The sequence below is a fragment of the Bifidobacterium sp. LH_426 genome (assembly GCF_056356875.1).
Map to the genome: position 1 here is coordinate 1 of NZ_JBKEVB010000006.1, position 115,343 is coordinate 115,343.

The 115,343-nt window shown below is 66.4% G+C and carries 79 protein-coding genes, 5 tRNA genes, 1 pseudogene and 1 CRISPR repeat array (1 of these 86 running past the window's edge); of the genes and pseudogenes, 20 read left to right on the forward strand and 65 right to left on the reverse strand.

Annotation, left to right across the window (positions count from 1 at the left end; all coding sequences use genetic code 11):
• Window positions 1-177: 177 nt before the first annotated feature.
• The 15 genes and pseudogenes from AC1AYD_RS07190 to AC1AYD_RS07260 form a co-directional block, all read right to left on the reverse strand.
• Window positions 178-1,842: a ComEC/Rec2 family competence protein gene (locus AC1AYD_RS07190; protein ID WP_476544883.1), complete on the reverse strand. Its 1,665-nt coding sequence runs from the start codon at window positions 1,840-1,842 to the stop codon at window positions 178-180.
• 104 nt (window positions 1,843-1,946) lie between these two features.
• Complete coding sequence (locus AC1AYD_RS07195; RefSeq protein WP_476502414.1) at window positions 1,947-2,525, reverse strand: ComEA family DNA-binding protein; 579 nt, start codon at window positions 2,523-2,525, stop codon at window positions 1,947-1,949.
• 522 nt (window positions 2,526-3,047) lie between these two features.
• Window positions 3,048-5,990 (reverse strand): leucine--tRNA ligase, encoded by a 2,943-nt coding sequence (gene leuS, locus AC1AYD_RS07200; protein WP_476502413.1) that lies wholly within the window; start codon window positions 5,988-5,990, stop codon window positions 3,048-3,050.
• 209 nt (window positions 5,991-6,199) lie between these two features.
• Window positions 6,200-9,708: direct repeats of the CRISPR family, unit length 33 nt; unit sequence ATTTCAATCCACGCTCCCCGAGTGGGGAGCGAC.
• 633 nt (window positions 9,709-10,341) lie between these two features.
• Window positions 10,342-10,873 (reverse strand): annotated as a pseudogene (locus AC1AYD_RS07205) (ABC transporter ATP-binding protein); the annotation flags it as partial.
• A gap of 161 nt (window positions 10,874-11,034) precedes the next feature.
• Window positions 11,035-12,282: a glycogen synthase gene (gene glgA, locus AC1AYD_RS07210; RefSeq protein ID WP_476502412.1), complete on the reverse strand. Its 1,248-nt coding sequence runs from the start codon at window positions 12,280-12,282 to the stop codon at window positions 11,035-11,037.
• Window positions 12,283-12,404: 122 nt separating this feature from the next.
• Entirely contained in the window at window positions 12,405-12,875 is a 471-nt protein-coding gene (locus tag AC1AYD_RS07215; RefSeq protein WP_476502411.1) for a tripartite tricarboxylate transporter TctB family protein, read from the reverse strand.
• A gap of 294 nt (window positions 12,876-13,169) precedes the next feature.
• Complete coding sequence (locus AC1AYD_RS07220; protein WP_476502410.1) at window positions 13,170-13,280, reverse strand: type I-E CRISPR-associated protein Cas6/Cse3/CasE; 111 nt, start codon at window positions 13,278-13,280, stop codon at window positions 13,170-13,172.
• Between the two features lie 163 nt (window positions 13,281-13,443).
• Window positions 13,444-13,848 (reverse strand): helix-turn-helix domain-containing protein, encoded by a 405-nt coding sequence (locus AC1AYD_RS07225; RefSeq protein ID WP_476502409.1) that lies wholly within the window; start codon window positions 13,846-13,848, stop codon window positions 13,444-13,446.
• Between the two features lie 326 nt (window positions 13,849-14,174).
• Window positions 14,175-14,489 carry a hypothetical protein gene (locus tag AC1AYD_RS07230; protein WP_476502408.1) on the reverse strand — a complete coding sequence of 105 codons (315 nt, stop codon included), beginning with the start codon at window positions 14,487-14,489 and terminating at the stop codon, window positions 14,175-14,177.
• A 317-nt stretch (window positions 14,490-14,806) separates the two neighbouring features.
• Window positions 14,807-16,345: a glutamate synthase subunit beta gene (locus AC1AYD_RS07235; protein WP_476502407.1), complete on the reverse strand. Its 1,539-nt coding sequence runs from the start codon at window positions 16,343-16,345 to the stop codon at window positions 14,807-14,809.
• A 2-nt stretch (window positions 16,346-16,347) separates the two neighbouring features.
• Window positions 16,348-20,919 carry a glutamate synthase large subunit gene (gltB, locus tag AC1AYD_RS07240; RefSeq protein ID WP_476502406.1) on the reverse strand — a complete coding sequence of 1,524 codons (4,572 nt, stop codon included), beginning with the start codon at window positions 20,917-20,919 and terminating at the stop codon, window positions 16,348-16,350.
• 182 nt (window positions 20,920-21,101) lie between these two features.
• Window positions 21,102-22,139 (reverse strand): LacI family DNA-binding transcriptional regulator, encoded by a 1,038-nt coding sequence (locus AC1AYD_RS07245; RefSeq protein WP_476502405.1) that lies wholly within the window; start codon window positions 22,137-22,139, stop codon window positions 21,102-21,104.
• A 182-nt stretch (window positions 22,140-22,321) separates the two neighbouring features.
• Window positions 22,322-23,902: an amidohydrolase family protein gene (locus tag AC1AYD_RS07250; protein WP_476502404.1), complete on the reverse strand. Its 1,581-nt coding sequence runs from the start codon at window positions 23,900-23,902 to the stop codon at window positions 22,322-22,324.
• A gap of 85 nt (window positions 23,903-23,987) precedes the next feature.
• A complete protein-coding gene (locus tag AC1AYD_RS07255; protein WP_476502403.1) occupies window positions 23,988-27,347 on the reverse strand; it encodes an FtsX-like permease family protein in 3,360 nt (1,119 codons plus the stop codon).
• A gap of 2 nt (window positions 27,348-27,349) precedes the next feature.
• A complete protein-coding gene (locus tag AC1AYD_RS07260) occupies window positions 27,350-28,051 on the reverse strand; it encodes an ABC transporter ATP-binding protein (protein WP_476502402.1) in 702 nt (233 codons plus the stop codon).
• A 281-nt stretch (window positions 28,052-28,332) separates the two neighbouring features.
• Between AC1AYD_RS07260 and AC1AYD_RS07265 the strand changes: the two genes are divergently transcribed.
• On the forward strand, window positions 28,333-28,947 hold the full coding sequence (locus AC1AYD_RS07265; RefSeq protein ID WP_476502401.1) for a TetR/AcrR family transcriptional regulator: 615 nt from the start codon (window positions 28,333-28,335) through the stop codon (window positions 28,945-28,947).
• 75 nt (window positions 28,948-29,022) lie between these two features.
• On the opposite strand, the gene AC1AYD_RS07270 is transcribed toward AC1AYD_RS07265, so the two are convergent.
• Window positions 29,023-30,297: an NADH:flavin oxidoreductase/NADH oxidase family protein gene (locus tag AC1AYD_RS07270; protein WP_476502400.1), complete on the reverse strand. Its 1,275-nt coding sequence runs from the start codon at window positions 30,295-30,297 to the stop codon at window positions 29,023-29,025.
• 99 nt (window positions 30,298-30,396) lie between these two features.
• Between AC1AYD_RS07270 and AC1AYD_RS07275 the strand changes: the two genes are divergently transcribed.
• On the forward strand, window positions 30,397-30,975 hold the full coding sequence (locus tag AC1AYD_RS07275; RefSeq protein WP_476544884.1) for a TetR/AcrR family transcriptional regulator: 579 nt from the start codon (window positions 30,397-30,399) through the stop codon (window positions 30,973-30,975).
• A 43-nt stretch (window positions 30,976-31,018) separates the two neighbouring features.
• Here the strand turns inward: AC1AYD_RS07275 and AC1AYD_RS07280 are convergent, their stop codons facing one another.
• From AC1AYD_RS07280 to AC1AYD_RS07325, 10 genes are all read right to left on the reverse strand, one after another.
• Window positions 31,019-31,342, reverse strand: coding sequence for a hypothetical protein (locus AC1AYD_RS07280; protein ID WP_476502398.1), 324 nt, complete (start codon window positions 31,340-31,342; stop codon window positions 31,019-31,021).
• Between the two features lie 101 nt (window positions 31,343-31,443).
• Complete coding sequence (locus AC1AYD_RS07285; protein ID WP_476502397.1) at window positions 31,444-32,865, reverse strand: DHA2 family efflux MFS transporter permease subunit; 1,422 nt, start codon at window positions 32,863-32,865, stop codon at window positions 31,444-31,446.
• Window positions 32,866-32,897: 32 nt separating this feature from the next.
• Complete coding sequence (hemW, locus tag AC1AYD_RS07290; protein WP_476502396.1) at window positions 32,898-34,136, reverse strand: radical SAM family heme chaperone HemW; 1,239 nt, start codon at window positions 34,134-34,136, stop codon at window positions 32,898-32,900.
• Window positions 34,136-36,016, reverse strand: coding sequence for a translation elongation factor 4 (lepA, locus tag AC1AYD_RS07295; protein WP_476502395.1), 1,881 nt, complete (start codon window positions 36,014-36,016; stop codon window positions 34,136-34,138). Before lepA ends, hemW begins: the two co-directional genes overlap by 1 nt.
• Before the next feature lie 121 nt (window positions 36,017-36,137).
• The gene (rpsT, locus tag AC1AYD_RS07300; protein WP_476502394.1) at window positions 36,138-36,398 is read right to left on the reverse strand and encodes a 30S ribosomal protein S20; all 261 of its coding nucleotides are present in this window, start codon (window positions 36,396-36,398) and stop codon (window positions 36,138-36,140) included.
• Window positions 36,399-36,536: 138 nt separating this feature from the next.
• Window positions 36,537-37,301, reverse strand: coding sequence for a trimeric intracellular cation channel family protein (locus AC1AYD_RS07305; RefSeq protein WP_476544885.1), 765 nt, complete (start codon window positions 37,299-37,301; stop codon window positions 36,537-36,539).
• 19 nt (window positions 37,302-37,320) lie between these two features.
• On the reverse strand, window positions 37,321-37,893 hold the full coding sequence (locus AC1AYD_RS07310; RefSeq protein WP_476502392.1) for a hypothetical protein: 573 nt from the start codon (window positions 37,891-37,893) through the stop codon (window positions 37,321-37,323).
• 114 nt (window positions 37,894-38,007) lie between these two features.
• Window positions 38,008-39,471, reverse strand: a complete 1,464-nt coding sequence (locus tag AC1AYD_RS07315) for a DivIVA domain-containing protein (RefSeq protein ID WP_476502391.1) — start codon at window positions 39,469-39,471, stop codon at window positions 38,008-38,010.
• A gap of 184 nt (window positions 39,472-39,655) precedes the next feature.
• On the reverse strand, window positions 39,656-40,783 hold the full coding sequence (locus AC1AYD_RS07320; protein ID WP_476502390.1) for a branched-chain amino acid aminotransferase: 1,128 nt from the start codon (window positions 40,781-40,783) through the stop codon (window positions 39,656-39,658).
• 218 nt (window positions 40,784-41,001) lie between these two features.
• A complete protein-coding gene (locus tag AC1AYD_RS07325; protein ID WP_476502389.1) occupies window positions 41,002-41,631 on the reverse strand; it encodes a 50S ribosomal protein L25/general stress protein Ctc in 630 nt (209 codons plus the stop codon).
• A 241-nt stretch (window positions 41,632-41,872) separates the two neighbouring features.
• On the opposite strand from AC1AYD_RS07325, the gene AC1AYD_RS07330 reads away from it, so the two are divergent.
• Window positions 41,873-42,871: an alpha/beta hydrolase gene (locus AC1AYD_RS07330; RefSeq protein WP_476544886.1), complete on the forward strand. Its 999-nt coding sequence runs from the start codon at window positions 41,873-41,875 to the stop codon at window positions 42,869-42,871.
• 195 nt (window positions 42,872-43,066) lie between these two features.
• On the opposite strand, the gene AC1AYD_RS07335 is transcribed toward AC1AYD_RS07330, so the two are convergent.
• The 3 genes from AC1AYD_RS07335 to AC1AYD_RS07345 are packed head-to-tail and all read right to left on the reverse strand — an operon-like array spanning window position 43,067 to window position 45,958.
• The gene (locus AC1AYD_RS07335) at window positions 43,067-44,488 is read right to left on the reverse strand and encodes an NAD(P)(+) transhydrogenase (Re/Si-specific) subunit beta (protein WP_476502387.1); all 1,422 of its coding nucleotides are present in this window, start codon (window positions 44,486-44,488) and stop codon (window positions 43,067-43,069) included.
• A complete protein-coding gene (locus AC1AYD_RS07340) occupies window positions 44,489-44,788 on the reverse strand; it encodes an NAD(P) transhydrogenase subunit alpha part 2 (RefSeq protein ID WP_034526141.1) in 300 nt (99 codons plus the stop codon). It lies immediately after the preceding gene.
• Window positions 44,789-44,806: 18 nt separating this feature from the next.
• A complete protein-coding gene (locus AC1AYD_RS07345; RefSeq protein ID WP_476544887.1) occupies window positions 44,807-45,958 on the reverse strand; it encodes an NAD(P) transhydrogenase subunit alpha in 1,152 nt (383 codons plus the stop codon).
• Window positions 45,959-46,153: 195 nt separating this feature from the next.
• Here AC1AYD_RS07345 and AC1AYD_RS07350 point away from each other — a divergent pair, with 195 nt between their 5' ends.
• Window positions 46,154-48,196: an AMP-dependent synthetase/ligase gene (locus tag AC1AYD_RS07350; RefSeq protein ID WP_476532942.1), complete on the forward strand. Its 2,043-nt coding sequence runs from the start codon at window positions 46,154-46,156 to the stop codon at window positions 48,194-48,196.
• Between the two features lie 126 nt (window positions 48,197-48,322).
• On the opposite strand, the gene AC1AYD_RS07355 is transcribed toward AC1AYD_RS07350, so the two are convergent.
• The 7 genes from AC1AYD_RS07355 to AC1AYD_RS07385 all read right to left on the reverse strand — a co-directional run bounded on the left by AC1AYD_RS07355 (window position 48,323) and on the right by AC1AYD_RS07385 (window position 51,722).
• Window positions 48,323-50,137 (reverse strand): AMP-dependent synthetase/ligase, encoded by a 1,815-nt coding sequence (locus tag AC1AYD_RS07355; protein WP_476544888.1) that lies wholly within the window; start codon window positions 50,135-50,137, stop codon window positions 48,323-48,325.
• 64 nt (window positions 50,138-50,201) lie between these two features.
• On the reverse strand, window positions 50,202-50,585 hold the full coding sequence (locus AC1AYD_RS07360; RefSeq protein ID WP_476544889.1) for a M23 family metallopeptidase: 384 nt from the start codon (window positions 50,583-50,585) through the stop codon (window positions 50,202-50,204).
• Window positions 50,586-51,208: 623 nt separating this feature from the next.
• Window positions 51,209-51,284: transfer RNA gene (locus tag AC1AYD_RS07365), tRNA-Gly, on the reverse strand.
• Window positions 51,285-51,315: 31 nt separating this feature from the next.
• A tRNA-Val gene (locus AC1AYD_RS07370) sits at window positions 51,316-51,388 on the reverse strand.
• A 43-nt stretch (window positions 51,389-51,431) separates the two neighbouring features.
• Window positions 51,432-51,506, reverse strand: a tRNA-Val gene (locus AC1AYD_RS07375).
• A 44-nt stretch (window positions 51,507-51,550) separates the two neighbouring features.
• Window positions 51,551-51,621, reverse strand: a tRNA-Cys gene (locus tag AC1AYD_RS07380).
• 28 nt (window positions 51,622-51,649) lie between these two features.
• Window positions 51,650-51,722, reverse strand: a tRNA-Gly gene (locus tag AC1AYD_RS07385).
• 215 nt (window positions 51,723-51,937) lie between these two features.
• Between AC1AYD_RS07385 and AC1AYD_RS07390 the strand changes: the two genes are divergently transcribed.
• Complete coding sequence (locus AC1AYD_RS07390; RefSeq protein ID WP_476544890.1) at window positions 51,938-52,792, forward strand: PAC2 family protein; 855 nt, start codon at window positions 51,938-51,940, stop codon at window positions 52,790-52,792.
• A 54-nt stretch (window positions 52,793-52,846) separates the two neighbouring features.
• Here AC1AYD_RS07390 and AC1AYD_RS07395 read toward each other — a convergent pair whose 3' ends face one another.
• The gene (locus tag AC1AYD_RS07395; protein ID WP_476544891.1) at window positions 52,847-53,638 is read right to left on the reverse strand and encodes a fructosamine kinase family protein; all 792 of its coding nucleotides are present in this window, start codon (window positions 53,636-53,638) and stop codon (window positions 52,847-52,849) included.
• A gap of 188 nt (window positions 53,639-53,826) precedes the next feature.
• Here AC1AYD_RS07395 and AC1AYD_RS07400 point away from each other — a divergent pair, with 188 nt between their 5' ends.
• A complete protein-coding gene (locus AC1AYD_RS07400; RefSeq protein WP_476544892.1) occupies window positions 53,827-54,747 on the forward strand; it encodes an undecaprenyl-diphosphate phosphatase in 921 nt (306 codons plus the stop codon).
• A gap of 157 nt (window positions 54,748-54,904) precedes the next feature.
• Here the strand turns inward: AC1AYD_RS07400 and dnaJ are convergent, their stop codons facing one another.
• Window positions 54,905-56,065 (reverse strand): molecular chaperone DnaJ, encoded by a 1,161-nt coding sequence (gene dnaJ / locus AC1AYD_RS07405; RefSeq protein ID WP_476544893.1) that lies wholly within the window; start codon window positions 56,063-56,065, stop codon window positions 54,905-54,907.
• Between the two features lie 65 nt (window positions 56,066-56,130).
• Window positions 56,131-57,348 carry a heat-inducible transcriptional repressor HrcA gene (hrcA, locus tag AC1AYD_RS07410; RefSeq protein WP_476544894.1) on the reverse strand — a complete coding sequence of 406 codons (1,218 nt, stop codon included), beginning with the start codon at window positions 57,346-57,348 and terminating at the stop codon, window positions 56,131-56,133.
• A 398-nt stretch (window positions 57,349-57,746) separates the two neighbouring features.
• Here hrcA and tkt point away from each other — a divergent pair, with 398 nt between their 5' ends.
• From tkt to AC1AYD_RS07455, 9 genes are all read left to right on the forward strand, one after another.
• Entirely contained in the window at window positions 57,747-59,855 is a 2,109-nt protein-coding gene (gene tkt / locus AC1AYD_RS07415; protein WP_476502378.1) for a transketolase, read from the forward strand.
• Between the two features lie 110 nt (window positions 59,856-59,965).
• Window positions 59,966-61,069, forward strand: a complete 1,104-nt coding sequence (gene tal, locus AC1AYD_RS07420) for a transaldolase (RefSeq protein ID WP_476502377.1) — start codon at window positions 59,966-59,968, stop codon at window positions 61,067-61,069.
• Window positions 61,070-61,287: 218 nt separating this feature from the next.
• A complete protein-coding gene (gene brnQ, locus AC1AYD_RS07425) occupies window positions 61,288-62,640 on the forward strand; it encodes a branched-chain amino acid transport system II carrier protein (RefSeq protein ID WP_476544895.1) in 1,353 nt (450 codons plus the stop codon).
• A 69-nt stretch (window positions 62,641-62,709) separates the two neighbouring features.
• Window positions 62,710-64,317 carry an aminopeptidase P family protein gene (locus tag AC1AYD_RS07430; RefSeq protein WP_476532935.1) on the forward strand — a complete coding sequence of 536 codons (1,608 nt, stop codon included), beginning with the start codon at window positions 62,710-62,712 and terminating at the stop codon, window positions 64,315-64,317.
• Complete coding sequence (locus AC1AYD_RS07435) at window positions 64,314-64,835, forward strand: NUDIX hydrolase (RefSeq protein ID WP_476544896.1); 522 nt, start codon at window positions 64,314-64,316, stop codon at window positions 64,833-64,835. Before AC1AYD_RS07430 ends, AC1AYD_RS07435 begins: the two co-directional genes overlap by 4 nt.
• Window positions 64,832-65,917 (forward strand): ROK family protein, encoded by a 1,086-nt coding sequence (locus AC1AYD_RS07440; protein WP_476544897.1) that lies wholly within the window; start codon window positions 64,832-64,834, stop codon window positions 65,915-65,917. The genes AC1AYD_RS07435 and AC1AYD_RS07440 overlap by 4 nt, the downstream gene beginning before the upstream one ends.
• 164 nt (window positions 65,918-66,081) lie before the next feature.
• Entirely contained in the window at window positions 66,082-67,302 is a 1,221-nt protein-coding gene (locus AC1AYD_RS07445; RefSeq protein ID WP_476544898.1) for an ROK family transcriptional regulator, read from the forward strand.
• Between the two features lie 53 nt (window positions 67,303-67,355).
• Window positions 67,356-68,252 (forward strand): carbohydrate kinase family protein, encoded by an 897-nt coding sequence (locus tag AC1AYD_RS07450; RefSeq protein WP_476502371.1) that lies wholly within the window; start codon window positions 67,356-67,358, stop codon window positions 68,250-68,252.
• 237 nt (window positions 68,253-68,489) lie between these two features.
• A complete protein-coding gene (locus AC1AYD_RS07455) occupies window positions 68,490-69,722 on the forward strand; it encodes an MFS transporter (RefSeq protein ID WP_476502370.1) in 1,233 nt (410 codons plus the stop codon).
• 142 nt (window positions 69,723-69,864) lie between these two features.
• Here AC1AYD_RS07455 and AC1AYD_RS07460 read toward each other — a convergent pair whose 3' ends face one another.
• The 16 genes from AC1AYD_RS07460 to AC1AYD_RS07535 all read right to left on the reverse strand — a co-directional run bounded on the left by AC1AYD_RS07460 (window position 69,865) and on the right by AC1AYD_RS07535 (window position 95,576).
• Window positions 69,865-72,987: an alpha-mannosidase gene (locus AC1AYD_RS07460; RefSeq protein WP_476544899.1), complete on the reverse strand. Its 3,123-nt coding sequence runs from the start codon at window positions 72,985-72,987 to the stop codon at window positions 69,865-69,867.
• A 172-nt stretch (window positions 72,988-73,159) separates the two neighbouring features.
• Window positions 73,160-74,620: a glycoside-pentoside-hexuronide (GPH):cation symporter gene (locus AC1AYD_RS07465; protein ID WP_476544900.1), complete on the reverse strand. Its 1,461-nt coding sequence runs from the start codon at window positions 74,618-74,620 to the stop codon at window positions 73,160-73,162.
• Window positions 74,621-74,983: 363 nt separating this feature from the next.
• On the reverse strand, window positions 74,984-76,540 hold the full coding sequence (locus AC1AYD_RS07470) for an aminotransferase class I/II-fold pyridoxal phosphate-dependent enzyme (RefSeq protein ID WP_476544901.1): 1,557 nt from the start codon (window positions 76,538-76,540) through the stop codon (window positions 74,984-74,986).
• A gap of 194 nt (window positions 76,541-76,734) precedes the next feature.
• Entirely contained in the window at window positions 76,735-77,589 is an 855-nt protein-coding gene (locus AC1AYD_RS07475; protein WP_476502366.1) for an HAD family hydrolase, read from the reverse strand.
• Window positions 77,586-78,536, reverse strand: coding sequence for an L-lactate dehydrogenase (locus AC1AYD_RS07480; RefSeq protein WP_476502365.1), 951 nt, complete (start codon window positions 78,534-78,536; stop codon window positions 77,586-77,588). The genes AC1AYD_RS07475 and AC1AYD_RS07480 overlap by 4 nt, the downstream gene beginning before the upstream one ends.
• A 117-nt stretch (window positions 78,537-78,653) precedes the next feature.
• Complete coding sequence (gene secG, locus AC1AYD_RS07485) at window positions 78,654-78,902, reverse strand: preprotein translocase subunit SecG (protein WP_476502364.1); 249 nt, start codon at window positions 78,900-78,902, stop codon at window positions 78,654-78,656.
• A gap of 81 nt (window positions 78,903-78,983) precedes the next feature.
• A complete protein-coding gene (gene tpiA / locus AC1AYD_RS07490; RefSeq protein WP_476502363.1) occupies window positions 78,984-79,778 on the reverse strand; it encodes a triose-phosphate isomerase in 795 nt (264 codons plus the stop codon).
• Window positions 79,779-79,936: 158 nt separating this feature from the next.
• Window positions 79,937-81,142: a phosphoglycerate kinase gene (locus tag AC1AYD_RS07495; RefSeq protein WP_476502362.1), complete on the reverse strand. Its 1,206-nt coding sequence runs from the start codon at window positions 81,140-81,142 to the stop codon at window positions 79,937-79,939.
• Between the two features lie 134 nt (window positions 81,143-81,276).
• Complete coding sequence (whiA, locus tag AC1AYD_RS07500) at window positions 81,277-82,224, reverse strand: DNA-binding protein WhiA (protein ID WP_476502361.1); 948 nt, start codon at window positions 82,222-82,224, stop codon at window positions 81,277-81,279.
• A 179-nt stretch (window positions 82,225-82,403) separates the two neighbouring features.
• The gene (gene rapZ / locus AC1AYD_RS07505) at window positions 82,404-83,324 is read right to left on the reverse strand and encodes an RNase adapter RapZ (RefSeq protein WP_476544925.1); all 921 of its coding nucleotides are present in this window, start codon (window positions 83,322-83,324) and stop codon (window positions 82,404-82,406) included.
• A 17-nt stretch (window positions 83,325-83,341) separates the two neighbouring features.
• Entirely contained in the window at window positions 83,342-84,313 is a 972-nt protein-coding gene (locus AC1AYD_RS07510) for a shikimate dehydrogenase family protein (protein ID WP_476544926.1), read from the reverse strand.
• 81 nt (window positions 84,314-84,394) lie between these two features.
• The gene (gene uvrC, locus AC1AYD_RS07515) at window positions 84,395-86,743 is read right to left on the reverse strand and encodes an excinuclease ABC subunit UvrC (RefSeq protein WP_476544903.1); all 2,349 of its coding nucleotides are present in this window, start codon (window positions 86,741-86,743) and stop codon (window positions 84,395-84,397) included.
• Window positions 86,744-86,754: 11 nt separating this feature from the next.
• A complete protein-coding gene (gene uvrA / locus AC1AYD_RS07520; protein ID WP_476544927.1) occupies window positions 86,755-89,688 on the reverse strand; it encodes an excinuclease ABC subunit UvrA in 2,934 nt (977 codons plus the stop codon).
• 190 nt (window positions 89,689-89,878) lie between these two features.
• Window positions 89,879-93,379, reverse strand: a complete 3,501-nt coding sequence (locus AC1AYD_RS07525; protein WP_476544904.1) for an ATP-binding protein — start codon at window positions 93,377-93,379, stop codon at window positions 89,879-89,881.
• A 2-nt stretch (window positions 93,380-93,381) separates the two neighbouring features.
• Complete coding sequence (locus AC1AYD_RS07530; protein ID WP_476544906.1) at window positions 93,382-94,062, reverse strand: DUF4194 domain-containing protein; 681 nt, start codon at window positions 94,060-94,062, stop codon at window positions 93,382-93,384.
• A gap of 2 nt (window positions 94,063-94,064) precedes the next feature.
• Window positions 94,065-95,576 carry a DUF3375 family protein gene (locus tag AC1AYD_RS07535; protein WP_476544908.1) on the reverse strand — a complete coding sequence of 504 codons (1,512 nt, stop codon included), beginning with the start codon at window positions 95,574-95,576 and terminating at the stop codon, window positions 94,065-94,067.
• A gap of 393 nt (window positions 95,577-95,969) precedes the next feature.
• Between AC1AYD_RS07535 and AC1AYD_RS07540 the strand changes: the two genes are divergently transcribed.
• Together AC1AYD_RS07540 and AC1AYD_RS07545 are read left to right on the forward strand one after the other, a co-directional pair.
• Window positions 95,970-96,923 (forward strand): hypothetical protein, encoded by a 954-nt coding sequence (locus AC1AYD_RS07540; RefSeq protein WP_476544910.1) that lies wholly within the window; start codon window positions 95,970-95,972, stop codon window positions 96,921-96,923.
• A 186-nt stretch (window positions 96,924-97,109) separates the two neighbouring features.
• Window positions 97,110-98,294, forward strand: a complete 1,185-nt coding sequence (locus AC1AYD_RS07545; RefSeq protein ID WP_034526215.1) for a pyridoxal phosphate-dependent aminotransferase — start codon at window positions 97,110-97,112, stop codon at window positions 98,292-98,294.
• Here AC1AYD_RS07545 and AC1AYD_RS07550 read toward each other — a convergent pair.
• Both AC1AYD_RS07550 and AC1AYD_RS07555 read right to left on the reverse strand, forming a co-directional pair.
• Complete coding sequence (locus tag AC1AYD_RS07550; RefSeq protein ID WP_476544912.1) at window positions 98,267-99,868, reverse strand: ABC-F family ATP-binding cassette domain-containing protein; 1,602 nt, start codon at window positions 99,866-99,868, stop codon at window positions 98,267-98,269. The genes AC1AYD_RS07545 and AC1AYD_RS07550 overlap by 28 nt on opposite strands.
• Before the next feature lie 88 nt (window positions 99,869-99,956).
• The gene (locus tag AC1AYD_RS07555; protein ID WP_101622712.1) at window positions 99,957-100,715 is read right to left on the reverse strand and encodes a carboxymuconolactone decarboxylase family protein; all 759 of its coding nucleotides are present in this window, start codon (window positions 100,713-100,715) and stop codon (window positions 99,957-99,959) included.
• 259 nt (window positions 100,716-100,974) lie between these two features.
• Here AC1AYD_RS07555 and AC1AYD_RS07560 point away from each other — a divergent pair, with 259 nt between their 5' ends.
• Window positions 100,975-102,768 (forward strand): bifunctional ADP-dependent NAD(P)H-hydrate dehydratase/NAD(P)H-hydrate epimerase, encoded by a 1,794-nt coding sequence (locus AC1AYD_RS07560; protein ID WP_101622711.1) that lies wholly within the window; start codon window positions 100,975-100,977, stop codon window positions 102,766-102,768.
• Window positions 102,769-102,835: 67 nt separating this feature from the next.
• Here the strand turns inward: AC1AYD_RS07560 and AC1AYD_RS07565 are convergent, their stop codons facing one another.
• The 6 genes from AC1AYD_RS07565 to AC1AYD_RS07590 all read right to left on the reverse strand — a co-directional run bounded on the left by AC1AYD_RS07565 (window position 102,836) and on the right by AC1AYD_RS07590 (window position 111,295).
• Window positions 102,836-103,549 (reverse strand): response regulator, encoded by a 714-nt coding sequence (locus tag AC1AYD_RS07565; protein ID WP_165784923.1) that lies wholly within the window; start codon window positions 103,547-103,549, stop codon window positions 102,836-102,838.
• Window positions 103,546-106,389 carry an ATP-binding protein gene (locus AC1AYD_RS07570; protein ID WP_476544913.1) on the reverse strand — a complete coding sequence of 948 codons (2,844 nt, stop codon included), beginning with the start codon at window positions 106,387-106,389 and terminating at the stop codon, window positions 103,546-103,548. Before AC1AYD_RS07570 ends, AC1AYD_RS07565 begins: the two co-directional genes overlap by 4 nt.
• A 130-nt stretch (window positions 106,390-106,519) precedes the next feature.
• Complete coding sequence (gene kdpC / locus AC1AYD_RS07575; RefSeq protein WP_243394475.1) at window positions 106,520-107,140, reverse strand: K(+)-transporting ATPase subunit C; 621 nt, start codon at window positions 107,138-107,140, stop codon at window positions 106,520-106,522.
• Between the two features lie 40 nt (window positions 107,141-107,180).
• On the reverse strand, window positions 107,181-109,355 hold the full coding sequence (gene kdpB, locus AC1AYD_RS07580; RefSeq protein WP_101622708.1) for a potassium-transporting ATPase subunit KdpB: 2,175 nt from the start codon (window positions 109,353-109,355) through the stop codon (window positions 107,181-107,183).
• A gap of 1 nt (window position 109,356) precedes the next feature.
• Window positions 109,357-111,033, reverse strand: a complete 1,677-nt coding sequence (kdpA, locus tag AC1AYD_RS07585) for a potassium-transporting ATPase subunit KdpA (RefSeq protein WP_101622707.1) — start codon at window positions 111,031-111,033, stop codon at window positions 109,357-109,359.
• Between the two features lie 121 nt (window positions 111,034-111,154).
• Window positions 111,155-111,295, reverse strand: coding sequence for a hypothetical protein (locus tag AC1AYD_RS07590; RefSeq protein WP_476544915.1), 141 nt, complete (start codon window positions 111,293-111,295; stop codon window positions 111,155-111,157).
• Between the two features lie 279 nt (window positions 111,296-111,574).
• On the opposite strand from AC1AYD_RS07590, the gene AC1AYD_RS07595 reads away from it, so the two are divergent.
• Window positions 111,575-112,204: an HAD family hydrolase gene (locus AC1AYD_RS07595; protein WP_101622706.1), complete on the forward strand. Its 630-nt coding sequence runs from the start codon at window positions 111,575-111,577 to the stop codon at window positions 112,202-112,204.
• A gap of 139 nt (window positions 112,205-112,343) precedes the next feature.
• Window positions 112,344-113,267 carry a LysR family transcriptional regulator gene (locus AC1AYD_RS07600; RefSeq protein ID WP_101622705.1) on the forward strand — a complete coding sequence of 308 codons (924 nt, stop codon included), beginning with the start codon at window positions 112,344-112,346 and terminating at the stop codon, window positions 113,265-113,267.
• Window positions 113,268-113,449: 182 nt separating this feature from the next.
• Here AC1AYD_RS07600 and AC1AYD_RS07605 read toward each other — a convergent pair whose 3' ends face one another.
• Entirely contained in the window at window positions 113,450-114,604 is a 1,155-nt protein-coding gene (locus AC1AYD_RS07605; protein ID WP_101622704.1) for a DUF2974 domain-containing protein, read from the reverse strand.
• 90 nt (window positions 114,605-114,694) lie between these two features.
• Window positions 114,695-115,343, reverse strand: the 3' portion of a protein-coding gene (locus AC1AYD_RS07610; protein WP_101622703.1) for a cysteine desulfurase family protein. The gene runs 545 nt beyond the window's last position; 649 of the gene's 1,194 nt are visible here — the last part of the coding sequence; its start codon lies beyond the right edge, outside the window; its stop codon occupies window positions 114,695-114,697.

Genomic DNA, 115,343 nt, shown 5'->3' on the forward strand with positions numbered 1-115,343 from the left:
GACGAACACACCGGTCGCCACCGGCAAGGCGAAGCACGCCCACGACAACCAACCAAAACCCGACACATCAACCCCCTACAGAATTGACAAAAACATAGGAACACCCCCCCCCCGGCTCCGCCGGGAGCCCCCTCCACAGAGGGGGCCAAGCAAACGCCCGCCAAGCATCCGACGCCGCTACCAGGTGAGTTTACTGATCATGCGGTGGGTGTCCATCCACCAAAGGCGAAGCCGGTTCCGGGGATTGCTGGTGAAGGGTTCGCCGAGCAGCATATGGGCTCCGGGCGGCGGCGAAATCCATCGTCGGACCAACTTGGCGCCGATCACCATCGCCGCTTCCACCGCGGCAAGCGCAAACGCACCTGTCACGCCCTCCATCCATGGAATCGTCGCCTGATTCCCATCCCCCAGACGTATCGCGACCTGTTCCATGATTCGCGTACCCCATGAAGAGAGCCATGCGCATAGACGCGCCGCATCCATGTTCACCCATGCGAGTGCAAGCCCTGCGAGCCCGGTCATCGTGGAGAAGGCGACCACGGGCGTGACGAGGATGTTCGCGAGCACCGACCATACCGGCAGCTGCGGCTCCATCAGCACCTGAATCGGCAATGTCGTCACCTGTGCGGCGACGGTCATGGCTATCGCATCGGCGAGGGCGTCGGGCAACAGCAACGCCATAGCGCCGGCCATGGGGCGCGCCATGAGGATGATGCCGAGTACGGCGGCGCAGGACAAGGCGAATCCGAAACTCCACGCCAAGGCGGGATTCGTCAGCAGCATGATGATCGAGGTGACGCATAGCGCACTCAACGCCTGCGCGCGCCGGCCGACGAACAGCGCCGCTGCGGAGAGCCATCCCATGACCAACGCGCGGGTGACGCTGTCGCCGGGAGCCATCATCGCCGCCATCAGCGTCGTGGACACGACGGTCATGCATGCGACCATCTGCCGGGGCATGAGCAGGTACGCGCCCATTCTGCGGATCAGCGCGGCGACGATGACGAAATGTCCGCCGGACACGGCCATGAGGTGCATGATCCCGGCGCGGCGGAAGCAGTCTTCCAGCCGGCTCGCATACGTCTCGTCGATCGGATTGGAATCCGCCGCCGAATCCGGTTCCGGGACCCCCACGTAATCCTGTCCAAGGAACCCCATGGTGAGTCCGGGCACAAGTATGCGCCCCGAATCATCGAGACCGTCGGTCGCTTGGAAGAATGATTCCTGCACACGCTCGCGCCAACCGTCGAACAATGGCTGGCGTTCGGTCATGTGTATGCCCGACATGTCTGATATCGAACCGGGAATCCCGGCATCGGCCACTGCCTCATCATCATCTTCGGAGACGGTCAACCAGAGCGGCGTCACGCCGAGTTCCGCCTCCCGCAGTTCTCCGCTCGCCTCATAGCCGGCGCCACGGTGCAGTCGTCCGCAATCGGAGCCCGACGCAAGAAGCCGTACTCGCGCATGCGATCGTGTCGAAACGACGCCGTCGTCCATCGCGACGAGACGTGTCTCCGCCTGACAGTCGGCGTCACGCATGGACGACGTTTCGACCGGCTCGACGACACGCAGTCGTACCACGACCCTGGCGGGGCCGTCTCGTGCGCGCGTCATCGCAGAATCGAACCATACGGCCGATTCCGCGGCCCATGTCGTGACGGCCCCCAGCAGGAACGCTCCCACGCAGACGACGACCGTAACGCGGCCGATTCCCTGACGCGCGCACCGCTCCGCCACAATCCATACGAGAAGCACACCGATCGTCACGACGCATACGGCGACGATCGGCGCCATCGATCCGTCTGATTCCCCGGAGTCCGCACCGGCGAACAGCGCCATGCACCGGGAGAACAACCCGTGCGCGCCCAAGCATGACGCCCACAGGACGACGGCGACGGGCAGCAGTCGCCGATCGTCGCAGCCACGCTCCAACCGCCCGCCCATCAGACCTTCACCTCCGGCCTGATCTTCTTCAACGTCTTCGCGCCGATGCCGGGCACGTCAAGCAGCTGGTCGACGCTGCCGAATCGTCCGATTGTTGCACGATGGTCGAGGATCTTCTGCGCGGTGACCGGACCGATGCCGGGTATCGCATCAAGCTGTTCCAACGTTGCCGTGTTCAGGTCGACGCGGGTATCGGCCGGTTGCGGCGGTTGCGCCTGTGCTTGCCCCGGCATCGTGCCGGAACCGGCCGCCATATCGTCTCCAGACTGCGACGCATCACCCTCTGGCGTCTCGTCACCCGCCGCAGTACCGCCCGACGTCGCTCCCCCGACGTCGTCGCCTTCCGTCACGCCGCCGGAAGCGACGGCGGACGTGGCGGACGCCGCTTCGATCGCCGCATAGTTCACGGCCTGCCGGATGAGCAGGGTAAGGCTCGCGCAGGTGGCCATCACCATGATGAGAATCATCGCCAGCGCCTGCGTGGCGCCGAACCGCAATCGTGGTCTACCATGGCGGGCGCGATCGGCGAAATGCTCGTCCCTGTCGCCTCCGCGCACGCCGGACAGTTCCGAAAGCACGGCTTTCGGTCGTGCCTCGGAGTCCGGAACGGCTGCCAGGGGCGGAACGGTTACGGCATCCGGAACGGCTGCCGGTTCCACCGATGTCGCCGATTCCGCTGCCGCCGCCGTTGCGGCGGGAGGCAGCGGGACCGGCGGCACCGTGGAAGCCGGGTACCCGCCGTACGACGGACAGACATCGTACGCGTCATACGCGGTCGGCGTCTCCACCGCATCGTATCCGGCCGCGCCACCGCATCCGATGATGCCATCGCGTCCGACGGCATCATCGAAACCGACGGCACCGTCTCCTCCGATACCGTCGACGATGCCGTATCCGCCGTGCCGTGCGCGGCCGTTTCCGTTTCCACTATGACGAACGCCCATGCCTCCACTGTGGATGAGGCATGGGCGTCGAGTCCAACGCTGCGGTGAATGTGGATAGAGCCCCTAGAGTTCTTCACATTTGCCGCGGCGAGTGTCTAATTATCGCATGTCGTCCGCGTCACACGGGAACGCGAGACGCGGACGACACGGGCGGAATCATTCGGCCGGGACGATCGAGACGATCTTCGGGGCCTTGACGATCACCTTGCGCGGCTCCTTGCCGCCGAGACGGACGGCGACAGCTTCGAGCGCGAGCTTCTCCAGCTCGGCCGGATCGATGTCCGGGGAGACCTCGAGCTTGGCGCGTACCTTGCCCTTGATCTGCACGACCGCGGTGACCGTGTCCTGGCCGACGTACTTGTCGTCGGCGACCGGCCACGGCGCGGCGGACAGGGACTCGGCGTGGCCGAGGCGCTGCCACATCTCCTCGCAGATGTGCGGGGCGATCGGGGCGAGCATGAGGATCAGCGGCTCGACGGCGGAGCGCGGCACGGCCTTGAGGGACGTCAGGTGGTTGTTGAGCACGATGAGCTTCGCGATGGCCGTGTTCGGACGCATGTTCTCCATCTCCACGGTCACCTCGGCGATCGTGTTGTTGAGGAGCTTCAAAGTCTTCACGTCCGGCGCGTCCTCGCTCACATGCGCCTCGCCGGTGGTCTCGTCGACCACGTTGCGCCACAGGCGCTGCAGGAAACGCATGCCGCCGACCACGTTGCGCGTGTTCCACGGACGGGACTCGTCCAGCGGGCCCATGCTCATCTCGTACAGGCGGAACGTGTCCGCGCCGTAGTTCTCGTACATGTAGTCCGGCGTGATGATGTTCTTGAGGCTCTTGCCCATCTTGCCGAACTCGCGGTTCGCGTGCTCGCCGTTCCAGGTGAACGTGGGTTCGCCGTTCTCGTCGGCCGGGCCCTCCACGACCTCGTCGGCCGGCACGTACTGGCCGCGGTCGTCGGTGTAGGCGTACGCCTGGATCATGCCCTGGTTGAACAGCTTGTGGAACGGTTCGGCGGAATCCACGTAGCCGAGGTCGAAGAGGATCTTGTGCCAGAAGCGCGAGTACAGCAGGTGGAGCACCGCGTGCTCGACGCCGCCGATGTACAGGTCCACGCCGCCTTCGTCGCCCGAGTACTTGTTGTGGTTCGGACCCATCCAGTAGTCGAACTCGTCCTTCTCGACCATGTGGGCCGTGTCGGTCGGGTCGATGTAGCGCATGTAGTACCAGCAGGAGCCGGCCCAGTTCGGCATCGTGTTCGTGTCGCGGTAGTAGGTCTTCACGCCGTCGCCCAGATCGAGCTCGACCTTCACCCAATCCTCGTTGCGGCTCAGCGGCGCCTCGGGGTTGGATTCGGCGTCCATCGGGTCGAAGGTGCGCGGCTGGTAGTCGGGCACGTCCGGCAGGTTGATGGGCAGCGCGGAGTCGGGCAGCAGGTGCGGAGTGCCGTCCTCGCCGTAGACGATCGGGAACGGTTCGCCCCAGTAGCGCTGGCGGGAGAACAGCCAGTCGCGCAGACGGTAGGAGACGGTGCCCTTGCCGACGCCCGCGGATTCCAGCCATGCGTTCACCTTGGCGATGGCGTCGTCGACGCGAAGGCCGTCGAGGGAGAGCGCGTCGCCCTTCGCCTTGGTCGCTTCGACGGAGGAGTTGATGACGATGCCGTCGTGGGAGACGAACGGCGCCTTGCCCTCGTAGGCCGCGAGGTCGTCGCCGGATTCCGGCAATGGCTTGACGGTGTAGATGACCGGCAGGCCGAACTTGACGGCGAAATCGTAGTCGCGCTGGTCGCCGCCCGGCACGGCCATGATCGCGCCGGTGCCGTAGTCCATGAGCACGTAGTCGGCGGTGAACAGCGGCAGCTTCGCGCCGGTGATCGGGTTGACGGCGTACAGGCCGGTGAACAGGCCGGTCTTCTCGCCGGCCTCGTCGACGCGGTCCTTCGCGGTCTTCGATTCGGCGGCGAGACGATACGCCTTCACGGCCTCGACCGGGGTGGCGTAGCCGCCCTTCCAATCCTCGGGGGTTTCGGCCGGCCATTCGGCGGGCACGTCCTCGAGCAGGTGGTGTTCCGGGGAGACGACGGCGAACGTGGTGCCGAACAGGGTGTCCGGACGCGTGGTGTAGATCTCCATGTCGCGCGTGCCGTTCGGGGTCTCGACCTGGAAGTGCACGGAGGCGCCGTGGCTCTCGCCGATCCAGTTGCGCTGCATGAGCTTGACCTTCTCCGGCCAGTCGATGCCGTCGAGGTCCTCGATGAGGCGGTGGCCGTACTTGGTGATGCGCATCGACCACTGGCGCAGCTCACGCTGGAAGACCGGGAAGTTGCCGCGTTCGGACTTGCCTTCGGCGGTGACCTCCTCGTTGGCGAGCACGGTGCCCAGGCCCGGGCACCAGTTCACCGGGGACTTGGAGATGTAGGCGAGGCGGAAGTCGTTGAGGATGTCCTGCTGCTCGGCCTCGGTGAGGTCGCCCCATGCCTTGCCGTCCGTCTCGTGGCCCGGGATGGCCTTCTCGCCGTTCTCGAACTTGGCGACGAGCTCGGAGATCGGACGGGCGGAGCCCTTCGTGCCGGACGGGTTCGTGGCGTCCTCGTCGTACCAGGAATCGTAGATGCGCGAGAAGATCCACTGAGTCCAGCGCACGTAGCCGGGATCGATGGTCGCGAAGGTGCGGCGGTCGTCGAAGCTCAGGCCCATGCGGTGCAGCTGGCGCGACATGTTCGCGATGTTCTGCTCGGTGGTGATGCGCGGGTGCTGGCCGGTCTGGACGGCGTACTGCTCGGCGGGCAGGCCGAAGGCGTCGTAGCCCATGGCGTGCAGCACGTTCTCGCCCTTCATGCGGTGGTAGCGGGACACCACGTCGGAGGCGAGGTAGCCGAGCGGGTGGCCCACGTGCAGGCCCTTGCCGGACGGGTAGGGGAACATGTCCATCGCGAAGTAGGAGGGGCGTCCCTCGGCGTTGCGGCCCTTGCCGTCCTTCAGGTCGCCGGAGACGTTGGCGGCCCAGAAGGTGCCCTCCTCATCCCACTTCTTCTGCCATTTGTTTTCGATGTCCTGCGCCAGAGCGGCGTTGTAACGGAACTTCGGTTCGGTCTCACTCATAGAGCACGATGATACACGCGGGGACGCCAATCACGGGCGGGACGGCGGCTTCTCTGGACAGTCGGGAATCCTTCACATTGTGCAACAACCGTATTCCCCTAATCTCATGCAGCATATTGAGCATCCGGAAATCCGACGGACAACCAGAGATACAGAGCTCTGTATCGTTTTCGTCCCATGCAACTGGGCGATGCCCATAAATGATGAAACAGTCATTTCACGCTCCCCGAGTGGGGAGCGACACCAAGAGGACCACACGAAAGACCAAGACCCACAATTTCAATCCACGCTCCCCGAGTGGGGAGCGACGGGCGGCGCCATCGACTGGCGTACCCAAGGACACATTTCAATCCACGCTCCCCGAGCGAGGAGCGACTCCTTTCGTGGTTGGTTGGTTAGGCGAGAATCGAATTTCAATCCACGCTCCCCGAGTGGGGAGCGACTCATGGGGAAGTCCGCGGTGTCCCCATCGTGGAGATTTCAATCCACGCTCCCCGAGTGGGGAGCGACGGCGGACTTGTAGACCTGATGGGCGGCCCTTGGGATTTCAATCCACGCTCCCCGAGTGGGGAGCGACCAACGAGGGTGCCGCCGCCTTCAACGTGTTGGCATTTCAATCCACGCTCCCCGAGTGGGGAGCGACCCCCGGACACGGACACGTCCCGGTCGCACATCAGATTTCAATCCACGCTCCCCGAGTGGGGAGCGACGCTCGCGTCCTGCACGATCTCGACGGTGTCCACATTTCAATCCACGCTCCCCGAGTGGGGAGCGACTCCACGTAGCTCCAGACCTTGCTCGACGCGGACCCATTTCAATCCACGCTCCCCGAGTGGGGAGCGACCCGACAACCCGTCCGGCCCGCTGAGGACCACCGTATTTCAATCCACGCTCCCCGAGTGGGGAGCGACATGCATCCATGAGTGTTCTGTCTCGCACGTGGGCATTTCAATCCACGCTCCCCGAGTGGGGAGCGACCAGCGGCATCGACGCACAAGCCGCTGCACTGGGAATTTCAATCCACGCGCCCCGAGTGGGGAGCGACGGTTGTCATTCTTGGCGGCGGCCTGTTCGGCGGCATTTCAATCCACGCTCCCCGAGTGGGGAGCGACAAACATCGGCCGCGCGTTCGGCGCATCCTTCAAATTTCAATCCACGCTCCCCGAGTGGGGAGCGACGTACTGGCGCCAGACGACCGGCCGCCCGTGTTTATTTCAATCCACGCTCCCCGAGTGGGGAGCGACTCCTGACTAATCTTGCTGAAGTCAAGGAAGTTTGCATTTCAATCCACGCTCCCCGAGTGGGGAGCGACGAGGCTGAGCGCCATGCGTGACATGTCATTGAGATTTCAATCCACGCTCCCCGAGTGGGGAGCGACGACGATCGCCGACCAGCTCAACAAGCAGGAGGAGATTTCAATCCACGCTCCCCGAGTGGGGAGCGACTCGCGCTCAATGACGAGCTTCAACGCCGTCATGCATTTCAATCCACGCTCCCCGAGTGGGGAGCGACGTCTCCGTTCCATGAGCTCGTCCTTGTGCTGCTCATTTCAATCCACGCTCCCCGAGTGGGGAGCGACCTCGCGGATCGTGCGCTACGAGCGTGTCGAGGTGATTTCAATCCACGCTCCCCGAGTGGGGAGCGACAACCAATTCGGCCGGCCACTCAGCTCGAAGGTCATTTCAATCCACGCTCCCCGAGTGGGGAGCGACGGCGACCGATGACACGTGGCCCGATGCCCGCGGGATTTCAATCCACGCTCCCCGAGTGGGGAGCGACCGATGCCCCAATCACTGATTTGACCGCTGCCTTGATTTCAATCCACGCTCCCCGAGTGGGGAGCGACCGCCGCCAACTGACAACCACACCATTTCAAAAGATTTCAATCCACGCTCCCCGAGTGGGGAGCGACGATCTCGTCCCATGTCACGGTCGTGGCGGCGGTATTTCAATCCACGCTCCCCGAGTGGGGAGCGACCAGGCCAAGGCCGCCGGCACGAGCTTTGCGTTCGTATTTCAATCCACGCTCCCCGAGTGGGGAGCGACAGCCGACCAACGGCGCCAACAGGGCCCCCAACGTATTTCAATCCACGCTCCCCGAGTGGGGAGCGACGCTCACGCGCACATCACCGTCAACGCAGACACTATTTCAATCCACGCTCCCCGAGTGGGGAGCGACACGCTCGCCCTGACCGAGGACGACCTGTCCGGGCTATTTCAATCCACGCTCCCCGAGTGGGGAGCGACCTCCGCGCCCTTCCCGTTCGCGAAGTTCACGGTATTTCAATCCACGCTCCCCGAGTGGGGAGCGACGCGTGGCGTCAAACTTACGCAACGCCACGTTGTTATTTCAATCCACGCTCCCCGAGTGGGGAGCGACCGAAGCCCCAAATACGTGCAGGACCGACTCTCCATTTCAATCCACGCTCCCCGAGTGGGGAGCGACCGGCCGCTACGTCATCAACATCGACGCGAAGCAATTTCAATCCACGCTCCCCGAGTGGGGAGCGACTATTAAGCATGACTACACAAACGGCAGACATTAAATTTCAATCCACGCTCCCCGAGTGGGGAGCGACCGCCCCCGGCGAAGCCCTCGTCACCGCGAGCGGTATTTCAATCCACGCTCCCCGAGTGGGGAGCGACACGGCCGCGAGCAGTTCGTCGAGCTTGTCGAGATTTCAATCCACGCTCCCCGAGTGGGGAGCGACGCCCAGTCCGGTGCCGGAAGCCTGTTCGACGACGAATTTCAATCCACGCTCCCCGAGTGGGGAGCGACTCGTCTGAGCGCCGGCGTCCGAAGAGCCGTCGAGATTTCAATCCACGCTCCCCGAGTGGGGAGCGACGCCGGCTTCGCCGTTCCGGTCGTGGGGGTCAGCATTTCAATCCACGCTCCCCGAGTGGGGAGCGACCTGCTCGGCATCGATACCATCACCCCGACGTGGTGATTTCAATCCACGCTCCCCGAGTGGGGAGCGACGCCGCGACGATGCCCGCGATGCCCATGTACTTCATATTTCAATCCACGCTCCCCGAGTGGGGAGCGACCCGGCGACTCGGATGGCCGTGATCGGCAGGTCCTTATTTCAATCCACGCTCCCCGAGTGGGGAGCGACGACGACACTGACACGCCGACACTACGCCAGTTGCAATTTCAATCCACGCTCCCCGAGTGGGGAGCGACACGAGGTAGCGGGGGCCGGCCACACCGCCCGCAAATTTCAATCCACGCTCCCCGAGTGGGGAGCGACATGACCAATCCGGATTCCTGTCCGGTCACGTCGTATTTCAATCCACGCTCCCCGAGTGGGGAGCGACATCTTCGGCGAAGCCTTGTCGATCGCGTCGAAGAATTTCAATCCACGCTCCCCGAGTGGGGAGCGACACGCGTACAGCGCCCACGCGGCCTGGCCCTTGACATTTCAATCCACGCTCCCCGAGTGGGGAGCGACGTAGTTTTGCTGGTAGCCGCGGAATTCGAAGGGATTTCAATCCACGCTCCCCGAGTGGGGAGCGACCTCGGGCTCCTCAGTACCAGTTGTGTGCCAGCCAATTTCAATCCACGCTCCCCGAGTGGGGAGCGACCGGCCGTCTGCGTCATCACCATGGCAACCGACTTATTTCAATCCACGCTCCCCGAGTGGGGAGCGACGCTGCTGTTCTTCGTGACCGAGTCATTGGATATATTTCAATCCACGCTCCCCGAGTGGGGAGCGACGGCGGATATGGACATTCGATAGCCGCATTATGAACATCAAGCGCCCATTCTCGTAAATATTTTACCACCAGATTTCAGAAATCAGCGTCTGCCTCCAGATTGCACGAGGATGCAACACTATTCATTTCTCAAACCGCAATGAAACACGAATTCTACTCGCCCGATTTATTGATCTTAGAGTGCGAAGGCTCCAGCAAACCATGAGAGCTCGGGGCTCGCACCTAGTTACCTCAACATGTCAGTGTGCATCGCCCCCCTTCATCGTCGTCAAACGGGGAACAATCTAGGAGTACAAATGAAACGCAGCTCCTTCTCACACCGCGTAGGCGGCCCAGCGGTTGTGGGAGCGTTCGACTTCGATGGGCATGCCGAACAGGTCGGAGAGGCGTTCGTCGGTCAGGCCCTGCTCGAGCGGGCCGGTGTAGACGATGGTACCGGCGCCGGGGTTGCCCATCGAGTCGACGCCATCCTCGGTCGCGTCCTCGGCGGGGATCGGCTTCCTGCCCATGATGGCGATGTGGTCGAATCCGGCGGGGATCTCCTCCAGACGGTGCGTGACGAGCACGACCGCGCGGTCGGAGTTCTCCTCGCCGATGCGGCTCAGCGTGCGCATCACCTGTTCGCGGCCGCCCAGGTCGAGACCGGTGGTCGGCTCGTCCATGATGAGCAGCTCCGGGTTGCCCATGAGCGCCCTCGCGATGAGCACGCGCGTGCGTTCGCCCTCCGAGAGCCGCCACATCTCCTTGCCTTCGAGGTAGCTCACGCGGAAGTCGCGCAGCAGGCCGCGGGCGCGCTCGTATTCGGCTTCGGTGTACGTGTCGCGCCAACGGCCAGTCACGGCGCTCAGGCCGGTGACGACCGCGTCGAGCGGATCCTCGAATTCGGGGAACTGGCGGCCCAGATCGGCGGAGGCGAGGCCGATGCGTGTGCGCAGCTTGAACACGTCGTATTTGCCGAGTTGGTGGCCGAGGATGAACACGCGGCCCTCGGACGGGAACGTGCGCGTGGCAAGCATGCCGACGGCCGTGGATTTGCCGATGCCGTTCGGTCCGAACAGCACCCACCGCTCCCCCGCGCGGATCGTCAGGTTCACGTCGGTGATGATGACGCGGCGGTTGCGGCGGAATTCGACGTTTTCGAGTTGGAGTACGACGTTGTCGGTCATGCGGATCTCCTCAATGAATGAAAAACCGGCTCCCGCGAACGGGGAGCCGTCAAGTATGGAAAGCCGAGGGAGAGATGCGGGCTCCCGTTGAGCGCCGCAATCTCTCCCTCCGTCACGCTTCGCGTGCCGCCTCCCTCATCGGAGGGAGGCCTTTGATGGTCTTACTTCTGTTCGGCGAGGACGTCCTCATAGACCTTGACGGTGGCGTCGGCGATGGACTCCCAGCTGAACACGTCGCGGGCGCGCTCGTAGCCGGCCTGGCCCATCTTCTTCGCGAGCTCCGGGTCGGCCATGACCTTGTTGATCGCGTCGGCCATGTCGTGCACGAACTTGTCCGGGTCCGTGGGGGTGCCGGTGCCGTCGCGCAGCTGGTCGATCGGCACGAGGTAGCCGGTCTCGCCGTCGACGACGACCTCGGGGATGCCGCCGGTGGCGGAGGCGACGACCGGCAGGCCGCACGCCATGGCCTCGAGGTTGACGATGCCGAGCGGCTCGTAGATGGACGGGCAGATGAACGCGTCGCAGCCGTGCTCCAGCGCGGAGAGCTCATTCTTCGGCAGCATCTCCTCGATCCAGATGATGTTGCCGCGCTTCTCGTCGAGCTCGGCGAAGGAGTTCTTGACCTCCTCCATGATCTCCGGGGTGTCGGGAGCGCCGGCGCACAGCACGACCTGGATGCCCGGATTGACGAAATGCAGCGCCTTGAGCAGGTACGGCAGGCCCTTCTGACGGGTGATGCGCCCGACGAACAGCAGGGTCGGCTTGCTGCGGTCGATGTGGTAACGCTCGAACACCTTCCAGCCCGGATCGTCGTCCGCCGGGGTGGCGAATTCGGACATGGTGATGCCGTTGTACACGACGACGACCTTGTCCGGATCGAGGTTCGGGTAGGCGGTGAGGATGTCCTCGCGCATGCCGCCGGACACGGCGATGACGCGATCAGCGTGTTCGTAGGCGTCCTTTTCGGCCCAAGAGCTCAGGTTGTAGCCGCCGCCGAGTTGCTCGCGCTTCCACGGGCGGAACGGCTCGAGCGAGTGCGCGGTGATGACGAGCGGCGTGCCGTGCAGCATCTTGGCCGCGTAGCCGGCGAGGCAGGCATACCAGGTATGCGCGTGCACGATGTCGGCGTCCACGTCGTTGGCGATCTGCAGGTCGACGCCGAAGGTCTTCAACGCGGGGTTCGCGTCCTTCAGCTCGGCGGGCGTGTCATAGCCGACGACCTTGAGGGAGCCCTTCGCCTCGGCGGCGTTCGGGATGGCGGGGATGTCCGCTTCGGTGCGGGGGCCATCGAACGCGCGCACGGTAACGTCCACGCGCTCGGCGAGCACCTTGGACAGCTCCTCGGCGTGCACGCCTGCGCCACCGTAGACGTGCGGCGGGTATTCGCGGGTCAGAATGTCAACCTTCATTGGTCTGCTACCTCTCTTTCCATCCGGAAAACTCAAGCACAACCAACTTTACGGCACGACATACGGAAAACGCACGACTTCCGTCGTGCGTTTCGCGTGTGTTCATGGTTTCGACGCCGAAATCAGACCGCGGTGCCGTTTTCGTCGAGGTTCGGATTGTGCTTCGAATCACCGGCGGTGAAGAACAGGCTCAACACGCCGACGATGAACACGGCGGACACGGTGATGATCAGCCACATGGGACGCACGGCGGTCGGCAGCCACATGACCACGAAGAACGCGATGATGGACAGGGCGATGAGCGTCCAGCTGCCCACGCGGAACCACTGGCGCACCGAATGCGGCGCCTTGAACGCCTTCGGATTGCGGTAGTTCGGATTGGTGGTCATCGTGGTGTCGGTCTCGGCGACCGGCCCGCCGCTCGGCTTCCACGGTCCCAGGCTCTCGCCTTCCTGCAGCCTGCGGGAACGCTCCTGCAGCTGGTATTCGTCGATCATTCCGGCACGGCCGCGGCCGCGCGTGGCATCATACTGGGAAGGCACTCCCCTGCGATCGGCCTTGGCCTTGGCGCGACGTTCCGCTCGATTCGGCATTGTTGCTGCTCCTTCATAGCACTTCATTGACGGCTGCATGATACTTTACGCCATCTTATCCATTCACCGCGGTTCTCAGCCGTATTTTCGCGCGGCCCTCCATTTGCTGGCGTTACTCCACCCGGTCCGCCGCGGGCCGTTGTCGGTCTGCCGCCGGTTCGCGGGGCGCTTGATGAGCTCCAACCCGTCACAATCCTCGGGAGTGTTTGAAGTATGCAAGCGAGAGACGGTCCTCGGCACGCACGAGTTCGCCGAGTTCGGGAGGCGGAGTGCCGGGAACCCGTCGCCCGGCGCTCATGCCTGCGGCTCCCGGATGGAAGCCACGATCAGCAGGCCGCATCCGAACCCCTTCGCCCGGCCGATGCCATGGCAGAGCGCATGACGGAACAGGTCGGCGTCGGTCACCACGAGCCTGCCGTCGAACACCGCGGTGGTCAGGGACCGTCCGGCCTTCGCGCGTGAACCGTTCCCGGTGACGCTGGCTGACGATCACCGAGGGGTCGCCGTTACGCCGGCAAAAGACGCACGCATCCCATCTCGATGGAATCAACCATCCACGGTCTTAAAGTCATCTCGTCCGGACCGGGATACGCTCCCCGGGGGTGTCGTACATGCCTATCTCCTCTGCGGTATCCCGCATATTCTCCAATGCCCTCCTGCGCCGGCGCTCGGACTCCCGCTTGAACCTGAGTACGTCGTCGACCATGACCATCCGCTGCCCGGCGCGGCCGTCCCTCTTGAACGGAATCGCCCCGGAATCCAGGATACGATCGACGGTCTTCGGAGAGACACGGAGCAACCGTGCCATCTCAGCAGTGGTCATCATCCGACAATCCGACGGAGCACGAGCGATGACATCTCGGAACAAACGCACCTGTTCCTCATCGATCTCATAAGCAGAGCCATCCACCTCCACGAAATACGCCCTGCCCGGCACCAACTGCCCTACAGTCGTCCGTGTTGCCGTCACCATAGTTTTCTCCTTCAGATGATGGTCCGGAATGCCATGAAACGGTCAGACAAGCGCGGCCGCACACGGAATACATTCTATGCCTTTCAATCCGTCAGGATTTCGACGATGATGGGCGGATATCTTTTACCACATGCAGGCCCATGTCGGAACACCAATCATTCCCGCGCGCGAGGGAACATTTGACGTCCTCCGCGCTGACGCCGCGCGTGGACGGCCATTCTTGTTGCGATGCCACACATGGCTGCGCCCACCCGCACGGGGATGCGGGTGTGAAATTCGAGGGGTATGAGAAAAAGCCACTCGAATAGCGGCTTTCATGAACGGCGTTACTTGACGGCTGCCGTTTCCGTGCCCCTGTCTCGCACGTATTCGAGGAAGTCCTGATAGTCCTCATCGCATCCAGGGAATTCGGAGTGGACGGTCTCGAACAGCGGGGCGACGGATGTCGGGTCGATGCGGCGGTTGATGATGTCGATGACGCATGCGTTGACCGCGGTGCCTGAGCCGTCCTCGTCGAGCATGGATTGCGCGAAATCCGCGCCGTCATTGTTCCCGTTGGTGCGGAGCAGGGCGATCATGTCAGCGGCAAGTTGGTCATAACGCCGTTCGGCGAGCTGGATGTCGGCCAAGGACTTCGACATGGCTTTCCCTATCGGGTAGATGGTGGTGACGTAGACCGGATCATCCCCGCGTATGCGGGGAACACAGTTCGAAAACCGCGGTATCCCAACAACATGATACACAATCCACGGCTTTTTCATTCGGTTTGCCATTCCGATTATCCGGTACGAACGTGTCCGTCACGAGCATCTGACCGAGGCTTTCGGAACCGACATCACACGTGGACGGACATGTGGATGAGAATCCCCCTTGTCTCCGATGTCTCCGAAAAGCGAAAGGTCTCCTATATCTGCGACGCAGACATAGGAGACCATACACGTCCCTGACCGCTTGAGAATCAGCGGGGCAGCATCATCGGCCTGGTGCTCGCCTTGATCGGGGCGGGCAGCTCGCTGGTGTGCTCGCTGGACAGGTACTCGTCGACGGCGGCCGCGCAGGAGCGGCCTTCGGCGATGGCCCACACGACGAGGCTCTGGCCGCGGCCGGCGTCGCCGCACACGAACACGCCGTCCTGCGAGGTGGCGAACTTGTCGTCGCGGGCGATGTTGCCGCGCTTGTCGAGTTCGACGGGCAGCTGGTCGACGATGGTCGTGGTGTCCGGGTGGAGGAAGCCCACGGAGATGAGCACCAGATCGGCGGGCAGCACGCGTTCGGTGCCGGGCTGGCGGGTGAACGGACCGTTCTCGCCGGGCGCGACGGACACGACCTTGAGGCCGGTCACGTGGCCGTGCTCGTCCGCCACGAAGCCTTCCGCGGTGGTGGAGTTCTCGATGTGGATACGCTCCTGCTCCTCGTCGGAGCCGATGAAGTTCACCGAATCCGTGGAGTACAGGTACTCGCCGCCCTCGGCCATCGACGTGGTCTTCTGGTAGAGACGCGCGAACGTCGGCCACGGCTGGTTGTCGGGACGTGTCGAAGGCTCCTTCGGCATGATCTGCAGCACGGTGACGTCCTTCGCCCCCTGGCGGATGGACGTGCCGAGGCAGTCGGAACCGGTATCGCCGCCGCCGATGACGATGACGTGCTTGTCCTTGGCGGTGATGTCGTGCTCGAGCGGAGCGCCGTAGATGCGGCGGGTCGCGTCGGGCAGGAAGTCCATCGCGAAGTGGATGCCATCGAGCTCGCGGCCGGGGATCTTCATGTCACGCGGCACGCGGGAACCGATGGCGACGACGACCGCGTCGTACCGGTCACGCAGATCGTCCCAGCTGATGTCCTTGCCGATCTCCACGCCGGTCTCGAAGCGGGTGCCTTCGGCCTCCATCTGCTTGACGCGTCGGTCGAGCAGCGTCTTCTCGAGCTTGAAGTTCGGGATGCCGTAGCGCATGAGGCCGCCCAGAGCGTCGTCCTTCTCGTAGACGACGACAGTGTGGCCGGCGCGCGTGAGCTGCTGCGCGGCGGAGAGGCCGGCGGGGCCGGAGCCGACGACGGCGACGGTCTGGTCGGTGAGTCGCTGCGGCGGCATCGGCTTGACGTAGTCGAGATCCCACGCCTGGTCGATGATCGTGCACTCGTCGTTCTTGATCATCGTCGGCGGCTGGTGGATGCCGAGCACGCACGCCTGCTCGCACAGGGCAGGACAGATGCGGCCGGTCACTTCCGGGAAGTTGTTGGTCAGGCTCAGACGCTGGTAGGCGTCCTCCCACTGCTCCTGGCGGACCAGGTCGTTCCACTCGGGGATGAGGTTGCCGAGCGGGCAGCCGGTCATGCAGAACGGGGTGCCGCAGTCCATGCAGCGGGCCGCCTGTTCGGTGGTCCACGACTGCAGACCGGATTCGGCGTGCACGTCGAACCAGTCCTTGATGCGCTGCTCGACCGGACGCTCGGCCAGCTCGCGGCGGGTGCGGACTTTCAGGAATCCTCTCGGGTCGCCCATGTTCAGCGCGCTCCTTCCATGACGTGCTCGTACACCTGCTCCCAGGCGCCGGGCGTATTGAAATCGATGTGTGCGGCTTCCGCGTCGGCCATGGCCTTCTCCATGGCGATGAAGTGCTTCGGCACGACGTGCGTGAAGCGCTTGGCGCTCTCGTCCCAGTTCTCGAGCAGCGAGGCAGCGAACTCGGAGCCGGTCTCCTCGGCGTGCTTCTTGACGAGCGCGCGCACGAGGTCGGAGGTCTCCGCGTCGAGCGGCTCGAACAGCAGCGCGCCGGATTCGACGCCCTCCGGGTTGACCTGCTTCATGTCGAGGTCGAGCACATACGTGTTGCCGCCGGAGAAGCCGGCGCCGAAGTTGCGGCCGGTGGGGCCGAGCACGACGACGGTGCCGCCGGTCATGTACTCGCAGCCGTGGTCGCCGACGCCCTCGACCACGAAGGTCGCGCCGGAGTTGCGCACGGCGAAGCGTTCGCCGGCACGACCCGCGACGAACATCTCGCCGGAGGTGGCGCCGAAGCCGGTCACGTTGCCTGCGATCACGTTCTCGTGGCGGTCGAAGGTGACGCCGTCCTCGGCGCGGACGATGAGGCGTCCGCCGGACAGGCCCTTGCCTGCGTAGTCGTTGACCTCGCCGTACACGCGGATGGTCTCGCCGCGCGGGATGAACGCGCCGATGGACTGGCCGCCGGAGCCGTGCAGGGTCATGTCGATCGTGTCGTCGGGCAGGCCGGCGGCACCGTAGCGGCGGGTGATCTCATAACCGACCATCGTGCCGACGGTGCGGTTGACGTTGCGGATCGGCACGTCGATGCGCACCGGCTCCTTCTTCTCCAACGCCGGCTGGGCGAGTTCGATGAGACGGTTGTCGAGCGCCTTCTCCAGCTCGTGGTTCTGCGGCTCGGTGTTGTGCAGGATGGTGCCGGGCACCGGGCCCGCCTGCTTGAGCACGTTGGTCAGGTCGATGCCGTCCGCCTTCCAGCGCTTGATGGCCTCGTCCTGGTCGAGGCATTCGACGTGGCCGACGGCCTCCTCGAGCGTGCGGAAGCCGAGCTGGGCGAGGATCTCGCGCACCTCCTCGGCGATGAACATGAAGAAGTTGACCACGTGCTCGGGCTTGCCGCGGAAGCGGGCGCGCAGCTCCGGATCCTGGGTGGCGATGCCCTGCGGGCACGTGTTCTTCTGGCAGGCGCGCATCATGACGCAGCCTTCGACGATCAGAGCCGCGGTCGCGAAGCCGAATTCCTCGGCGCCGAGCAGGGCGGCGATGACGACGTCGCGGCCGGTCTTGAGCTCACCGTCGCACTGGACGACGATGCGGGAGCGCAGGCCGTTGAGGATCAGCGTCTGCTGCGTCTCGGACAGGCCGATCTCCCACGGGGTGCCCGCGTGGCGGATCGCGTTGAGCGGGGCCGCGCCGGTGCCGCCGTCGTAGCCGGAGATGAGCACCACGTCGGCATGGCACTTGGCCACGCCGGCGGCGATGGTGCCGACGCCGAACTCGGAGACGAGCTTGACGTGGACGCGGGCCTTCGGGTTCGCCATCTTCGCATCGTTGATCAGCTGCTTCAGGTCCTCGATGGAGTAGATGTCGTGGTGAGGCGGCGGGGAGATGAGCTCCACGCCCGGCGTCGCGTGACGCACGGTCGCGATCCACGGCGGGACCTTCGCGCCCGGCAGGTGGCCGCCCTCGCCCGGCTTGGCGCCTTGGGCGAGCTTGATCTGCAGGTCGGTGGCGTGCACGAGGTAGTCGGAGGTGACGCCGAAGCGCGCGGAGGCGATCTGCTTGATGCGGCTGTAGCGCAGCGGATCCTCGATGCGGTCGTCGGATTCGCCGCCTTCGCCGGAGTTGGAGCGCGCGCCGATCTGGTTCATGGCGATGGCGAGCGTCTCATGCGCCTCCTGGGAGATGGAGCCGTAGCTCATCGCGCCGGTGGAGAAGCGCTTGACGATCTCGCTGGCCGGCTCGACCTCGGAGATGTCGATCGGCTTGCGGTTGTGGTTGAACTTCATCAGGCCACGCAGGGTCATCAAACGGTTCGAAGTGTCGTCGATGTGGTGCGTGTACTTCTTGAACATGCCGTAGTCGCCGCGCTGGGTGGACTGCTGCAGCAGGAAGATGGCCTCCGGATCGTTGAGGTGGTCCTCGCCGGTGCGACGCCACTTGTAGATGCCCCCGGTCCTGAGGTTGCGGTGCGGCGAGGCGGTCCACTGGTTCGGATAGGCGACGCGGTGGCGGGAGGCGACCTCCTCGGCGATCTCGTCGAGACCGACGCCGCCCACGCGGGTGGTGGTGCCGGTGAAGTACTCGTCGACGACGTTCTGGCTCAGACCCACGGCTTCGAACAGCTGGGCGCCGCGGTAGCTCATGATGGTGGAGACGCCCATCTTCGCCATGATCTTGAGCACGCCGATGGAGAGGGCCTTGGTGAGGTTCTTCACGGCGGTGGCCGGATCGACCTTCACGTAGCCTTCGCGCGACAGGTTCTCGACGGATTCGAACGCGAGGTACGGGTTCACGCAGGCCGCGCCGTAGGCGATGAGCAGCGCCACGTGATGGATCTCGCGCACGTCGCCGGCTTCGACGGCCATGGAGATCTGTGTGCGGGTGTGACGGCGCAGCAGGTGGTGCTGCACGGCGGAGGTGAGCAGCAGCGACGGGATCGGGCCCCACGTGTGGTTGGAGTCGCGGTCGGACAGCACGATGAAGTTGCTGCCGTTGTCGATGGCCTCGTCGATCTCGGCGAAGATCTCGTCCAGGCGCTCCTGGAGGGCGTCGCCGCCGCCGGCCACCTGGTAGAGGCCCTTGACGACGTACGGACGGTAGTAGCCGCCGAGGATGCGCGCCTTGTCGAGGCGCTTGAGTTGCGCCATCTCGTCGGAGTCGATGACGGGCAGCGGGATGAGGATCTTCTTCGCGTGCAGTTCGGAATCGGCGAGCAGGTTCGGCTCGGGGCCGATCGCGGATTCGAGGCAGGTGACGATCTCCTCGCGCTCCCAGTCGAGCGGCGGGTTGGTCACCTGCGCGAACTTCTGGTGGAAGTAGTCGAAGAGCATGCGCGGGCGCTTGGAGAGCGCGGGCAGCGGGGTGTCGTTGCCCATGGAGCCGAGCGGCTCCTTGCCGGTGTTGGCCATCGGCGTGAGGACGATCTTGAGGTCCTCCTCGGTGTAGCCGAAGGCGCGCTGGCGGCGCTGCACGGACTGGCCGGAGTGGTTGACGTGCTCGCGGGCGGGCAGGTCGCTCATCTCCACGGAGTTGCCCTCCACCCACTTGCGGTACGGGTGCTGGGCGGCGAGGGACTTCTTGATCTCCTCGTCCGGGATGATGCGGCCTTCGGCCGTGTCGACCAGGAACATCTTGCCGGGCTCGAGACGACCCTTGGCGACGATGTGCTCCTGCTCGGTCTCGGGCAGGACGCCCGCCTCGGAGGCGAGCACGAGGTAACCGTCGTCGGTGAGCTGCCAGCGTCCGGGGCGGAAGCCGTTGCGGTCGAGCAGGGCGCCCACCTGGATGCCGTCGGTAAAGACGATGTCGGCCGGGCCGTCCCACGGCTCGATGAGCGTGTTGTTGTACTCGTAGAACGCCTTGAGGTCCGGGTCGAGGTCGTCGTTCTTCTCCCAGGCCGGCGGCAGCATCATGCAGATGGCGTGCGGCAGGGAGCGGCCGGCGAGGTGCAGCAGTTCGAGGCACTCGTCGAAGGTGCCGGAATCGGAGTAGCCGGGCGTGGTGATCGGCAGCAGCGGCTCGAACTCGCCGAGCAGTTCGGAGCTCAGGCGGCCTTCGCGCGCGGACAGCCAGTTGCGGTTGCCCTGGATGGTGTTGATCTCGCCGTTGTGGGCGAGCAGGCGGAACGGCTGGGCGAGCGGCCAGCTCGGGAACGTGTTCGTGGAGAAGCGGGAGTGGACGATGGCGACGGTGGCCTTCATGCGCTCGTCGACCAGATCCGGGAAGAAGTGGGTCAGCTGCATGGTGGTCAGCATGCCCTTGTACGTGATGGTGCGGGCGGACAGGGAGGCGAAGTACACGCCCACCTCGTGTTCGACGCGCTTGCGGACGCGGAACGTCCTGCGGTCGAGTTCGATGCCGGCGAGGCCGCCTTCCGGGTCCGCGAGGACGAGCGTCTTGAAGCTCGGCATGGCGGCGAGCGCCTGCAGGCCGAGGCCGTCGGGATTGGTGGGCACGACGCGCCAGGCGAGGACTTCGAGGCCCTCCTCGCGGGCGATCTTCGCGATGGCCTGCTCCTGCTGACCGGAGGTCTCGATGTCGCGGTCGAGGAACGCGATGCCGGCGGCGTAGTGTCCGGCTTCGGGCAGCTCGGCGGGCACGGTGGCGCGCATGAACTCGTCCGGCATGCTCATCAGGATGCCGGCGCCGTCGCCCGTGTTCTCCTCGGCGCCGACCGCGCCGCGGTGGTCGAGGTTGACCAGCACCTCGATGGCGTCCTTGACGATCTTGTGTTCGGGGCGCTTGTTGAGCGTGGTGACCATGCCCACACCGCAGGCGTCATGCTCGTTGGAGGGGTCGTACATTCCATCCGGAGCGTGGACCGTGAGATCAAGCGGGGCTTTGAATGTCACCGAAATCACCTCAATTGGTTGCGGGCGCGCGGAAACGCGCCACTTGGGTCAGTTGCTGTTGACAGCGTAGCGTCGCACTATGTCCTCCGCGTTTCGCTGTCCATATACCGAGTTGCTGAAAAAGTCAATACCCAATTTTAACCGTTTCCGCGGCGCGGCCCGCCGCGACGCTTGACGGCGTGTCAACGCCAGGGAACGTATTCGGTCTCGGAGTCGCGGAGCGCGGGCTGGCCTTCGACCACGTCGACGCGGGCGGGCGGCGGTTCCACGCCGTCACGTCGCGCCTTCACCTGCTCGTAGAGCATGCGGAAGGCGCGCCGCCCCATCTCGAGATAGTTCTGGCCGTAGCTGGTCAGCGCGGGCGACCACATGGCGGCGAAGTTGCGGTCGTCGAATCCGACGACGCTCACGTCGTCCGGCACCTGGCGTTCCTTCTCCTTCAATCCGCGGATCACGGCGATGGCGGTCTCGTCGTCGCCGGCGAAGACGGCGGTCACGTCGTCGCGCTCCCCCAGCGCGCGGCCGGCCGCGGCGGCCTCCTCCAGATCACGGGAGACGACAATCGGCTCGTGGATCGCGGCGCCGCGTTCCTCGAGCGCGTCGCGCCAACCGTCGGTGCGCGTGTTGTCGGTGGGGCCTTTCGGACGGGTCACGTGGAAGACGGTCTCGTGCCCCAGGTCGAGCAGGTGCATGGTCATCCATCGTCCGGCCTCGCGTTCCGCGTTGACGATCTGCCGGTCGGCATCGCCGAATCCGCCGCCGACGACAACCAGCGGCAGGTCCTTCGGCAGGTAGTCGAGCGCCTTGATGCCGGCGCGGTCGTACTGGTAGACGATGGCGCCGGCGGGACGCACGGACAGGCCCATCCTGACGCGCGCCTCGACGGAGTCCATGTCGGATTCGTCCAGGGAGACGATGTTCATGAGGAACCGGCATGCGCGCGCCGCCTTCTCGACGCCGTGATTGGTCTCGGACGTGGAGAAGGCCTCCGGGTTGGCGGCGAACACGACCACCGTGTCCATCTCCCGGTTGGACAGGGCGCGTGCGACGACGCTCGGCTCGTAGCCGAGCTCCTCGATGGCCTTGGCGATGCGCGCGCGCTTCTCCTCAGAGACCTTCACCGTGCCGTTGAGGTAGCGGGAGACGGTGGGCGCGGAGACGCCGGCGAGTTTGGCGACGTCCTTGATCACCGGACGGGAATGTCCCGTGCTTCTCGCCATGCGTCCCTCCCGATCTCCCTCTGCACGGCCATCCGGCCGATGTCGACATATCAAAACGCAGTTATATATAAGAGGCCAAGCAGGACAAGGGTGGCGCGGTGAAAGACCCGAAAGACCCGGGACCTCATGGACCGGCAACGGGGCCGCATGCCTCCGGCGGGTCCATGCGGGAGCGATGGAGATCACGATGCCGGAGGAATCGCCGCAATCCGGTTCCCGGTGAGCCTCATGGGTCTGCGGTGGGGAGCCGTCGCGACGCCGCGCACCTCGCCGGAGCCTTCATCCATCGTCACGTCGAGATGCACGTCCAGCAGACCGAAGGGCAGCCGCACACGAATGTCGAAAACGTATTCCGCGTCCTGCGCTCCCGCTTCCCGGGCCACGCGGCGTCCGTCACGATATGCGGCGACGAGGCCCATGACCTTCGCCTTGCCGTGGAACGTCGTCCTGCCGGCGTCATCGAACACGACGATCACCGGAATGACGATCTCGCCGACGGGCGATGCGACATACACGACGTACCGGTCCGCGAGCTTCGGATCGTCCGCGGCGTCGAGACCGAACCGCAACGCCCTCTCCTCGGCGACGGTATGCCGCACGGCCAGCTGCGCGGCCTTCGGCGGCACCGGAACCGGCAACGCCACATGACGTTCGGCGAACAGACGACGGCGGAGACGCTCCATCCAATGGCGACGGCCGGGGCGCGGACGCGGGGCATCGCCGGACGCCCCGACCGATCGGACGCGGATCTTGTCCCGGGCGGCCGGCGACGGTTCGCGCGCGGCTTCGGCAAGGGCCGGGATCGAAGCCAACCGCGGGTTGACGGCGAGCGCGTTGCCAGTGAAGAGCGCCCTCTTCTGCGTGTCGGTGAGCTTGTCGGTCTCCTCCAACGCGCGCGCCTGGCCGAGGCACGCCTCGATCGGCGTATAAGGCGTGTCCGATCCGTAGAGCAGGTGCGATTCGGGCACGTCGAGCAGCAGGTCGGCGAGCTGTTTGGGCTCGCTGAATCCCGCCACGTCGAAGTACACGTGGGCCATGGCCTCCTTGAAGTCGGCGCGGCGGTCGGGGTCGTCCATGCGCAGGATCAACGCGAAGCTTTCGAACCTGTCGGCGAGGATCGACGTGAACGCGCCGGCGTGCGGCAGCACCCATGTGATGTCCGGGAATCTGACGAACGTGTCGTTCATCACCATGTTGGCGAACGCGCGCGTGGTCTCCACGAAGTATTCGAACGCGGGCAGGGACAGCCCCTCGCATGCGCCGGGCACGTGTGCGGCCGGCGCCGTGGGATGGATGATCGCCAGGGCTCCGCGCGCGTCGAGTTCGCGCATCAGCGGGTCGAGCCGGGGGTCGCCCAGATAGCATCCGTGGTGGTTGGTGGTCAATCCGACGCCGTCCGCATGCAGCTCGTCCATCGCTCGCCTCGCCTCGGCCACGGATTCACGCTCATAGGGCAGCGGCAACGTGGCGATCAGGCCGAAACGCGAGGGGTCGGAGGCCGCCATCGCGGCGCCCTGATCGTTGATGCGCCGTGCCAGGCCGAGGCATTCGTAGGCGTCCGGCAGCCAGATGTTCGGTGAGGAGAGCATCAGGTGTGCATAGGAGACGCCCAGCAACTCCATCTTGTCGCGCTGCCAGTCCATGTCCCAGTAGTCCGGCGTCGGGTAGCCGTCCGGGTCCCCGGGGTGATGTCGTTTGAGGAAATCCAGGTATGCGGGCGGCAGGTAATGCGATTGGAAATCTATCTTGTGCGTGTATCTCATGATTCATTCCGATGTGTGATTCGTTCCGATGTGGTTGATCGTGCGTTGATCGCGCGTTGGTTCGGCATAATCGCCCGGTCCCCGTTCATTCCACCGACTTGAGGGCGGCGAGCATGTCCACGTCGCACAGCCTGCGGTAGACGATCAGCCCGAGCGCGGCGAGCACGAGGGCGATGAGGACCAAGGGCGCGGCGAACGCCGCCCATCCGAGCGCGGGGTCGAACATGACCTCGTCCGGAGGCACCTCGGTGATGATGTACCGGTGGAGGCCGGCGCCGATCCCGTATCCGGCGAGGATGCCGATCGCGGAGAGCAGGATGGTCTCCCGGTAGATGTACATCGTGGTCTCGTTGGTGTGGAAGCCGAGCACTTTGATGGTGGACAGCTCGCGTATGCGTTCGGACACGTTGAGGTTGGTGAGGTTGTAGAGGATCACCACGGCGAGGAGCCCCGCCACGAGGATCAGCACCTCCATGATCTGGTCGAGCGAGTCGACGATCGTGGCCACCTGGTTCTTCATCGTGGTGTTCTGCACCACTCCCCTGACGCCGTCCACGTTCATGAACGAGGCACCCTGACGCCCGGCATTGCCGATGCCGCCGTCCTTGAGCCGGACCATGTAGGCGTTCGACCGGTAGGTCTTGTGGAACGTGCGGCCGTATCCGCCGGAGGTCATCACCATGAAATGCCCGATGTACATCTCGCTGACGCCGTCCACGCGCACCTGACGGTCCACGCCTTCGGCGTCGGTGACGGTGATCGTGTCCCCCACGTCCGCGCCCAGCATGTCCGCCATGCGTTCGGAGATCACCGCCCCGCGGTCGGTGAGCACCTGGGGCTTGTGCCCGATGCGCGAACGCAGGGTGAGGTAGTCGCCGAAGTTGTAGGCGTCGTCGGTGACGAGCAGTGTGATGGTCTGCTTGTCGTGCTCCTCGCCCGCCGTTTTGGTGAGTTCCTCGTATCTGATCGGGGTGGAGGATTCCACGGCGTCACGGCGCATCGCGTCGGCCACGGCCTTGCGTTCCTGCTGGTTGTCGTCGGCGCGTTCGGCCACGATGAGGTCGTAGTGGATGAGCTCGTCGAACTGCCGTTCGCCGATCTGGCCGATGGACGCCTGCACGCCGAGTCCGGCGGTGAGCAGCGAGACCGCGCCGGCCACGCCGAGGATGGTCATCAGCCCGCGCGACTTGTAGCGGAACAGGTTGCGCGCGGTGACCTTGCGCGTGAAGTTGAGCCTGCCCCAGATGAATCCCACGCGTTCGAGGAGTATCTTCGAACCTTTCGCTGGAGGTTTGGGCAGCAGCAGGGCCGCCGGCTTGTCGCGCAGCTCGCGGGCCGTGGCGAGCATCGCGGGCACGATGGCGCTCACCCATGCGAGCAGGAACGCCGCCACGGTGACGAGGGGGTGGAACGCCAGTCGGATGCGGGGCATCGTGAAGCCGCTGTCGTAGGCGTGGTAGACGATCAGCGGCAACAGCGTATGTCCGGCGATCACGCCGATGACGGTGCCGATCGTGGAGGCGGTGAACCCGTAGAACACGAATTTCCCGAGGATGTCCGCGTTCCCGTAGCCGAGGGCTTTGAGCGTGCCGGAGTTGACGCGTTCCTCGTCGACCATGCGGCCCATCGTGGTGAAGGTGACGAGCGCGGCCACGAGGTAGAGGAACACGGGGAAGATCATGGCGAGTTTCTCCACGATGTTCGCGATGATCTCGTACACGCGGTAGCCCTCGGAGGTTAGTCCCTCGCGCCGCCCGTCGATCGAGTAGGCGGGTACTTCGAGCGTGTCCACCTTCTCGCGGGCGAGCGCGATGTCGTGTTCGGCTTTCTCGATCTTCTTCTCGGCCGCGGGTTTGGCGGCGTTGAATTCGGCGAGTCTCGCGTCGTACTCGTCCTGCGCCTTCTCGATCCGCCGTTGGCCTTCGACGAGCTGGGAGACGCCGGATCCCGTCTCTGCCCCATCGGAGCCGCTGTCGGCCAACGTGGAGACGGCCGTGCCGAGTTCGCTTTGCTTGTCGGCGAGCTGGTTTCGCGCGTCGGCGATGGCGGCGGCGTTGCTCTGGTATTCCTGCGAGCCTTGTTCGAGCTGTGACGCCCCGGCGTTCCATTGCGTGAGCGCGTCGTCATAGGCGGCGAGTTTCGTGTTGTACTGCGCAGCGGCGGCGTTGTAGGCGGCGAGCGCCTTGTCGTATTGCGCTTCGGCGCTGTCGTACGCACCGCCGGTCAGTCCGCTCGACTCCCATTGCGCGAGGAGCGCGCCGATCTTGTCGAGCACGGTTTTGGCGGTGTCGAGCTGGGTGCGTGCCTGGTCGAGTTGGCTTTTCGCCTGGACGAGTTCGGTCCATGATTCGTCGAGTTTGTCTTGGCCTTGGCCGAGCTGCTGTGCGCTGGCGGCGAGCGCGGTCTGCGCGGCGTCGAGCTGGGAGTCGGCGGAGGCGATCTGGGCGGTCGCTCCGGCGAGTTCGGCCACGGCGGAGGACGCCTGGTCGGCGGCTTGGATGGTGCCGTCGGCGAGTTGGTCCTTGCCGTCTTCGATCTGGGTTTTCGCGTCGTCGAGTTGTCGCTGCGTGTCGGCGAGCTGTTGCTTGGCGTCGTCGACCTTGCGTTGCGCCTTGTCGATCTGCGCGCGTCGGTTTTCGCGGATGGAGGCGGCGCGCGCGTCTGGCTGGTTGGCGAGCCGCTTGGTCAGTGCGGTCTTGTGCGCGTTCACCCGGTCGCGGTAGTCGGCAGTCCAATAGTCGACGCCGCGGGTGTCGCGGAAGGTGATGCGTCCGATCATCGTCACGTCGGAGTCGAATACGGTTTTCGTGACGACCGCGTAGCCGTCGAGTTCGCCCGTTCCGGCGGTGGATTGGCCCATGTTGAGGTTGGAGACGGTGTCGCTGGCGTCAACGAATCCGACGACGGTGAAGCTGTCGCGCGTGAGCACGGTGTCGCCGGCGATGTCGGGGCGTTCGGTGAGCCTGATGGTGCTGCCGACCGCGTATGTGTCGCGTTCCGCCCGGTCGAGCGCGATTTCGTTCGCGTGTTCGGGCAGGCGGCCTTCGACCACCTCGTAGGTGGAGACCGTGTCGGGTTTCGAATAGACGCGCAGGCTGTGGTTCGAGTTCCGGATGACGACGTCCTTGAAGTAGCCGAATTCGGCTTGTGCGACGCCGTCGGTCGTGCGGATGATCCTCTCGTCGTCGCGGCTCAGCCCGTAGTCGCTGATGACGGTGACGTCGGCGAGGTCGTGGCGGTCGTAGAAGTCGGTGCCGGTGATGCGCATGTCGGGTCCGGTGACGAACCGTCCGACGAGCGCGAACGAACCGAGGACCATGAGGCTCACGATGGAGAGGAACCGGCCTTTGGATTTGCGCAGGGTGATGCGGATGTCCTTCCACAGCATCCGTTTGCGTGGGTACGCCGTGCTGCCCTTGCGGTGTGTGCGGGAACGGTATGCCATGCTCACCACTCCAGATCCTCGATGTCCATCGGATGCGCGTTGGTCTCGATGGATTTGACGCGTGCGTCGTGCATATGGATGACGCGGTCGGCGATCGGCGCGATGGCCGAGTTGTGGGTGACGATGACGACGGTGGCGCCTTTCTCGCGGCTCTGGTCCTGCAGGATCCTCAGGACCTGTTTGCCGGTGTTGTAGTCGAGCGCGCCGGTGGGTTCGTCGCATAGGAGGATCTTCGGGTTCTTGGCGACGGCGCGGGCGATGGCGACGCGCTGCTGTTCGCCGCCGGAGAGCTGCGCCGGGAAATTGTCGATGCGGTGTTCGAGGCCGACGTCGACGAGCGCCTGCACCGGGTCCTGCGCGTCGCGCACGATCTCGGAGGCGAGTTCCACGTTCTCGCGCGCGGTGAGGTTGGCGACGAGATTATAGAACTGGAACACGAAGCCGATGTCGTAACGGCGGTAGTCGGTGAGCTGGCGCGCGGTGTAGTTCGAGATGTCCTTGTCGTCGATGATCACCTGGCCTTCGGAGTTGGTGTCCATGCCGCCGAGGATGTTGAGCACCGTCGATTTGCCGGCGCCGGATGCGCCGAGGATGATGGCGAGCTCGCCTTGCTCGATGCCGAAGCTCACGTCGTTGTTGGCCGTGATCGTGGTGTCTCCCATGTGGTACCGCTTGAAGCTGTGCACCATTTCGATGTATGCCATGACGGTCTTCCTTTCCCTGTGTTTCCTCGGCTCCCCCTGTCAGGGGAGCTGTCGGTGAAGCCGACTGAGGGGTAGTCGCAGGTCGCCGCCTGCGTACCATGAATGAACAACGTGTTGATTGTGTTGTCACGATGGTAGGGACGCATGGGAACGGCGGTCAATGAACGGTTTCCCCGATTGCGTTCAGATTGGACACATCGGAGGAAATTGGTGATTCACCACCCTATATCGACAACATGTTGATAGAATCGGGTGTCAGGTTCGACGAAGACGGGAGGATCATGGCAGGCAAACGCCACACGAAGACGGAGGCGAAGATCAAGGCCGCGTTCACCACGCTTGTGCAGTCGAAGGGATTCGACGCGATGACGGTGAGCGACATCGCCCGCACGGCCGGCATCAACCGCGGCACGTTCTACATGCACTATCTCGACAAGTTCGATCTGCGTCAGCAGCTCATCGACGACACGATCGCCGATCTGACGACCATCCTCATCGGCAACGCCGACTCCGACGCCCGCACCGTGTCCGACACCACCGGGCGGGCGATCTGCGACGCGTTCCAGGCCGAATCGATCTCCGCCGCGTTGCGCTACGTGCGCGACGACTATGCGTTCTTCAACGCGATCTCCCGTTCCGGCAACGACATGCAGCTCTACGACAAGCTGAAGAAGGTGCTGAAGCAGCTGATCGTCACGCAGGCGCAACGGCTCGGCGCCGACCCGCAGTCAGCCTACAACGGCATCCCGGCGGACTATGCGATGGAAATCCTCGTTTCCGCGGTCTCCTCGATCATCTGGCTGTGGATCCGCCGAGGATGCCGGGAGACGCCCGAGGAGATCTGCCACATCATCGAGAAGAACAAGACCACCGCCCCCATCGACGTGCTGTGGTGACGCGATGGCCCATCGGGCGCTGGGCCATCGCCGCAACCGTGCGGGAACACGTCACCGGCGGGCCGGACACGGTCATCACTGCCGCCCTTTGCGACGGCGCGGAGCGAGGGCGGCCGGGCCATGCCGCTTGATGGCGAACATGAGCGCCCTGAGGCCGCCGATGCGCAGGTCGGGGCGTTCGCCCCGCGCGATGCGGTTCATCTGCAGTTCGAACCAGCTGATGACGAGGATGCCGCCGAACACCTTGTCGAGCGGCGTGATGCCGGTCGTCACACGCGGCAGGTCGACGGAGCCGTCCCACCGGTCGCGGATGATGCGGTTCGGCAGGTCGGGCACGAGCGCCAGAGGGCGGGCGATGCCGATCATCTGCGTGATGCCTTCGTCCAGCGCGCGTTCCATGTCGCGCGCGTTGCGGAAGCCGCCGGTCAGGGCGACCGGCACGGTCAGTTCGCCTTTGATGCGGCGCGCGAAATCGGTGAAGTAGACGCCGCGACGGCGGTCCTCCGCAGCGCCGCCGCTGGTCTGGATGACCGGTTTGGCGTAGGTGCCGCCGGAGATGTCGATGAGATCGACGCCGCGTCTCTCCAGCTGCTTCATGACCCAGATGGATTCCTCCTCGCTGAAGCCGCCAGGCACGCCGTCCTGCGCATTGAGCTTGACCGCCACGGGGAAATCGGGGCCCACCGCCTCGCGCACCGCGTCGAACACGTCGAACAGGAATCGGGCACGGTTTTCGAGGCTTCCGCCGTATTCGTCGGCGCGCCGGTTGTCGAGCGGCGAGAGGAACTGGTTGATGAGGTAGCCGTGCGCCGCGTGGATCTCCACGCCGGTGAAGCCCGCCTTCTTCGCGATGCGCGCCGTGACGGCGAACCGGCGGACGATGTCGCGGATCTGCCCGTGGGTGAGTTCGGTCGGTTCGGCGAAGAACCTGCCGTATTCGCCGTCGACGCCGCCGGCGCTCGGGGCGAGCGGATGCGGGTTGATGGTGATGGGCGACTGGCGGCCGGGATGGTTGATCTGCATCCAGCAGTGCACGCCGTGCCCGGTACCGGCGGCCGCCCACCGGCGCAGCATGTTCAGGTCGCGTTCGTCCTCGACGGCCACGTTGCCGGGTTCGCCGAGCTGCGTGCGGTCGACCATCACGTTGCCGGTGACGAGCACGCCGACCCCTCCCCTCGCCCACGTGCGGTAGAGGCGCACATGGGCTTCGGTCGGCTCGCAGCCGCGGCCGGCGAGCGCCTCGTTCATCGCGGATTTGTAGAACCGGTTCTTCACTCTCACGCCGCAGGGCAGGGTCAACGGTTCGGCGATCGGCGTCGCGGGTGCGGTCACGGTCCTGTCGTTCGTCATGATTCCAACTTTCCATACGTCCATATTTATACAGTTGTCCAATCTATCATAAAGTTGGACATATGCAAAATCATGGACGATGGGCTATGCTGGACGATCATGAAGAAGGATCTCAACGCCAAACTCACGCGCGGCACGCAGCGCACGCTCGACGCGTTCTTCGACGCGATGACCGCCCTGCTCGCCGAGAAGCCGTTCACCGGAATCAGCGTCAACGCGCTGTGCGAACGGGCCGGCTATCCGCGCGCCACGTTCTACAACTATTTCGAGGACCGCGACGACCTGCTCGACTACTGCTGGACGGCGTTGTCCGATCAGGCGAATCTCTCCGATCTCGCGTCATCGGAACCGGAACATCGGGTGGATACGGCGCTCGACGCGATGGCCGACCTGCTGGAGTCCAACGCGGACCTGCTGCGCGCGGTGCTGGAGCACAATCCGCCCGAGGGGCCGCTGTTCTCCAGTCTGCGCATGTTCATCGAGCGGAAGTCGCATGAGATCATGAGCACCTGCGTCGACCGTGACCGCTTCGACCTGCCGGCCGATCTGATCGCCGACCATTACGCGAACACCGTGATGCTCGTCCTCGACTGGGCGTATCTGCGCGGGCACACGCTCACCCGCGAGCAGCTGCACACCTATACGCATACGCTGCTCGCCGGCATGGAGCGGGGATAGGCGAAGGCCCACCGCGAATCACCGGGCGGGAGCACTCCGCATCTCAGACGAACAGGCCGACCATCTGCGCCGCCAACGCGATCAGCAGGGCGCAGGAGATGACGAACCACACGCCGCCGACCACCGCGGTTCCGATGCCGACGCCCTTGCACCATGACGGCACGGGCTTGCGGCGGTACACGCGCCAGGCCCTCCACGCCAGCAGCGCCGCCCCTTCGACGGCGAGCAGGAAGGCGATGCCGAGGCATACGCCCGCTCCGACGGCCAGGGCCGCGCCCACGCCCAAGATGGCCAGCTCGACGGCCATGACGGCGAGCATGACGATATACAGCGCGATCAGCACTATGAACAATCCGGCGATGATCATCGGCCCCTCCCCCTATGCTCCGGACGCTCCGGATCCGTCAGCGGACGCGGACGCCATGGCGTCTCCGGCGTTCCTTCGATTATCCCCGCCGTACCGGACCGTCAGCCCCTGCGACGGCCCGCGCCTTCGCCGCGCAGGAACACGAGCGGGATGACGATCAGCGGGACGGCGCATGCGCCCATGGCCAGATACGTCAGGTTCAGGCCGTGCATGTCGGCGGCGGCCATGCCCATGCCGCCGGCGTGCGCGGACGCCGCCAGCGCCGTCATCATCCCGACGAACACGGCCTGGCCGATCGCTCCGGCGATGGTGCGCAGCGCGGTGAGCAGCGCGTTCGCGTCGGCGAGACGCCCCTCGCCCGCCGCGCTCGTGCCCCAGGTGACCAGCGGCATCATCAGGCAGCCGATCGCCAGCGAGCGCGCCACGTTGATCGTGGCGGCCACCCAGATCGACGCGGACAACGGCAGCAGTCCCATGCACAGGTTGCTGGCGGTCAGGCAGACGCCGCCGACGAGGAACAGGCGCTTCACGCCGAACCGGTCGTAGAGACGGCCTGCCATCGGGCTGATGACGGCCATGGCGAGCGAGCCGGGCAGGCTCACCAGACCGGCCATCGACGCGGAGCCGCCTTTGATGGTCTGCACGTAGAGCGGCAGCATCACCGACGATCCCATCATCGCGAAGTACAGCAGCATACTGCCGACCACGCTCAACGCGAATCCGCGACGACGCAGGATGCGCACGTCGAGGAACGGGCGTTCGCGCCTCAGCTGCAGCATCACGAACCATACGGACGCCGCGACGCCCGCCGCCAACGGGAGCAGCACCGTCATGCTCGTGAACGGTATGGAGCCGATGTTGCCGATGCCGAGCGTCACGCCGCCGAACGCGACGACGCTCACCGCGAACGACAGCATGTCGAAGGACCGTTCGGACGTGTTGAGCACGTTGTCGAACACGAGGCACGCGGCGGCCAGCGACACCGCCATCACGCCGGTCACCAGGTAGAAGATGGAACGCCAGCCGAACGCGTCGACCATCAGTCCGGACAACGTCGGCGCGATCACCGGCGTGACGCCGACGGCGAGCCCGTACCAGCCCATGACCGTGCCGCGATCGTCCGGGTAGATGGTCATGAGCACGACCTGCGCCATCGACATGAGCAGTCCGTTGCCGCACGCCTGGATCACGCGGCCGACCATGATGACGGCGAACGGCACCGGCGCCACGCAGACCAGCGAACCGACGATGAACAGCACGGCGCCGGCGAGGTAGAGCGGCTTGGTCGGGAACCGCGTGATGAGGAACGCGGTCAACGGCATGACGATGCCCATGGCGAGCGAGTAGCCGCTGGTGAGCCACTGGCCGGTCCGCATGTCGATACCCAGATCGTGCACGATGGGCGGCAGCGCCGTGGTGAGCGCCGTGGCCATGATGGTCGTCGCGATGCACGAAAGCATGATGTTGACGAAGATGAGCGCGCGGCGACGCTCGCTCAACGAGGTGGGTTCAAGATAGGACATGGTGCTGCTTCGTACGGTTTCGTTTCTGGGGTTCACACGCCGGCGAGGTCGAAGACGCGTTCGATGACGGCGTCGTTGAGCAGACGCCCCTTGCGTGTGGGGATGACATGGGTGCGGCCTTGCGCATCGGTCTCGATGACGATGAGGCCGTCCTCGACCATCGGCCGCAGTTGCGCGGCGTCGATGGGTCGCAGGGACGTGGAGCCGTGCGCACCGCGCGCGGAGGCGATGGCCCGGTTGATGCGGGTCAGGTCGAGACCTTCGCGGATGCGCAGGCCGAGCATGATGAGCTCCTCGAGGTTCTCGCCAGGCGTGATCGCCTCGCTGCCTCCCCACGGGACGCGGCTCTCGTTGATGGCTGTGGCCCACATGCGCGGGTGGGCGATGTCCCACGCGCGCAGGGCGTGCGTCGCGGCGTTGCCCCCGGAGGCGACGGCGTTGTAGTGCGAGTGCGCGCCGGGGCCGATGCCGGCCCAGTCGACGTTGCGCCAATAGCCGAGGTTGTGCCGGCTCTCATACCCGGGTTTCGCCCAATTGGACACCTCGTACCATGCGAGACCCGCGGCCGTGAGCAGGTCGTCGGCGATCTCGTATTTCGCCGCCTCGTCGTCGTCGTCCGGCTTGGGCAGGGTGCCGGCGGCGATCCGACGGCCCATCTTGGTGGTCGGCTCCACGGTCAACGCATAGGCGGAGATGTGGTTCACGCCGAGATCGATGGCCGTGCGCACCGACGTGCGCCAATCATCGAGGCTCTCCCCCGGCGCGCCGTAGATGAGGTCGACGCTGGAACGCAGACCGGCCTTGTCCGCCGCGTGCACACCGGCTGCCACGTTTTCGGGCGTATGCGTACGGTCGAGGGTTTCGAGCACGTGCGGCACGGCGGACTGCATGCCGAAGGAGACACGGGTGAACCCGCCTTCGGCGAGACGGTCGATGTAGTACTCGTTGACCGTGTCCGGATTGGCTTCGGTGGTGATCTCCGCGCCGGGAGCGATGCCCCAGATGCGGCGGACGGCGTCCAGCATGGCCACGAGGTCGTCCGCGGAGAGGATGGTGGGCGTGCCGCCGCCGAAGAACACGGTGTCGGCCGGAGGCTCCTCGATGCCGTGCGCCAGCTGCCATTCACGCGTGAGCTCCATCTCGCGCACGACCATGTTCGCATAGTTGCCGCGCGACGCCCCCGCTCCGAGGTCGCGCGCGGTGTACGTGTTGAAATCGCAGTACCCGCAGCGCCGCATGCAGAACGGCACGTGGACGTAGACCTCGAACATCAGCCTTCGGTCTTCTGGGCGGCGCGGATCTTGTCCTTGGTGTCGCGGTCGTTCGCATCCTCGCCGGTGGACAGGGCGGCGATGAACGCCTCCTGCGGCACTTCGACGTGGCCGAGCATCTTCATGCGCTTCTTGCCGGCCTTCTGCTTCTCGAGGAGCTTGCGCTTACGCGTGATGTCGCCGCCGTAGCACTTGGCGAGCACGTCCTTCCTGAGCGCGCGGATGTTCTCACGCGCGATGATGCGCGAGCCGATCGCCGCCTGGATCGGGATCTCGAACTGCTGGCGCGGGATGAGCTCGCGCAGCTTCTTCGTCATCATCACGCCGTAGGAGTACGCCTTGTCGCGGTGCACGATGGCGCTGAACGCGTCCACCTTCTCGCCCTGGATGAGGATGTCCACCTTGACGAGGTCGGCCGACTGCTCGCCGTCCTCATGGTAGTCGAGCGAGGCGTAGCCCTTGGTGCGGGACTTCAGCTGGTCGAAGAAGTCGAACACGATCTCCGCCAGCGGAATGCGGTAGTGCATCTCCACGCGGTCGGTGGAGATGTACTCCATCGTGCCCATCTGGCCGCGATGGTCCTGGCACAGGTCCATGACCGCGCCGATGAAATCCTTCGGCGTGATGATGTCCGCCGCGACCATCGGCTCGACGATCTTCTTGATCTTGCCGTCCGGGAACTCGCTCGGATTGGTGACGTGGTGCTCGGATCCGTCCTCGCTGGTCACCTCGTAGGTGACGTTCGGCGCGGTCTGGATGAGGTCGAGTCCGAATTCACGACTGAGACGCTCGGAGACGATCTCCATGTGCAGCAGGCCGAGGAAGCCGCAGCGGAATCCGAAGCCCAGCGCGACGGACGTCTCCGGCGTGTAGACGAGGGCGGCGTCATTGAGCTTGAGCTTGTCGAGCGCCTCGCGCAGTTCGGGGAACTGCGCGTTGTCGATCGGGAACAGGCCGGAGTAGACCATCGGCTTCGGATCGCGGTAGCCAGGCAGCGGCTCCGTGGCGGGGCGCACGGCGGAGGTCAGGGTGTCGCCCACCTTCGACTGGCTCACGTCCTTCGCGCCGGTGATGATGTAGCCGACCTCGCCGGCACCGAGCGCCTTGGTGCGGGTCATGTCCGGGCTGATCACGCCGATCTCGATCGGATCGTGCGTCATGCCGATGCCCATCATGTGCACCTTCTCGCGGTCGTGCAGCTCGCCGTCCTCCATGCGGATGTAGGTGACGATGCCGCGGTAGGAGTCGTACACGGAATCGAAGATCAGGGCGCGTGCCGGCGCCTCGGGGTCGCCTTCCGGAGCCGGCACCTCCATGACGATCTGGTCGAGCAGGTCGGCGACGCCTTCGCCGGTCTTGCCGGACACACGCAGCACGTCGCTCGGCTCGCAGCCGATCAGGCCGGCGATTTCCTCGGCGTGTTTGTCCGGTTCGGCGCTCGGCAGGTCGATCTTGTTGAGCACCGGGATGATGGTGAGATTATGGTCGATGGCCATGTACAGGTTCGACAGCGTCTGCGCCTCGATGCCCTGCGTCGCGTCGACGAGCAGCACCGCGCCCTCGCATGCGGCCAGCGCGCGCGACACCTCGTAGGTGAAGTCCACATGGCCGGGGGTGTCGATCATTCCCAGCGTGTATTCGGTGCCGTCGAACGTCCACGGCACGCGCACGGCCTGCGACTTGATGGTGATGCCGCGCTCCTGTTCGATGTCCATGCGGTCGAGGAAGCGGTCGCGCATCTCGCGTTCCGGCACGATGCCGCTCAGCTGCAGGATGCGGTCCGCCACGGTGGACTTGCCGTGATCGATGTGCGCGATGATGCAGAAGTTGCGGATCAACGACTGGTCGGTGGAACCGGGCTGGTTGTGCTGGGTGGCCACTGAGCATGCCTCCTAATCGACTGTAGTCAAACCTACATTAGTGTACGCGAAATAAGAGACCCCGCAAACCGACGGGTTTGCGGGGTTCCTCGACCATCCGCTCAACGGAGCGGATTCAGTCTCACAGGGCGTTGATCGCGAGGGCGAGGCCGGACTTGCGGTTGGCGGCCTGGTTCTTGTGGATCACGCCGGCGCCGGCGGCCTTGTCGAGCTTGCGGGCGGCGACCTGGTAGGCGGCCTGGGCGGCGGCCTTGTCACCGGCGGCGATGGCCTCGCGGGTGGCGCGGACGGCGGTCTTCAGACCGGACTTGACGGCCACGTTGCGCTTGTGCGCCTTCTCGTTGGTGATGACGCGCTTCTTCTGCGACTTGATGTTTGCCAATGTAACTCCAAACGACGTTTGCTATAAGGACATACGAGACGTAGATGATAGCACGCCGTGCGGATAACACGACGCGCCGTCTTCGGCCGGCCGGCGCGGCCCTTCCGTCCCCATACCGGACGGGCGTCGGGAGGGACGTCAGACGTCGTCGTCATCGTCCCAGCGGGCGCGCGGCCCGCGGCCCGCGGAGCCGGATTGCGGCGTGATGTCGGGGCGCCTGAGGTAATGGCTCTCCCCGGGCAGATAGACGTTGTGCCGCTCCACGGCGCCCGGGAACGTGATGTTGTAGATCACGGAGGACAGACGCATCCCGACGATGAGCACGATGATGAGCACGTCGAGCCCGATCTCCTGCTCGGCGTTCAGCAGTCCCGCCATACGCCCCTTGCACACGAACACGGTGCACACGCATCCGATGGCGGAGGGCACCGCATACCAGTGTTTGTCGCGGATGATCATCGGCACGTCGTTGAGCAGGATGTCGCGGGTGAGACCGCCGCCCAGCGCGGTCGCCATGCCGAGGAATCCGGCGGTCATGCCGGACGTGCCGAGGTACATGGCCTTCGCCGTGCCGTTGACCGCGAACAGGCCGAGCGCGAGCGCGTCGAGCGTGATCATCGACCATTTGAGCTTGTTGACCTCCGGGTGGACGATCGCGATGGCGACGCCGGAGACGAGCGCGGTGACCACCGACCATCGATCGGTGATGCCGACGGGAGGCACCTCGAGCAACACGTCACGCAGGATGCCGCCACCCAGGGCGGTGAGCCACGCGATCACGAGGATGGCGAACAGGTCGTACCGCTTGCGCACGGCCGCGAGCCCGCCGACGAGACCGCAGCAGAACACCGCGAGATATTCCACGCCCATGAAGAACGCGTTGCTCTCCAACGCCACCTGCATGAGCAGCCCCCTTCCGTCGTTACAGGACGACGACGCATACGACGACCGCGATCAGCACGACGGCGACCGCGGATCCCGCCAACAGGCCGACGGACGGTCCACGCCTGCGGGCGGCGTGCCGCCTCGCCTGGCGTTTGCGGTCCCCCCGCGGCTCATCGGCACCCCCGCGTCGATGGCGTCCGCGCCCCGTCCCCCTCTTCCTGCCGGCGGCGGCCCCGTGCCGTCGTCGGGTACGCGCCGGCCTCGATGCATCCGCATCGTCGTTCCCGTCGATATCGTCCGCTTCCGATGATGCGGAGACCGCCGGCTCCTCGTCGTCCTCGGTCCGCAGCCGCGAGATGTCGTATTCCGGCATCGTGCGCGCCAAGGCGGTAAGTTCGGCGCTGACGTGGGATTCGGAGCATTGCTCCGCGATGCGCCTCACGCGGTTGAGCATGAGGTCGAAGGACTCCTCGTCCGCATGCGTGGATTCGCTCTCGTCATCCTCGAATCCGGCCATATGCTGGCGCTCGATCAGATCGTTCACATACGAGTGGACGTCGATATGGAGGTTCTCATCGAGATCGAGCAGGACGGAGCGGGACTCCGGCACATGTCGCGATGCACCGTGAGTCTCCGTTTCCCTAGTCTGTGCAACGTCCACGAACGCACCCGTCAATCGAATCTAGTATGCAATGACCATGTCCCGGCTCCCCGGCGGGATGGATCAGATGAAGCTGTCGGTGGCCCCCGACGACGACTTCAGGCTGCCGGGGAACTTCGACGGATCGACCAGCGAGGGATCCGTGTCGCCGCCGGCGTCCACGCCCACCAGCACGTTCTGGATCGTCTTCTTGGCGTATTCGCCGCCCGAGACGCGGGAGCGTCCCGCCGCCGCGGACAGGGAGCCGTCGTCCAGGGAGTCGAAGGAGCTCAGCAGCACCGAGCGCATGTCGCTCACACGGGTCATGAGCTGGGATTCCATGTCGCGCAGGCTGTCGATGCGCGACTGCAGACGCGAGATCTCGCGGTCGGCGGCGGCGCGGCGCTGGCGGGTCTCTTGCTCGGAGGTCTCCTTGGCCTCCTGGATGATGGAGACGCGGAACTTCTCCGCCTCCTCCTCCTTCTCGGTGGCCACCTGATTCGCGTTGGCGAGCACCGACTTGGCCTTGGCGAGGATGTTGTCGGACTCCTGCTGGGCCTCCAGACGGCGCTGGTTGATGCTCTTGAGCATGTCGTTGATCTCGGCGGAGGTGTCCTCGCGCTGCTTGGTGATCACGGAACGGGCCTGCTCGAGCTCGTCGGCGGCCTTCTTGAGCGTCTCGGCCTTCGAGATCTCCGCATCGCCGAGAATCTGCTTGGAACGTTCGTTCGCGTCGCTGAGCATCTTCGCCGATTTCGCCTTCGCGTCGTTCAGCATCGCTTCGGACTTGCTGCGGGCCTCGTCGAGCTGGCGACGGGATTCCGTGAGATTGCGCTGGGCCTCCTCGCTGGCGCCGGCCTTGATGCGTGCGGCCTCCTGCTCGGCGTCCTGGCGCTGTGCGGCGAGGGTCTTCGCCTGCTCCACCTTCTCGGCGGCGAGCGTGGTCTGCCAGATGGCGCGCTGCTTCTCCAGATCGGCCTTGGTGGCCTCGCGCATGTTCTCGAGTTCCATGTCCAGGGCGCTGCGACGTTCCGAGATCTCCTTGGCGGCACGCTTCTTGTCGGCGTCGATCTTCTCCGCCGTGTTCTTCTGCAGCAGCTTGGCCTCCTCGTTGGCACGTTCGAGGATGCCCGCGGACTTCTTGCGTGCCTCGGCGAGGATGAGCTGCACGTCGTTGTTGGCCTGCTGGACCATGTCCGCGATCTGCTGCGTGGATTCACGCTTGTGGTCGGCCGCCTCCCTCTTGGCGCGGGCGATGAGCTCCGTGCTGGTCTTCTCGGCGGCGTTGAGCAGCTGCTGCGCGCTGGCACCCAGATACTTCACCGAGTTCTGGGCCGTGTTCTGGGCCTCCTCCTCGGCCTTGGCGGCATGCTTGCGTGCATCGGCGAGCTGCATCTGGGAGGACTGGTAGTCGCTCTGCAGCTGGGAGAGGGAGTTCTTCAGATCGTCGATCTGCTGCTGCAGCGTCGAAGTTTCCTGGGCCATGTGCGTGACGTATCCGTCGACCGACTCCTTGTCATAGCCGCGGAACGCTGTAGGAAACCCCATCTCCATCTGCCCTATCCCTTTCTCATGGATGCCTCGCCGTGTATGCTGCTCCACATAATAGCATGGCGGTCAGCGCATCCTCGTATATGGCTCCATTTTCCCCGCCGCGAACGGCATCGTCCCCCTACTGCAAGGCCCCCGCGGGTGCGAATCGCACCGCGGGGGCCGGATTCGGCGAAACGCCTCAGCAGACCTTCCACATCCAGTTGTGCGGATCCTCGATCTCGCCGAGCTGGATGCCGAGCAGTTCGTCGCGCAGCGACTGGGTGAGCTCGCCGACGCCGCCCTCGGCGACGGTCACGTCGAACTTCGGGGACTTGAAGCGGCCGATCGGCGTGATGATGGCGGCGGTGCCGCAGGCGAACACCTCGGTGACCTCGCCGGACTTGATGTCCTCGAGCAGCTGCTCGAGGGCGATCATCGTCTCGACCACGTCGATACCGCGGTCCTGCAGCAGCTGGATGAGGGAGCGGCGGGTCACGCCCGGCAGGATGTTGCCGGTCAGCGACGGGGTCTCCACATGGCCGTCCTTGTGGACGACCATCATGTTCATGCCGCCCAGCTCCTCGAGGTAGGTCTTGGTCGCCGCGTCGACGAAGCAGACCTGCTCGCAGCCGTTCTCGATGCCCGTGTACTCGCCGAGCAGGGAGGCGGCGTAGTTGCCGCCGCACTTGGCGAAGCCGGTGCCGCCGGGGCCGGTGCGGAACCACTTGTCCTCCACCCAGATGCTCACCGGCTTGACGCCGCCCGGGAAGTACGGGCCGGACGGGGAGGCGATCACGCAGTAGTCGACCTCGTGCGGGGCGCGCACGCCGAGGAACGGCTCGGAGGCGAACATGAACGGACGCATGTACAGCGTGTACTCGCGGCGGGACGGGACCCAGTCCACGTCACGCTTGACGAGCGCGGCGACGGAGCCGATGAAGTCGTCGACCGGCAGCTCGGGCAGGTACAGGCGCTTCGCGGAGTTCTGGAAACGCTCGGCGTTCGCGTCCGGGCGGAACAGCCAGGTGGAGCCGTCGGCGTGACGGTAGGCCTTGAGGCCTTCGAAGCACTCCTGCGCGTAGTGCAGCACGGATGCGCCCGGGTCCATCTTGAGCGGCGCGTACGGCTCGATGCGACGGTCGCCCCAGCCCTCGCCCTTGGTCCACGTCATGTGGGCCATGTTGTCGGAGAAGACCTGGCCGAAGGCCGGCTTGTCGATGAGTTCGGCGCGCTTGGCGTCGGAGGCCGGATTCTCGTTCGGCAGTACGGTGAACGGCTCGACCAGCTTGTCGAGCGCCGCCGGATCGTGATGCGTGTTCTCAGTCATGTTCACTTCTTTTTGTTGCATTCGGCCGTGCGATGGCGGCCTTTCGAAGGGGATTGCCGCGCGCTTGTGGCGCCCGGTGCTGTCAGTTACTTTCGCACATCCCGCAACCGCGGATGTGCGCCGGTTCACATTATGAAAAGCAAAAGGGAAGACCCGCGAGACGTGTCGCGGGTCTTCCCGGGGATCATATCGTCAGGCCGGCCTCACGCCGGCGGCGATCACTTGGCGTCGGCGGCCGGGGCGGCAGCGGCGTCGGCGTCGGCGGCCGGGGCGGCGGCCTCCGGAGCGGCGGTGGACTCGGTGGCGTCCTCCGGCACCTCGACGGTCACGACGGACTCCTCGGCGTTCTCGACGTCGAGCTCGACGCCCTCGGGCAGGACGACGTCCTTGGCGAACACCTTGGTGCCGTCGGTCAGGCCCTCGACGTTCACGACGATGCGCTCCGGCAGGTTGGCGACGTCGGCGCGGACCTTGAGCTCCTGGATGTCGACGAACGCGACGGCGGCGCCCTTCGGGGTGCCCTCGACGAACACCGGCACCTCGACGTCGATCTTCTCGCCGGCCTTGACCTCGTAGAAGTCGATGTGCTCAACGATGCGCTTGACGGGGTTGCGCTGCACGTCCTTGACGACGGCCATGGCCTTCTCGTCGCCGAAGTTCAGCTCGAACAGGGCGTTGGTGTGGCGCAGGGAGAGGGTGGTCTCCTTCATCGGCAGGGTGAGGAACTTCGGATCGGCGCCACCGGCGTAGATGGTGGCGGGGATGAGCTTGGCGACGCGCATGCGGCGGGCAGCGCCCTTGCCGAACTCGTTGCGGACTTCGCCGTTGAGGACGATCTTGGTAGCCATATCTGGCCTCCTTGGGTTGTATGGACGTATGTGTCACTTGTCGTTCTGTCTTTTGACGCCACGACGCGCCGCAGAACGCCCCCTAGGAGGTTCATCACGCCGAGTCGATAACGGAAGCGCGGACTCCGATGGAATCCTCGTCTTCCCTCGCCAAAGCAACAGCAACCAAGTATACGGGAACCGAGGACAACCTCGCGGCTACAATCAAGGGAGGAAACGTTTTTCAGGGAATCGAGTTGCGATGAGGCGAGTCACCAGGAACATGCTGATCGGGGCGGGCGCGGGCGTGGGCGCCGTGGCCGCCGGATTGCTCACGACGGCCGAGCTGATGTTCCATCTGTCGCTGGACCGGGAATGCTCGCATTGGATGGAGCGTCTGATGAGCAACGGCGCGGCGTCGGACTATCTGGAGACGCCTCATCGGGACGCCGACGAGGAGACGGAGGCCGCGCACTGGTTCGAGACGGCGAAGCAGCCCGTCTCGATGCGTTCCGAGGACGGTCTGAAGCTCCACGGCTGGCTGTTCGACCCGGACCGCGCCTCCCCCGCCCGGCATCTGTATGCGGTCTGCATGCACGGCTACACCGGCAGACCCTCGGAAATGGCGAAGTACGCGCACCGGTTCGCCCGCATGGGATTCACCGTGCTCGTCCCGGCGCAGCGCGGCTACGAGCTGAGCGAGGGACGCTACATCGGCATGGGATGGCTGGAGCGCCGCGATCTTCTGGGTTGGATCACCCTCATCACCGCGAGCGACCCCGAGGCCCGCGTCCTGCTGCACGGCGTCTCGATGGGCGCCGCCACGGTGATGATGACGACCGGCGAACCGGAGCTGCCCCGCAACGTCGTCGCCGCGATCGAGGACTGCGGATACACGTCGGTGCGCGACCAGTTCCTGTTCAACGCGAAGCACATGTACCATCTGCCCCATCGTTGGATGGGCGTGCCGATCGTCGACCTCATGTCCGCGATCTCGCGCCGGGTCGCCGGGTACGGCTTCCGCGAGGCGTCCTGCGTGCGCTCGCTGCGCCATACGATCATTCCGATGATGTTCATCCACGGCGAGGCGGACGCGTTCGTCGACCCCGCGTTCCTCGACCGCAACATCGCCGCATGCGCGGGGCCGGACCGCGAACGTCTGCTGGTGCCGGGCGCCGGTCATGCCCTCGCCGCGAGCACGGATCCGGAGCTCTATTGGAGCCGCGTCGCCGCGTTCGTGACGCGCGTGTTCGCCCTGTGACGGTTCGTCCCGTGGCCGGCATCGCCTCCGGAACGACCTGGAAACGACGGGAGCCCCTCCGAGGAGGGGCTCCCGTGCGGTTGAAGCCGGTACGCCGGCACAACGAATCGTTCGCATAATGCGTGCGGCCTCTAGGCGCACCGAAGGAAGCGGTACGAAGGTACCGCGACCAAGGAGCGACGACGAGGCGCTCCATTACGCCAGCAATTCCTTGACGGCGGCGATGACGGCCTGCAGGCTCTTCTTCGCGTCGCCGAACAGCATCTGCGTGTTGTCCTCGAAGTAGAGCTCGTTCTGGATGCCGGCGTAGCCGGTGCCGCGGCCGCGCTTCATGACGACCACGTTCTGCGCCTTGTCGACGTCGAGGATCGGCATGCCGGAGACCGGAGTGCCCGGACGGCGGGCGGCCGGGTTGGTGACGTCGTTGGCGCCGACGACGAGGGCGACGTTGGCGGACGGGAACTGCGGGTTGATCTCCTCCAGGTCGACGAGCTCCTCGTAGGGCACGTTGGCCTCGGCGAGCAGCACGTTCATGTGGCCGGGCATGCGGCCGGCGACCGGGTGGATCGCGTAGGAGACCTCGACGCCGTGGTTCTTGAGCAGCTCGCCGAGGTCGGCGAGCTCGCGCTGGGCCTGCGCCTGGGCGAGGCCGAAGCCGGGCACGAAGATGACCTTGTCGGCGTAGACGAGCTGGACGGCAAGATCGTCCGGCGAGGTCTCCTTCATCGTGCCCTCCGGGCCGTCGCCTGCGGCCGCGGCGTCGGAGCCGCCGAAGCCGCCGGCGAGGACGGACAGCAGCGGACGGTTCATGGCCTGGGCCATGAGGATGGACAGGGTCACGCCGGCGGAGCCGACGAGCGCGCCGGCCACGATGAGGGCGACGTTGTCGATGGCGAGGCCGGACATGGCGACGGCGGTGCCGGTGCACGCGTTCAGCACGGAGATGACGACGGGCATGTCGGCGCCACCGATCGGGATGACGAACACGAGACCGTAGCCGAGGGCGAACAGCGTCGTGAGGATCGACCACAGGAGGCGCTGGCCGGGCTGGACGCACAGCATGACGAAGCTGGCGACCGTGAGGACGATGAACGCGATGTTCCACACGCCCTTGCCGGGCAGGGTGAGCTTCTTCACCCACTTGACGCCCTGCAGCTTGCCGGCGGCGATGAGCGAGCCGGTGAACGTGACGGAGCCGATGAGGATGCCGAGGCCGGCGGTGATGAGCACGACGAGGTCCGGCACGCCCTCCTTGGTGAGGATGTCGTTGAGGGCGACGAGCGCGGCCGCGCCGCCGCCGACCGTGTTGAACACGGAGACGAGCTGCGGCATGTCGGTCATCTTGACCTTCTTGGCGGAGACGACGCCGGCGACCGCGCCGATCAGGATGCCGACGACGAGCACGACGACGGCGACCGTGTTGACGAAGCCCTTGGCGAACAGCACGATGAACGCCATGAGCACGGCGACGACCATGCCGAACGCGGAGATCTGGTTGCCCTTGCGGGCGGTCTTCGGCGAGTTCATGAAGTGCAGGCCGACGACGAACATGACGGCGGAGAACAGGTAGACGAACCAGGCGACGATGTCGATGGTTCCGACGGTTGCGGAGGCCATTTACTTATCCTCCCCCTTCTTCTTGTTGGACTTGAACATCTCGAGCATGCGGTCGGTGACGACGTAGCCGCCGACCACGTTCATCGTGCCGAGCACGGCGGCGAGGAAGATGAACACGTAGGCGAGCGGCGAGTTCGCCTCGGCGGCGACGATGACGACGCCGACGATGACGATGCCGTGGATGGAGTTCGCGCCGGACATGAGCGGGGTGTGCAGGGTGGCGGGCACCTTGCCGATCACCTCGATGCCGATGAGCAGCGCCAGCACGAACAGTGTGATGGAGACGACGAGCGTGGGCATTTGCGTTCCTTCCCTTCCTTACTTCTCTTCGGCCGCGGTCCCGGCGGCCCCGACGCGGCCGGCGACGACGAGCGCGGCGTCCAGCTCCTCGGACGGATCCTGGGACAGTTTGCCGTCACGCACGAAGTGGGCGAGCACGTCGGCCACGTTGCGCGCGAGCAGGTCGGACGCGGTGGTGGCGACGCCGGAGGCGAGGTACGGCGCGCCGATGATGGTGACGCCGCCTTCGGTGGTCCGCGTGCCGATGGCGGATCCCTCGACGTTGCCGCCGAGCTCGGACGCGGCGCAGTCGACAATCACGGCGCCGCGCTTCAGGCCGTCGACGCCGGCCTTGGTGAGCAGCACCGGGGGCCTGCGGCCCGGGACCTTCGCGGTGGTGATGACGATGTCGAAGCCGGCGGCCTTCGCGTCGACGGCGGCCTGCTGCTCCTTCTGCTCCTCGGGCGTCAGGGCGCGCGCGTAGCCGCCCTCGCCCTGGCCCTTCGAGAAGTCGAGGCCGAGGTCGAGGAACTTCGCGCCGAGCGATTCGACCTCGCCCTTGGAGGCGGGGCGCACGTCGTACGCGGTGACGACGGCGCCGAGACGGCGCAGCGTGCCGATGGCCTGGAGTCCCGCGATGCCGGCGCCGAGCACGAGCGCCTTCGCCGGACGGATCGTGCCCGCGGCGGTGGTCATCATCGGCAGGAACGAGCCGTAGGCGTCGGCGGCGAGGATGGCCGCCTTGTAGCCCATCACCGAGTTCTGCGAGGTCATCTCGTCCATCGACTGCGCGCTGGACAGCTGGCGCGGCAGGCGTTCGATGGCGACGCCCACGATTCCGGCCTCATCGAGCGCGGCGACGTAATCGGCGTCGGTGAACGAGCCGAGCATGCCGATCACCCATTGGCCGGCCCTGAGCTCGGCGACGGTCCCGGCGGACGGACGGTCGACGAAGCCGAGCGCGTCGGCCTTGGCGATCACCTCGTCGCGCGGGGCGACCGTGGCGCCCGCCTTCGCATAGTCCTCGTCCGTGTAGTGAGCCGCGGCGCCGGCGCCGCGTTCGATCAGGCAGGAGATTCCGCTCCGCCCGAGCCTGGTGACGATGTCCGGGGTAAGCGCGACGCGGGATTCCGTATCCGACGTCTCGTCCAGCACACCGAAAGCCACCGTGGCTTCCTTGATTTCAGCCATGAGAGCCCTTTCTGACATTGGCCGTATCGTGTCGTACGTCGCCCAAGTGTAGCCGAAGACCCACGGCGCGCCGGGAGAAACGTCCACGGACGCCTGCGTTTCCTACGCCACCGTAAGGTGACGTGTCGCGTTCCGGGCGCTAAACTGGCTGTTCTGAGACAGGACCAGACAAGGAATTGGGTCAAGGAGCAGCACGTGTCCGTTTTTTCCACGTTGAAGCAGCAAACCACGAACATCACGCGCAAGGCGTTGCGTCTTGGCACCGACTTCGTGCATCCGGTCGGCGACGACGCCGGCAACGAACCCGACTACGCCGGCGAGGACATCGCCCGCGAGGAGTCCATCGAGCTGCCCCACACCGACGTGTGGGGGCCGGACCGTCCGACGGTCACCGAAATCGACCCGGCTTCGGGGCTGCTGACCACCACCACGCAGGGCAATCCTCCGCTGGACATGGGCATGTCGATCTACGACATCTACGCCGACCGCGCCGAGCGCATGGGCGACGAACCGCTGTACACGTACAAGGAGGACGGCGAGTGGGTCACGAAGACCGCGAACGAGTTCCTCGCCGAGGTCCGCGAGATCGCCAAGGGACTGCTGCACTACGGTCTGAAGAAGGGCGACGGCGTGGCGTTCATGTGCCGCACCTCCTATGAATGGGATCTGACCGATGCGGCCGTCATGGCCTGCGGCGGCGTGCTGGCCACCATCTACGACACGGATTCCGCCGAGCAGATCCGCAACATCGTCAACAACTCCGACGCCCGTCTGCTCATCGTGCAGGACACCGCCATGCGCGACAAGGCCGACGGCGCCGTCGAGGAATGCCCGTCGTTGGAGCACATCGTGTGCATCGAGACCGGCGGTCTGGACGAGATCAAGGCGTACGGCAAGTCCGTGTCCGACGAGGAGCTGGACGAGCGCATCGACTCGGTGCAGAAGACCGACCTGTGCTCGATCGTCTACACGTCCGGGTCCACCGCCGCGCCGAAGGGCGTCGAGATGACGCACGAGCACTACTGCCAGACGGCGCTGAACCTGCCCGACTACATGCCGGACCTGCTGCATGACAAGAAGAACACGATTCTGCTGTTCCTGCCGCAGGCGCATTCGTTCGCGCGCGCCATCAACTACATCGTCGTCGCCTCGAACGTCCACATCTACATCGCGACCGGCATCAGGACGCTGATCTCCGACCTGCAGGTCGCCAAGCCGTCCATCATGATCGTCGTGCCCCGCGTGCTGGAGAAGGTGTACAACGCCGCCTCCCAGAAGGCCGGTCACGGCGCTAAGGGCATGGTGTTCGCCTCCGCGGTCGTCGCCGCGCAGGACTACATGAAGGAGGTCTCCGAGAAGGGCCATGCGGGCGCGTTGACGCGCACCAAGCGCGCCGCGTTCGACCCGGTGGTCTACAAGTCGCTGCGCGAGGTGCTGGGCGGCCGCGCCAAGTGGATCGTCGCCGGCGGCGCCCCGCTCGACCCGGAGCTGATGGCGTTCTTCCGCGGCGCCGGCGTGCCCGTGTACGAGGGCTACGGCCTGACCGAGACGACCGCGCCGTGCGCGTTCAACGTGCTGGGCGTCCCGTTCCACGCCGGTTCGGTCGGCATCGCGTTCCCCGGCTTCTCGCTGCGCATCGCCGAGGACGGCGAGATCCAGGTCAAGGGCCGCGCCGTGTTCCCCCGCTACCACAAGAACGAGGAGGCCACCGAGACCTCCTTCACCGAGGACGGCTGGTATGCGACCGGCGATCTGGGCCGCATCGACAACGACGGATTCCTCTACATCACCGGCCGCAAGAAGGACCTCATCATCACGGCCGGCGGCAAGAACGTGGCGCCCGGCCCGATCGAGGAGGTCATCCAGCGTTGCGAGATCGTCTCGCAGGCCCTGGTGCTCGGCGACAAGCGCCCGTTCATCTCCGCGCTCATCACGCTGGACGAGGAGTCGCTGCGCCCGTGGCTGGAGGCGAAGGGTCTGGACGAGAACATGTCCATGGAGGAGGCCGCGAACAACGCCGCCGTGCGCGCCGAGGTGCAGAAGTGGGTCGATCAGGCCAACGAGGGCGTCTCCCGCGCCGAGTCGGTGCGCAAGTTCATCATCCTGCCCGAGGAGTTCACGCAGGAGAACGGCCTGATGACCGCGTCGATGAAGGTCATCCGTCCGAAGGTCATCAAGCGCTACGCGACGCTGCTCGCCACGCAGATGTACACGAAGAGGACCGCGCCGCGCCAGTGAGGCGCGTCTCCCCGTCCGCGTGCAGGGAGCATGCAGGGAGATATATGGAGGGGCCCGTGACGGAACCGAATCGCAGGTTCCGTCACGGGCCCTTCCATATGCGGCGGCGGCCTTACGACGCGGCCGTCACTTCTTGCCCGCGTAGATCACATTGTCGATGAGGTCGCGGTACCGCTTGGTGATGGCCTCGCGGCGCGCCTTCATCGACGCGGTGACGAGCCCGTTCTCCTCGGTGAAGTCGTCGGGGACGATCTCGAACTTGCGGATGGATTCGGCGCGGGAGACGAGCTCGTCGGCCTGGTTGACGGCGCGTTCCACCTCGGCGCGCACGATCGGGTTGCACGCGGCCTCGGCCAGGTCGGCGCACGGCTTCGCGCCCTGCGCCTGGAGCCACGTGTTCGTCTCCGCCAGGTCGAGCGCGACGATGGCGGCGACGAACGGCTTGCGGTCGCCTACGACGACGCACTGGTTGACGACCGGCGAGGTCATCACCGACGCCTCCAGTTCGCCCGGCGAGACGTTCTTGCCGCCCGCCGTGATGATGAGGTCCTTCTTGCGGCCGGTCACGGTCACGAAGCCGTCCTCGTCGAGCGAGCCGAGGTCGCCGGTGTGCAGCCAGCCGTCGCGGATCTGCTCCTTGGTGGTCTCGGGGTGGTTGTGGTAGCCGACGCATACGGCGGGGCTCTTGATGCACAGTTCGCCGTCGTCGGCGATGCCGACCGCCGTGCCCTGCATGGGCAGGCCGATCGTGCCGATCCGGTATCCGGCGGTCGGATTCACGGTGGCGGGCGCGCATGTCTCCGTCATGCCGTAGCCCTCGAGCAGCGGCAGGCCGATGCCGTTGAAGAAGTGGGCGATGGACCTGTCGAGCGGGGCGCCTCCCGAGACCGCGTATTCGACATGCCCGCCGAACACGTCGAGGATCGACCGGTAGACGAGCCTCGCGTAGAACGCATGCCTGAGGTTCAGCGCGAACGGGATCGGTCCGCCGGACTGCTGCGCCTCCGACCAGGCGCGCGCCGTGGCGGCCGCGCCCGCGAAGACGCGTCCCTTGAGACCGGCGCCGGCCTTCTGCGAGGCCGCGTTGTAGATCTTCTCGAAGATGCGGGGCACGGCGAGGATGAACGTCGGCTTGAACGCGGCGAAATCGGCGAGGATCGTCCTCAGGTTCCCGGACAGGCCGAGCGTGACGTTGCCGGCGAAGCAGAAGAACTGCATGTAGCGTGCGAACACGTGCGCGAGCGGCAGGAACAGCCATAGCCGCGCGTATTCGGGCATGGCGATGGCCGGCATCGACCTCACGCCCGAATAGGTGATGAAGATGAAGTTGCCGTGGCTCAGCTCGACGCCCTTCGGCGTACCCGTGGAGCCGGACGTGTAGACGATGGTGGCGAGGTCGTCGCCGCGGACGGCCTGTTCGCGTTCGCGGAACTCCGCGTCGGTGACGCCCTTGCCGTACTCCTCGAGCGTGTCGAGCGCACCGAAGTCGATGACGTACACGTCGCCGAGGTCCGGGCACCGGGAGCGCACGGACTCGACCTTGTCGCGCTGCATGTCGTTCTCGGCGAACGCCATGCGCACGTTGGAATCGTTGAAGATCATGCTCACCTGCGCCGGCGAGTTCGTCTCGTAGACGGGTACGGTGAGCGCGCCGATCGACATGATGGCCATGTCGAGCGCCGTCCACTCCCAACGGGTCTTCGAGATCACGGACACCGCGTCGCCGGGCATGACGCCGCGCGCGATGAGGCCTTTGGCGAGCGCGATGACCTTGTCGCGGAATTCGACGGCGGTGAACGACCTCCACTCCCCCGTGCCGGGTTCCTTGTATTCGATGAGGGACCGGTCCGGGGTACGCGCGGCGCGCTCCTCCAGTATCGAGAACAGGTTCCTGTCGGTGTCGATCGGCTGTTCCAGCGGCCGCAAGTATTCCGTGATCATCGTCTCCGTGACCTCCTTGGCTGTGTCGTCACCGATTGTACCGTGCGTCCGTACGGTGCGACGGTCATTCCACCGGTTTGAGCGCGATGCGCCTGGGCCCGGCCAGCGTCTCGGGATCGAGGTAGTCCTCGCCGCGTCTGACGCCCCAGTGCAGGCAGGCCCCGTCGCAATGGTCCGAGCGCGCGCCCACCTCGCCGAACGGCTCGTCGCGGATGGTCCGCGCCCCGACGGGCAGGTCCGTGACGGCCGGTTCGAAGGTGAGCGTCAGTCCGTCGTGCCGGACGCTCACCACCTGTTTGCCCGCCACCGTTCCGGCGAACGAGACGACGCCGTCGGCGGGCGCAAGCAGTTCGTCGTGTTCCGCGGCCGCGAGATCGATGCCGCGATGGCCGGGCAGCCATGGCCGATCGGGGGCGTCGAACGCCTGCAAACGCTCGGCGCGGCGCAATGGCCATGACAGCGTCCGGCGGCATTTCCCGTCCGCATCGGCTCCGATCCCCTGCGCCAGCGCGACGTTCCGGTTCCGGACGGTTCCGGACGGTTCCGCCATCGTGGATACGGTCTCCATGCCGGTCGCGCACCATGCCGTCATGACGCCGGTCCCGGATATGGTCCGGTCCGTCGGACGCCCGACCGCGACGGCGTCCCGGCGGACCGCGTCGGCGGCGGGCAGGAACGTCACGATGGCGATGGCGGCCACCGCGATGAGCCGCATCCGGATCTCCCGGCGGCGTTCGGCGAGGCGTCGTCGTCTCCTGGCCATCACCGCGCGTCTGCGCCGTACGGCGCGTCGTGCTCCGTCATTCTGTCGCCATCGCCCGTCCATGTCGGCTCCTCATCATCGGCATCGTCATCCGGCCGATGCCGGATATCCGTCATCACCAACGATGACGCGGCGGACGGGTCCGGGTCCAGCCGTACGGGGAATGTGGATAGAGCCCCCGGAAATCTTCACAATCGCCCGCGGACCGTGGGTGCCGGATACGGGCGGCCGGGGAGGAGATGCAGGAGATGTCCGGAATACGCATGCCCGGAATACGAAAGAACCCCGCACGATGGCGGGGTCCGGGATGGAGCGGACAACGGGACTCGAACCCGCGGTCTCAACCTTGGCAAGGTTGCGCTTTACCAACTAAGCTATGTCCGCATAGAATCCCGCCGTGAGAAGCGGGATTCAGTGGGCGATGTAGGAATCGAACCTACGACCCCTTCGGTGTGAACGAAGTGCGCTAGCCGCTGCGCCAATCGCCCGAATCGCTTCGGTATTCAGTTATCAGGCCGAATCACTTCGGCATGGTGGGCGATACAAGATTCGAACTTGTGACCCCTTCCGTGTCAGGGAAGTGCGCTACCTCTGCGCCAACCGCCCGGGCCTGCATCCAGCAGTCGACCGAATCGCTTCGGTTCGCTGAGAGGTGGGTACGAGAGTCGAACTCGTCTATACGGCTTTGCAGGCCGCTGCCTAACCGCTTGGCTAACCCACCGTAAGGTCGTCAACTCATCGGACCTTAGAGCGGACAACGGGACTCGAACCCGCGGTCTCAACCTTGGCAAGGTTGCGCTTTACCAACTAAGCTATGTCCGCATTTGGCCTTGGGGATTTCTCCCCGCCGAAGCACGAGTCACTACTATATCCATCCGCGGGCGAATTGCAAACACGGCGTGTCGCGGTTGCGCCGCACCCGCCTCCGGTTCGGCGTCGAGCACCGGAGAACGGCGGGATTCCGCCCCTGCACGCCCATGGCGAACAGCGGGCGAATACGCGTTCGGGCGGCATCGGCCACCGCTATTGTGGAAGGCATGAGCGAGGAACGGGATCCGCGGCAGAGCGTCATGCTCGCCGCCTTCGAAGGGTGGAACGACGCATGCCAGGCGGCGACCAACGTCATCCGGCATCTGCTGGGCCGCTACGAGGCGCGCGAGATACGCCACATCAGCTGCGACGGCTATTACGACTACCAGGTGTCCAGACCGATGCTGTGCCGGGTCACCGGACGGCCGCGCATCATCTGGCCCCAGACCACGTTCTACGAGATCGCGCTCTCCCCCGACCGCCGCATCTACGCCCAGATCGCGCCGGAACCGAACTACCGTTGGCGCGAGTACTGCCGGCAGAGCCTGCATATCGCCGACGAGTTCGACGTCGACCGCATCGTCACGCTCGGCTCGATGTACGCCGACTGCCCCCACACCCGTCCCCTTCCGATCGACGTCTCCCACGACCTCGACGGATGCGGCAGCAGCTGCGACTGCGGTGCGAACGACGGCGAGGGCGGGTACAGCGGCCCCGTCGGCATCCCCACCGTATTGGACGACATGGCCCGGGAGCAGTCGTTCGACACCACGTCGATGTGGGTGTCCGTCCCCCAGTACACCGGCAACGACGATTGCGCGCCCGCCACGCTCGCCCTGTTGCGCCGCCTCGGCGAGGAGCTCGGCTGCGACCTCGACGAGGGCGATCTGCCGTCGCGGGCGGACGAGTGGAAGGCGAAGGCCTCGATGCTGCTCAGATGCAGCGACCAGCTGGCCGACTACGTGCACCATCTCGAACAGCAATGGGACCGCGCGGAGGCGGCGCGCGCGGCCGCCTCCGAGAACCCCGGTCAGGCGGAACGGCTCGTGAGGGAGACGGAGGATTTCCTCAGGAACCTGTGACCGGCGGCGTCCGACCGACAGGAACGCCGCCGTCCGACCCGCGTTCAGCCGCGTTCACCCCAGCAGGGAACGGCACATGGAGCGGTATTCGCCCACGTAGCCGCCGCCGAAAAACACGCAGTGGCCGGCGATCGGGTACAGACGCCACAGGGTCATACGCTCCTGCCAGCCGGCCTTGAGCGGATGGACGCCCTGATAGCCGTCGAGGATGTCACGCAGATAGGTCATGCCGAACAGTCCGAGCATGGCGAGGTCCTCCTCGCGGTGGCCGCCGTGCGCCGCCGGGTCGATGAGCACCGCCTCGCTGTAGCCGCGATCGGCGGTCCACATCACGTTGCCGCTCCACAGGTCGCCGTGCACACGCGCCGGCTTGTCCGAGGCGGCGCGGCCGAGCAGGTCGGGCATCGCGTCGATGACCTGTTCGGTGAGCGCCATATCCGATTCGTCGAGTTCGCCGCGGCGGATGCCGAGCTCCACCATCGGGCGGAGACGGCCTTCCGCATAGTAGGAGACCGGATCGTCCCATTTGCCGGTGTCCATCGGCACCGGGTCCTGCAGCGGGCCGAAATAACAGGTGCCGTCGTACCCGGCCGGCGCGGAGCCGAAATGCGGGGCGCCCGCGTCATGCATGCGTGCGAGCGCCGCGCCGAAGTCATGCGCCGCCTTGACGGTGGGCATCGCGGAATGGACCTTCTCGATGTCGAGATGGTCGTCGCCCCAGCCGATCACCTGCACGACGCGGGGGCCTCCCTGCGGCATCGCCTCGCCGAGCCATTCGAGGCCCCTCCCCTCGCATTCGAAGAACCCCTTCGGGGCGTATCCCCTGCTCTTGCGGTACGTATCCATGAATTCGCTCCTTCGTTGACGGGCCCGCGGCCCTGGTCCTCGCCCAATTGTGGCCTCATTGTGTGCATTGTGCAAGACATCATCCGCGATGCGCCATGCATGAGTGCGGTCTTAGACCCCTATGAGTACAGTGGTCTTCGCAATTGACGAACATCGCAATACCCGAGTTCTAGAGGTTAGAGGGGTTTATGAATTTCTTCCAAGCGATTTTCCTCGGTCTCGTCCAGGCGCTGACCGAATACCTGCCGGTGTCCTCCAGCGCGCATATCCGCATCATCGGCGACCTGATGATCGGCTCCGATCCGGGCGCCGCGTTCACAGCCATCATCCAGCTGGGCACGGAGCTCGCCGTGATCCTGTACTACCGCAAGGACATCATCCGCATCCTCGGCGCGTGGTTCGGCTCGCTGTTCGGCCGTGAGGGCAAGGACTGGAAGTCCCGTCTGGGCGCGAAGAACCCGGACACGCAGATGGGCTGGTTCATCATCATCGGCACGATGCCGATCCTCATCGCGGGCCTGCTGTTCAAGAATGTGATCGAGACGACGCTGCGCAACCTGTGGATCACCGTCACCGTGCTTGCCGTGTTCGGCGTACTGCTGTGGATCTTCGACAGCCGCGCCAAGCAGGTCAAGACGATGAACCAGATGACCGCCAAGGACGCGCTGATCTTCGGCGTCGGCCAGATGCTGGCGCTCATCCCGGGCGTCTCCCGCTCCGGTGGCACCATCACGTTCGGCCGCGCCATGGGCTACACCCGCGAGGCCGCCGTGCGCGTGAGCTTCCTCATGGCGATCCCCGCCGTGTTCGGCGCGGGCATCCTGGAGGCCGTCTCCGCGGTGAAGGACGTCAGCGCCTGCGAGGCCACGAAGGCCGCGGACGCCTGCGCCGCGATCGGCGGCGCCGCCTGGCCGGGCTGGGGCCCGACCATCGCGGCCACGATCGTCGCGTTCTTCGTCGGCTACATCGTGATCATCGGCTTCCTGAAGTTCGTGAGCACCTTCTCCTACAAGGCGTTCGCCATCTACCGCATCGGCCTGGCCGTGGTGGTGGCTGTCCTGCTCATCGCCGGCGTCCTGCCGGCCATCGACCCGTCCGTGGCCGGCTGACCTCGCCTCCGCCGATTCACGCGGCGGACGGATGGCATGACGAAGGCCCCGTTGCGTGGTTCATGGGAATGAACCACGCAACGGGGCCTTCGTCGTAGGGCACGGCCGGGACGGACTACCGGCGGCGGAACAGCCGCCGTAGCCGTCGAAGCGCTCTTCAGCCCAACGCGTCCTTCAATTTGCTGAAGAAGCCCTTCCTGCCGGACTGGCCGCCGGTGGAGGGACGGGAGCTCTGCGCCACGTGGGTGGCGTCGCCGTCGTGCGAGGAGGCGAACCGCTCGATGAGGGAGCGCTCCTCGTCGTTGAGCTTGGTGGGGATCTCAACGGCGATATGCGCGATCAGGTCGCCGCGCTCCCCCTGCTCGCGCATGCGGGTCACGCCGAGGCCCTTCAGTGTGACGGTGTCCTCGGGCTGGCAGCCGGCCGGGACGGTCACGGTCTGCTCGCCGTCGAACGTGTCGATGGTGAGCTCGTGGCCGAGCACGGCCCAGCTCATCGGCACGCGCACCCAGCAGTGCAGGTCGTCGCCGTCGCGGGTGAACTGCTTGTTCGAACGGATGCGGATGTCCACGTACAGGTCGCCGGCCGGGCCGCCGCCCTCGCCGACCTCGCCCTGTCCGGCGAGGCGGATGCGCGAATCGTCGCCGATACCGGCGGGCACCTTGACGCCCACGTTGCGGGTGACGCGGACACGGCCGTGGCCCATGCACGAGGAGCACGGCTTGGAGATCACGTCGCCGTGGCCCTCGCAGCGCTCGCACGGCGCGGAGGTCATCATCTGGCCGAGCATCGTGCGCACGACCTTCTGGCGGTGGCCGCTGCCGTGGCAATCGGGGCAGGGGACCGGCTTCGAGCCGTCGGCGGACCCGGAGCCCGAACAGTCGGGGCACAGGCCGAACGTGGTGATGCGCACCTGCTCGGTGCCGCCGAACACGGCGGTCTTCAGGTCGATGGTCATGCTGGCGAGCGCGTCGCGGCCGGGCTGGGTGCGCGGGGTGGGCCCCTGCGAGCCGCCGCCGAACGCGCCGCCGAAGAACGTGCTGAACACGTCGCCCATGTCCCCCATGCCGCCGAAGCCGCCGGCGCCGAACCCCGCGGAGGAGTTCGGGTCGTTCGGGTCGATGCCGGAGTCGTACATGCGGCGCTTGTCGGGGTCGCTCAGCACCTCGTAGGCGTTGTTGACCTCCTTGAACTTGTCCTCGAATTCGGGGCCGGCGATGTCGGGATGGTATTTGCGGCTCATCCGGCGGTACGCCTTCTTGATCTCGTCGTCGCTCGCGCCGCGCTCGACGCCCAGCACCTCGTAGTAGTCTGCCACGGTTCGTTCGTTCCTTTATGCCTGTATCTTGTGTTGCTAGCGGGTTATTGTGCCATAAGGAGGGGTCAGCGCGACCGGTCGTCGGCGGCCGGCGAAACCCCCTGTCCGGCGTCCGGAGGCGGATCGGGACGCGAGGGTTCGCCGTTGGCGAGGAACGCGGTCAGGTACCTCGCGACGGCCCGCACGGCGGCGATGGTGTTCGCGTAGTCCATGTGGGTGGGACCGATGGATCCGACGAAGGCGACCGGCTCGCCGCCGGGTCCGTGGACGGCGGCCGTCAGGCGCGGGACGCCGCCGTCCTCCGTCGTCCGCATCCCGCCGTCGCCGTCGGGGCCGGCAGCGTCCGTCGACGCGTCGTCGCCCGTCTCGGTCCTGCCGTAGCCGCTGGTGACGACGGCGGCGTGGAGCAGGCCCGGCGTGTGCGTTTCGGATCCGATGGCCACGCCGACGCCGTCGCCGCGCGCCGTCTCCTCGCTCAACGCGCTCATCAGCCGCATCAGCACGACCTGTTCCTCCAGAGCGTCGAACAGGGGCGCGAGATCGGCCATGGTGCGCTGCTGGTGGGCGAGACTGGACGCGCCGGACATGTACAGTTCGCTGCCGCACTCGTCGTCGTGCATGACCGCGAACGCCTGCGCGAGCTGACCGGCGAGCGCGGCGACGGTGTGGAAGCGCCGGTCGGCGCCGAGCGCGCGGATTCGCTGCGCCGCCTGTGCGAGCGACATCCCGCCGCATTCGGCGTTGACGGTGTCGGTGAACAGCCCGAGCAGTTCGGACGACGGCATGTCGGGCACGGCTATCGTGTGTTGCGCGACACGCCCGGTGTCGGTGATGACGACGGCGAGCAACGTAGCGGTCGCGACGGGCACCAGCTCCACGTGGCGCAGCATGGAGCGCGCGAGCGACGGCGAGGCGACGACGGCCACCTGGCCGGTGATGCGCGCGAGCAGCCGCGCGGCGCGCTGCAGCGTGTCCTGCAGGCTCGCCGAGCCGGACAGGAAGCTGTCGATGCCGCGGCGCTGCGCGCCGGACAGGGGCACGACGGTGGCGAGACGGTCCACGAAATAGCGGTAGCCCTTCTCCGTGGGCACGCGCCCGGCCGACGTATGCGGCTGGATGAGGTAGCCCTCCTCCTCGAGCGCGGCCATATCGTTGCGCACGGTGGCGGAGCTGACCCCCAGATCGTGCTGTCTGGTGAGCGAGGCCGAACCGACCGGCTCCTGGGAGCGGATATAGTCCTCGACGACGGCGCGCAGGACCACCATGCGTCTCGTCTGCGGCATGCACGCCTCCTTCGTTACGTACCCGGCGGGCACATTTCATCCATCATTCATGTCGTGTTCCGCGGCGCTTCATGCAGCAGCCGAGGACACGGCGCGACACGCGCATGCGGGGCCTCGGCGGGCCCTCCGATCGCCTCGGGAGGCGCCGGGAACGGCTCTCCGCACGCGTCATCGCGGTATTCCATTGTATTAGCACTCCCCCGTTTCGACTGCTAATCCGTTCGTCGCCAGCGTAGCGACACATATTGTGAACGCTAACAGAACAGAAGTTACCAAAACACGCCAAAATCACAACGCTACGTCGCGAAATGAAGGTAGCATGGGTAACGCAATGTGAGGGCGACAGCGCCCGGCACAAGCCGGATACGCGGCCCGACCAAGCGGAAGGAAAGACATCCATGACCGAATTCAAGGAGACCGAGCTGGACGAGCGCGCCATCAAGATGGCCAAGGTCCTGTCGGCCGACGCGGTTGAGAACGCCGGTTCCGGCCACCCCGGTTCCCCCGTTTCCCTGGCGCCCGTCGCCTACACCCTGTACCAGCACTTCATCAAGCATGATCCGAACGATCCCAACTGGGAGGGTCGCGACCGCTTCATTCTTTCCGGCGGCCACGCCTCCCTCACCCAGTACGTCCAGCTGTACTTCTCCGGCTACGGCGTGACCCTGGACGACCTCAAGCACTTCCGCGGCGGCGCCGACACCCGCACCCCGGGCCACCCCGAGTACGGCCTGACCCCGGGCATCGAGATGACCACCGGCCCGCTGGGCCAGGGCTTCGCCTCCGCCATCGGCTTCGCGTACGGCGAGCGCTTCCAGCGCGGCCTGCTCGACCCGAACACCCCGAAGGAAGAGTCCCCGTTCTACCACAAGATCTGGGCCATCTGCGGCGAAGGCGACATCGAGGAGGGCATCTCCGGCGAGGCCGCCGCCCTGGCCGCCAACCAGAAGCTCGGCAACCTGACCGTGATCTTCGACGCCAACCGCATCCAGATCGAAGGCGACACCAACCTGGTGCTCGCCGAGGACGTGCTCAAGCGCTTCCAGTCCTACGGCTGGTACACCGACGAGTTCAGCTTCATCCAGCCCGACGGCTCCTACAAGGAGGACGTCGAGGGCCTGGCCGACGTCATCGCCAAGGCCGAGGCCGCCGCCCCGGACCAGCCGAAGCTCATCAAGGTCCACTCCCTGATCGCCTGGCCGACCCCGGGCAAGACCAACGATCCGTCCTCCCACGGCTCCAAGCTGGGCGCCGAGGCCGTCGCCGGCCTCAAGAAGCTGCTCGGCTACGATCCGGAGGAGAGCTTCCACGTCGACGAGGAGGCGCTCGCCCACGCCCGCAAGGTCGCCGAGCGCGGCCTCGAGGCCCACAAGGAGTGGGACGAGAAGTTCGACGCCTGGCGCAAGGCCAACCCGGACAAGGCCGCCCTGTACGACCGTCTGAAGGCCGGCGAGCTGCCGGAGGGCTTCGACAAGGCCATCGACGACCTCGAGGCCACCTTCGAGGTCGGCAAGTCCGTCGCCACCCGTGGCGCCTCGGGCTCCGTCCTCAACGCTATCGCGGCCGTCATGCCGGAACTGTGGGGCGGCTCCGCCGACCTCGGCGGCTCCAACAAGACCGATCTCAAGGGCGCCGCCACCTTCGCGCCCGAGGAGTGCGCCACCAAGCAGTGGCCGGTCTGCAACGAGTTCGGCCGCCAGCTGCACTTCGGCGTGCGCGAGTTCGCCATGGGCTGCATCACCAACGGCATCCTGCTCGGCTCCCACACCCGTCCGTTCGGCGGCACGTTCTTCATGTTCTCCGACTACGAGCGCTCCGCCGTCCGTCTGGCCGCGCTGATGGAGATCCCGAACCTGTACGTCTGGACGCACGATTCCGTCGCCGTCGGCGAGGATGGCCCGACCCACCAGCCGATCGAGCACCTGGCCTCCTTCCGCGCCATGCCGCAGCTCGAGGTCGTCCGCCCGGCCGACGCCTTCGAGACCGCCGAGGCCTACCGCTACTTCTTCGAGAAGAAGAACACGCTGCCGACCGCCATGGTGCTGTCCCGCCAGGGTCTGCCGGTGCTCGCCGAGACCGCCGCCAAGGCCAAGGACGGCGTGCGCAAGGGCGCCTACGTCCTGGTCGATACCGAGGGCACCCCGGACGTCATCCTGCTGGCCACCGGTTCCGAGGTCCAGCTGGCCGTCTCCGCCGCCAAGACCCTGGCCGGCGAGGGCGTCAAGGCCCGCGTGGTCTCCGTCCCGTCGCTCGAGTGGTTCGAGGAGCAGGACGCCGAGTACAAGGAGGCCGTGCTGCCGGCCGCCGTCAAGGCCCGCGTCTCCGTCGAGGCCGGCGTTGCGATGCCGTGGTACAAGTACCTCGGCTCCTACGGCAAGCCCGTCTCCATCGAGCAGTTCGGCCTGCAGGGCTCCGGCTCGCAGAACCTCATCGACCTCGGCATCACCGCCGAGCACGTGGTCGAGGCCGCCAAGGCCTCCATCGCGGAAGTCGAAGCCGCCAAGTGATCCGGCGGGTGCCGCCGCCCACGAACGACGTGGGCGGCGGCACCCCTCCCCCAATCAGATTCAAGATTTGTTCCATGCGAAAGCGGCATGGAATGTTAGGAAGGAACACAATGACTGAAGCAACTCAGCGTACGTCCGACAACGGCGTCTCCATCTGGCTGGACGACCTGTCCCGCTCCCGCATCGAGTCCGGCTCCCTGCAGGACCTCATCGCCAACAAGAACGTCGTCGGCGTCACCACCAACCCGTCCATCTTCCAGAAGGCCCTGAGCCAGGTCGGCCCGTACGACGCGCAGCTCAAGGAGCTCGGCAAGGTCGACGTCGAGACCGCCGTGCGCGAGCTCACCACCACCGACGTGCGCAACGCCACCGACATCTTCCGTGAGATCGCCGAGAAGACCGACTTCGTCGACGGCCGCGTGTCCATCGAGGTCGACCCGCGTCTGGCCCACGAGACCGAGGCCACCGAGAAGCAGGCCGTCGAGCTGTGGGAGAAGGTCAACCGTCCGAACGCGATGATCAAGATTCCGGCGACCCTCGAGGGCCTGCCGGCCATCACCGCCACCCTGGCCAAGGGCATCTCCGTCAACGTCACCCTGATCTTCTCGCTCGAGCGCTACGAGCAGGTCATCGACGCCTACATCGAGGGCATCGCCCAGGCCGCCGCCAACGGCCACGACCTCAAGCACATCGGCTCCGTCGCCTCCTTCTTCGTCTCCCGCGTGGACACCGCGGTCGACAAGCTGCTGGAAGCCAACGGCTCCGATGAGGCCAAGGCTCTCGAGGGCAAGGCCGCCGTCGCCAACGCGCGCCTCGCCTACGAGCTGTTCGAGAAGAAGTTCGCCTCCGATCCGCGCTGGGCCGAGCTGGCCGCCAAGGGCGCCAAGGTCCAGCGTCCGCTCTGGGCCTCCACCGGCACCAAGAACCCGGCCTACTCCGACTGCAAGTACGTCGATGAGCTCGTCGCGAAGCACATCGTCAACACCATGCCGGAGAAGACCCTGAACGCGCTGGCCGACCACGGCAACGGCGCCCCGTCCATCGAGGGCACCTACGAGGAGTCCCACGCCATCATCAACAAGCTGGCCGAGCTGGGCATCAACCTCAAGGACGTCACCGACAAGCTCGAGGCCGACGGCGTCGCCGCCTTCATCAAGTCCTGGGATTCGGTCCTCGCCGACGTGCAGTCCGGCATCGACCGCGTCAACGGCTGAGACAGGCGCATCGTGCGGACGCCCACGCGTCCACATAACGGCTGAATAGCTGGAACCACAAGGCTCCCGACCGCATGGCCGGGAGCCTTTGCGTATATGGTGGGCACTCGGAAGACGCGTCGGGCGCACCCTATGGAAACGGCCCGCCCGACGCCGCACGATACGACACGACACGACGTCCGGAGACGGACCGACCGGAGCGAAGGAGGCCCACCCTCATGCATCTGACCGCAAGGCAACGTCTGGTGATGACGTTCACGTTCTTCTCGATGTTCTTCGGGGCGGGCAACCTCATCTTCCCGCCGTTCGTCGGCGCGCAGGCGGGCTCCGCCATCGTGCCGGCCGGCGTCGGGTTCATCGTCTCCGCGGTCGGCCTGCCGATCCTCGGCGTCATCGCCGTCACCTTCGCCGGCGGCTTCGACGCGCTCGCCTCGCGCGTCTCCCCCGGGTTCTCCCTCTTCCTCGGACTTGCGATCATCCTCACCATCGGCCCGTGCTTCGCGATCCCACGCACCGCGACCACCTCGTTTGAGATGATGGTGGCACCGTTCGCGTCCGGCTCCTCCAAATGGATGGCGCAGCTCGCCTATTCGTTCGTGTTCTTCGCGCTGGCGTTCCTCTTCGCCCAGCACCCCGAACGCCTGTCCAAGGTGCTGGGACGCTTCATGGGCCCGCTGCTGCTCGCGCTCATCGTCATCCTGTTCGTCGCCTGTCTCGTCCACGGCGGCGTCGCACCGCATCCGAGCGGCGACTACGCGATGAACCAGATGGCCCGAGGCTTCCTCGACGGCTATCAGACGATGGATCTGCTCGCCGCCCTGTACTTCGGCATTGTCATCTCGGCGAACATCCGCGCCCAGAGCGTCGACGACGAGAACGAGGTGCGCCGCGAGACCGCGTTCGCCGGTCTCGGCACCGGCGTGCTGCTCGTGCTCATCTACGGCGCGCTGAGCTACGTGGGCGTCGTGTCGGGAGGCATCACGGCGATTGACTCCACGACGGACACGGGCGCGACCGTGCTCACCAACCTCACCTCCTCCGTGTTCGGCGCGGCCGGAACCGCGTTCCTCGGCGTCGTGTTCGTCATCGCCTGTCTCAACGTGTGCACCGGCCTGATCTGCACGTGCGCCACCTACTTCCACACGCGGTTCCGCTCCGTCGCGGGGCATGGCGTGAGCTACCGCGCATGGCAGGTGGTCTTCACCGTGTTCAGCTTCGTCGTGTCGAACGCGGGTCTGAGCGCGATCATCAAGGTCTCCGTGCCGGTGCTGTCCGCCCTCTACCCGCTCGCCATCGTGCTCGTGCTGCTCGCGCTGACGCATCGCGCGCTCGGCGCGCGCTTCCCGCGCGTCTACCAGTGGACGATCCTGCTGGTCGCCATCCCATCCGTCGCCACATGCGTCGCCTCGCTCGCCGTCGTCTTCGGCGGCTCGCTGCCGTGGCTGGACGCCACGCTTCGGCTCCTCCCGTTGCAGGAGCAGCAACTCGGCTGGCTCGTCCCCGCGGCCGTGGGCATGGCGGTGGGCGTCGTGGATTCGCTGGCCCGGAGGAGGGCCGGCGACCGTTCGTGACGCATCCCGCCCATGGCGACTACTATGAGGGTGAGTCAACGAATCCCCGATGATGAACAGGAGCGTTTCATGGGTGAAGTGGTCACCGACAAGGACAGGGAATACGAGGCCGAGGAGCGTGCGAGCGCGCCGGGCGCCGACCAGGCGATGGCCGACCGTGTGAACAACCGTTCGCTGCGTCCGCGTTCCGAGGCGTTCAAGGAGTTCATGCGCTCCGGGTGGGCGGACGACGAGCCCGACATCGAGCCGCTCGAATCCTCGAAGTTCACGCCCGCACGCCTGAAGGCCCTGGGCGCGGCGTTCCCCGGCGAGCGTCTGGTGATTCCGGCCGGACAGCCCAAGGTGCGCAACAACGACTGCGACTACATGTTCCGTCCGGACACGGCGTTCGCCTACTACACGGGTCTCGGCGTGGACTACGAGGCGGGCGCGGTGCTCGTGCTCAACCCCGTCGACCCGGATTCGCCCGAGGCGAAGGCCGGCGAGACGCATGTGCCGGAGCTGTTCGTCGCCCCGCGCGCCGACAACTCCACCACCGACTTCTTCATGAACGCGCATTACGGCGAATACTGGGTGGGTCCGCGCGCCGGCCTCAAGGAGATGACGGCGATGACCGGCATCGAGACCCATGACATCGCCCAGCTGGCCGACGCCCTGTCCAAGGACGTCGGCGGCGAGGCGGGCGCGGTGCGCGTGCGCGTCATGCGCGAGACCGACCCGCGGATCACCGCCCTCGTCGAATCCGTGCGCGAGGCGAACGGCGCGGCCGACCCGGACCGCAACGCCGCGGCGGACGACAAGCTGCACGAGTTCACGTCCGAGGCGCGCATGGTCAAGGACGCGTACGAGATCGGCGAGATGCGCAAGGCGGTGGCGGCCACGAAGGCCGGCTTCGACCGCCTGCTCTCCTCCCTGCCGAAGGCGCTCGACAAGCCGCGTTCGGAACGCATCCTCGAGGGCGCGTTCAACGCGGTGTCGCGCGAATTGGGCAACACGGTCGGCTACGATTCGATCGTCGCCTCCGGCCCGCACGCCCCGATCCTGCATTGGATGCGCAACACGGGCGTCGTGAAGAGCGGCGACATGCTGCTCGTCGACGCCGGTGTCGAGGTCGATTCGCTGTACACGGCGGACATCACCCGCACCTTCCCGACGAACGGCAGGTTCACCGATCTGCAGAAGCGCCTCTACCAGGCCGTGCTGGATTCCCAGCAGGCCGGTTTCGAGGCGGCGAAGCCGGGTGCCACGTATTCGGACATCCACCACGCCTGCATGCGCGTGATCGCCGAGCGTCTGCACGAGTGGGGCCTGCTGCCGGTGGACGTGGAGGAATCCCTCTCCCCCGAGGGCCAGCAGCATCGCCGTTGGCTCGCCTGCGGCGTGGCGCACCATCTGGGCCTCGACGTGCACGACTGCGCGCAGGCGCGTTTCGAGTCCTATCAGGGCGCGCCGATTCGTCCGGGCATGATCTTCACCATCGAGCCGGGCCTGTACTTCCGCGAGGACGATCTGCTCATCCCGCCGGAGTACCGCGGCATCGGCATCCGCATCGAGGACGACGTGCTCATGACCGAGGACGGTCCCGAATGGATCTCCGCCGGCATCCCGAAGCGAATCGACGACGTCGAGGCATGGATGCGCGAACGCGCCGAGGCCGCCGGGAAGGACCTCGCATGACCACGCCGCAGTTCATCCTCGACCTGAGAAAGAAGATCGGCCACGATCCGCTGTGGCTGATCGGCGTGACCGGTTGCGTGCTCGACGACCGGGGCCGCGTGCTGCTCGGCCGCCGTTCGGACACGGGCGAGTGGGCGATGGTGTACGGCATCAACGAGCCGGGCGAGCAACCGGCCGACACGGTGGTGCGCGAGATCAAGGAGGAGACGGGCGTGGACGCGGTCGTCACCGATTTGGTGGCGGTCACCTCGGACACACATGTCATCACCTACGCGAACGGCGACAACGCGCAGTACATGGACCATTCGTTCCTGTGCTCGCTGAAGCCGGGAGGCAACGCCGAACCGTTCGTCGGCGACGACGAAAGCCTCTCCGTCGGCTGGTTCGCCCTCGACGAGCTACCCGAGCCGCTGGCGAGGAGCACGGTGGAACGGCTGAAGCTGTTCCGCACGTATCTGGAGAACAAGGCGAAGGGAGACGCGCACGCCCTGTTCCTGTTCGCCGGCGAACGCCGATGAACCGCGCGGCGCGGGAGCGCGTCTTCAGGCTGTTGTATCCGACGGCGACGCTCTCCCGCTCCGCGCTGGGCCGGCTCGCCGGACTGTCGCGCGCCACCGTGTCCGACGTGGTCAACGACATGATCGACGAAGGCCTCATCCGGCGTACCGGACGGGAAGCGGGCTCCGACGGGAGCGGCAGGCGCGCCGCGCTGCTCGGCATCGACACGACGCGGCTATACGCGATCGGCGTCACCGTACCGTCACGGGGGTCGCGGAAGCCTTCCATCGACGGCGCGCTCACCGATCTGAGAGGCGTTCCCCGGAACCATATGGGCGTCGCCCGTCCCACGGGCCCCGGCGACAGGGGGATCGTCGACGCCGTCGCACGGCTCGTGGACCGTCTCCGCAACGACGCGGACGGCGTCCCGGTCATCGGCGTCGGCGTCGCCGTGCCCGGAACGAATGACGAGGACGAGGGGACGGCCTCCGGACTCGAGGCACGGCTCAGGACCCGGATCGAGGCGGAATCCGGCATCCCCGTGACCGTGGTCGCCGACACGGTCGCTTCCGGCACGGCCGAACGCTTCTTCGACGACGTCGGCCCGAATCTCATGCTCGTGAGATTGGACGACGGCGTCGACGCGGCGACGTTCATCGACGGCGTTCCCGTCGGCGGCGGATACGGGTCGGGCGTCCGCATCGGCCGTATCTCCCTCGATCCCGATCACGGGCTTCCCTGCCCCTGCGGCGGGCGCGGATGCCTGGAGACGATTCTCGGCGCGCCGGCGCTCAGGGAGCGTCTGGACGGAGCGGACGATTCCGGCCGGGACGCGATCCTGCGCGACGCCGGTTCGCGCCTCGGCTCCGCCATCGCCCTGACGGCGGGACTGCTCGCCCTCGACGACGTGCGCGTGCTCGGCCCCGACGATGTCGTCGGCGACGGATTCCTCGATGCGGCGCAGCAACGTCTGGACGCGATGACCTCCTCCCTGCCATGCGTGCGTACGCGTATCCGGCGATGCCGGTACGGGGCCGACGGGGTCCTGCGCGGTGCGGCCATCGCCGCGGTGCTGCGACGTCTCGCACCGTCATCGCGGTGAGTTTCCCGATGTAATAGCACTTTTCGCCGCGCGACACGCAAACGTTTTCGCAACACGCCGAACAAATCTTAATTGCGTTCATGTATTAACCGCGTTAATATGTCCACGAAGTTCAGATTCAACGGCGAGCGGACAGCCACTCAATCGCGCAAGGAGGTGTCGAGATGAATAGCAGTACCCAAGCGAACACCACGGCATCCCAGGCGACGGTGGCGGAATCCAACCGTTCCCGCGTGCTCCAGCACCTGTATCACAACGGCGTCATCTCCAGGGCGCAGATCGCCAAGGCGTTGGGCCTCACCCCCGCCGCCATCACCAAGATCACCGCGCAGCTCATCGAAGCCGGCGCGATCGAGGAGACCGGCGACATGGAGGGCGCGAAGAACCGTCGTTCCATCGGACTGACGCTTGACACCGAACGGTTCCACATCATCGGCGTCAAGTTCGCACGCTCGCTCGTGCAGGTCGGCGTGTTCGACCTGTGCGGCAACGCACTCGGTCTGGAGGATCTGCCGCCGGTCACCAACGAGACCATCGGCGAGGCCGTCAGGCTCATGCACGTCCGCATCGAGTCCCTGCTCGACGCGGATCCGTCCATCATCGCCATCGCCATGGCCGTCCCCGGCCCGTACATGCGCGACGAAGGCCGCACGGCCGTCGTCTCCTCCATGCTCGGATGGCGCGACGTCAACTTCATCGAGGAATTCGGCCACGCCTTCCGCGTGCCGGTGTTCATCGAGCAGGACGCCCGCGCCGGCGCGCTCGCCCACTACCTGTTCGATCCCGAATCGCACGGGGAGGACGACATCTCCTACTTCCTCGTCGGCGAGGGCGTGGGACTCGGCGTCATCGAGAACGAGCGCATCATCAACGGCGCCCTCGGCGCCGCCACCGAGATCGGCCACGTCTCCATCGACATCGACGGCAGGCCGTGCGACTGCGGCAACCGCGGATGCCTCGAACGCTATTGCTCCACCCCCGCCATCCGCGAGATGCTCATCGAGGAGGGCGGTCCCGTGCCGCACGCCGAGCTGATGAGCAACACGGAGGCGACCCGCGCCCTGTTCTCGCTCGCCAGGGAAGGCGTCGACAAGGCCGTCGAGATGGTACGCCGCATCGGCCGCTACATCGGCTATGGATGCGTCAACATCTTCAACACGTTCAATCCCCGGCTCATCATCATCGGCGACATCGTCTCGGAAGCGGGACGCCTGCTGCTCGACGAGGTGATTGCCACGGTGCGCAGCCGCTCGATCCCGGAGATCTGCGACTCCACCGAAATCAGACTGTCCACCATGCCCACCGACGCGACCGTCTGCGGCGCCGCGGCGGTGGCGGCCACCCAGTTCCTCGACCATCCTTCGATGTTCTTCGACCTGAGCTGACCGCGAAACCCAAGATTTCCATACGGAAAACCAATAGAAGGAAAGGAACCATCATGTCCAAGCCCATCGTTCTCTCCCTCGGCGAGCTCCTGTGGGATATGCTGCCCTCCGGCAAGCGCGCCGGCGGCGCCCCGGTGAACTTCGCCTACCATTCGATGATGAACGGCGCGGACGGCTACTCCGTCTCCGCCGTCGGCGAGGACGAGCTCGGCGACGAGCTGCTCGCGGAGACCGCCAAGGCCGGCATCCACGCCGTCATCCAGCGCAACGCCTGGCCGACCTCCACCGTCGAGGTCGAGCTCAAGAACGGCATCCCGGAGTACACGATCGTCAAGGGCGTCGCCTGGGACCACATCCTGTACACCCGCCAGCTCATCGACGTCGTCAAGCAGGCCGACGCCGTGTGCTACGGCACCCTGGCGCTGCGCTCCCCCGAGTCCCACGCGACCATCACCGAGCTGCTCAAGCACACCAAGCCGGGCGCGATGAAGTTCTTCGACATCAACCTGCGCGGCGACCACTACTCCAAGGAGCTCATCGAGGAGCTGCTCGGCGTCGCCACCGTCTTCAAGATCAACGACGAGGAGCTGCTGCTCCTGCGCGACATGTTCGACATCCGCGGCACCTCCGGCGAGGACGCCTGCCGCTGGTTCCTCGAGCAGTACGATCTCGACTACGTGATCCTGACCGCCGGCTCCGCCTACTCCACGATCATCTCCAAGAACGGTGAGATCTCCACCGTCGACACCCCGCGCGTCGAGGTCGTCGACACGGTCGGTGCGGGCGACTCCTTCTCCGGCACCTTCACCGCGCGCATCCTGCTCGGCGACACGCTCTCCGAGGCGCACCGCAAGGCCGTCAACACCGCCGCCTTCGTGTGCACCCAGAACGGCGCCTGGCCGGAGTACCCGGCCCAGATGACCGACTACCTGGCCGAGGCCGGCAAGTAAGCCGCGCCACGACCCGCGGGAACGGTCCGCGCACGACGGGTTCCACCCGATCGGCGGATCGTTCCGACACCACCTTTCCTGGCATAGAGCCCGATATCCGGCGACGTCCGTGCGACAATGACCGCCGCCCGCCCGTCGTCGGGTATCGGGCCCACCGCTGACGCCAGGCAGCCATAACTGAATATCGAATATCGACAATTTCGTCAGTCTCATTACAGGAAAAAGGGAATTATTACAATGAGCAACGAAACCGCCAAGACCGGCAACGCCGGATTCGCGAAGATCCTTCCGGTGATGTTCGCCTTCTTCGTCATGGGCTTCGTCGACCTCGTCGGCACCGCGACGAACTACGTCAAGGGCGAGTTCAACCTCGCCGACGGCACCGCGAACCTGTTCACCACGATGGTGTTCTTCTGGTTCCTCATCTTCTCCGTGCCGACCGGCATGCTGATGAACAAGATCGGCCGCCGCAAGACCGTGCTGTGGTCCATCCTCGTCACCCTCGTGGCCATGGCCCTGCCGATCATCGCCTACGTCGCCCTGTCCGGCACGCCGCGCCTCGTCCTGATCGTCATCTCCTTCGCCTTCCTCGGCATCGGCAACACCCTCATGCAGGTGTCCCTCAACCCGCTGCTGACCGTGTTCGTCAAGGGTGACAAGCTCGCCTCCACGCTGACCACCGGCCAGTTCGTCAAGGCCTTCGCCTCCCTGTTCGCCCCGTACATCGCCATCTGGGGCGCCACCAAGCTGAACATGTGGTGGATCCTCTTCGTGATCTACTTCGTCGTCGGCATCGTCGGCTACATCCTCCTCGCCTTCGACAAGATCGACGAGCCCGCCCCGGACGCCGGCACCACCACCATCGGCCGCTGCTTCAAGCTCCTGTTCTCCGACGGCATCGTGTTCCTGTGCTTCCTCGGCATCGTCGCCCACGTGGGTGTGGACGTCGGCATCAACGCCCAGGCCCCGCGTATCCTGACCGAGCACACCGGCGACACCTACACCGCCATCGCCGCCACCGCCACCATGGTCTACTTCATCGCCCGTATGATCGGCTGCTTCACCGGCGGCATCGTGCTCCAGAAGATCAGCAACAAGGTCGGCCTGCGCATCTGCGGCGTCATCATGACCGCCTCCGCCGTGTGCTTCGCGGTCTTCGCCCTCGTGCAGGACAACCCGCCGGTGTGGCTGTTCTGGGTCGCCGTCGCCCTCGTCGGCTTCGGCAACTCGAACGTGTTCTCCTTGTTCCTCTCCCACGCGCTCATGTACCGTCCGGACCGTCAGAACGAGATCTCCGGCCTCATGCTCATGGGCCTGATCGGCGGCGCGATCTTCCCGCCGATCATGGGCGTCGCGGCCGACGCGGCCGGCCAGTTCGGTGGCATCCTCGTGATGGCCGTCGGCTGCCTGTACGTGCTGGTCATGGGCTTCGCCTACAAGGTGCTCGAAGGCAAGAAGGCCGAGGCCTGATTCCTTCCCTGACGTGAACGGTCCGAGACCGCGCGTCTGAACCGCAAGGGGGTGGGTCTTTCCCGGAAATGATTTCCAGGAAAGACCCACCCCCTTGTTCGTGTGCTCCTCCACGGCGCGGAAACCGTCGCGGCCGCGGGTCTCATCTCCGCACACGCAGCGTCGCCAGCTGGAACGGCCCGAACGCGAGCGACACACCGCCTCGGCCCGCCGTCACCTCGCCATCGAGCGCACGTGGCAGGTCGGGCGCGGGCGGCTCCCCTTCCGTCAGATCGGTCTCCGAGACCACGCATCCGTCAAGCTCCGGGTCGAGGCGCAACGTCGCCCGCGCCTGGCCTCCCGCCGCCTCGTACAGGCGCAGGACGATGTCGCCGGAACCGTCGTCGGCGGGTTTCACCCAGTCGAGCACGACGACTCCCTGCATGTCGTCGAGCACGACGAGCGGCGGGACGGCCGCCGCGCCATCGATGTCCGGAGTGTTGAGCCGCGCGGCCTCGGTGAGCGTCGCCGGCATGTCGGCGGCGGCGAGCACCGACCAGTCGAACGCGTGCCGTCCCATGTCGGCGTCCGGATCGGGGTAGCGCGGCGCGGACAGCAGCGATGGCCGGATCATCACGCCGCCCGCACTCCCCCGCACCGGGTCACGGCGGATCGACGACACGTCGGCACCGTAGGTGGAGCCGTTCACAACGGCGACCGCATAGCCTCCATCGGATTCGGCGACGCGCACGAACCGGTGCGTGCAGCTCTCGTATGCGGGGTTCTCCCCGATCGGACCGGCCGTGACCGGCCGTTCCACGAATCCGTACGGACATTCGAACCGCGCACGGTCGGCGTGCACGGCCACGGGGACGTCGACCTTGAGCATACGTTCCGGCGCATGCCAGTCCACGTCGGCATGGAAGTCGAGTGCACGCGCACCGGGGCGTAGCGTGACGCGCGTGCGTATCCGCACGCCGTCCGCCGCGGTCTCGGCGACGGCCTCCGCCGCGCCGTCTCCGGTTGCGGCGACACCGATGAGCGCGCCGTCCGCGAGCGGCGTCACGGTGTCGAACGCGTCCCGTTCCAGCTCCCATGCGTCCCATTGCGACGGCTCGTCACGCAGCAGCTCGTAGCGGCCGAGGGCCGTTCCCTCGGGCACGATCTCGCGATCCGCGGCGAGGTCGATCAGGGAGTCCACGGTGCCGTCCACGGCGATGTGCGCGCGGAGGAGTCCGTTGTCGAACGTCGTGCCGTCGGCGTCGCGGATGATGTGGACGGCGCGGACGCTGCGCCCGTCGCCGTCGCGAGCATCCTTCCGGACATCCCCGTCCGTGGCCGATGGGCTGTCGCCACCGTCGCCGTGCGCGGCGAGCAGGTGCGTGGTCTCCGTCGCGATTGCCCGCAGTCGTGCGATGTCGCGCGCATAGGCCTCCCGCGCTTCGCGGTGGACGCGGGCGATGCCGGTGCCGGGCAGGATGTCGTGGAACTGGTCGGAGAGGAGCCGCTTCCAGATGCGGTCGAGCTCGTCGCGCGGCGGCGTGTAGCCGGGGACGCGTACGAGCGCGGTCGCGGAGAGACGGTCGACGACGCGCAGTAGGGATTCCTCCTCGCGGCAGCGTCGTTTCATCTCCTGCTGGGCCGTGGTCGTGCCGCGATGGAGTTCGAGGTACAGTTCGCCGCGGTGCACGGGCGCGTCGTGTGCATCGTGTGCATCGCCGACGATGTCGCGCCGCAATGCGGCGAACAGCCGGTCGGGCGTGCCGAAGCCGACCCGAGGCGCGCCTTCGAGGTCGTGCGCGCGGCGGATCCTCGCGATCATCTCGCGGGTGGGCCCTCCTCCCCCGTCGCCGTGCCCGTAGAGGATGATCGCGTCGCCGACGAGGTCCTTGTCGGCGAGGTCGCGTTGCGAGCGCATGAGCTCGTTCATCTCCATCGTGGAACCGTAGGTGGCGGATGGCGGCATGTGCGCGAGGATGCGCGTGCCGTCGATGCCCTCCCATAGGAAGGCGTGGTGGCGCGGCCGGTCCGTGTCGTTCCAGGAGAGCTTGCTGGTGAGGAACCAGTCGAAGCCTGCGCGGCGGGCGATCTGCGGCAGGCCGGCGGCGAAGCCGAATGAGTCGGGCAGCCAGACGCCGTGCGGACGTACGCCGAGATGTTCGCGGAAGTAGGCGAGTCCGGTGGTGAACTGGCGTACCAGCGATTCGCCGGCGGGCATCATCGCGTCGGATTCGACCCACATGCCGCCCACGGGGACGAAGCGGCCCTCGTCGATGCGCCGGCGCATCCGGGCGGACAGGTCGGGGTGGTCGTGTTCGAGCCATGCGTAATGCCGGGCGGAGCTCATGACGAACGTCATGTCGGGATCCTCGTCCATGAGGGCGAGCACGTTGGCGACGGTGCGCGCCACCTTGCGCCGGGTCTCGCGCATCGGCCACAGCCATGCGGTGTCGATGTGCGCGTGGCCGACGGCGACGTGCCGCACGGCGCTCGGCGCGGCGGGCGACGCGAGCACGCCGGCGAGTTCCCCGCGCGCCTGCGGGACGCTTGCCGCGCGGTCGCGTTCGTCGTAGGCGTCCAGCGCGCGGCGGAGCGCCCCGGCGAGCCGCCATCGGCGCGGATCGTCGGCGGCGAGTTCGCGGATGAGGCCGGACACGGTTTCGAAATCCATCATCAGGGCGTGCAGGTCCCGGTCGAACAGGGTGACGTCCACGCGGTTCAGCGCATACGGCAGGTCGCGCACGCCGGTCGGGTCGCCGCCGAGCGAAGTGGGCGCGTATCCGCCCGCCTCGCTCAGGTCAGGGTTGCACGCGGCTTCCAGGTAGAGCGTGAACCGGCCGTCGGCGTCGAGTCCGGCGATGTCCGTGCCGTCGGCGCGGACGAGCGGCACCCATCGGTTGCGCGGGTTGACGGCTTTGACCGCCGTGCCGTCGGCGCGGTAGACGAGTCCCTCCGCCTGGAATCCCGGCCAGTCGGGACGGTTCCAGCCGAGGTCGGCGACGAGTTCGACGTCATGGCCGCGTGCGGCTTCGCGGTCGACGTGGCCGGATATCTCGAACCATGTGGTCCCCCAGGTCGTCCCCCACGGCCCGGGCACGGTGAACGGGCGGAATCCAGCCGTTCCCGCGCGGGCGCGCGCGAGGAACGCGTCGGCGGGTTCCGGTTCCCCAGGGTTGGCGGCGGCGCGCACGTCGCATGGGGCGAGCGTGGCGTGGACGTATGGCGCGATGCGTTGCGCGACGACGCGGTCGCAACGCGCAAGCTGGTGTTCGATATCGAGCGGCATCGTCCTCCACGATACCAGCGCCGCACGCGCCTTATCGGGGACGTTCCGGCGGCACGGCTCGAAGGCCCGTCGGGGCGTGAGGGGAAAGACGGGAAGGGCCCCGGCTCCACCCATGGGGATGGAACCGGGGCCCTTGCGCCGCGGCGGAAGACCGCGTCCGTTCCCGGCGGAATCAGGCGATGGCGGCGTCGGCCTCGGCGCGACGCTCGGCGAGGGCGGCGCGGATGGCCGGCTCGTTCTTCTCGAAGCGGCGGTAGAGCAGCATGATCGCGATGACGACCGCGTAGACGATGACCGGCAGCCAGATGAAGCAGAACTGGATGGCGCCGAGGGCCTCGGCGGTCTGCTTGGCGTTGGCGACGTAGCCGGCGGCGGCCATGATCTTGGAGGGAATCAGGTTGCCGAGGCCGGAGCCGAACTGGATGCAGAAGGAGGCGCCGACGGCGGACAGCAGGCCGGCCGCGCGGATGCCGTTCTTGTATTCGCCGTAGTCGACGGTGTCGGCGAGCATGGCGAACGGCATGGCGAGCGCCATGGCGGCGCCGAGGATGGAGATGGCCCAGAACACGACGAACAGGGCGAAGCTGTGGGAGGCGGTGAGCAGCAGGAGCTGGCCGACGATGGCCATGACCATGCCGAGGATCATGGTGTCGGTCTTGCCGGCCTTGCCGAGCTTCTTGGAGATGTTCGGGATGAGGAACGTGGTGATGAGGCCGAGGATCTGCATGCCGTTGAGCACGGTGGCGAGGTTCTCGTTGTTCAGGTTGTACTTGGCGTAGTACACGGCGACGGACATGCGGTCCTCCTGGGCGATCCAGAAGATCACGAAGGCGACGATGAGGATGATCCACGGCCAGTTGCCCTTGATGGCGTGCAGGCTCTCCTTGAACGGCAGCGGGTTCTGGGTCTTCGGATCGTAGTTGTGCTCCTTGATGTTGCGGAACGCGAAGAGCAGGAGGGCGACGGCGATGACGCCGTAGACGGCGAAGGTGAACATGAAGCCGACCTTCTGGTTCGTCTGGCCGGTGATGGCCTTGCCGGCCCAGTTGACCAGCGGGATGGTGCACACGGCGGTGATGAACGTGCCGAGCAGGCCGCCGGACAGGCGGAAGGTGTTGGCCTTGACGCGTTCGGCCGGATCCGGCGTGAGGTTGGACAGGATGGCGGTGATCGGCGTCTGGATGCCGGTGTAGACGAGGCCGGCGGCGAGGATGTAGGTGACGGTCGCGTAGATGACCTTGCCCATCGGCGGCAGGTCGGGGGCGGTGAACGCGAGGAACACGGTGATGGCGAACGGCACGCACATCCACAGGAAGAACGGGCGGGACTGGCCCCACTTGGTCTTGGTGTGGTCGACGATGGAACCCCAGACGGGGGCGCTGATGCAGTCGCCGATGCGGGCGATCAGCAGAATCCAGCCGGCGGCCGCGGCGGTGATGCCGAACACGTCGGTGTAGAAGAACATGATGTACGTGCCGAGCGACGAATACAGCAGGTTGCCCGCCATATCGGTGCTCATGTACGAGACCTTCTCCTTGAGGGGCAGGACGCCGTTGAAGCCGGTCTCCGCCTCGTCGCTTCCCACGGTCGCGCCCGCCGCACGGGGCTCGGACACCGTTGCGCTGAATGCCATGGCTCATCCTCTCTGAATGCTGCGCGAATGTTCGCATCGTGTTCGCATCTGTGTTCGCATCTGTGATGCTCGCGTTCGCTTCTATGCCGTGATTGTCGGCTGTTGGTTGTTGGCGTGAAGAATATTCACGCGACGAGCCCACGAAAACCCATGAAAAAACAGCTTCTTCACATTTCCATCATCATTGTTATGGAATATATACCAGAAAACGGCCGATTATAACGCTTTCACAACGGTATGGTAACGATGCCATAACGAAATCACCCTATGGAAAACGCCCTATATTCCATTATATGGGTAAATTCCTCTCACATAATGGAATATAGGGCGTTTGGCGGGGTTCGGACCGTCCGGCGGCACCGGTCAGTTCTGCCAGTAGTATCCGAAGAAATCGGCGATCTTGTCGGTCGCGTCCTTGAGCACCTCGATGCGCGGCAGGTAGACGATGCGGAAGTGGTCGGGCTCAGCCCAGTTGAAGCCGCCGCCGCGCGTGATGAGGATGCGCTTCTCGTGCAGCAGGTCGAGCGCGAACTGCTCGTCGTCGTGGATGTTGAACCGTTTCACGTCGATCTTCGGGAAGATGTAGAACGCGGCCTTCGGTTTGACGGCGGAGAGGCCGGGGATCGCGTTGATTGCGTTGTAGATGTATTCGCGCTGCTCGTAGAGACGGCCTCCGGGCACGACGTAGTCGTTGACGCTCTGGTGGCCGCCGAGCGCGGTCTGCACGATGGACTGGGCGGGCACGTTCGAGCAGATGCGCATGTTCGCGAGCATGTTGATGCCCTCGATGTAGTCCCTGGCGATGCGCTTGTTGCCGGACAGCACCATCCAGCCGACGCGGTAGCCGGCGATCATGTGCGACTTCGACAGGCCGGAGAAGGTGACGCAGAACAGGTCGGGGGCGAGCGAGGCGATCGAGGTGTGCGTCAGGCCGTCCATGACGAGGCGGTCGTAGATCTCGTCGGAGAAGATCATGAGGTGGTGCTCGCGCGCGAGGTCCACGATCTGCTGCAGCACCTCCTTCGGGTAGAGCGCGCCGGTCGGGTTGTTCGGGTTGATGAGCACGATGGCGACGGTGCGGTCGGTGATCTTGGCGCGCATGTCGTCGATGTCCGGATACCATTCGGACTGTTCGTCGCAGACGTAGTGGACGGCGGTGCCGCCGGCGAGGTTCACGCAGGCGGTCCACAACGGGTAGTCGGGGCTTGGGATGAGCACCTCGTCGCCGTCGTCGAGCAGCGCGGACATGCACAGGTTGATGAGCTCGCTCACGCCGTTGCCGGTGTAGATGTCGTCGATGGTGACGTTCGGCAGGTTCTTGAGCTGCGCGTACTGCATGATCGCCTTGCGCGCGGAGAACAGGCCCTTGGACGGCGAATAGCCTTCGGTCTCGGTGAGCTGGTGGGCCATGTCGTAGACGACCTCGTCCGGCGTGCGGAAGCCGAACGGCGCGGGGTTGCCGATGTTGAGCTTGAGGATATGGGTGCCGTCGGCCTCCATACGGGCCGCCTCGTCGACGACGGGGCCGCGCACGTCGTAGAGCACGTTGTCGAGCTTGTGCGACTTGCCGAAGGTGCGTCGGCGCGGAGTCGCCGGCTCGGGGGCCTCGTCCCCATCCGTCGTAGCGGGAGCCGTGGCGGACACTCCCCCGTCCGAGGCCGCGGCGCCGGCGGACGGCGTGGCCTCGCCCGTCGTCGTGCCGCGCACGCCCCTGAGCCAGTCCGCATCCACGTTGAGTTCGGCGGCGAGGAATTCGAGGATGTCCTCGCGCGGCATGGTCTTGCCGGCGACGTACTGGCTGATGTGGCTCTTGCCCATCCTCACGCCGCGGGCCTCGGCGGCGCGCACCAGATCGACCTGCTTCAGCCCCCTGTCGTTCATCGCCTCGTGAAGTCGTTCCGCGAACACCGCTGTGGACATGTCTTCCTCCAAACCATGAAGTTCAATATCCATATTGAACATTGGTTCATAACCTAGAGGGAGTTCAAGACAAGTTCAATTCCGATCGCGTCGCGTACCATATGCCGGACGAGCCCGCTGCCGGCGGATTGAACTTTCCGTCCGACCCGCCGACGGCATGCCATCGTCACGCCATCGTCACGCCGTGTGCGGGGTCATAGCAGATGCGTCTCGATCCACTGGGCGACGCCGTCCTCGTCGTTGGACGGGCAGATCTCGTCCGCGATGGCGAGGACCTTGGGATTGGAGTTCGCGACGGCGACGGAGCGGCCGGCGGACCGCATCATGTCGATGTCCACGAGATCGTCGCCGAAGGCGACGGCATGCTCCGGGGCGACGCCCATGCGCTCGCACAGGATGCCCAGCGCGTCGCGCTTGTTCGCCTTCGGGTTCATGAACATGTACAACGTGCCTTCGGAGACGGACAGCGCGAAATCGTCGGGGATCAGGCGGCGGATCGCCTCGCGCTGCTCCCCTTTCGGGAACGCGATGATCTTGTCGGCGGTCCCCTCGGGCACGTCCGTTTCGGTGAAGTCGGTCAGACGCCAGGTCTGGGTCTTCCAGTAGACGCTGACGTCGAAGTTCGTGTACCTCACGTCGTCCATGACGATGCCGACCTCGAGATCGGGCATCGCGTCGAGGAGGGACCGGCACACCTCGCAGGCGCGGGACGACGGGAATCCGATCTTCATGAGATGCCCGTCGGCGGGCATGCGGCCCGAGGTGAGCATGTCGTAGTCGGATTTCGCGGGCTCGAAGTCGATGAGCGCGCCGTTCAGGTAGATGCAGGCGTCGACCGGCAGCCGCTCCGCGAGGGCGTATCCGGTGCTCACGGGTCTGGCCGTGGCGATGGCGAACCGGTACCCGGCGTCATGCAGGCGTTCGACGGCCTCGATGGACCGTTCGGTGAGGTGTCGCCCCTCGAAGGTGGGGGCGCCGTGCAGCAGCGTGCCGTCGAGGTCGGCGACGACGAGCCGGGATTCCGGCGGGACGTGCGCGGCCGGAATCACAGCAGTCCCTCGCAGTAGGAGCGGACGAGCTCGGCGGAGTGGTGGAGCTTCGCGTGCTCCTCCTCGGTGAGTTCGAGTTCGACGATCTCGTTGGCGCCGTTGGCGCGCAGTTCGGTGGGCACGCCGAGGAACACGTCGTGCTCGCCGTATTCGCCGTCAAGCAGCGTGGAGACGGGCACGATGCGCCGCTCGTCCCACAGGATCGTCTGCACGATGCCGGCGACGGTGGAGGCGATGCCGAAGTTGGTGCCGCCCTTCGCGGCGACGATCTCGTTGCCGCGCATGCGCGTCTTGCGCTCGATCTCGGCGGTGGAGACGGAGGCGAAACGGCTCTGGTTGTCGGCCAGGAACTTGGCGAACGGCTTGCCGCCGAGCGAGACGGTGGACCATGCGGCGAACTGGGAGTCGCCGTGCTCGCCCATGACGAACCCGCCCACGTTGCGCGGGTCGAGTCCGGTCTCCTCGCCGATGATGGTCTTGAGACGGGAGGTGTCGAGCGCGGTGCCGGTGCCGAGCACCTGCGTGCGCGGCAGACCGGAACGCTTCCACGCGTACCAGGCCATCACGTCGACCGGGTTGGAGACCATGACGATCACGCCGTCGAAGCCGGAGGCCATGACATGGTCGACGACGTCGCCGACGAGGCCGACGGTGAAGCCGAGTTCGGCGAGACGGGTCGAGTTGGCCGGCGGCTTGCGCCCCACGGTGACGACGACGATGTCCGCGTCGCGGCAGTCGGCGTAGTCGCCGGTGCGCACCTTGACGTGACGGTCCTGGAATTCGCTGCCGTCGTCGAGATCGTGGCTCTCCCCCGCCGCCTTGGCGGCGAAATGGTCGATGAGCACAAGCTCGTTGCACAGTCCGTGCGTGACGATGGCGAACGCGGCGGTGGCTCCCACCTGTCCGGTGCCGACGATGACGACCTTGTTGCGGTTCATGGTGACCATGATGATGTCCCTTCGATGGTTCGGCGGCTCCCGGTTCCGGCGCGGAACCCGCCATAACGAACACGACCCATGGCCGACTGGCGGTCATGGGTCATACAATCACGGACGGATTACGTGTCAGATGAGGTTGAACTTGGTCATCAGGCCGAGGGCGATGATGATGGCCACCCAAATCAGGGCGATGATGACGGTCCAGCGGTTCAGGTTCTTCTCGGCGACGCCGGACGTGCCCGCGTTCTGGGTGAGGCCGCCGCCGAACATGTCGGACAGGCCGCCGCCCTTGCCCTTGTGCATGAGGATGAGCAGGGTCAGCAGGCAGCTGAGCACGACGACGACGATTTCGAGGGCGATTTTCAGAGCGGTCACGAGTGGATTACCTCCGGTTCGGTATAAGTCTGCGCTCCAGCATAGCGCAATGTCTTGAAAAAGGTGGAGACCCGGGCGGTTTCACCGGGTGGCTTTGGCGGTGAGCCGGCAGATGCGGGTCAGCTCGTCGACGTCGAGCGCCGCGCCGCCGATGAGGAAGCCGTCCACGTCGGGTTCGCCGATGAGTTCGACCGCGTTCTTCGAGGAGACTGAGCCACCGTAGAGGATGCGGACGGTGTCCGCCACGGTGTCCCCGAACGTGGCCCTGAGATCGTCGCGGATGGCCTGGGCCGCGTACTGCGCGGACTCCGGCGTGGCGACCATGCCGGTGCCGATGGCCCACACGGGCTCGTAGGCGATGATGAGCTTCGCCGCCTCGGCCTCGTTGAGGTCGCGGGTGACGTCGTGCACCTGGCCGACGGCGAAGTCGAGCTCGATGCCCTGGCGGCGCTCCTCGAAGCTCTCGCCGACGCACAGGATCGGCTGCATGCCGGCGGCGAGGACGGCCCTCACCTGGTCGACGATGTTGGCGTCGTCCTCGGGATGGTATTTGCGGCGCTCCGAATGGCCGATGATCACGTACGAGCATCCGAGGTGCGCGATCATGTCGGCGGAGATGTCGCCGGTGAACGCCCCTTGGTCGGTGACGGACACGGACTGCGCGCCGTAGCGGATCTTGAGCTTGTCGGCCTCGACAAGCACCTCCACGCTGCGCAGCGAGGTGAACGAGGGGAACAGGGCGACCTCCACCCTGCGGAAGTCGAAGTGGGCGTCACGCAGCTGCCATGCGAACTTCTGCACGAAATACGTTGCCTCGAGATGGTCGAAGTTCATTTTCCAGTTGCCCGCGACCAGCGGGACGCGTTCGGACGCCATGGATCCCTTCCTAGAAATACGTGAGAAATACGCGATACGTGAGAGACACGCGAAACGGGTGCGTATGGGGTGCGATGAGAAGCGTGTGCGGGGCGAAACGGCATGGCTCCCCACGCCACGACGGGACGTGGACGCGGGGAGCCGATGCGGAACCGATGTCAGGCGAGCACCTTCAGGCCCGGCAGCTCCTTGCCCTCGAGGAACTCGAGGGAGGCGCCGCCGCCGGTGGAGATGTGCGAGAAGCCGTCCTCCGGGAAGCCGAGGTTGCGCACCGCGGAGGCGGAGTCGCCGCCGCCGACGATGGTGAACGCGCCGGCCGCGGTCGCGTCGACCAGGCCCTGCGCGACGGCCTTGGTGCCGGCCGCGAACTCCGGGATCTCGAAGACGCCCATCGGGCCGTTCCACACGACGGTCTTGGAGTCGACGATCTTGTCGTGGAACAGCTTCTGGGACTCCGGGCCGATGTCGAGGCCCATCTTGTCGGCCGGGATGGCGTCGGCGGCGACGACCTCCGGGGCGACCGGGGTGTCACCGGCCGGGAAGCCGGCGTTCACGACGATGTCGGTCGGCAGCACGAGCTCGACGCCGTTCTTCTCGGCGGTCTCGATGTAGCCCTTGACCTTGTCGAGCTGGTCCTCTTCGAGCAGGGAGGTGCCGACCTCGTAGCCCTTGGCCTTGAGGAAGGTGAACACCATGCCGCCGCCGATGACGAGGCGGTTGGCCTTGTCGAGCAGGTTCTCGATGACGCCGAGCTTGTCGGAGACCTTGGAGCCGCCGAGCACGACGGTGAACGGGCGCTCCGGGTTCTCGGTGGCCTTGGACAGAGCCTTGACCTCCTTCTCGACCAGCAGGCCGGCGGCGGCCGGCAGATCGGCGGCCACGTCGTAGTTGGAGCCCTGGGCGCGGTGGACGACGCCGAAGCCGTCGGAGACGAAGACGTCGCCGAGGGCGGCGATCTTCTTGGCGTACGGGGCGCGCACGGCCGGATCCTTGCTGGTCTCCTCCGGGTTGAAGCGGACGTTCTGCAGCAGGACGACGTCGCCGTCGTTCATCGCGGCGACCTTGGCCTGGGCGTCCTCGCCGTAGGTGTCGGCGGCCAGCGGCACGTCGACGCCGAGCAGCTCGCCGAGACGGGCGGCGACCGGGGCCAGGGACAGCTCCGGGACGACCTTGCCCTTCGGACGGCCGAGGTGGGCCATCAGGATGACCTTCGCGCCTTCCTCGCGCAGGGCCTTAATCGTCGGCAGGGCGGCCTTGATGCGGCCGTCGTCGGTGATCGTGGTGCCGTCCAGCGGGACGTTGAAATCGGCGCGGACCAGGACGCGCTTGCCCTTGAGGTCTCCGAGATCCTTGAGTGTCTTCATGAATATCCTTTCCTAACCGCTTGCGCGGGAAAGTGGCGGTTTCTTGCCACTTCGCATAATACAACAGGCCCGCCGTCCGGGCGGGCCTGACACAGGAATTTTTGGAACGTATCGCCGAATCGTTATGAAAACGTTCAGGAACGCGACTTGGCGGTCTTCTCCGCGAGCTGGAGCAGACGGCGGATGCGTCCGGCGATGGCGTCCTTGGAGATCGGCGGCTCGGCGAGACGGCCGAGCTCCTCCAGGCTGGCGTCGCCGTGCTCGAGGCGCAGCTGGCCGGCGGCGCGCAGGTTGTCCGGCACGTCCACGCCGGCGGCGTCGAACAGTTCGAACGCCTTGCGCACCTTGTCGCACGCCTCGGCCGCGGCCTTGGCGGAGCGGCGCATGTTCGCGTCGTCGAAGTTGGCGAGGCGGTTCGCCTTGGAGCGGGTCTCGCCGTCCGAGCGCTTGCCCGTCCAGTCGCGGGCGGAACGCATGGCGCCCATCGAGTTGAGCATGCGTTCGATGGAGTCCGGATCGGTGAGCGTCACGCGATAGGATTTGCTGAGCTGGCGCGGCTTGGCGGTGATGCCGAGTCGCCGGGCGAGGCCGGCCAAGGCCATCGCGGCCTCGTTGCACGGGCAGATGATCTCCATGTACGGGTTCTTGCCCAGGTCGGACAGGATGCCCTTGGCCATGAAGGCGCCGCGCCATGCGGCGCGCACCTGGGCGATCTTGCCCTGCACGATTTTGACGGGCAGGCCGCGCACGGCCTTGTTGCGGTCGATGAGGCCGGTGGCCACGGCCAGGTTCACCGCGCCGCGCTCCACCTTGACCACATGGTACTGGTGGGAGCCCTTCGGCGTCGTCCTCGTGGAGCTGATGAGCTTGGCCTCGAGGTTGTACAGGTCCTCGATGTTGTCGCGCAGCCACTGGGCCGCGACCAGGGAATCGAAGGTGGCGAGCATGACGATCTGCTTCTGGGCGTTGTTCATGAAGCCGCCGGCGAAGCGGATCATGGCGGTGACCTGCGCCTTCCTGGCGTCCGCCTTCTCGTCCTCAAGCGCCGCGAGCTCGCTTTTCACATCATCCAGAAGAGCCAAGAGCCAACCTCCTAAGTCTCGTCCCTCTCAATGGTTTCAGGGGTTCGGGTCTGCAAGCGGGGACTCTTCCCCGCCGTCCGCCGAATCTGTGATACCGACCATCTTGGACAACAGTCGCGCCGTTTTCACTTTTTCGCGGCCGACGTCTCGACATGTGGTCAGCGCCGCGACGGGCGCGTTCACCGGCGTCTGCGCTGTTCGCGGGCGGAAACGGTGACATCCAGCCCGTGTGAGCGCAAACGTTTCGCCAGGGCCTCGCTCATGGCGACCGACCGGTGCTGGCCGCCCGTGCAACCCACCGCGATCGTCACGAAATGCTTGTCCTCGCGCGCGTATCCGTCGATGGCGACGAGCAGCGCCTTCTCGTAGGCGTCGAGGAATTCGGACGCCCCCTTGCTGTTCAGCACGTAGTCGGCGACGGGCTTGTCCCATCCGGTCAGCTCGCGCAGGCTGGGCACCCAGAACGGGTTGGGCAGGAACCTCACGTCGGCCACGAAGTCCGCGTCGGTGGGGGTGCCGTATTTGAACCCGAAGCTGAAGATGTGCACGGAGACCGTCTTCGGACCGGATCCGACCATCGCCTCGTACAGTTTGGTGGATAGCTGGTGGATGCTCAGCGCGGAGGTGTCGATGACCATGTCCGCACGCTCCTTGAGGTTCGCGAGCAGCGCCCGCTCCTCGTTGATGCCGTCGATGAGACGGTTGCCGTGCTGGAGCGGATGGGGCCTGCGCACCTTCTCGTAGCGGGTGACGAGCACGTCGTCGCTGGCGTCGAGGAACAGGATGCGGGTGTGCACGCCGAGGTCGTCGAGATGGCTGAGCACCTCGTTGAGGTCGTCGAAGTATTCGCGCGACCTCACGTCGATGACGGCGGCGAGCTTGTGCACGCCCTTGCCGTCGCCGGCGTTGGTCATCATGTCGACGAGCGGGACGAGCAGCTTGGGCGGCATGTTGTCGACCACGTACCAGCCCATGTCCTCCACGCAGTCGGCGGCGTGCGAGCGCCCCGCACCGGACATGCCGGTGATGAGCAGCACCTCGAAGCCGTTGGCGGGCGCGGGCTCGTCGTCATGGGACGCGGCGGCTGCCGCGTCGTTCATCGCGTCATGGTCCTCCATCACAGCGCCTCCTCCAACGCCTTTCTCATGGCGATCTCCAGATGGTCGTCGTCGACGGTGACGTCCTGCAGGCGGCGGTCGGCGTCGGACGGCGGATCGTCGTCCCAGATGCCCGTCATGAGCAGCACCTGGATGAGCGCCTGGTACAGGAGCATCTCCTCGCCGCCGATCGCATGGCCGCCGTGGGCGCGCCACGCCTGCATGAGCTTCGTGGGACGCGGGTCGTAGACCACGTCGAGCAGCATGCCGCCGAACGCGTTGCCGGAGCAGTCGAGCGTTTCGGCGAGGCCGTCCGCGGCATGCCCGGGAATCGTGTTGATCACGTAGTCGGATTCGCCGGCGGCGGCGGTCACCCCGTCCGCGTCGGACAGGTCGATCTCGTCGTAGGGGCGGCCTTCGACGCCGCGGAACGCCTTCGCGGCGGAGTCCAGTCCGAGGTCGCGGCCGGGATGGCGCGCGGCGATGGTGATGCGTTCGACGCCCGGCAGCATCAGGCAGGCCGCCGCGGCCGACGTGGCGGTGTTGCCGTTGCCGACGATGAGCGCGCGGCGTCCCGCCCGCCCGTCGCGATGCACGCCGAGTTCCCGGTCGGCGTGGTCGAAGGCCAGCTGGATGCCGACCACGTCGGTGTTGTAGAGCCTGATCGCCGGCTTCCCGTGGGGCCATGCGGGATCGTCGTGGGTGGCCTCGTCCCAGTCGAACACCGCCGTGTTGGCGACGTTGAGCTCCCGCGCCCACACGTTGCGGGGCGTGCCGTACGGCTGGATGGTCTTCTTGAGCGGCATCGTCAGGCTGAGACCACGCCACGTGGGGTCGAGCCCCTTGAGGAACCCGTCGAGGTCCTCCTCCCCCACCTCGTGCCTGTCGTACGTCCAGTCGTCGAGTCCGAGCGAACGGTACGCCGCGTTGTGCAGCACGGGCGACAGCGAATGCGCGATGGGCTTGCCGAGCACCGCGCACCGATTGGCGATCGTCATGCTTCCCTCCTTGCCTTCCCGGTTCTCCCGACCATCCTACTCGGGCCGTCCGGACCGCGGTCGGAAGCCGTCTGCTCATGGCCGGCGCGTGCCGGGGCCGCCGGTGCCGCCGGCGCCGTCCGCACCGTCCGCGTGCAGGGCGTCGTAGATGGCCTGCGCCTTGGCATGGCCTATCCCCTTGACCTGCTCCAGCTCCTCGACGCCGACGCCGCGCATCGCCTTGACCGAACCGAACCGCGCGAGCAGCCGTTTCTGGTAGGCGGGTCCCACGCCGGGGATGCCGTCGAGGGCGCTGCGCAACGCCCCCTTGCGTCTCGTCTGCCGGTGGTAGGTGATGGCGAAGCGGTGCGATTCGTCGCGCACGCGCTGCAGCAGGTACATGCCCTCGGATTGGCGTTTGAGGATGATCGGGTAGTCGTCGTCCGGCACCCACACCTCTTCGAGCCGTTTGGCGAGCCCGCATACGGCCACGTCGTCGATGCCGCAGTCGGCGAGCGCCTTCGCGGCGGCCATGGCCTGCGGCCTGCCGCCGTCGACGACGACGAGGTTCGGCTTGTAGGCGAACCGGCGCCGGTCCGTGTTCTGCTGGACCGTGTCCTTCCTCGTTCCGTCGTCTTCCGCGACCGTGCCGCTTCGGGCATCGGCGCGCGCGTCCGTCGCCGTCTTCGCGCGTCGTTCCGCCTCGATGCTCTCGCCGGAGTCGCCGGCGATGTTGCCGTGACGGAAGCGCCGCGTCAGCGTCTCGTAGAGGGCGCTCAGGTCGTCGAGCGCGCCTTGGCCGTCCTTGCCGCGGATGGCGAAGCGCCGGTATTCGCTTTTCTTGGCGACGGCGTCCTCGAACACGACCATGGAGGCCACCTGGAAGGCCCCGCCGACCGTGTTGGAGATGTCGTAGCATTCGATGCGCAGCGGGGCGTCGGCGAGGCCCAGCGCGTCGGCGACCTCGTTCATGGCGCGGGTGCGTGCGCCGATGTCGGCGATGCGGCTCATCTTGGCGCGGGCCAGCGCCTGCGCGGCGTTGTCGTTCGCCCGGTCCATGAGCTGCCGCTTGTCGCCTCTGCCGGCGACGCGGATCGTGACCGCGCCGCCGCGCAGTCCGGTCAGCCAGGTTTCGAGCTCCTCGCGCCGGGACGGTTCGAGTTCGATGGGCGTGATGACCTCGCGGGGCACCGGGGCGATGGGGGCGAGCAGGTCGGCGCGCCCGGTGACCTCCTGTCGCGCGTTGCGTTCGCGCGTCGCCCGCGCGCGGGACGCCGCGTCGGTCGCGGTCACGCGCTGCGTGGACCCGATGGCGTCGCGCCGTTCCTCGACCTTCGCCGTCGCGTTCCCGGCCGCGGCGTCGTTCCGCGCGTCCGAGTAGACGCCCACGAGCAGGTCGGCCATGAGATCGGCGTCGTCGACGTCGTCGACGCGTTCGACGCTCCAGTTGCGTTCGCCGCGGATCGTGCCGGCGCGCACGTGGAACGCGTGCACGGAGGCTTCGATCTCGTCGGTGGCGAAGCCGAACACGTCGGCGTCGACCTGGTCGTCGAGCACGACCGCGTTCTGCTGGACGACGGTGGAGAGCATGGCGATCTCGTCGCGCAGGCGCGCCGCCTTCTCGAATTCGAGGTCGGCGCTGGCGGCCTTCATGTCGCGGGTGAGCTGCGCGATGTACGACTTGCCGAGTCTGCCGGTCATCACGCCGACGAGCCGTTCGCACATGCGCCGGTGCTCCTTCGCGTCGATGCGGCCGACGCACGGCGCGGAGCATTTGCCGATGGAGGCGAGCAGGCAGGGCCGTCCCGTGAGTTCGGCCTTGCGGTAGACGCCGTCGGCGCAGGTGCGCACGGGGAAGGTGCGCAGGAGCCGGTCGAGTCCGTGGCGCAGGTCCCACACCTTCGCGTAGGGGCCGAAGTAGCGGGTGTCGCGGCGTTTGCGGCTGCGCGTCACCCACACGCGCGGCACCGTCTCGCCGACGGAGACCGCGAGGTACGGGTAGGTCTTGTCGTCGCGGAACTGCACGTTGAACCGGGGGTCGAACTCCTTGATCCACGTGTATTCGAGGGTGAGCGATTCGAGTTCGGTGCCGACGACGGTCCATTCGAGGCTGCGGGCGGTGAGCACCATGGTCTGCGTGCGCGGGTGCAGCAGGTACAGCGGCTGGAAGTAGTTGGCGAGCCTGTTGCGCAGGTTCTTCGCCTTGCCGACGTAGATGACGCGGCCTTCGCCGTCGCGCCATTTGTACACGCCGGGTTCGGCGGGGATGTCCGAGGATTTCGGACGGAACAGGTCGCGCGAGTCGCCGAGCAGCGGCGCCCCGTTGCGGTTCGTCTTCGCCGTCGCGCCGTCGGCGTCGGACGTGCCGTCCGTCGCCTCCCCGCGCAACGCGTCGGCGGTCCGCCGCCATGCCTCGGGCGAGTGCCGTTCGATGTCGTTGGTCACGGCGTCGCCTTTCAGAGCATGCCTTTGAGGAAGCGGCCGGTCCACGACGATTCGCATTGCGCCACCTGTTCGGGCGTGCCCTGCGTGACGACGGTGCCGCCGCCGTCGCCGCCCTCGGGCCCGAGGTCGATGATCCAGTCGGCCGACTTGACCACGTCGAGGTTGTGCTCGATGACGATGACCGTGTTGCCCTTGTCGACGAGCCCCTGCAGCACCTTGAGCAGCTTGTTCACATCCTCGAAGTGCAGGCCGGTGGTCGGCTCGTCGAGGATGTACACGGTCCTGCCGTCGGACCTGCGCTGCAGTTCGGTGGCGAGCTTGACGCGCTGGGATTCGCCGCCGGAGAGCGTCGGGGCGGGCTGGCCGAGGCGGATGTAGCCGAGGCCGACGTCCACGAGGGTCTTGAGGTACCGGGAGATGCCGGTGTACGCCTTGAAGAAGTCGGCGGCCTCCTCGATGGGCATGTCGAGGATGTCGGAGACGGTCTTGCCGTTGTACTTCACCTCGAGGGTCTCGCGGTTGTAGCGTTTGCCATGGCAGGTCTCGCATTCCACGTACACGTCGGGCAGGAAGTTCATCTCGATCTTGAGCGTGCCGTCGCCATGGCATGCTTCGCAACGGCCGCCCTTCACGTTGAAGGAGAAACGGCCGGGCCCGTAGCCGCGCACCTGCGCCTCGGGCGTCTTGGCGAACAGGGCGCGGATCTTGTCCCACACGCCCGTGTAGGTGGCGGGGTTGGAGCGCGGCGTGCGCCCGATCGGGTTCTGGTCGACGTGGATGACCTTCCTGACCTGGTCGAGCCCTTCGACGCGGCGGTGCTTGCCGGGCACGATGCGCGCGCCGTTGAGCTTGTCGGCGAGGACCGGGTAGAGGATCGTGTTGACGAGCGAGGATTTGCCGGATCCGGAGACGCCGGTGACGACGGTGAACACGCCGAGCGGGAAGCTCACGTCGATGTTCTTGAGGTTGTTCTCGCGCGCGCCGACGACCTTGAGCTGGGCGGTCCTCCTCACCTTGCGGCGGTGGGCGGGCACGGCAATCTCGCGGCGGTGGGCGATGTAGTCGCCGGTGATCGAGCGTTTCGCCTCGACGAGATGCTTCGCGGGCCCCGAGTAGACGACCTCGCCGCCGTGCTCGCCGGCGCCGGGGCCGATGTCGACCAGCCAGTCGGCCTCGCGGATCGTGTCCTCGTCGTGCTCGACGACGATGAGCGTATTGCCGAGGTCGCGCAGATGGTGGAGCGTCTCGATGAGACGCGCGTTGTCGCGCTGGTGCAGGCCGATGGACGGCTCGTCGAGCACGTACATGACGCCGACGAGGCCGGAACCGATCTGCGTGGCGAGACGGATGCGCTGCGCCTCGCCGCCGGACAGGGTGGCGGCGGCGCGCGACAGGGTGAGGTAGTCGAGGCCGACGTCGTTGAGGAAGCCGAGGCGGGCGCGAATCTCCTTGAGCACCTCGCCGGCGATCTTCGCGTCCGCGCCTTCGAGCTTGAGCCCGTTGACCCAGGCGAGCCCGCGCACGACGGGCATGTCGCACACGTCGAAGATGGACAGGCCGCCGACGGTGACGGCCAGCACCTCGGGCTTGAGACGCCTGCCGTGGCACACCTGGCAAGGCACTTCGCGCATGTACGACTCGTAGTACTCCCTCATCGACTGCGAGTCGGTCTCCTCGTGCTTGCGCATGAGCGAACGCACCACGCCTTCGAAGCCGGTGGAGTATTCCCTGAGACGGCCCCAACGGTTGCGGTAGGAGACGTCGACCTTGAACTCGTGGCCGTAGAGGATGTCGTGGCGCACGTCGGCGGGCAGGTCCTTCCACGGGGTGCGCATCGAGAAGCCCATCTCGCGGGCGAGGCCTTCGAGCAGATGGCCATAGTACTGGGCGGTCATCTTCGTGTTGCTCCACGGTTCGATGACGCCGTCGGCGAGCGACTTGTCCGGGTCGGCGATGACGAGCTCCGGGTCGATCTCGAGCTTGAAGCCGAGACCGGTGCAGGCGGGGCATGCGCCGTAAGGCGCGTTGAAGGAGAAGGTGCGCGGCTCGATCTCGTCGAGTTCGAGCACGTGCCCGTTCGGACAGCTGCGGTGTTCGGAGAACGGCCGACGGCGGGCGGGGCTTCCCTCCTCCTCGTCGACGAAGTCGATGACGATGGAGCCGTTGGCGAGCTTCAGCGCCGTCTCGACCGAGTCGGTGAGCCGCTGGCGCATGCCGTCCTTGACGACGAGACGGTCGACGACGACCTCAATGGTGTGCTTCTTCTGCTTGGCGAGCGTGATGTCATCGGACAGCTGCCGCATCTGGCCGTCGATGAGCGCGCGGGCGTAGCCGTCGGAGCGTAGCAGTTCGAGCATGTCGACGAATTCGCCCTTGCGGCCTTTGACGACGGGCGCGAGAATCTGGAAGCGGGTGCGTTCCGGATAGTCCATGAGCGCGTCGACGATCTGCTGCGGGGTCTGCGAGGCGACGGGTTCGCCGCATTCGGGGCAGTGCGGCACGCCGGTGCGCGCGAACAGGAGACGCAGGTAATCGTAGATCTCGGTGATGGTGCCGACGGTGGAGCGCGGGTTGCGGTTCGTGGTCTTCTGGTCGATGGACACGGCGGGGCTCAGGCCTTCGATGAAGTCGACGTCCGGCTTGTCCATCTGACCGAGGAACTGGCGCGCGTACGCGGACAGCGATTCGACGTAGCGGCGCTGGCCCTCGGCGAACAGGGTGTCGAACGCGAGCGAGGATTTGCCCGAACCGGACAGGCCGGTGAACACGACCATGCGATTGCGCGGGATCGCGAGGTCCACGTTCTTGAGGTTGTGCTCGCGCGCGCCCTGGATGGTGATCTTGAGGTCGTTGGGGATGTGCGAGATGTCCGCCACGAGCGAACCGTCGTGCTCGACGAGCGGCGCCTTGCGGATCTCGCGCGTGAGGAACGAATCGCTGGTCATCACCTTCTCGACGACGACCTCGCCGTTCCTGCCGCCCGTCGTCTTCCGTTTCGTCGCCACGATCCCCGCCTTCCGTCAGTCGCCGCGGCACGCGTCCGGCCGCGGATTTTCCGCACCCAGAATACCCGAAACCCCGACGCATATCGAACACCTGTTCGACGGCGTGTCTCCCGGCCGGACCGTCATGCCGTCAGGCGACGTCCGCGGATTCATCCTCCCCTTCTCCGGCGAGGTCGGCCTCGCGCAGGGAGGTGAGGCCGGTGTCGGGGTTCTTGTAGGTGACGTAGGCCTTGGTGGAGACCTCGAGAATCTCGCCAGTCTTGCTTTCCGGCGCGGAGACGATCACCTGGAAGCCGAGGCGCGGCAGCACGGTGAGGGCGCGCTGCGTGTAGCGGCCGTCCGCCTTGATGAGCGCCTCGTCGAGGAACAGCGTCGTGTAGTTGGGTTTGAGACGGTTCTCCATGCCTCCGCCGAGCAGGTAGATGAGCGCGGCGCCGTAGACGAACGAGGTGAGCTCCTGCAGGGCTCCGCCGGACCGTCCGCCGGTGGAGGTGATGCGCTCGTCGAGCCCGTCCTCGTGGTGCACGATCGCGTAGAAGGACGAACGGCACCGCGGGTCGAGGTCGCGCGCGCCGTAGCTCTTCACACCGTTCGCGTCCCTCACCTGCGCGAGCTGGGCGCGCAGCAGACCGATGACGCCGCCGCACGAGGTGAACACCTTGCGCATCACCGCCGTATCGTCGCTCCCCGACGCCTTCCAGTCGTTGAGCGCGCCGATGGTCCGGGTCAGCTGCGAGGAGAAGCCCCGGTCCGGCTTGCGCACGTCCGCATGCAGGGACAGGCTGCCGTGCTTGGGGCCGAACCGCTGCCCGTCGAGCATGGCGTTGATGCGGTCGAGCTGGTCGCGGATGCCTGCCTCGTCGGTGTCGACGGCGCGTTTGATGGTCAGCAGGCTCATCAGCAGCTGTTCCAGGCAACGCCGGTATTCGGCGCCGGTCGCCTCGCCGGCGGTCAGTCGCGACAGTCCCTCCAGCTCGTCGAGATAGTACCGGCGGTCCACCACTGTGGCCGACAGCGCGTCGTCGTCCGCGGCGTACATGCCCTTGTACGATTCCATCCGGGCTTCGACGACCGTCTTCGCGGCCGAGACCTGGGAGGCGAGCGCGTCGATGCGGGCGGTCATGTCGTCGCGCATCCTCGCGATAACGCGTTCGGGGAACGACGTGCCCGCGGCCGGCGCGTCTGCGCCCGCCCCGATGATCATGTGGGCCCGCAGCGCAGCGTCCGCGATTCCCGAGAACCCGTCCTCATAGGAGTGTTCGAGCGCCGTTTCCGCGCTCTCGTCCAACGGCGCGGCGCCCACGCGCCCGGCGGCGTCCGCATCGCCGTCGGTCTCCCGCGACGCATGGCTCCGGTTGGCGTCCAGCCACCGTCGGGCGGCTTCGCAGGCGGACGCCGCGGCGTCGGCGTCACGTTTCTCGGCGAACCGGCGCTGCTCGTTGCGGTCGAGCTCCTCTCTCATCGATTCCTCACGTCGGACGAGCTCGGCGAGCTCCGGGTTGTTCCTGATCGCGGCGATCGACGCCTCGAGCCCGTCCACCGTGGCCGAGGCGGATTCCACGTCGACGCTCTCCCATGACGTGTAGGCGAGCTGCTTGGCGAGTTCGAGCCCGCTGCGCAGGGCCTCCGCACGCTGTTTCGCCTCCATGTAGTCGCTTTCCGCCCGTTCCGAGCGGCCGCGCGCTTCGGCGATGCCGTGCTTCAGCGCGTCCAGATAGGCCTCGGTGACATAACCGATGACCTCGCGACGGTCCTTGACGCCGTGCTGCCCGCGTTTGCCGCTTTTGATCTGCCCGTCGGCCTGCACCTGGCGGCGTTCGCGGTCGGCGTCGTCGATGGCGTCGACGCATACGGCGTCGAACCGTTCGGATGCGGTCTGCGCGCGCAGCCAATCGGCGAACGGCGAATCCTCGCGATACCGCAGCTTCGAGGACATCCACGGGCCGTCGCCCGCGGCCTTTCCGTCGTCCGCCCCGAAGCGCTCCGAGGTGTCGACGAACTGCCAGGTGCGTCGCGCCATCGCATGCGGGTCGATGGCGCTGATCTTGGCGGCGAAGCCACGTTCGTGGCGCTTGTCGACGAGGATGGTCTGCGCGATGGCGCCGTAGGTGACGTTCATGGCCAGACGCCACTGTTCCTCGTCCTCGCGCACGTCCATGAGTTCGGCGACGTACGGCAGTTCGCCGGCGGACAGTCCGGTGGCCCTGCAGAGCATGGCGCGGGTCTCGTCCATCTGCTGGGTGATGCGGGTGCGCTGCGTCTTCTGGCGCTCATAGTCGCGTTCGAGGCGGCGCAGCTCGTCGTTCGCCGCGGAGCGGGCGGCGACCGCGCGGTCGCGCGTCTCGTCCAGCTCCTGCGCCCGCCGGTCGTACAGGCGGGTGAAGTCCACGGCGGCGATGCGCCTCTCCGTCCAGGCATGCTCGTCTCCGGGCATCGTCTCGCCGATCGTCTCGAACCCGACCTCGATGCGCCCGCGGTTCGTCTTCACGTCGTCGAGCATGCGCCTGGCCTGTTCGAGTTCCATCTCCATCCGCGCGAGGTTGCCACCGTCCAACCCCCTGATGCGGTCGCGGATGGCGTCGATGCCCGCGCGGATCTTCTCGCCGTCTCGGTATGCGGTTTCGGCGGCGGCCTGGTGCTCGCGGTGCTCGCGTTCGTCGATGGGCAGCCGTGCGGCGACCTCGTCGGCCATCCGCGCGATCGCCCACCGCCGTATCGCCGCCGATCCGGCCTCCTTGGACGGATCGACCGGGTCGAATGTCCGGACGCGCCGGCATGCGTCGTCGTAGGCTTCGCATGCGTCCCGGATGCCGGTGAGCGCCGTCACGCGTTTCGCCTTGCGTTCCATTTCGGTGAAGTTCGCCTCGTAGCGTTCGTAATCGTCGACGGTGTCGCGCGCCAGGGCCAGGGCTTCGGGCACGCCGAGCACACCCTGCTTGAAGATGTCGTCGAGTCTCGACGGCGCGTCCGCCGATTGGATCTTGTGCAGCAGCCGACAGGCCTCCTCGCTCAGTCCCATCATGTCCCAGATGTGTTCGTGGAACGCGTCGGCGCTGGTGAAGGTCTCGCATCCGGGGTACGTGTCCCTCAGCTGCGTGGGGGTGAACGGATGGTCGCGGTAGGCGTCCATGAGCCGCGGGTCGATCGGCTTGCCCCATGCCGCGTACTGCCGGCGTATGTCGCCGCGGCCGTCGCCCGCCATCAGGTAGAGGAATTTGGCGCATGACAGCGTCTGGCCGCTGGTGGCGTTCACGTAGGTGTCGACGATGGCGCCCCATACGGCCTGCGGCGCCCCGTCGTCGTCGCGGCCGCGCAGGTAGACCGGCTCGTCGCCGCCCGCGGTGCTGCCGACGCCGACCATGCCGCGCAGGTACGTGTAGTCGCTGCGTTCGGAGCGCCCCGAGTTCGACGCCTTGTTGAACGGCGTGCCGGTCGGGTACAGCAGCGAGATCTGCGCGTCCACGAGCGTGGATTTGCCGGATTCGCTGGCTCCGGCGAGCAGCGTGACGGGGAGCTTCGGGTCGGTGGACGGCCTGAATTCGTGGTAGCCCTGGTACGAGCCCCAATTGACGAGACGGCGGCTTTCCATCATCCACCGGTCGGCGATCATCTGCAGTTCCCTGGCGGCCATGCTCACTCCTCCTCTTCCGCTTCGGCGCCGTCTTCGTCGGCGCCATCCACGTCGGCGCCATCGTCCGCGCCGTCATCGACGGCCCCGTCGCCGTCACCGCCGGCGATGCCGAGCCATGCGTCCGCCAGCTCCCGGTCGAGCACGACGGGGACGAGCGGCGTGATCCGGTACATGGCGTCGTCGTCGGTGTCGGACAGGTAGCCGTAGGTGACCATCGTGTTGACGAGCGTGCCCACCTGTCTGAGCACGCCTTCCTCGTCGTTGCGCGAGGCGAGGTATCCGGCGCCGGTGGCGAGCGCGGCGCGCATCTCGTCGAAGCCGACGATCCACTGGTCCTCCGCCACCCGCATGTTCTCGTATTCGAGCACGCGGATGCGCAGGAACGCGAGCAGGGCGGCCTCCTCGCGTTTGAGGCTGGTGCGCGTCTTGAGCGAGCGCAGCGCGACGTCGGGCCCGGCGACGGGCGTCGCGTACATGATGCGGTAACGTTCGTCCTCGACGAGCTCGAGCATGTCGTTGTTGAGCGATCGGACGACGGCGTCGCGGTTGTCGTTGACGAGGTCGTACAGCTCGCCTTCGACGTACCGTTCGCGTTTGAGCGCGATGGCGGCCCTGCGGGCGTCCGCGCCCATGTCGCCGCGGTCCCCTTCGAACAGGGCGTCGGGGTTGGTTTCCTCGTCCATAATCATCCTTCCTCCATGATGGCGTCCAGTTCGTCCTCGTCGGCGACCAACGCACGTGTGCGCCAGTCCCGCGGCCTCCCGTCGATCGTCACGCAATGCCAGACGGCGTCGCCGTCCTCCTGTCCGCCGATTGCCCCGAGGAATCCGACGAGCTCGCTTTCGCGCCGGTCCGCTTCCGGCAACCGGTTGAAGCTGGCGGCGATGTCGATCCCGCCGTCGGCCATCACCGGTTCCCGCCGGATGAGCGCGATCATGCGGCGCAGCCGTGGGCCGCCGTTGTCGATCAGCGTCTTCAGGTCGATGCGGGGCATGTCGGCGTCCCCGGCGTCGCGGTCCAGTCCGGGCGCCGCCGCGCGGACCATCGACCGTGCCGGCCGCGTGGGCAGTGGGGAGAGCCGTACGCCGCCGACATCGGTGGCGTAGGGTCTGCCGTCGGCGCCCGGATGGGCTTTCGCATCGGCGTTGACGGCGGCGTACAGGCGGTTGAGCCGCGCGAGCATCGACCTGTACCGCGTGTCGGTCTGCTGGCGCACGAGTCTGCCGATCTCCTCGTTGGAGACGCGCATCTGCGCGCGCACCGCCTCGATGCCGTCGTAGATGTGGGCGAGCTCGTCACGCACCTGTCCGAGCAGCGCGGAGGCCTCCCCGGCGAGGTAGGGCGTCCTCGCGATGTCGCGCATCGCCTCGTCGATCTGCTGGCGTCCCTCGTCGGTGATGATCACCTGGAAGGCGTCCTCGAAGCGGCGCCCCATGTCGGATTCGCCGAAGTTCGCGCGGTATTCGGCGTTGTAGGCGTTCAGGATCTCGTCGACGTCCATGTCGCCGGCCTGCATGCGCCGGCGGAGCGCGTCGCCGTTGTCCCGTTCGGCGAGCACGAGCTCACGCAGGTCGACGGGCACGCCGCGCAACGTGTTGTGGATGACGGCGATGATGTCCTCCACCTGCGAGTCGTCGAGCGTCTCATGCCGCATCCCCTGCTGGATGCGTCTGATCTCGTGCTTGCGCTCCTTGATCTCGCGGTTGAGCAGGCGCACGCGTTCGCCGGGGTCGGCGGTCAGCCGCATGCGAGCGTGCTCGATCTCCATGATGATGCTGTTGGCCTGCGCGCCGGACAGGGTGCGGGATTCGTCCTCCAGCCGCCCCAGCGCCTCGATGGCGCGGTGGGCGCGCGCGGTCAGCCGGTAGAGGAACCGGTGGGATGCGGCGTCGTGCGAGTTGGCGAGCCAGGCGTAGTCGCCTTCGCCCTCGCGGGTCAGGTCGACGAGCATGCGATGCGCGGCCTGGCCGAACGTGAGGTCGGGGTCCAGCGCGTATTCGCCGATGTCGGCGAGCGCGGCGAGTCCCTGCGCGAACCGTTCCTCCAGCGTCTCGCGCGGCAGTTCGCCGGTCAGCGGGTCGAACGCCGCCTTGAGCAACGCCACGTACAGGCGCGAGTTGCGTCGCAGCAGCAGTCTGAGCACGCCGGTCTCGTAGACCGGCCGCAGCCGTTCCATCTCCCGTCGCGCATCGCCCATGGCGCACCTCCTGCCGCCGTCCTCGATCGTTGCCGTGCGAGACGGGAACGACGGCGTGCCCCGCGTCTCTCCTAGAAGCTAACACACGCCCGTACGGGCCGGCATATCGGGTACGGTTTCCGTCGACGCGGCGTGTCGTGCATGATTTCGGCGGAACATCCGAATACGCCGTCGGCGGAACCCGACACGATCGGATTGCGACATCGCAATCCCATCCGTACGGTTTCACCCCGATATCCAGCGGTTATGCACAGAGTTATGCACCGTTATGCACATTGTTCACATGCGATTTGCATATACCTCACAGACGCGGCATGGTGGTGCGTGTCGGCGGACGACGAAGGTCCGCAAGGCGGCCAGCGTAGGCCGCGCATCGGGAGAAGGAGCGACATCATGTCGGACGAGATCATCATGCAGGACGAGGACGCGACGGCGCGGTCGTGGGTCCAGCTGTTCCGGGAGGACGTCGACAGGCGGTATGTGTCGGACGATCAGGTGGACAGGGCCGCGACGATCATCGGGACAGCGGCCCGCATGGCCGTCGAACGCGGATACGCCGTCGTCGACCCGTCCCGGGAGCTGTTCGCCGAGGCGAAGCGGTCCAAATGGCCGTGGCCGCATCTCGTCGTGCGGGACGAGGACGGGTTCATGTCCTCGTTCCACGTGTCGGAGCTGTCGAAGCCCGGCAGCCCGCCGAAGCCCCGCACGCTGACCGGCGTGCCGAAAAGCGACGCGCCGCAATGGGTGGAGGGACGGTCGCGCGAATTCGAACCGACCGGCATGCTGTCGCTGCGGGTCAACGGCGAACGTCCGTTCGCCCGCCAGCGTTCCCTGCGCGACACCGTGAACTCGCGGATGGACGAACGCCTTTCCACGCTGTTCGACGGGTTGGCGCACGAGATCGATGCTTCGCGGGAACGCGTCGAGGCGGATCGCCGGCACGAGGAGACCGTCGAGCAGGCGCAGCGCGCATGCCGCGGGGAGCGGCTGTACACGGCGTTGTGCGAGGAGGTGCGGCTGCATGAGGATCTGCAGAGCCAACGCGCCTATCTCGATCTGGTCGAACAGCGGCTGAGGCGCACGGATCCGGACCGTCTGGCGGACGCGTCGGAGGACATCGAACTGATGCGCAGCCGCATCGACGTGCGCGACCCGCTGCTGTCGGGAGGCGTCGACTGGTCGAACCAGCCCGATCCGACCGACGTGGACGTGTACGAGTACATGCGCCGCGACCGACACGCCACCGCGTTCGGCCATGAGGACCTGTACGGCGACCGCACGCATCGTCCGCCGTACCGTCCGCCATACCGGAGCATGCCGTCGATCGGAAACGGGTTCTTCGACTGACCCGCCGCCGGAGCGTCCATCGCCGTTTCTCGCGCATCGGACACGCTCTCCTCCGCGTAACGCGACGATGGCATACTTGCCGGCAACCTATGGATTTCGGCGGCGGGGTCGTGGTTCGTGAAGGGGAACCGCGACCCCGCCGCCGCATACGACGAATCCGAATGGATGCACAAGGAGTATGCCGTCATGCCGAAGGTATCGAAGCGCGCCGCCGAAGCCCTGTATCCGAGCGTGCGCGAGATGTTCGAACTCGCCGCGGGCGTGCCGGACGCCGTCTCGTTCGCGATCGGCGAACCCGGATTCGACACCCCGCAGCCGGTCATCGACGCCGCCTACCGGGCCGCGAGCCTCGACGACACGCACTACACGCCGAACCGTGGCGCGGTCGCGCTGCGTGAGGCGTGGTGCGAGCACCGCAACGCGGCGGATGGCACCGACTACGATCCGGACACGGACGTGATCGTCACGGCGGGCGGCATGGAGGCCGTGTATCTGGCGATGCTCGCGACGCTCGACCCGGGCGACGACATCCTGATCCCCGACCCCGGCTATGCGAACTATTTCGGACAGGTGAGGCTCGTCGGCGCGAACGTCGTGCCGGTGCCGCTCGACGCGGGCCACGGCTTCCGCATGCAGGCGGCGGACGTGGAGGCGGCGGTCACGCCGCGCACGCGCGCGATCCTGCTCAATTCGCCGTCGAACCCGACGGGGGCGGTCATCGACGCGGAGCAGCTGGATCTCATCGCCGAAGTGTGCGAACGGCATGACCTGTGGGTGATCAGCGACGAGGTGTACCGCTCGTTCGTCTACGATCCGTCGGTCGAATGTCTGTCGATCGCCGCGGTGCCGGGCATGCGCCGCCGCACCGTGGTGGTGGACAGTTTCTCGAAGACGTTCGCGATGACCGGTTGGCGCATCGGCGCGGCGTTCGGCCCGAAGCCGATCATCGACCGGATGACGGTGATGCAGGAGGACATCGTCTCCTGTGTGCCGGGCGCGTTGCAGCAGGGCGCGGTGGCCGCGTTGGAGGGGTCGAACGAGATCCTCGACGAGATGACGTCCGTCTACCGCGCGAACCGCGACATGGTCGTCGCCGCCGTGGCGGACATGCCGCTTGTCTCATGCGCGACGCCGGACGGCGCGTTCTACGTGCTGGTGGACGTGCGCGACACCGGCATGGATGACCACGCATTCGCGGTCGATCTGCTGCATCGTGCCAAGGTGGTGGTGACGCCCGCTTCCGGGTTCGGTGGGCGTGGCCGTGGCTACGTGCGTCTGAGCTACGTGGGCACGCCCGAGGCCACCGCCGAGGGTCTGCGTCGTATGCGCGCGTATCTGGAGGACTACTCCTCGGCGACCAGTTCGAGGTAGGAGTCGTTCCACAGATCCTCGTCGCCGTCGGGCATGAGGAGCACGCGTTCCGGGTTCAACGCCTGGACGGCGCCCTCGTCGTGGGTGACGAGCACGATCGCGCCCTCGTATTTGGCGATGGCCTTGAGGATTTCCTCGCGCGAGGCGGGGTCGAGGTTGTTGGTGGGCTCGTCGAGCAGCAGCACGTTGGCGCGCGAGGTGACGAGCGTGGCGAGCGCGAGTCGCGTCTTCTCGCCGCCGGAGAGCACGCGGGCGGGCTTCATCGCGTCGTCGCCGGAGAACAGGAACGAGCCGAGGATGGATCGCGCCTGCGTGTCGTTCAGTTCGGGGGCGACGTGCGTGAGGTTCTCGAGCACGGTGGCGTCGAGGTCGAGCGTGTCGTGCTCCTGCGCGAAGTAGCCGATCTTGCAGCCGTGGCCGTAGTCGACGGAGCCGGTGTCGGGCTGTTCGATGTGGGCGAGCAGCCGCAGCGTGGTGGTCTTGCCGGCGCCGTTGTAGCCGAGGATGACGACGCGCGAGCCCTTGTCGATGGCGAGGTTGACGCCGGCGAACACGATGTTGGAGCCGTACGCCTTGGAGATGTCCTTCGCCATGATCGGGGTCTTGCCGCAGGGCGCGGGTTCGGGGAAGCGGATGTCCGCCACCTTCTCCTTCTTCTGCGCCTCCGACGTGTTCTCGAGGAGTTTTTCGGCGCGGCGCATCATGTTCTGCGCGGCGACGGCCTTCGTGGCCTTGGCGTGCAGGCGGATGCCCTGCTTCATGAGGCGTTCGGCCTTCTTCTCGGCGACTTCGCGTTCGCGGCGGCGGCGCTCCTCGTCGACGACGCGCTGGTGCAGGTACGCCTTCCAGCCGAGCGAGTACATGTCGATCTGGCCGAGCTGGGCGTCGAGGTGCCACACCTTGTTGACGACCTCGTCGAGCAGTTCGGTGGAGTGGGAGATGACGAGGAAGCCGCCCTCGTACTTCTTGAGGTAGCCGCGCAGCCATTCGATGGAGTCGGCGTCGAGATGGTTGGTGGGCTCGTCGAGGATGAGCGTGTCCGCGTCGGAGAAGAGGATGCGCGCCAGTTCGATGCGTCGGCGCTGGCCGCCGGACAGGGTGCCGAGCTGCTGCTCCATGACGTCCTGCGGCAATCCCAGCGAGGCGGCCATCGCGGTCGCCTCGGACTGGGCCGCGTAGCCGCCCGCCTTGTCGAAGTCCTGCATGGCCTTGTCGTAGCGGTTCATGGCTTTCGTCATCACGTCCGGGTCCGGGTCGGTCATCTCCTTCTCGGCCTTGCGGATGCGGTTGATGATCGTGGCGATGTCGCGCGCGCTCATCATGCGGTCGAGCGCGGTCTGCTCCGGGTCGGCGGCGTGCGTGTCCTGCGGCAGATAGCCGAGCTTGCCGGAGACGCGCACCTTGCCGGCGGTGGGCAGCATGTCGCCGGTGATGACGCGGGTCAGTGTGGTCTTGCCGGCGCCGTTGCGCCCGACGAGACCGATCTTGTCGCCCTTGGCGACATGGAAGTCGGAGGGATGCAGCAGGGTCCTCGCCCCGATCTGAATCTCCAGACCCTGTGCATCGATCGCCATGTCGCCTCACCCGTCGCTTTCCGTGTCATGTTGCCGTGGATTTTGCCAACGAACACTATAACGGACGGGATGCCCGCTGCCGGGCGCGTCACTCGGCCGCCGCCGCGGCCTCCTTCACGCATCTGAGCGCGTTGAGCGTGCGCGGGTAACCGATGTAGGGCATGCACTGCGAGACGACGGCGATGAGGAACGCCTTGTCGTTGCCGACGGCGATGTTGGCTTTCGCGTGGGCGGTCAGCTGCGGCTCGCATCCGCCTTGCGCGGCCAGATAGCACAGGGTGATCATCTCGCGGTGGCGGGTGTCGAGCCCGGTGCGCGTGTAGTAGTCGCCGAAGCAGTTGTCGGCGAGCCATTTGTTGATGTGCCGCGTGTCTTCGGGGCCGGAATGTGCGAACCCACGCATTCCCTCGCCGAAGATCTCGATCTGCTTGGCCTCACCGGCGGCGGCGCGCGTGTCGGCGGTGACGGTCGCCCTGCCTTCAAGCGGCAGGCCGACGCCTTGGTCGGCGAGCACGTCGTTGGTGATGGTGAGGAAGGGCAGCACGCGCCCGAAGCCGCAGTAGGCGACCGCCTGATAGACGATCTCCTTGGCCTGGGCCGGGGTCACGCCGCTTTTCAATGCAACGGGCAGCAGCATCCCGTAGGCGTCCGTGGCCTGACTGCCGATGAGCGTGGCGAGGATCGCCATGGAACGCGTGGCGTCGTCGAGGTCCGGATGGTTCGCACCCGGCTCGTGCACGACCTCGTCGTAGGCGAAGGCCGAGAACAGGTCGATGAATTCGGGGTCGCACTGGGCGAGCGTGGGTTTGCCGTCGGCGAACAGTCCGCCGTTCCTTCTGCCGAACATGGTCCGTTCCTTCCCGCCCGGCCGCGACGGCCGGGCCTGTCTCATGCGCTCGGGGTTCCGTTTGCACGCCGCCGGCGCCGTATCGCCATACAGGATAGGGGCCGGCGGCCTTCGCGGTCAAATGCCCGAAACCGCATGATGGGGCATACGGGGCGGGCATGGCGGCGCGACTACACTGGTGGGTAGCCCGCGAGCCGCCGCCGGCGCGCCCTGTTCCGACGGCGCGCACAGGAGGGCGGACGGAACCTAGGAGGTCGCCATGGATACACCGAACGATGAGGAACGCCGCGAGGTCCTGCTGCACAGCGCCTTCACGGCCGCGGATGTGCGCGCGATGGAGCGTCCGCTGCTCGACGACGGGGTGCCGCTGATGCGCATGGCGGCGAACGCGGCCGCGCATACGGCCGCGAGGATGCTCGACGACGAGGGCGTCGATATCGAGGATGCGGTCGTGACGCTGCTCGCCGGCGGCGGCGACAACGGCGGCGACGGACTGTTCGCCGCGGCGCTGCTCGCCGAGGAGGGCGCCCAGGTGAACGCCGTGGCGGTGGGCCGCTCCCTGCATGACGAGGGGTTCGCCGCGTTCGTACGTGCCGGCGGCAAGGTGCTGGTGCTCGACCCCGACGCCGAGATCCCCGGCTGCGCATCCGGTTTTTCTGCGGGAGAGGCCGGCGAGCGTCTGCAGGCGGCGGTCCGTGTGGCGCGCCGTTCGCATCTGGTCATCGACGCGATGACCGGCATCGGGTTGAACGGTCCGCTGCGCGGAGTGCCCGCCGCGGTCGCCGCGGCGCTCGGCCTGCCCGCGGCGGACGCGCGCGGCGGCGACGGCCCGCTCCCCGACCGTCCGGCGCTGCCGGGTCGCGAATCGGACGGGGAGCTGCCGATGGTGCTCGCCATGGATACGCCGTCCGGTGTGGGCGTGGACGATGGCTCGCTGACGGGCGCCTACATCCCGGCGGATGAGACCGTGACGTTCGGCGCGATGAAGCCGTGCGCGATATTGCCTCCGGCGACGTTCGCCTGCGGTCGCATCACACTGGCGGACTTCGGCTTCGATCTGGACGGCGCGACGCCGCTCGTCGAGGCGACGGATCGGGAGTCGGCGTCCGAGGCGGTACGGCTTCCCCGTGTCGGCGACGCGAAATACTCGCGCGGCGTGGTCGGGCTGGTCACCGGCTCGTCGCGCTACCCCGGCGCTGCGGTGCTGACCGCGAGGGCGGCGGCGCGCACGAACGTGGGCATGGTGCGCTACCTCGGCCCGGAACGTGCGCAGGACATGGTGCTCGCGGCATTGCCTGAGGCGGTGCTCGGCAAGGGGCACGTGCAGTCGTGGGTGGTCGGTTCCGGCGTGCCGGCGGGCGATGATGCCGGCGATGACGTGCAGCGTGCGACGATCGCCGCGTTGCTCGGCCATTACGCCGCCGACGCGCAGGACGCGTCGTCGATGCCGCCGATCGTCGTGGACGCGGGCGCGCTCGACCTGCTGCCGGAGCGCGTCGTGCCACAGGTGGTGATCACGCCCCATGCGGGCGAATTGGCGCGCCTGTTGGGCGTCGCCGCGGCGCAGGTCGAGGTCGAACCGCTGCGTTGCGCCCGTCAGGCGCAGGACCGCACCGGCGCGACCGTATTGCTCAAGGGGGCGGCGACGATCGTGGTGGGCGAAGGCGCGCGCGTGCTGGTCGCGGGCGCCGCGCCGGCATGGCTGGGCACGGCCGGGGCCGGCGACGTGCTGGCCGGCATGACCGGCGCGCTGCTCGCCCAGATGGATACGGACGCCGCCGTGGACGACGTGGACGACGAGGAGCGCGCGGGCGACGGTCCCTCGCCCGCGCCGTACGATCCATGGACGGTCGCGCGCACGGCCTCGGCCGCCGCATACCTGCACGGCTCCGCGGCGGCGATCGCCTCGGAATCGGAGCAATGCGGCTGGGAGCCGCCGGAGCTGTTCGGCATGAACGCGAGCCGTCAGCGCTTCGACACGTTGGGCCATCCGATCGTCGCCTCCGACGTGATCGCTGCGATACCCGACTCGTTGGCGGACGCCATCGCCTGACGACATGGGCCCCGCATGGGAGGATTCCCGGCGGGGCCCGTTCATTTAGTTTATGGGGAGTCTGCGGTCAGTCGGCGGCGCCGGTGACGTCGAGACGGTACCCCATGCCCGTTTCGGTCTTCAGATAGCGCGGATGCGCCGGGTCGGGCTCGATCTTGCGGCGCAACTGGGAGACGTACAGGCGCAGGTAGCCGGTGTCCTTGACATGGCTGGCGCCCCAGATCGTGGTGAGCATGTCCTGCCGGGTGACGAGCTTGCCCGCGTTGCGCACGAGCACCTCCAGCACCTTCCATTCGGTGGGCGTGAGCTTGACGCGCACCTGCCGCCCCTGACGCCCACGGAACACCGCACGCGCGTTGAGGTCCACGGTCACGTCGCCGAATGCGACCGTCGGAGATTCGCTTTCCGCGGCGTTCTCCAACGTCACGCGACGCAGCAGCGCGCGGATGCGGGCGAGCAGCTCGTCGATCGAGACCGGCTTGGTCACGTAGTCGTCGGCGCCGGCGTCCAGCGCGGCGACCTTCTCACGTGCGTCGGTACGGCCCGAGACGACGAGGATGGGGGCCTCAGTCCATCCGCGCACGCCGTGGATCACGCCCATGCCGTCCATGCGGGGCATGCCGAGGTCGAGCACGAACAGGTCGGGGTGTTCGCGTACCGCCACGGTGATGCATTCGACGCCATCACGGGCAGTCACGATGTCGTAGCCCTGTGAATGCAGGGTGATCTTCAACGCCTTGAGGAACTGCGGATCGTCGTCCGCCACCAGAATCTTCATCATGCATCCGCCTCCTTCATATCCGTCATATCCGTATGCTCCTCGGTCGCGGCATTCACCGGCCGGGGGGCGTCGTCCGCTTTCGTGTCCGCCGTCACGCCGTCATGGTCCGCGGGATCGTCCGAGCCGCCGCGCATCACGCCGTAGGTGATGAACCTGTCGAGTCCGCGCTCGTCGGAACGTCCGCGGCCCGGCAACGGCAGGATGACGTCCGAGACGGCGTCCGATACCTTCAACGTGTCCTGTTCGAGGATATCCGCCGGATTCGGCAGCTCGTCCTTCGGTATCGGCTGGCCCGCCTCCAGCGAGGCGCCCGCGGCGCGCAGGGTGATGACGATGGTGAGCCCGCCGCCGGGCGTGTCCTCGGGCGATATCGAACCGCCCATCGATTCCACGAACCCCTTCGACAACGCCATGCCCAGACCGAGTCCCGTGGTGTTGTCGGTGTCGCCGAGCCGATGGAACGGCAGGAAGATGTCGTCCTTGCGCGAGTCCGGCACGCCGGGCCCCTGATCGGCGACGCGGATCTCGACCACGCCGTTGAACGCCGAGGCGGCGATGCGCACGCGTCGGTCCTTCGGCGTGAAACGGAGGGCGTTGACCACCACGTTCGACAACGCACGGCGCAGCAGGGGCGGGTCGGCCACGACCAGCGGCAGATCCGGGGCGATGTCGAGGTCGACGCTCCACGGCCCGATGCCGAGTTCGTCGAACAGGGGGATGATGGTCTCGCCCACGTCGGTGGCGACGAGCGACAACGGCAGGGCGCCTTCGCGGATGCGCGACACGTCCAGCAGGTCGGTGACGAGTTTCGTGAGCTGCTTGAGTCCGTTGGACGCGACCGACAGCAGATCCTCGCGGTCGCGGTCGCTCATCGTGGCGCCCATGCGCTCGAGTCCCGAGACCGCCGCGGTCGCGGAGGCGAGCGGACGGCGCAGATCGTGGCTCACCGCGTTGAGCAGGCCGGTGCGGACGCGCTCGGCCTGTGCGAGCGGACCGATTTCGCTGGCCTTGCGTTCCAGGTCGTTGTGCTCGAGCACGGTCTCGATCTGGGAGAGGATCGCCATGAGCATACGCTGGTCGGAGGCTTCGATGGATCTGCCGTAGAGCTTGAGCGCGGGGCCGTGCTCGTCATGGGCGATGGTCTCGGGCTCTTCGACGGACGCGCCAGCCGCCTGGTTCCCGTCGGAATCCTTCGCGGGCGCGGGCTCCCCGTCGGAGATGATGATGCGGCCGTCCTGCACGACGCGCACGCAGTCGAATCCGAACGCCTCGCGCGTGCGGTGCACGATCGCCTCCAACGGGTCGTCGCTGCGCAGCACCGAACCGGCCACGGAGGCGAGGATCTCCGACTCCGCGCTGGCGCGCTGGGCCTGCCTGGTGTGGGAGTCGGCCCTGTCGACGACGGCGGAGACGATGAGCCCCACGACGATGTACAGGATGATGGTGGCGACATCCGACGCGTGCATCACATGGAGCGTGCCCACCGGTTGCGTATACAGGAAGTCAAGCACGAGACCGCTGAGCAATGCGGACAGGGTGGCGGGGACGAAGCCGCCGATGACCGCGGCGATGACGACCAGCAGCTGGAGGATGAGCGCGTCGCGTTGGACGAACGCCATGGAGCTGAACGCCGACAACGCCCATGCGACGACAGGAACCGAGACCGCGGAGAACAGCAGTCCACCGATCGTGCGTCCCAGCGCCATGGGCGCGTGACGTCTCGACGGCATGCGGATGCCGGCCAGTCCCTTGTTGGCGAAGGTATGCGTGACGATATGCACGTCGATGTCGCCGGATTTCTCGATGATGCCGTTGGGCGTCGACGGCCTGCCCAGCCAGCGCGACAGCAGACCCCGTCTGGAGACGCCTACGATCACCTGGGTGGCGTTGTTGGCGCGCGCGAAATCGAGGAGGGCGTCGGCGATGTCCTCGCCGACGATCTGATGGAACGTGCCTCCGAGCTTCTCCACCAGGTCGCGCTGTTTGATGAGCAGCGCGGGGTTGGATCCGGCGAGACCGTCCTCGGGGGTGACGTGCACGGCGATCAGGTCGCCGCCGCCGGAAGCCCTAGCGACGCGGGCGCCGCGCCGCAGCAGCTGCTCGCCTTCGGGCCCGCCCGACAATGCGACGATGACACGCTCGCGCGTCTCCCATTTGGCTTTGATGTGGTGCTCGTCGCGGTATTGCTTGAGGGTCTCGTCGACGCGGCCGGCGAGCCATAGCAGTGCGAGCTCGCGCAGGGCCGTGAGGTTGCCGACGCGGAAGTAGTTGCTCAACGCCGCGTCGACGCGGTCCGGCTTGTACACGAGACCGGCGGAGAGTCGTTCGCGCAGTCCTTCCGGCGGAAGGTCGACGAGCTCGACGCGCGTGGCGGACCGCAGGACCTTGTCCGGCACGGTCTCCTTCTGCGTGCTGCCGGTGATGTCGCGGACCACGTCGTTGAGCGATTCGATGTGCTGCACGTTGATGGTGGTGATGACGTCGATGCCCGCATCGAGCAGGTCCATGACGTCCTGCCAGCGTTTCTCATGCACCGATCCGGGCACGTTCGTGTGGGCGAGCTCGTCGACGAGCGCGACCTGAGGGTGCCGTTCGATGACCTTGAACAGGTCCATCTCCTCAAGCCACATGCCACGGTAGCGGATGCGCCTGCGCGGCACACTCTCCAACCCCTCGGCCGCATGCTGCGTGGCCTTGCGGCCGTGCGTCTCCAACAGGGCTATGACGACGTCCTGCCCCTCCTCGGCGAGACGATGCCCCTCCTTGAGCATCGCGCAGGTCTTGCCAACGCCCGGAGCGGCGCCGAGCAGCACTCTGAACGATCCACGAGCCTCAGCCATATGCTTCCATTCCCCCGATCCCGTGCCGGTACCGCGTACTTCCCGATACCGACTGTATACGATGAACGCACCGAAGGGGTGACGGCGCAGCACTTCGCACCGTCACCCCTGTCGGTCATACGGCCGGACGTCAGTCGAGCTCGTCCAGCGCCAGATTCAGCGTGACCACGTTCACCGTGTCCTCGCCGACGAAGCCGAGACCGCGGCCGGTGGTGTTCTCACGCACCAGCTCCTCGACCTTCTCCTCGCTCAGGCCGCGCTCCTTGGCGACGCGCTTGACCTGGATGGCCGCGTACGCGGGGCTGATGGCGGGATCGAGGCCGGAGGAGGACGCGGAGACCGCGTCGGCCGGAACATCCTTGACGCTCACGCCCTCACGCTTGGCGATGGCCTTGCGCAGTTCGGTCGTGCTCTTGATGAGGTCCTCGTCGGCGTGGCCCTTGTTGGTGCCGGAGGACGCGGCCGCGTAGTAGCCCTGGTTGTCCTCGTCCTTGTTCGGGTCGGACGCGGCGGACGGACGCGACTGGAAGTACTGCGGCAGCGCGTCGCCGTTCTCGTCGGTGAAGGACTGGCCGATCAGCGAGGATCCGACGACCTCGCCCTGCGAGTTGGTGACCATCGAGCCGTTGGCCTTGTCGGGCATGCCGAGCTGGCCGATGCCGGTCATCACGAACGTGTACACGATCACGATGACGGTGAAGACCATCACGGCCTTGAACCCGGCCCAGTAGCTGCGCAGATTCAATGACATTGAGGATTTCATTGTTGCTCCTTATATGCCCTGCATCCGGTCAGAAGCCCGGGATGAGGCGGACGAACAGGTCGATAATCCAGATGCCGACGAACGGGGCGGCGATGCCGCCGAGACCGTAGATCGACAGGTTGCGGCCGAGGATCTTCTCGGAAGCCTCCGCACGGTACTTGACGCCCTTGAGCGCGAGCGGGATCAGCAGCACGATGATGATCGCGTTGAAGATGATCGCGGAGAGCACGGCGGACAGCGAGCTGTGCAGGCCCATGATGTTGAGCACGCCGAGGCCCGGGAACTTCTCCATGAACATGGCCGGGATGATGGCGAAGTACTTCGCCACGTCGTTGGCGATGGAGAAGGTGGTCAGCGCGCCGCGCGTGATGAGCAGCTGCTTGCCGATCTGGACGATGTCGATGAGCTTGGTCGGGTCGGAGTCGAGGTCGACCATGTTGCCGGCCTCCTTCGCGGCGGAGGTGCCGGAGTTCATGGCCACGCCGACATCGGACTGCGCGAGCGCGGGGGCGTCGTTGGTGCCGTCGCCGGTCATCGCGACGAGCTGGCCGTTGGCCTGCTCCTTCTTGATGTAGGCGAGCTTGTCCTCGGGCTTGGCCTCGGCGATGAAGTCGTCGACGCCTGCCTCCTTGGCGATGGCCTTGGCGGTCAGCGGGTTGTCGCCGGTGACCATGACGGTGCGGATGCCCATCTTGCGCAGGTCGGCGAAGCGCTCCTTCAGGCCCTTCTTGACGACGTCCTTGAGCTGGACGACGCCCAGCACCTTGACCTCGCCGTTGGCGTACTGCTCGGCGACGACGAGCGGGGTGCCGCCCTGTCCGGAGATGAAGTTGACCTTTTCGTGCAGGGCGTCGCGGACCTCGACGCTCATCGTGCCGCCTTCCTTGTCGATCCACGCCTCGACGGCGGAGGTCGCGCCCTTGCGGATGCGGTCGCCGTTCGGCAAATCGAGGCCGGACATGCGGGTCTCGGCCGTGAAGGCCACGTCCACGGCGCCCGGGACCTCGTCCAGATCGAAGCCTTCGGTCTTGGCGAGGGCGACGATGGACTGGCCTTCCGGGGTGGAGTCGGCCAGCGAGCTCAGAGCCGCGGCCTTGACCATCTCGGCGTGGTCCACGCCGGGGAGGGCGTGGAATTCGGAGGCCTGACGGTTGCCGTAGGTGATGGTGCCGGTCTTGTCGAGCAGCAGGGTGGTCACGTCGCCGGCGGCCTCGATGGCGCGGCCGGAGGTGGCGAGCACGTTGCGCTGGACCAGACGGTCCATGCCGGCGATGCCGATGGCGCTCAGCAGGGCGCCGATGGTGGTCGGGATGAGGCATACCAGCAGGGCGATCAGCACGGTCAGGCTCACGGAGGCGTCGACCGAGGAGGCCTGCGGGTTGATGCACAGCACGACGACCAGGAAAATGATGGTCAGCGAGCTCAGGAGGACGTCGAGCGCGATCTCGTTCGGGGTCTTCTGGCGGTTGGCGCCTTCGACCAGGGCGATCATCTTGTCGACAAAGCTCTCGCCGGGCTTCTGGGTGATGCGCACGACGATGCGGTCGGAAAGGACGCGGGTGCCGCCGGTGACGGACGAGCGGTCGCCGCCGGACTCGCGGATGACGGGGGCGGATTCGCCGGTGATGGCGGATTCGTCGACCGAGGCGATGCCGGAGATGATGTCGCCGTCGCCGGGGATGAGCTCGCCGGCGGCCACGACGACCACGTCGCCGAGCTTCAGGTCGGAGCTGGGGATCTCCTCGATGTATGCGGAGCCCTCACCCTTCTCCGGACCGCGCGCGTCGGGGTCGTTCTTCTCGTCGTATCCCTTGATGATATGCGCGGGGGTGGTGGTGCGGGTCTTGCGCAGCGCGTCGGCCTGCGCCTTGCCGCGCCCTTCGGCGACGGCTTCGGCGAGGTTCGCGAACAGCACGGTGAGCCACAGCACGACGGCGACGATCCACGTGAAGTAGACCGGCTCGCCGTTGGCGAGGGAGCCGTCGAAGATCTGGAAGATGCCAAGCAGGGTCAGGAACGCGGCGCCCACCCACACGATGAACATGACGGGGTTGTGCACCATGTTGCGCGGGTCGAACTTGCGGCACGCGTCCGGCAGGCTCTTGCCCAGCATGGCTCCGAGGGACTTGTTGTTCGATTGGTTGACGTCGCTCACGATGGAGTTCGCGTTGTTCGCGACGTCGTTGACAGTTGCGGAAGTCATATCACGCCACCAAACCTTCTGCCAACGGTCCCAGAGCAAGCGTCGGGAAGAACGTCAGCGCGGAAATCAGTACAATGACGAACACCAGCAGGACGACGAACAGGCCGTTGTCGGTCTTCATCGTGCCGGAGGTCTCCGGCACCTTGTCCTGCTTGGCGAGGGAGCCGGCCAGCGCGATCACGAGCGCGATCGGCAGGAATCGTCCGAGCAGCACGGCCAGGCCGAGCATGGTGTCGAGCCACGGGGTGTCGGCGGTGATGCCGGCGAAGGCGGAACCGTTGTTGTTGGCCGCGGAGGTGAACGCATAGACGACCTCGGAGAAGCCATGGCTGCCGCTGTTGTTGAGCGAGGTGTCGAAGATCGACTGGCGGGCGAACGGCACGGCGAAGCTCAGGGCGACGCCGGCGACGACCGTGATCGGCATGACGAGGAAGTACAGCGACGCCATCTTCATCTCGCGCGGGCCGATCTTCTTGCCGATGTACTCAGGCGTGCGGCCGACCATGAGGCCGGCGATGAACACGGCCACGATCGCCATCACGAGGATGCCGTACAGGCCGGCGCCCACACCACCCGGCGAAACCTCGCCGAGCATCATGTTGAGCATGTACATCATGCCGCCGAGCGCGGTGTACGAGTCGTGCATCGAGTTGACGGCGCCGGTGGAGGTGCTGGTGGAGGTCGTGCCGAACAGGCCGGACCACACGATGCCGAAGCGGGTCTCCTTGCCTTCCATCGAACCGCCGGTCAGCGTGGTGATCGGGTCGACGGAGAAGGACTCGGCCGTGACCACGAAGAAGAAGCTCGCGCCGAAGAGGATGACCATGGCGCCGAGCAGCGCGTAGCCCTGGCGGATGTCGCCGACCATGCGGCCGAAGGTGCGGGTGAGCGCCACCGGGATGCACAGCATGAGCAGGATCTCGATGAGGTTGGTCCACATGTTCGGGTTCTCGTACGGATGCGACGAGTTGGCGTTGAAGAAGCCGCCGCCGTTGGTGCCGAGCTCCTTGATGACCTCCTGGGAGGCGACCGGGCCCTGCATGATCTTCTGGGTGCCGCCGGCGACGGTGTTGACGTCGACGAAGCCCGCGAAGTTCTGCGCGACGCCGAGCGCGATGAGGACGACGCCCATGACGATGGCGATCGGCATGAGGATGCGCAGCGTGATGCGGGTCAGATCGACCCAGAAGTTGCCGATGGTCTCGGACTTGCGCCATGCGATGCCGCGCACCAGCGCGATCGCGACCGCGATGCCGACGGCCGCGGACACGAAGTTCTGCACGGTCAGGCCGGCGAACTGGACGGTGTAGCCGAGCGTGACGTCAGGCGAGTACGACTGCCAGTTCGTGTTGGTGACGAACGAGGCCGCGGTGTTGAACGCAAGCGGGCCTTCGACGTTCGGGAAGCCCAGCGAGAACGGCAGCCACTGCTGCACGCGCTGGAGCAGGTAGAGGACCAGGACGCTCAGCAGCGAGAAGCCGAGCAGGGCGCGCAGGTACGCCTTCCAAGTCTGGCCCTTCTTGGAGTCGACTCCGACGATCTTGTAGATCCACTTCTCGAAGAAGAAGTCCTTGTCGGACGTGACCACGTTGTACATGTAGTCGCCCAGCGGCTTGTAGATCGCCGCCAGGATGATGGCAATCAGCGCGAATGCCATGATCGCAAAAAGATATACCATGTGATGAACCTTTGTTCCCTAGACAGCTTCGATCAGAATTTCTCAGGACGGCACAGGGAATAGATCATGTAGGCGATTCCCGCCAGTCCCAGCACTACACCCAGCACGGTGAAGAACGTCATCATAGTTTGTCCACCCACTTTCCGAAGAGGTCGAACAGGACGAAGATGACAATCGTGCCCACTACATAGGCAACATCTACCCACCAGGGCATGTCTTTCTCCTTTTCATCAAACAAATCCGACGGTGCTGCGCCCGCCATGTCGGCGGGCGCGACTGCGCCATCGGGTCATTGCGTCTTCAATGCTATGGATGATGTGAAGGAACGGAAACGGTTTTTACGGGTCCCATACGCCTACGTATATGCCCGACGGCGATTCGCTAACGGTTCGCTAACACGCCCGGTCCGGAGGGGACGGACCGACAGGGATCGGCGGATCCGATAGATTCCACCCCGCCCGTACACTGGTGCCGTATCCGTTTGACCTCATATCGATACGCCCCGCATATCGATACCTTATATATCAATCAAGGAGACGCCATGCACGACTCCCCCATCACCGACGTGATCTTCGACTTCTGCGGCGTGCTGTTCGACTGGAGCACGCGCGCCTGTCTGGCGGGGCGCTTCCCCGACGATGTGGTGGACGCGATCTGCGCCGACGACGACCCGCACGGTTTCTTCCGCTACGAGGACCGCATGGACGCCGGCGAGGACTTCGCCCGCATCTATCCGGATGTGGTCCGCGAGCAGGGCGAGGACATCGCACTGATCTTCAGGTACTACATCGAACACTACGGCGACGCGCTGCCGCGCATGCTGCCGGGCATGGAGCAGCTGCTGCGCGATCTGAAATCCCACGGCTACGGCGTGTGGGGGCTGACGAACTGGTCGCACGAAACGATCCACATCGCCTTCGACAAATACCCTGTGCTGGACGACCTGCTGGACGGCACCGTCGTCTCGGGCGTGGAGAAGATGCACAAGCCGAACGCGGACATCTACGAGCTGGCGCTCTCCCGCTTCGGTCTTGAGGCGCAGCGCTGCGTGTTCTTCGACGACACCGCGAAGAACGTGGCCGGCGCGAAGGAGGTCGGCATCCATGGCCTGCTGTTCTCCGGCGCCGTGGCCGCCCGCGACTCCCTCGCCGCGCTCGGCGTGCGTCTGTAGCGGCTCGACGCGCCCCGGCCGGGCGTGCGGAGCCGCGAAGTCGGACGCGTGTCCGATGTCTCACATGGCGTCCACCGGCGTGGAAGCGACCGGCTATAACCTCACCCTTCGACCATCCCCACTGCTATAACTGATATTTATGACGCTTCTGCAACTCAAATACATCGTCAAGATCGTCGAATGCGGTTCTATGAACGAGGCCTCACACGAGCTCTATGTCTCGCAGCCGGCCCTGAGCTCCTCCGTCAAGGAATTGGAGAAGGAACTCGGCATCGAGATCTTCACCCGCTCCTCGCAGGGCATCGCCCTGACGGTCGACGGCGCTGAGTTCCTCACCTACGCACGCCAGGTCCTCGACCAGGCGTCGCTGCTCGAGGAGCGTTACAAGAACGCGAAGCCGCGCAAGCAGCTGTGCACCGTGTCCACGCAGCACTACATGTTCGCGGTCGAGGCGTTCGTCGAGATGATCGACTCCATCCACTCCGACGAATACGAGTTCACGATCCGCGAGACGCGCACGCGCGACATCATCGACTCGGTGGCGAACATGCGCTCCGACGTCGGCATCATCTACCTGTCCGACTTCAACAAGGACGTCATCGGCAAGCTGCTGCGCGAGAAGCACCTCGAGTTCCACGCGCTGTTCCGCGCGCCGCTGCACGTGTTCCTGGCGCGCACGAACCCGCTCGCTTCGAAGAAGATGGTCACGATGAAGGACTTGAAGCCCTACCCGTTCATCCAGTACGAGCAGGGAGAGGACGGCTCCTTCTTCTTCGCCGAGGAGGCCGTCTGGCCGGACTACTCCCCCAAGCAGATCAACGTGACCGACCGCGCCACGATCCTCAACTTCATCATCGGCCTCAACGGCTACACGGTGTGCACGGGCATCGACAACGGCGACCTCAACAACGAGAAGATCTGCACCGTCCCGCTCGACTCGGACGAGACGATGCTCGTCGGCTGGATCACCAACGAGCGCGCCAAGCTCTCCAAGGCCGCCGAAACCTATCTCGAGAAGCTCAAGAGCGTCGTCGCCGACCACGGCTACAAGCTCATCGACTGAACGCATTCAGGAAGCACCCGATGGCAGACACCACTCGGACGCCGATATGAGGAATGCCTTGCGCACGGCTTTTCGCCATGCGCAAGGCATTCCTCGTTCATGCGGGAAACGGCTCGATCACACTGCACCGCACGGGTTCAGGCACGCCGCCCATGCGTCACCAGCAATACGTGTTCCCCACCCTACTCCCGTCGATCGCCTCCGGGGATGACCGACGTGGCCGCGGTCGCCGCGAACCCTTTGAGCACTTCGACCATCACCCCGCGGTCCCCGGCGTCGATGCCGCGGGCCGCCACGAGCATCGCCGGCAACGATTGCGCCCAATGCGCGGTGAGCTCACCGAACGTAGGGTATCCGCCCGCCTCGAGGATGGCGAACAGACCTTCGATGAACAGCCGCCGCCGTTCGTCGTCGTACCGCGCCATCCAGTCGTTCAGCGTGCGGGCCGCGTAGCGAGCCCCGCCCGTAAGGCCGTCCGCGTGCACGAACCGGCCGTCCCTCACCTGCCAGTTCAAGGCGAAGTGCTGCATGATGCCGAGCCCGTCGCTCGTCACCACCTCATAGCCCGCCGCGGCTTGCTCACGCTGTTCGAACAGCATGCCGATGACCGACGATTCCGGCACGGACTTGTGCACCTTGGCCGATATGCGCCGGTATTCCGGCGATTCCAGAAACGCCTCGTCGAACCCCGGGCCGTCATGCGAGTACACGGCCGTGACGCGCGACGCGACGTCGTCCGGCATCGAGGCGGCCGCATACACCGCGAGGTTGCCGCCCTTGGAATGCCCTCCCACCATCAGCGGGCCGTCCCACCGGCAAGCCACGTCGGCGAGATACCGCACGGCCGCGGATTGCGAGGCGACCGGCCGGCGGAACGCCATCGTGAAGTCCTCTTTCCAGCCGACGATCGAACTGTCGGTGCCGCGAAATGCGACGTAGAGCGCGCCGTCGCCCACGTCGAACACGCACGCCGAGAACTGTTTGGTGGATGCCGCATCGAACTCATCCACATACGCGCCTACGCGCAACGCCCGCCAACGCGGGTTCTCGCACATGGCCCGCAACAGGTCGACGTTCAACTGCGGCGACCATACGCGCCCGAACATGGCGTCATAGCGTTCCGCGCGCAGCAGGTCACGGACAGGAACCATGGGGATGGCCGCGCTATCGGCATCATCGCCACCGGCGTCATCGGCATCGCCGCCGTCCCATCGCGGCACGTTGCCGGGCATGCGCGCATACGACAGCTGCGAGAGCACCAGACTGTCCACCTCGTTGAACGGATCCTCGTCGAACGTGACGAACCGCGTCCGCAGATCATCGATCACATTGCCCATGGAGACCTCCTCGCCGGCGGACGGCGAGCACCGGTTGCCGCTCCCGCACCGTCGCCATGGCCCCTACTGTACAACCGCACGTGCCGGGCGTCACCGCCGGGTGAGCTCCGTGTACGATTCCTCCAACGCGAGCGAGATCCGTTCGACCTCCTCGCGGGTGAGCGGTTCACGGAACGTCATGCGCAGCGCGGTCTTCGCGACGGAGGGCTCGAATCCCATGGCGAGCAGCGTGGCGGGAATCTCATGCCGTCCGATCGCACATGCGGAGCCGGACGAGGCGGCGATGCCGCGCGCGTCCAGGTCGACGAGCAGCGCCTCGCCGGTCACGCCGGGGAAAATGAACGACGCATGCCCGGGCAACCGTCGTTCCGGGTCTCCGGTGAGTTCGGCCCGCGGCACGACCCGCCGCACCGCGTCGATGAGCATGTCCCGCGAGGCGACGAGCTCCCGATAACGGGCGGCCATGCGCCGGTTCGACGAATCCAAGGCGATGGCGAGCGCGACCGCGCCGGCCACGTTCTGCGTGCCGGAGCGCAGACCGCGTTCCTGTCCGCCGCCGGAGAGCACCGGTTCGATGGGGGTGCGCCCGCGCACGAGCAGCGCGCCGAGTCCTTTGGGCGCGCCGAACTTGTGCCCGGAGACGCTCAGCGCGTCCACGTCCCAGTCGCGCATGCGGATGGGGATGAGTCCTGCGGCCTGCACGGCGTCGACGTGCACGGGCACGTCGTGCGCGTGTGCG

What these genes read in the sequence shown, in the direction of transcription:
- AC1AYD_RS07190 (WP_476544883.1), bottom strand. Translation starts at nt 1,842, where the DNA reads ATGGCGCTGTTCGCCGGTGCGGACTCCGGGGAATCAGACGGATCGATG.
- leuS (WP_476502413.1), bottom strand. Translation starts at nt 5,990, where the DNA reads ATGAGTGAGACCGAACCGAAGTTCCGTTACAACGCCGCTCTGGCGCAG.
- glgA (WP_476502412.1), bottom strand. Translation starts at nt 12,282, where the DNA reads ATGAAGGTTGACATTCTGACCCGCGAATACCCGCCGCACGTCTACGGT.
- AC1AYD_RS07215 (WP_476502411.1), bottom strand. Translation starts at nt 12,875, where the DNA reads ATGCCGAATCGAGCGGAACGTCGCGCCAAGGCCAAGGCCGATCGCAGG.
- AC1AYD_RS07225 (WP_476502409.1), bottom strand. Translation starts at nt 13,848, where the DNA reads ATGGTGACGGCAACACGGACGACTGTAGGGCAGTTGGTGCCGGGCAGG.
- AC1AYD_RS07230 (WP_476502408.1), bottom strand. Translation starts at nt 14,489, where the DNA reads ATGTCGAAGTCCTTGGCCGACATCCAGCTCGCCGAACGGCGTTATGAC.
- AC1AYD_RS07235 (WP_476502407.1), bottom strand. Translation starts at nt 16,345, where the DNA reads ATGGGCGACCCGAGAGGATTCCTGAAAGTCCGCACCCGCCGCGAGCTG.
- AC1AYD_RS07245 (WP_476502405.1), bottom strand. Translation starts at nt 22,139, where the DNA reads ATGGCGAGAAGCACGGGACATTCCCGTCCGGTGATCAAGGACGTCGCC.
- AC1AYD_RS07250 (WP_476502404.1), bottom strand. Translation starts at nt 23,902, where the DNA reads ATGAGATACACGCACAAGATAGATTTCCAATCGCATTACCTGCCGCCC.
- AC1AYD_RS07255 (WP_476502403.1), bottom strand. Translation starts at nt 27,347, where the DNA reads ATGGCATACCGTTCCCGCACACACCGCAAGGGCAGCACGGCGTACCCA.
- AC1AYD_RS07260 (WP_476502402.1), bottom strand. Translation starts at nt 28,051, where the DNA reads ATGGCATACATCGAAATGGTGCACAGCTTCAAGCGGTACCACATGGGA.
- AC1AYD_RS07265 (WP_476502401.1), top strand. Translation starts at nt 28,333, where the DNA reads ATGGCAGGCAAACGCCACACGAAGACGGAGGCGAAGATCAAGGCCGCG.
- AC1AYD_RS07270 (WP_476502400.1), bottom strand. Translation starts at nt 30,297, where the DNA reads ATGACGAACGACAGGACCGTGACCGCACCCGCGACGCCGATCGCCGAA.
- AC1AYD_RS07275 (WP_476544884.1), top strand. Translation starts at nt 30,397, where the DNA reads ATGAAGAAGGATCTCAACGCCAAACTCACGCGCGGCACGCAGCGCACG.
- AC1AYD_RS07280 (WP_476502398.1), bottom strand. Translation starts at nt 31,342, where the DNA reads ATGATCATCGCCGGATTGTTCATAGTGCTGATCGCGCTGTATATCGTC.
- AC1AYD_RS07285 (WP_476502397.1), bottom strand. Translation starts at nt 32,865, where the DNA reads ATGTCCTATCTTGAACCCACCTCGTTGAGCGAGCGTCGCCGCGCGCTC.
- hemW (WP_476502396.1), bottom strand. Translation starts at nt 34,136, where the DNA reads ATGTTCGAGGTCTACGTCCACGTGCCGTTCTGCATGCGGCGCTGCGGG.
- AC1AYD_RS07305 (WP_476544885.1), bottom strand. Translation starts at nt 37,301, where the DNA reads ATGCAGGTGGCGTTGGAGAGCAACGCGTTCTTCATGGGCGTGGAATAT.
- AC1AYD_RS07315 (WP_476502391.1), bottom strand. Translation starts at nt 39,471, where the DNA reads ATGGGGTTTCCTACAGCGTTCCGCGGCTATGACAAGGAGTCGGTCGAC.
- AC1AYD_RS07320 (WP_476502390.1), bottom strand. Translation starts at nt 40,783, where the DNA reads ATGACTGAGAACACGCATCACGATCCGGCGGCGCTCGACAAGCTGGTC.
- AC1AYD_RS07325 (WP_476502389.1), bottom strand. Translation starts at nt 41,631, where the DNA reads ATGGCTACCAAGATCGTCCTCAACGGCGAAGTCCGCAACGAGTTCGGC.
- AC1AYD_RS07330 (WP_476544886.1), top strand. Translation starts at nt 41,873, where the DNA reads ATGAGGCGAGTCACCAGGAACATGCTGATCGGGGCGGGCGCGGGCGTG.
- AC1AYD_RS07335 (WP_476502387.1), bottom strand. Translation starts at nt 44,488, where the DNA reads ATGGCCTCCGCAACCGTCGGAACCATCGACATCGTCGCCTGGTTCGTC.
- AC1AYD_RS07340 (WP_034526141.1), bottom strand. Translation starts at nt 44,788, where the DNA reads ATGCCCACGCTCGTCGTCTCCATCACACTGTTCGTGCTGGCGCTGCTC.
- AC1AYD_RS07345 (WP_476544887.1), bottom strand. Translation starts at nt 45,958, where the DNA reads ATGGCTGAAATCAAGGAAGCCACGGTGGCTTTCGGTGTGCTGGACGAG.
- AC1AYD_RS07355 (WP_476544888.1), bottom strand. Translation starts at nt 50,137, where the DNA reads ATGATCACGGAATACTTGCGGCCGCTGGAACAGCCGATCGACACCGAC.
- AC1AYD_RS07390 (WP_476544890.1), top strand. Translation starts at nt 51,938, where the DNA reads ATGAGCGAGGAACGGGATCCGCGGCAGAGCGTCATGCTCGCCGCCTTC.
- AC1AYD_RS07395 (WP_476544891.1), bottom strand. Translation starts at nt 53,638, where the DNA reads ATGGATACGTACCGCAAGAGCAGGGGATACGCCCCGAAGGGGTTCTTC.
- AC1AYD_RS07400 (WP_476544892.1), top strand. Translation starts at nt 53,827, where the DNA reads ATGAATTTCTTCCAAGCGATTTTCCTCGGTCTCGTCCAGGCGCTGACC.
- hrcA (WP_476544894.1), bottom strand. Translation starts at nt 57,348, where the DNA reads ATGCCGCAGACGAGACGCATGGTGGTCCTGCGCGCCGTCGTCGAGGAC.
- tkt (WP_476502378.1), top strand. Translation starts at nt 57,747, where the DNA reads ATGACCGAATTCAAGGAGACCGAGCTGGACGAGCGCGCCATCAAGATG.
- tal (WP_476502377.1), top strand. Translation starts at nt 59,966, where the DNA reads ATGACTGAAGCAACTCAGCGTACGTCCGACAACGGCGTCTCCATCTGG.
- brnQ (WP_476544895.1), top strand. Translation starts at nt 61,288, where the DNA reads ATGCATCTGACCGCAAGGCAACGTCTGGTGATGACGTTCACGTTCTTC.
- AC1AYD_RS07430 (WP_476532935.1), top strand. Translation starts at nt 62,710, where the DNA reads ATGGGTGAAGTGGTCACCGACAAGGACAGGGAATACGAGGCCGAGGAG.
- AC1AYD_RS07435 (WP_476544896.1), top strand. Translation starts at nt 64,314, where the DNA reads ATGACCACGCCGCAGTTCATCCTCGACCTGAGAAAGAAGATCGGCCAC.
- AC1AYD_RS07440 (WP_476544897.1), top strand. Translation starts at nt 64,832, where the DNA reads ATGAACCGCGCGGCGCGGGAGCGCGTCTTCAGGCTGTTGTATCCGACG.
- AC1AYD_RS07445 (WP_476544898.1), top strand. Translation starts at nt 66,082, where the DNA reads ATGAATAGCAGTACCCAAGCGAACACCACGGCATCCCAGGCGACGGTG.
- AC1AYD_RS07450 (WP_476502371.1), top strand. Translation starts at nt 67,356, where the DNA reads ATGTCCAAGCCCATCGTTCTCTCCCTCGGCGAGCTCCTGTGGGATATG.
- AC1AYD_RS07455 (WP_476502370.1), top strand. Translation starts at nt 68,490, where the DNA reads ATGAGCAACGAAACCGCCAAGACCGGCAACGCCGGATTCGCGAAGATC.
- AC1AYD_RS07460 (WP_476544899.1), bottom strand. Translation starts at nt 72,987, where the DNA reads ATGCCGCTCGATATCGAACACCAGCTTGCGCGTTGCGACCGCGTCGTC.
- AC1AYD_RS07465 (WP_476544900.1), bottom strand. Translation starts at nt 74,620, where the DNA reads ATGGCATTCAGCGCAACGGTGTCCGAGCCCCGTGCGGCGGGCGCGACC.
- AC1AYD_RS07470 (WP_476544901.1), bottom strand. Translation starts at nt 76,540, where the DNA reads ATGTCCACAGCGGTGTTCGCGGAACGACTTCACGAGGCGATGAACGAC.
- AC1AYD_RS07480 (WP_476502365.1), bottom strand. Translation starts at nt 78,536, where the DNA reads ATGGTCACCATGAACCGCAACAAGGTCGTCATCGTCGGCACCGGACAG.
- tpiA (WP_476502363.1), bottom strand. Translation starts at nt 79,778, where the DNA reads ATGGCGTCCGAACGCGTCCCGCTGGTCGCGGGCAACTGGAAAATGAAC.
- AC1AYD_RS07495 (WP_476502362.1), bottom strand. Translation starts at nt 81,142, where the DNA reads ATGAAGACACTCAAGGATCTCGGAGACCTCAAGGGCAAGCGCGTCCTG.
- rapZ (WP_476544925.1), bottom strand. Translation starts at nt 83,324, where the DNA reads ATGAACGACGCGGCAGCCGCCGCGTCCCATGACGACGAGCCCGCGCCC.
- uvrA (WP_476544927.1), bottom strand. Translation starts at nt 89,688, where the DNA reads ATGACCAGCGATTCGTTCCTCACGCGCGAGATCCGCAAGGCGCCGCTC.
- AC1AYD_RS07525 (WP_476544904.1), bottom strand. Translation starts at nt 93,379, where the DNA reads ATGGCCGCCAGGGAACTGCAGATGATCGCCGACCGGTGGATGATGGAA.
- AC1AYD_RS07530 (WP_476544906.1), bottom strand. Translation starts at nt 94,062, where the DNA reads ATGGACGAGGAAACCAACCCCGACGCCCTGTTCGAAGGGGACCGCGGC.
- AC1AYD_RS07535 (WP_476544908.1), bottom strand. Translation starts at nt 95,576, where the DNA reads ATGGGCGATGCGCGACGGGAGATGGAACGGCTGCGGCCGGTCTACGAG.
- AC1AYD_RS07540 (WP_476544910.1), top strand. Translation starts at nt 95,970, where the DNA reads ATGTCGGACGAGATCATCATGCAGGACGAGGACGCGACGGCGCGGTCG.
- AC1AYD_RS07545 (WP_034526215.1), top strand. Translation starts at nt 97,110, where the DNA reads ATGCCGAAGGTATCGAAGCGCGCCGCCGAAGCCCTGTATCCGAGCGTG.
- AC1AYD_RS07550 (WP_476544912.1), bottom strand. Translation starts at nt 99,868, where the DNA reads ATGGCGATCGATGCACAGGGTCTGGAGATTCAGATCGGGGCGAGGACC.
- AC1AYD_RS07555 (WP_101622712.1), bottom strand. Translation starts at nt 100,715, where the DNA reads ATGTTCGGCAGAAGGAACGGCGGACTGTTCGCCGACGGCAAACCCACG.
- AC1AYD_RS07560 (WP_101622711.1), top strand. Translation starts at nt 100,975, where the DNA reads ATGGATACACCGAACGATGAGGAACGCCGCGAGGTCCTGCTGCACAGC.
- AC1AYD_RS07565 (WP_165784923.1), bottom strand. Translation starts at nt 103,549, where the DNA reads ATGATGAAGATTCTGGTGGCGGACGACGATCCGCAGTTCCTCAAGGCG.
- AC1AYD_RS07570 (WP_476544913.1), bottom strand. Translation starts at nt 106,389, where the DNA reads ATGGCTGAGGCTCGTGGATCGTTCAGAGTGCTGCTCGGCGCCGCTCCG.
- kdpC (WP_243394475.1), bottom strand. Translation starts at nt 107,140, where the DNA reads ATGTCATTGAATCTGCGCAGCTACTGGGCCGGGTTCAAGGCCGTGATG.
- kdpB (WP_101622708.1), bottom strand. Translation starts at nt 109,355, where the DNA reads ATGACTTCCGCAACTGTCAACGACGTCGCGAACAACGCGAACTCCATC.
- kdpA (WP_101622707.1), bottom strand. Translation starts at nt 111,033, where the DNA reads ATGGTATATCTTTTTGCGATCATGGCATTCGCGCTGATTGCCATCATC.
- AC1AYD_RS07590 (WP_476544915.1), bottom strand. Translation starts at nt 111,295, where the DNA reads ATGGCGGGCGCAGCACCGTCGGATTTGTTTGATGAAAAGGAGAAAGAC.
- AC1AYD_RS07595 (WP_101622706.1), top strand. Translation starts at nt 111,575, where the DNA reads ATGCACGACTCCCCCATCACCGACGTGATCTTCGACTTCTGCGGCGTG.
- AC1AYD_RS07600 (WP_101622705.1), top strand. Translation starts at nt 112,344, where the DNA reads ATGACGCTTCTGCAACTCAAATACATCGTCAAGATCGTCGAATGCGGT.
- AC1AYD_RS07605 (WP_101622704.1), bottom strand. Translation starts at nt 114,604, where the DNA reads ATGGGCAATGTGATCGATGATCTGCGGACGCGGTTCGTCACGTTCGAC.